This is a genomic window from Bremerella cremea, from assembly GCF_039541315.1.
In the GTDB taxonomy this organism is placed as follows: Bacteria; Planctomycetota; Planctomycetia; order Pirellulales; family Pirellulaceae; genus Bremerella; species Bremerella cremea.
Window position 1 is genome coordinate 920,997 of record NZ_BAABFZ010000003.1, and the last position, 115,343, is coordinate 1,036,339.

Here is a 115,343-nt window from a genome sequence, read left to right on the forward strand (position 1 = left end):
TACTTCAGGTTCTGCCCAACCTTTTTGATCTCTTGGTTTTCGAGCACCGGTCGCAAGATCTCGACGACCTCTTCCAGTGGCAAACTCGCGTCTCCTTCCGGAGTTTGAATCGGAATGTACCGCGCGGTGCCTGGCTTCCAGCAAACTGAGATCCCCACGAGGTCAGCCCAGCGTGGATTGGTATGCGTTGTTTCGGTATCGACCGAGATCCGCGTTTGCTCGCCGAGAAGTTTGGCCAGTTCCTTCAACTGATCGATCGTTTCGATCGCCTGATAATCGAGTGTGTCACTCTCCAAAACACTTACCGCCGGGACCGAGCCAGGGCCAGTCGTGGTCAGGTTTTGAAGTTGCTTCGAGAGCGTACGGAAACCGAATTCGTCGCACAACGCTTCGCAGGCCGGGCCATCGACCGGGCTGACCAGATAGCTGGCCCAGTCCCATTCCAAAGGCACATCGTTGCGAAGGCGAACCAGGTCTTTGCTGACCAACGCCAGTTCGCGACCGTTGGTGATATTCTCTTTTCGCTTCTTGCCCGAGATCTTGTCGACGTTATCGAGCACCTCTTCTAAAGTGCCGAACTGATTAAGCAGGTCTTTCGCGATCTTAGGACCAATCAACGGAATGCCAGGCACGTTGTCGACGGCATCGCCCACCATCGCCTGGAAGTCGACGACCTGATCCGGGCGAATGCCCCAGTCTTCCATCAACGACTCGGCGGTGTAAAAGGTATCTTTCCGTACGTTGAACAGCCGAACGTTGTCGGTGATCAACTGGCGGCAGTCTTTGTCGGTCGTGACCAGCGTGCAGCGGCCCCCCTTCTCTTCCACTACTCTCGCGGCGGCAGCCAGGACGTCGTCGGCCTCAAAACCAGGTTTCGCCAGCACCGGGATGTTCATCGCGTCGAGCATTCGCCGGATCGATTCGATCTGCGAGGGGAGTTCCTGCGGCATCTCGTCGCGGTTGGCTTTGTACTGATCGTAAAGCTCGTTGCGGAACGTGGGCCCGGAAAGATCGAACGCGCAGATCAGATAGTCCGGCTTCTTTTTTTCCAGCAGGAAGACCATGTCACGAGCAAAGCCATACACCGCAGCGACCGGCTGACCGGCCGGCCCCGTCATTGGAGGGATGGCATGGAAGACCTGAAAGATCAGGGAGTGCGAGTCGACCACCCATACCTCTTTGCCGGTCAAATCTTCCGGATCCCCAACTGGCTGAGCAACCACGGGCGGTGTCGGCGATTTTTCCGAAATTTCCTGAGCGTCGTCCGTGTCGAAACTTAGCGACGTCTGCCGCGTGCGATTTTTCATCATGTCTACTGCTGAAAGAGAAGCCGATGCCGGATCGGAAAGATCACCCTGCACGTAGATTATTGTGGAGTAACGAGTTACGAACAAGCAGCGTTGCGTTTTAACACACTTTGGTCCCTTGGTGCATTTTCAACATGACTCCCTGAAGGTGCGTTGCGAAAAATCACCATGAATAATTTTTCCATCAATGCCATCAATCCATTGCGATACAACGACTTACGGAAATTCCATTTCGTTGACTTCCCCGTTTTTGCCGTGTAGACTAACAATGCTGGCAGAATACTGCTCAGTCACAACTCATCCACCTTCGCTAATCCGCAGCTCGGTTAACAATCGCTTAACCATCACGCCCAATTGAGAGCGTCTTACGTAGATTTTACGTAGTCCCTACCAACGGCCGGATTGGCATTTGCCCTAGCTTTGACTAATTTAGGCAAACTGGGGAGACCGTAATTCCTGGACTCGTCTCCCTACCACTTGTCGCCCGAAGGAGAATTCCGCACATGGCAGCCCGCGATAATCAAGGTCTCCAGATCTCCGTCATCTTGCTTGTCATGATGGTGGTTGGTTTGGGTATCACTACAGGCGTGTTCTATAACGCGAACCTGAAAGCCCAGACCGACGCCAAGGATGCAAACACGCGTGCTCAGTCGGAATCGAGCAAGGCCCGCGAGTACCTGCTGGAGCGTAACCGTCTGAAGGTCATCATCGGTCATACCGAAGAAACGACCATGGAAGAAGTCGAAACCCAGTTCACCAGCGACGTTAATTCGTTCGTCGCCGATGAAAATGGTACCGCTCCGGATGCCCAGGCTCTGAATTACCGCAAGATCCCGGTCGAGCTTCGCAACAAGTACTCGACTCTGGAACAACAGTTGGCTTCCGCTCGTGAAACGGTCAATGCTCTGCAGGCGGAACGTGACACCATCCGCCAGACCGCCGATGCCAACGTTGCCAAGGCAATCTCGGAAAAGAACTCGGCCGAAGATCGTCTCCAGAAGTTGACCGCCGAATACAACACCTCGCGTCAGGCTCTCCAGGATGACCAAAAGAAGGTGTTGGCCTCGAAGCAAGCTATCGAAGGCCAAGTCGCTCAGGTGACCGCCAAGTTCAGCCAGGAAAAGAAGGTGATGGAGAAGGAAAAGGGAGACCTCCAAAAGCTGGTGGACGGCTTGAAGAAGGTGACCCAGGACCTGCAGCCTAAGATCACCGATCGTCCTGACGGCAAGGTTGTCTGGTCGAACCAGCGAGAACAGACCGTCTGGATCAACCTTGGTTCGCAAGACCTGCTTCGTCCTCAGATGACCTTCAGCGTCTACCCTGTCGGTCAGGAAAACCTGGCGGGTATCGATCCTAAGGCCACGATCGAAGTTACCAAGATTCACGACCGTCACCAGGCTGAAGCTCGCATCACCAACTTCGATATCTCGAACCCAGTGATGCCTGGCGATACCATCTTCACCCCAACCTGGACTCCAGGTCATCCAGAGAAGTTCGCGATCGTCGGTTTCATCGACATCGATGGCGACGACAAGGACGACTCGGAAATGCTGCGTGGCATCATCGAAACGGCTGGCGGCGTGGTCGCAGCTTACGTCGACGAAACTGGCAGCATCAAGGGTGCTTTGACCCCAGACATTCGTTACCTGATCCTCGGCGAACGTCCGACCGAAAAAACCTCGGAAGGTGGCCTCGCAGCTTACTCGCAGATGAACGAAGCTGCCCGAGCCAACGGTATCCAGGCCATCCGCGTCGACCAGTTCATCGACTGGGCCGGCTATGTCGGAGCCGAAGAACTGGTTCGCTTGAATGCCGCCTCGAAGCTGGAAGAGCTCGAAGCTCAGGCCGAAAAGGAAAAGGCTGGCTTCCAGAAGCGTCGCCCAAGTGGCAACAGTGCTTTCTAAGCTGCCGATCTTCAATCAGCAAAACGGGAAAGGCCGAGAACATGTTCTCGGCCTTTTTCATGCGCGGTCTGAACTGATCCATCAGCACTCCCTTCGGCTGGGTCGATGATCAAAAGCATTGAATCGCTCTCCCCTTTAAGCCGCGAGAGCGACTATAACCTACGCCATTCGCTATTGGTTTCATCTCACGAAGGCACAAGGAAGTCCAACGCATGATTGTCACGACAGCCAACGATATCGCCGGCTACGAAATCGTCGAATACCTGGGAGTCGTTCGCGGCATCATCGTTCGCTCGACCGGGATTGCCCGGGGGTTTGTCGGTGGGATCCGCTCGATCGCAGGCGGCAATATCCCCGAGTATGTCGCCGTGTGTGAAGAGGCCCGCGGCCATGCTTATCAACTGCTGATCGAGCACGCAGAACAAGTCGGCGCCGACGGTATCATCGCCATGCGTTACGACGGCAGCGAGTTCATGCAGGGATCGACCGAAGTGCTGGCCTATGGAACGGCCGTGAAGATCCGACCCGTCGCTGGTTAAACGATGACCGACTCTTCTTGCATCCGATTGTTGTCGGCAGCCATCGCCTGCTGCCACAGATGGAAGCCAAAGAAGATCTCGCCCAGCTTGGAAATCTCGCCGTGCAGATCGTGGAACTTCTCCAACTGCATGGCCGAAATCAGCAAGCGGGGATCGACAAACAAGCTGGCCGGATGGGCCAATTGAAGTTCGCGACTCACCTTGCGAAGTAGTGTCGTTTCGTTGGTGTTCAGCTCATGACGACGACAAAGATCCCAGAACAGTCGCTGAGGGTTGTCCAGGTTCCACGCGAAGTCATTGTCCTGCCAACGCGTCAACGCCCAGATGAGCGACGCGACAGTCAGGATCGAAAGTCCCAGCACGAAGAAGTGGGGAATATTCAAGTGAGCCGATTCGGCGCGAAAGTGATCTCCCATCGCCGTGAAGTCGGCTTCGCGGTCGGCGAACAGAACCAAATTCCAGAGCGCGGTCATGGGTTCGTTCCTTATGACTTCACGCGATCTTCGTCCGAAGACGATTCGATCGCGGGAGGAACGAACTTGTTGCCAGCAATCTTTCGCAGGCTCTCTTCCGCATTTTCACGAACTCGAACATTACGATCGAGCATCGCGTTTCGGAGCGCGGTCACCGCGGTCGAAGACGAACAGTGGCCCAGCAGCTTGGCTGCTTCGGCCCGCAGAAAATAGTCGTCGTGCTGCATCGCCTTGATCAAGTCAGGTTCCATATCGATGTGATTTTCCATCACATCGATCACCTTTAAGGCACGCAGACGGCGATAAGCAGCGTCGCTGGTCAGCTCGGCCGCCAACAGCCGCTGGGTATTCACATCGATGCCACGGACCAGGCGTCCGGTGTTCTTTTGGGCATCGGGGCTCATCTTATCGAAGGCGGAGAGGTACCGAGGGAAATTGAACTCGGCCAATGCCTTGCGAACCGTGTCTTGAACGATCAGCTGTGGGCTATCGAGATGCTGCAGTAACAGCTTGATGGCCCCAGGAATCCCGCGCGGACGAAGCTGACGCAGCGCTTCGGCACGGACGGCGGAATTCGGATCGCTGACCGCTTCCAGAATTAGCTCGTTGGTCTTGGGATCGACATAGCTGGCCAACTCTTCCAAAGCCGCCAGGCGACCGCTGGCGTGGCTGGAATGGGCCATGATGATCAGCAGGTCGTAAAGTCGATCGCTGCCAATCGATGTCGACATCGACATATGGACGGCGGCGGCTTGCTGCAAGCCATTCAGCTTGTCGAGCACGCGGCTATGTTCTTCCGCCCAGGCAACCTTCGACAATCGAGACAGGTTGCGTCGAATCGTATCGTTCATCGAGCCTTGGGCCCGGGTGGTCAGCTCGGCAATGAATGCCGGATCGTGCCGCAAACCAATGATATTGAGCACCGGGCTTGCCGGGTGCATATCGGTGAGGGAGCTGAGGACCAGTTCGATGATCTCGGGCCGCGAGCTATGCCGCAGGAAGCGAATGATCGCCGCGTGGGCCGGATGGCGAGGATTGTTCCATGCCTCTCGTAGCAGCTGATTCTCGCGAGTGACGAGAACCAGAAACGCTTCCAGAATCGGGAGCGATTCGTGTTGTTCGTAATGGCGAATGCAATCCCCCAGGGAATCGATCGCCCGGCTGCGTACCGACTCGACGTTAGCCTGGGTGCCGTCATCCCGCAGTTTCTTACGGAGGTTCGCGGCCAGGTTCACCAGCGTGTTGCCCGCCGGATCGCGGAACGCATGGCCTGAATCTCGCACGATCAGGGCCAATGCAGGAATGAGCTCGAACTCTGGTACCTGGTCGAGAATCTCGAGCGCCAGAGTGAATTGTTCGTTGTCGTTCGATTGAATGAGCTCGCGAAGTGCGATCTCGAGCGAGATGCCAGAAAGTTCGATCCAGCTTCGTTGAACTGGCGTGAAATTACGCCATCGCTGTACCAAAGCTCGTTGCGCAACAGCATGCCGCTGCTCGAGTAGCGCCGATAAGGCGGCCTCTCGAACATCGGTATAAGGAGAGTCGAGCGCGTCAACCAACACCGGAACCACCGCATGGTTGTCCGTATTGGCTAACAGCTGAAAGGTTTTTTCGATTCCCGAAGGCACGCTTCAATTCCCGCTGCACATCTAATTCCATTTCGGCGCAAGCTGCCCCGCAGGGCGTCTGCGTCTACATGAAAATCTAGGCCTCACCACGTTAATCGGCCGAGAGAATCGAAGTGATTTCGGGAACCGTGGGACAAAAAGAGCCTACGACCGCTACAAACGGAACGATAACCCTGGCCCTGGAAGGGGGAATGGGCAGGATCGAACCATCGCCAACCCCCTGAGTGAGGCAAGCTACCGATTCCCCAGTATTATCGAGGATCCTAGCCCTTAGATGTTGAACTGGCGGAGAATCAGGTCACACACGTCGGTGTCGGCAATAGGGGTCTCGGGGTAGACACCTTTCTGATTCGACAGCAGCACGCCGCGCTGAGCATCGGACTGGGCCGGTGCACCATGCGAGCCTTTGACGAGCGTCGCATCGAGCGGAATCGACTTGGTCGCCATGTCGACATGCAGTTCAACCGGGTCGTAGCCAGGCTTGCGATGGATGTCGACGGTGCGGGCGAACTTCGGCGCCGCCGCATCGTCAAGCCAATAATAATAAGCCTGCCAACTATTGGCGGACGAAACCAGAACGACGTCGCCGCTGTTGGCATGCTCCAGGAAGTACTTGCCACGATCGCTGCCAGCCAGGACCTCAGCAATGCCTTCGGTTCCCTGGAATAGCTCGACAACCTTTTGAATGGTCGCTTCGTCGGCATCTTTCACATAGACGTGCGAAACCTGGTGATCCGCCACTGCGAAGGCGCTGCTACCGGGATAGTCGATCGTTTCCCCGTCTTCGCCGCTGTTGACCTGCAACAGTCCTGCTTCTCGCAGCACACGGTTCGGGTAGGCAACGTGATCGACTGGGACGATCGTGTATTCGCTGGCGACCAGGATCAGCACTTCTTCGCCGTAGGCTTCTTTCAAGCCGGCGAACATCTCGCCCAGCACGGCATCGAGTTCCGCGACTGCTTTCATAGCGGCATCGCTGTCTGGCCCCAGCTTCTGGGCCTGATAGTCAAGGTGCGGCAAGTAGATGTAGAAGAAGTTTGGCTTGTGCTTCTTGGCAGTCAGCACGGCGGTGTCCGAGATCCACTTGGTCGATGGAATCGACGCCAAAGGTCCCCAGAAGAACTTGAGTGGGAAGTGACCATATTCGGCTAGCAGGTCCCCGTAGTATTCGGTTGGTCGGGTATAGCACCACAGCGATTCGCTGCCATCTGGGTTATGCACTGGGGCTGGCATGCAGACGTAATCGGCTTTGCAGCGTTTGCTCAACATTGGGAACCAGACAGCCGAAGTCAGATCCGCGTTGTGCTTCTTCAAGATATCCCAGATCTGGGGCTGCTCGATCGCTTCGTTACCCATCGTCCACAGTTCGACTTCTCCCTTGGCTCGGTCGTACCAGCCATTGGCCACCACACCATGATCGACCGGCAGGCTACCAGTCATGATGTTGGTTTCGACCGAAAGGGTCACGGCTGGAAAGCTTGGTACCAAGGTCGCCTTGTCGCCATCTTGCGTCAGCGCCTTCAGGTTTGGCATGTGGGCGACGTCGGAGGCTCGCAGGCCTGGGATCGAAAGAAGTACGACGTTGTCGGCCATGAGAATGTGCTCGCAGAGATGGGGGCAGGAACGAAGTGCAAAAGGCGATCAAGTCACTCTAACCGGAGACGCCATGCGAGAAAACCGGGGCAACTTACCACTGCCAGCTGTGCCTCGAAATAAGAGACCGCGACTAAATCAGCGGCTTCAGAAAGTCGTACGACTTTTGGGCCATGTTCGGCCCATCGTGGCTGTGGCGACTCAGTTCGACGTTCACCGGACCTTGGTAGTCGATCTCTTTCAAAGCCTGGAAGATCGGCGGGAAATCGATTTCGCCATCACCGAAGGGAAGGTGCTCGTGCACCCCGGCTTTCATGTCTTCAATATGAATGTTCACAATCCGATCACCATATCGCCGCAGGTAGTCCGCGATCGGGGTTTCCCCCTGACAATGGAGGTGACCGATATCGATGGTCAACTGGAAGTTGCTCGCATCGATCCGCTGCTGCAATTGATCGAACTTCGCCATCGTATCGATGAACATGCCCGGCTCGGGTTCAAAGCCAATCGTCACATCGCGCTCGGCCGCGTAGTCGAGAACTGGTTGAAGCGACGCGACCAGGCGATCCATGGCGACCTCTTCCGAGACATCGTCCAACAGACGTCCTGACCAGACCGACACGCAATCGCTTTTAAGTGTCTGAGCGGTATCAATGCAGTGCCGCATGAATTCGTAACGAAGGTCCCGACCTTTGGCATCGGGGCTGACGAACGTGGGTTCGTGCTTGACACGTGGGTTCAGCAGGAAGCGGGCACCGGTCTCGATAACTGAACGCATCTTCGCTTCGTCCAGAACTTTGGCCAACAGATCGACCTGGCGAGTTGCCAGGTAGGTGTTACCGAAGGGAGTCAACGTCAGATGATCGATCGTCAACGCGATGGCCGAGTATCCGATCTCGGACAAGATCTCTACGGCATCGAAAGGATCGTGATGCGCGAGTCCATTCGTGTTGTATCCCAGGATCATCCCCAATGGTACCTTCGGGCTCTTGGTGTCGCTGTTACTTCAGTCCGGCTTGTTCTGCGTGTTGCAGGAAAGGCAGTTGCCGGGTGGTGATTAGGTTGAATACATCCAACGCCGCAGCCCCAGCATGGGAACTAACAAGGCGACAATCGAAACCGCCCAGATCGTTCCACATACAGCCAGGGTAATTGCCGCGTTGAAAAAAATCAGCGACAAGATCGCCTGTTTGATCGTCGTTTGCACATTTTCGGGAACCGGCGTCATGATGGCGATCACCACGCGTCGGATTAAGGACAGACTTAATAATAACAAAATGCCTGCCAAGCCGAATGCCTGAGATCGATCGACATCCACAATCGAGGGCTGAACGAACGGCAAAACGGCCAGCATCAGGATGCCCGCCAGCATCAAACCGGCACCCAAAATCAGCATCGAGCGGCTGCTTTCGGTCGCTTCCGTCCGGGCAAACCAGGTCACCCCGACGATATACAGACCAATCCCGCCGGCAAACATCAGTTGTCCCAGATCAAAGCTCAGCAGTTGTGGCCAGTCTTCCAGGGGCAATCCCTTGGCCAGGCTCATTCCGAGCAAGATATTGAAAAAGCGGCATGCCCCCATCATCCAGGGAGCCAGAAAGGTCCGCTTCAGGATGGCATCGTAGGCAACCACGCAAACCGACAGAACCAGAGCCACGGCCCCGCCTCGCCAGGGAATCGCGGCGTAGTCGACGTAAACATAGCCCCCCAGCAGCGCGATCAGGCAGCCCACAAGCAGCATGCCATAGCCCGCCAGCATCGCCGTCCGGGCAGAGATCGCTCCGGAAGGAATGGGCCGATTGGGTCGCTGTTGGGCGTCGATGTCTCGGTCGTAATAGTCGTTCAGCACCATGCCGGCCGAGTAAATCAAACTCGAGGCCAGCACCAGGCACACGAAGATCGCCGGGCCGTTCAGGTTAGCAATGCCCAGGTTCGAAAACGCCGACACGATGAAAAAACCGGCGAAGATATCGGCCCAAGCCGTGAATAGATTCGGAAGACGACACAGTTTTCCGAAAGCCAACCAGGGGGAGTCGACAGAGGATTCAGTTTGGCTCGAATCGTCCAAGGGGCATCTCTCGAAAGCTCGTTCGGCGCGTCAGGATTAGGCTGCGATTGTACGATTTTCGCCCTTTAACGTCGAGAACTGGCGACCGGGGAATAAATCGAAAAGAGAGGGAGGAAAAAAAAGAACCCCGCGCCGGGCGATGACGCGGGGTTCTGCGTTGGAAAAGGAGGGGAAGTCAGGAGACTTCTTAGGCACTCTTCGTTTCCGGCATCTTGAAAAGCTTTTCACGGCCTTCAACGATTTCGCGAGTGATCGAGTAGTTGGAACCGGGTTCCTGTTCTGGCAGGTCAAACATGATGTCGAGCATGACCGATTCGATGATCGAACGCAGACCACGAGCACCAGTTCCCTTGGCCAGGGCTCGCTGGGCGATGGCTTCGATCGCTTCGTCGGTGAACTGCAGCTCGGCGTTTTCCATCTCGAACAGCGTTTGGTACTGCTTGATCAGGGCGTTCTTTGGCTGCGTCAGCACGCTCTTGAGAGTTGGCAGATCGAGTGGCTCCAGCGAAGCGACCATTGGCAAACGACCAACCAGTTCCGGAATCAAACCGAATTCCAGGACGTCGTCGCTGGTCACGTTTCGCATCAGTTCGGCGGCATCCGCTTCCGACTTGAAGCCCGAGGACTGACCGAAACCAATGCTCTTGCGGCCCATGCGGCGACGAACGATGTCTTCGATACCGACGAACGTACCACCGCAGATGAACAGAATGTTGCTGGTGTCGATCTGGATGTACTGCTGTTCTGGATGCTTACGACCACCTTGTGGGGGAACGTTGGCGACGGTGCCTTCCAGCATCTTCAGCAGGGCCTGCTGCACACCTTCGCCCGACACGTCACGAGTGATCGAAACGTTGTTCGAGGTCTTGCCGATCTTGTCGATCTCGTCGATGTACAGAATGCCTCGCTGGGCAGCTTCGACGTCGAAGTCGGCAGCGTGCAGCAGTTTCAGCAGCAGGTTTTCGACGTCTTCACCCACGTAACCAGCTTCGGTCAGCGTGGTGGCATCGCCGATGGCGAACGGAACGTTCAGGATACGTGCCAGGGTGCGAGCCAGCAGCGTCTTACCGCTACCGGTCGGACCTACCAGCATGATGTTGGACTTTTCGATTTCAACGTCGGAACCTTCGTGGCCGACGACCAGTCGCTTGTAGTGGTTATGAACCGCGACGGAGAGAACCTTCTTCGCCCCATCCTGACCGATGACGTATTCGTCGAGGTTGGCCATGATTTCACGAGGGCTGGGGATCTTGTTGAAGAGTTTGTTACCGGCGCCACGGCGTCGGTTCTCTTTTTCCAGGATCTCTTTGCACAGATCGATGCACTCGCCGCAAATGTACACGTTATTGTAAACGTCGCCTGGGCCCTCGACCAAAGGACCTACTTCGCGATAGTTACGACGACAGAACGAGCAGAATGCATTTTTCTTGTTGGTGCTGTTGTGCCGGGATCCACCAACGTCATTACCTGCGGGCATGAATAAACTCCTTTCGGCTTCGCTTGGAACAGCGTCTGGCAATGGGCTTGGGACCTTGAGTCAATCTCTTGATGCAATGCCGGCCAGGGCTGTTAAAATTTCCACGTGCTGCTCGACTGGCCATGGCTTATCGAAGCCGTTTGGCCTGGGGGCATCCTTGTCCGCAAGAAGTTCGAGCCGTATTCTTCAGCCGCAGTAGCTGCTTCTATTCGTGCAACTCGCTACGCTGATACCGCTTCGCATGGGCGAAGAGAGAGTCGACTTGCGACCCTCGTTGGTTGGCCTCCCAGGCACCACACCTCGCATTACGAAACGATGTTTTGGTTTGTGCGATTGTCTTTCGCAAAACCAGACAAATTCACCTTAATCCGCCTTGCTGGCATCTTCGGTAAAAACGGGTTCCGCTTCTTCCGAAACTGTTGCTGGCTCTTGGATTCTGGCTTTGATGTCCGTCTTTATCTTTCGGAATTCCTCGTCCGATAGCTCACCCCGTGAATGCATTTCGCGGAACTTTGATAGCATCCCATCGGGTCCTTGTTGGTCGTCGTCCGAGTATTCGCGCCATTTTCTCAGAAGGTGGAACGTTAGTGCCAATCCTAGGATGCATATCGCTAGTAGGAATACTGCGAATGCTAACTGCAGGTAGTACTTTTCCATCGCGGTACGGCAAGAGTTGATTCGACAAGGTTTTCCTACCAGGCAAAAACAACCGAACCGCCCGGAGTCCCTCAATCGTTCATTATTTCCATTATCACGTGCGACGTCCAATGATTCGCCCGGAATGCTCAGCCCGATCGGCAAATTGACAGCACCCTTTTGACGGCGATACGCTAAACACAGACGTATCCTCTTATTCAAGCATCATTTAGGGCAACAGGCATGGCACGCGAAGCAACCGTTCAAAAGATCTGCGATGTGGGCGTCGTCGCGGTCATTCGCGCGGACAATGGGGCAATCCTGGCGGACGTCACCCAGGCACTCGTCGAAGGAGGTGTCACGGCGATCGAAGTTACCTTCACCGTGCCTAAGGCTCACAAGGTGCTCGAATATGTCGCCGACCGCTTTGGTGATCAGATTCAGCTCGGTGCTGGCACGGTGCTCGATCCGGAAACGGCACGCATTGCTATTCTGGCCGGTGCCGAGTTCATCGTTTCTCCCATCGTCGATCCGCGAACGATCGAGATGAGTCATCGTTACGACAAAGCGATGATGCCAGGTGCTTTGACACCGACGGAAGTCGTTCAGGCATGGCAAGCAGGGGCCGACGTCGTCAAGATCTTCCCATCTGACCTGACCGGTCCTGACTATCTGAAGGCCTTGAAGGGTCCCCTGCCCCAGGTGCGCATGATGCCAACTGGCGGCGTGAATCTCGATACGGCCGAATCGTTCCTGAAGGCAGGTGCCTGTTCGCTGGGAATCGGTGGGTCGTTGGTCGAGAAGTCGGCCGTCAGCAGCGGCAATATGGATCGCATCCGAGATCTTGCGAGCCAGTACGTCGAGATCGTCCAGCGATTCCGTGCTCAATAGTTGTTCCGCTGGATGCTCGGGGCTACGATTAATCGAAGTGCTGACTTCTTCGAAACTCTTCGCATAGCTGACTCCCGATGCCCATTACGTTTGAATGCCCCAACTGTGGAACCAGGATGAAAGTCCTGGATCAATATGCGGGGCAAACCGGGCCATGTGCTGTCTGTGCGAAGACAATCAGCATTCCTGAACCCTCGGAAAGCAAGAATGCCCGAACCGGACAAAGCTCTGACGACAATCGCGACCGTGGCGTCGAGCTGGGAACGCTGATCGGCATTCTGGGAGTCGCAGTCGTTTCCTTCTCGGTTCTCTTTCTATTGGCAGTATTAATATTTCGCGTGGGTCTGCCGGCGATCGCCCAGATGCGAACCGATGCGCGCAACAAGGCCAACCAGCAGCAAATTGCCAAGTTGATCAACGCCTTGAACGCGTACCACGACACGCATGGCACCTTTCCCCCGGCCTATTTCCTAGATGATAAAGGGAAGCCAGCCCATTCCTGGCGGGTAATGATCCTGCCACAGCTCGGCTATCAGCATCTGTACGACCAGTACAAATTCGACGAGGCCTGGAATTCGGCTCATAACGTCAACGTCACGATGCAGATGCCGTCAGTCTTCCGCGCGTTCGATGAAACTTCCGCCAACAACACAATCACCCACTTTGCCGCCGTCGTCGGAAATCGTTCGATCTTCCCCCGCGACAAGTCCGTTGGCCGAGCCCAAGCCCTCGACGCCCCGGAGGGCATCCTCACGATTGTCGAGTTAAACGGAATCGGTCTCGACTGGACCGATCCGACAAACAACTACGATATCGATTCGCCCCAGGGAACGATGATCATTCGCACCGACCCCAACGCGCCAGCGTCGACGCTCAGCGGCAATGTCGGCATGTTGAACGGCGACACCTACCACTTCCACGAGAACACTTCTCCGGTTCGTCTGCAGGCCTTGGCGACTCGTAGCGGCAGCGAACCGCTCGACATCGATCTAAGCACTTTGACCATGCCGTGACGGCACGGACTCGCCGACTGTTACGAACGATACGACCGGTACAGATTGCCAGCCTTCGCTGACGCGTACCATATGGGCGACCCCGTCAAGCGGCCTTCCCGAACAACCGATAGATTCTCTGTCGCGTCCTCTATCGTTCAAAGGGTCATTCATGTTCAGCAATCCACGTATGCTCGCAGCCACGGCTGGCGTTTTAGCATCGATGCTGGCATCCGGCCCTGGCATGCTATCAGCACAGCAAGCTCAGCCAGCTCGGCCTTCCCAGGACAAGGGAGAACCGGTCGTAATTCGTCAGACCGAGTTCGGCATTCCTTACCAGGTCGATGCCCCCAATACGACGCCTGAAGTTCAACTGATGGTCTCAAACGATCAAGGCGTGAACTGGGTGGGCTACCAACGCCAGTCGTCTCGGCAAGATCGCTTCGTGTTTCAAGCCAGCAGCGATGGCGAATACTGGTTCGCCATTCGGACCTTCGACAATTCGGGAAGGCCCACGAATGCTTCGCCGGTGATGAAACCGGAACTCAAAGTGGCGATCGATACCCAGACGCCGGTCATCAATCTGGAAGTCGAGGCCCTGGACAGCGGCGAAGTCATCGCCAAGTGGACGGTCCGCGATAAAGCGATCGATGCGAGCCAAATTCGACTGAGCTATCAGACTTCGCAGCAAAGCCCTTTCCAGCAAGTTCAGATCGACCCCAGCCAGGCCTATCAGGCCAATGGAATCATTGCTGGCGAAACCCGCTGGTTTCCGATTGCGACCGACCGCGTGATGCTGGTTCGACTCGATGCGAACGACAAAGCAGGCAACGTTGGCTTCTCGCAGCAATCGGTCGCGGTTCCATTGGTTGCACAGCGACCTCGCTGGAATGGCGTTTCCCGACCGCTGCCGGGGCAGGATGGTCAGCCTTCCAATCCTTTGGCAGGCGGCAACGTTCCGGTCGATCCATTCCAACAACGACGCGTCGACATGCCACCACCACCGTCGCAGTCGATTCCATGGCCAACCGACAACGCAGTGCCTCGCCCGCAAACTCCAGCGGCCGGTAATCTTGCCGCGGCTCCTCAGCAACCGGCACCACCAGCCGCTGGCGGAAATGGCCTGGCTCCGATTCCATCCGGCATGCCGGATCGTTTCCGTCCTGCGAGCATGAAGATGGAACCTCCGGTTGCCAACTCGGGCCAGCCGACGGCACCTCAGCCTTCGCAGCCCGCGATGGTTGGCCTGCCGCCAGGCGTCGTGCCGCAATCGATCAATCAGAAGACGTTCGCTTTGAACTACGGTGTCGATACGGTCGGTCCTTCAGGGATCGGTCAGATCGAATTGTGGGTCACGCGAAACGGGGGCGAAACCTGGGAACCTGGCGGTATCGACCCTGACCGCGAAAGTCCCTTCGATGTCGAAGTGCAAGCAGAAGGCATCTACGGCTTCCGGATCGTCGTCGAAGGTGGCAATGGTTTGACTGGTCGTCGCCCCCAAGCGGGTGACCTGGCCGATATCTGGGTGAATGTTGACCTGACGAAACCCGTCGCCACGCTGACCAACGTTGTCTATGGCGAAGGGCCTCATGTCGGGCACCTCGATATCAATTGGACCAGCAGCGATGCGAACCTGACCGAACGGCCGATTTCGCTGTTCTACTCGTCGTCGGTGAATGGTCCCTGGAAGCCGATTGCCCAAGAAATCGCGAACTCCGGGAAATACGTCTGGAAGATTACCCCGGAAGTCCCCGCCGACATCTACCTGAAGGTCGAATCGCAGGACAAAGCCGGCAACATTGGCGAATTCATTCTGAAACGGGCGATCGCCAACGATGGACTGGTTCCGCGGGGGCAGATTCGCTCGATCCAGCCGCGAAACAACCAGCCCGAACAAGCCGCCATGCCGGTCACCGTCCGCTAGGTCGCCGGTAGCCAATCGGTGCCAGACCGGGTAACTTGGTGCCATGGCAAATACGGTTCATGCTTTTGACTTTCTGGATGCCGAGGAAACGACGATTCCTTCGGTCTGCATCGTTTTCGGACGCGACGCCTTCTTGCGCGGACTAGCTACCGAAAAAGTTCGCCAGGCAGTCCTCGGGGTTGATACCGATGTCCCCTACGGCAAGCTTGCCGGCAACACCGTGACATGGGTCGATGTCGCCGATGAAGTCTCGACAGTCAGCTTGTTCGGCAGTTCGGGTCGCCGCCTTGCCGTGGTGGAAGATGCCGACCCATTCGTCAGCCGTTACCGTGACGAACTAGAAAACTTTCTCGAGAAGAAACGGCCAGGCGGCGTACTGGTCCTTCAGGTCGAGAAGTGGGCCGCCAACACGCGTCTCTATAAAAAGTGCGACGCGACCGGTCTTCAGATTCAATGCAATCCACCTGAAAAGAAGTCGGGCAAGAAGACCTCGCTCGACTACGATGCCCTGGCCAAGTGGTTTGTGCGCCGTGCCAAGGTCGAACACGATGCCAAGTTGAACGTCGGCGCAGCGAACCTGTTGGTCGAAATGCTCGGCACGGAACTTGGCCTGATCGATCAAGAGATCGCCCGACTGGCATTGTTCGTCGATATCCATCAACCGATCGACGAAGCGCTCGTTACCGAACAAGTGCATGGTGGCCAGTTACAAGAGATCTGGCACCTGGTCGATGCGGCCGTCGAAGGGAAGACGGCGGATGCCTTGCTACAACTCGACCGATTGTTCCAAGCCGGTGAGAAACCTCAGAAGCTGTACGGTCAGATTGCCTGGAGCCTGCGACGTTTCGCCGCCGCCACTCGCATCTATCAACGGGCACGTCGCCGCGGTGATGCAGTCAGCCTGCGAGATGCCTTGAAAGAAGCAGGCTTCCCGAACTGGCCCAAGGCGTTGGAAGAAGCCCAGCGTCGTCTATTGGCTCTGGGGCAAATTCGCGGGGGGCGACTCTACCGCCAACTGCTGGAGCTGGATCTTTCCCTGAAGGGTAGCCACTCGCACGAAACTCGTGGCCGACTGGCCCTGGAGAAGCTGGTGGTCTCGTTCTCGAAGGCCCTCGATCCACCGCGAGCTAGCAACGCTCGGTAGCGGATCGCCGCGTGCTATCACTGCTCGAAGATTCACGGATCGGTATCTCTTGCTTCAAACTTGAGGTTTTCCTACTATCCGCCGGACCGTTTCTTGGAAGAAGGCTTGCGCAAGCGCGCCAACAACGGAAGCCCGAGCGAATGATGTCGAAGATTTACCTCCCCAGTATCGTACTGCTAAGCGTTCTGCTGACTGGCTGCATGAGCGGTTGGAACCGGGGCGCCAAAGAATCCAGCTCGTTGAACAGCTACCTGGACCATCAAGCCGCCACCAAAGCGCGCCCAATGTCGACCAAGCCGGCCGGCATGGAAGAGAAGCCTCCGGAAAAGAACATTCTGGTCGAGTCGGAAAGCAGCGATGTTTCCCTCGGTAAGAAGCTGGCGGCACGTCTGGCGGAAGCCGATCAGCAGCAGCCACCATCAACAGAAGCCAAGAAACCAGCCTCCTATGCTGCTCGCGTCGCCGCGTTGACTCTCCCTGAAGCGGACAAGCAACAGATTCTGACCGAGTTCGCTTCGGCCAACGATTCGCAGTGGGAAGAACTGCTTTCCAAGCTCGAACCTGTCTTCGGCCCGAAGACTGAAACCAAGATCGCTCAGCAAACACCTCCCCCCGCCCAGAGCGAGGACATGGTGCAGAAGTATGCCACGAAGCTGGTCCAGCAGCACCTCGCCAGTGGCAGCGTGCCACAGCCGGCGACCAATGCCGAAGAAGGCCCAAAGCGTTTGCCTTCCACGAACATGCATCAAGACACCTCGCACTTAGCCCAGGTCGATCCTGATTTGTATCCCAAAACGATCGATCTCGAGCGTGGAAAGACCATGCCCGGAGCACGTCAACCGGTTGCTCCGGAAGCCAGGAATCATCGTGACGCAGGAGTCCAACTGGCTGCCCATGTTTCGGAAGTCGATGCCGGCAGCGAAGGTCTTTACCCGGAAGACGTCCAGGTTGTCGCCTACAACCAGATGCGCAACGAGACGAAAAGTCTGCCAGACAAAATGGCGGGGCCCAAAAAGAAGCCTGCCGAAGAAGAGTCGGTCAGCAAGCTGACCAAGGACGAATACCGCGTGATGCAGATCTTGTGGGAACGAGGTCAGGTCTCGCTCGAAGCGTTGCACAAAGACTACCTCGCCCAGTTCGGTCCGGAACAGTCGCGGACTTCGCCGAACCCAATTGCGATGAGCCTCGACGAACTGCATGCCATTCTCTTCGATTTGAAGGGACGTGGTTGGATTGCGGACACGCGTCGTGGCAACACGGTTGCCTACTGGGCATCCCGCAACCAGCCTGAATCGAGCAGCGGCGACTGGGAGAAACTGGTCTCGGATTCGATCCAGCAACTTCAACAGGTCGCCGGTGACAGCCGACTCTCCGAAGAAGAACGAACGATCGCCCAGCTTCGCTTGCGAATGCTGTATCTGGTTGCCGATCGCAAGTCGGACGCCTTAGAGAAGGTCGAAGGCTTGAGCCCTGAAGAACAAGAGGTCTGGAGCAACACGCTCTTTGGCCTGGCCGATTACATGCAAGTTGAAGAGATTCCGGTCGAGCGACGCCATAGCCTGGCACTGGGATCGTTCCGCCGCGTGATGTCGCACCTGGAAGCCGCCAGCCCGTTGGAACTGAAGAACCTCGAGTTCATTCAAAGCGTCGACAGCTTCGGGCAGTTCAAGCCATTCCCTTCACACGACTTCCAACCACAACAGGAAGTGCTGCTGTACGTCGAAGTCGACAACTTCTCGAGCCGCGACAACGGTGGCAAGTTTGAAACGACGCTGCAAAGCAACTACGAAATCTACGACCAGGCCGGGCGTCGAATCGATGCTCGCCAGTTCCCGGAAGTGAAAGACAGTTGCCGCGTTCGTCGCCGCGACTTCTACGTTCCTTACCGGCTTTACATGCCCGAGAACATCACGCCTGGTTCGTATCGTTTAGAATTGACGGTTCGTGATCCAGCCTCCGACAAGTTCGGGCAGTCATCGATCGACTTCCGTATCAAGTAGGAACGAGGTATGACGACATACGACGTTGCGGTGATCGGAATCGGCGGCGTCGGTAGTTCGGCGTTGTACCACTTGGCCAAGAGTGGTGCCCGCGTGATCGGTCTCGACCGGTTCGCACCTCCGCATTCGCTGGGTAGCTCGCACGGCCAAACCCGGGTGATCCGGATGGCCTACTTCGAGCACCCGGACTATGTCCCCCTGCTCCGTCAGGCTTACCAGGGTTGGGCCGAATTAGAATCGGCCAGCGAGCGTTCCCTCTACTTCCCAACCGGTGTCTTGCAAATCGGTCCCGAATCAGGCGAAGTGATTGCCGGCGTCCGCAAAAGTGCCGAGCAGCATCAACTGGCAATCGACTCGTTTTCGCACGAAGAGATCTCGAAGGCATTTCCCGGCCTGGTTCCACCCGAGAACTGTGTCGGCCTTCTCGAGCGCAACGCCGGCTATCTGCTGGTGTCCGAGTGCATCGATGCCTATTTAAAACTGGCCGTCCAACATGGTGCCGAGATGGCGACCAATTGCCCGGTTCATGCCTGGGATAAAGAAGCGGACGAGTATGTCTTGCAATCTGACACTAGGACTATCCACGCGAAGCAACTAGTCATTTGCGGCGGGGCATGGGCCCAACAATTGCTTGCCGACTTAAACGTCCCGCTGACGATCCTCCGCAAGCAGCTTTACTGGTTTGAGAATCAAGTTCCGCATTACACGAGCGGTGCTTCGTTTCCGGTGTTTCTCTTCGAGACGGTGGGTGGGATCTATTATGGTTTCCCTCAGATCGATGCGCAGGGTGTGAAGCTGGCCCGGCACGATGGAGGCGAAACGATCGCTTCCGCGCAAGCTCACTCGCAGTCCGAAGACATCGCCGATCGTCAATCGGTCGAAGCGTTCGTGCAGACCTGCATGCCGCAGCTTTCGACGAATCTGACACGCCATGCGGCCTGCATGTATACGATGACACCGGACCAACACTTCCTGGTTGGCTCGCATCCTGAGCAATCGGGCCTGCATTTCGCGGCAGGGCTCTCGGGACACGGATTCAAGTTTGCTTCTGCTTTGGGGCAGATTCTTTGCGACCTGGCCACGACCGGCCAAACGGCCTCGCCGATCGGCTTTCTTTCCCCGAATCGATTCTCGTAATTCGGCCCCCGCGCTCGGAACGACAACCTAGAGTTGCTTACACGTCTTATTGCGCCACAGCGCAGACCTCGGACAATCGTCATAACCGCTGCAATCTGCACTCGGAAGTCATCATGAGCCAGCTTCAGTTGCCTCGTCAGGCCCAACAATATATTCAACTGCTTCGCGCCCAATGGAAGCTGTGGGTCCCGGTGGCCGTTGGTTGTTTCCTGCTGGCCGCTACCTATGCGTTGATCAAGCCAGACGAATGGAAGGCGACCCAGTCGGTCGTTCTGCGTGACGAAGCCGCCGGTCAGCTCAGCGGCCAGGGACGTTTCGACAGCAACGATACCCTGAAAGCCGCGCAGGAAATGGTGGTCGAAGTGGCCCGTAATCAGGCCGTTCTAGAAGCCACGCTGCAGAAGGTCGGTCCTGCCCCAAATCATTCCAGCCATGGCACCTGGCCATCGCTCAGCGATATCGAAAGTCTCCGCAAGAACGTTTCGGTCAGCCCACCCAACGGCGCCGAGTTCGGCACGACCGAAGTTCTGCATCTGTCGGTCGTGTCCGACAATCGCGAACGAGCCATTCAGTTGACCTCGGCACTTTGCACAGAACTCGACAGAGCCCTGAAGGACATTCGTAATCGACGTGCCGATAGCGTGATCGACGAATTGAAAGATGCCGAGAAACTTGCTCAGCAGGAACTTGATAAGTCGACGTTAGCGTTGAAGGCTCAAGAAACTCAAGTCGGTAGCGATCTAGGAGAACTTCGCAGCCTGAACGATGCCACCTCGGGCGATGGCAACCTGCGAAACTCGTGGAACCAAATCAAGCAGCAGATCCGCGATGGCGAATCGGATCTCGCCAAGCTTCAGGAACAACTCAAGATCCTGCAGGAAGCCCAAAGCGATCCGGAACAGTTGATCGCGACACCAAACGCTTTGCTCGAAAGCCAGCCTGCCCTTCGTCGCTTGAAAGATGGCCTGGTCGACGCTCAGCTTCGTACGTCGCAGCTGATGGGCAAGATGAGCAAGGATCATCCGCAGGTGCAATCGGCGATGGCTTCGGAAGAAGAAGTGCGTAACAAACTGCGTGACGAGCTTTCGATCGCGGTCCGTGGCGTTCAAGCCGACATCAAGCTTCAGCAGACCCAGATCAAGTCAATCAGTTCGCAGGAAGAAGACGTCCGTAAACGCCTCGATGCGTTGGCTTCGATTCGTGCGACCTACGCCAATCTGGTTGCTGACGTTGAGAAATGCTCGCAGGTGCTTCGTGCCGCTCACGAACAGCTGGCCGACGCGAAGGCGAACAAACTCGCTTCGGAAACTTCGAGCCTGATTACTCGCATCGACTTGCCAACGACCGGCGAAAATCCGCTAGGCCCTGGCAAGACCGTTATCGCCGGCACCGGCTTGCTGGGTGGCTTGGCACTGGGCATTGGCCTGGTGGTCTTGTTGGCTCCGCCAGAGAACGGTCAGGGGCGCCGCTGGACCGATCGTTTGTGGGGACGTCGCTCGACCGACACCACGACGCCAGCCGGTGGCGATCGCCGTGCAGGGAGCGCACCTCCTCAACAGGCTCCGCCAGCGCAGAATGCCAATGGAGCTTCTCGCGGCCGCCGAGCCACCGACCAGGTTCCTCAGGCGACCTATCCTGAGATCGACCGACGCAGCGGCCTCGATCGCCGTGGTGTGCCAACCCCTGACGATCGCCGAGCGAAGTAAAAAAGCCAGTCGCGATTGCAACTGGCCTTGATGATCAAACAACTCTGTCGGGGCGATGGTTATTTGCCCTGGAAGTCGGCTGGCTTCAGCCCCTTCTGAAAAGCGTTGAAGCCATAGAAGCTTGGCTCGTAATCACCCACGATCGTCACATCCAGATCGGGCGTGATCTTGTCTTCCAAGCCCACCAGGTCGTAAGCCGCGTTCACAATCAAGCGGCGACCATCTTCGTTGACAAAGTCGATCGCACTTCCAAACGTGCTGCAGACCGACGTCCCCTGCTTGCCACCTTCCCACTGGTAACGCATCGTCCAGACGATTGGCATCATTGGATCGTTCTTGGCACCTTCCAGCGGCTTGTCTTCCGGCTTCATTCCGGTCAGCACGGCACCATACATCAGCACCTTGGCATCTTCGGGCAGCGAACGAATTCCATAGACGTCAGTCGGTCCCCAGACATCGTCGACACCGCTGAGGATTGGATTGTCTTTCTCGCTTTCGTTGATCACGCCACGGGTGCTTTCTCCCTTGTGGCGACCATGATGATTCACCCAGGTCTCGCCCAGCACCTTCTTGCCGAAGCCGCCGTTGTTGCTCCAGCTATAGTTGCCGAACTTGGCGTCCTTCGGAATGTTGAAGGCATGCGTCGAAGTACGAATACCAATGATCGGCTTGCCGGCCTTCAGGTAGTCGTCCAGGATCTGCATGTCGGCTTCCGGCAAGTTACGGAAGCGCGTCATCAGAATGCAAAGGTCGGCATCCTTCAACACTTCCATGCCAGGAATGTTGGTCTGGTTATTGGGATCGATGGTGCCATCTTCCGGGTTGATCGCAAACAAGACGGTGCACTGAAAGCCGTGATGCTTCGACAAGATCTTCGCCAGCATCGGCAACGCTTCTTCCGAGCGATATTCTTCGTCACCACTGATCAGAACGATCTTCTTCCCTTTGCCGTGACCTTCGCCTCCGTCGAAAGAAAGCACCGACTCATTCGCCGCGACCATCGAACAGGGGAAAATCACCATCGCGATCAGAGCAGTCCATAGATTCCTGGCAATCATTGAGAAATTCCTGGTGGGGATTTAGGAGGTGGGAAGTTGTGAGTCCCTTCGTTTATAATCGAAACCGACGCTCAATGCACCGTTTGGCCAGTGGCAATTCGGGCGAAAAACTCGATCCCTGCCCCCATCCCTCCCCAACCTGCTCTTCCCCGAAGGTTTCCGCATGAATCGCTTCTGTCGGATTGCGTTTTGCTGTGTGATTTTTCTGACACCGATTCGCCCTGCGATGGCCGAAACACCCAAGGTGCTCGATCCACGTTTTCAATTGGAACAAATCGCGCACCAGCCAGAGATCGTCACGCCAATCGGAATCACTTTCGACCAGCATGGCGATTTGCTAGTGATCGAATCGCACACGCATCATCGTCAGGCCGATTACCAAGGCCCACCGAAAGATCGCATCCGCCGCTTTGCTGATACCGACAACGATGGCAAGCTGGATACCTGGAGCACGTTCTACGAAGGAACCGAAGCGACGATGAGTCTGGTCGCCGCCAGTGATGGTTCGATCTACGTTGCCACGCGCATGGAAGTCTTCCGACTACGCGACACCGACGGTGACAAAGTTGCCGACAAGCGAGACGAAATCGCTCACTTGGAAACAGCAGGGCGTTATCCGCACAATGGCCTGGCCGGCATCGCCTTTGGTCCGGATGGTTTGTTGTACTTCGGCCTGGGCGAGAACCTGGGCGAACCGTACGCCTTGGTGGGCACCGATGGTACTAAGCTTTCTGGCGGAGGCGAAGGAGGCACGATTTATCGTTGCCGCATGGATGGCTCTGGGCTGGAACGCCTCGCCACCGGTGTTTGGAATCCGTTCGGTATGATTTTCGATCCTTCTGGCCGCTTGTTCATGGTCGACAACGATCCGGACAGCCGTCCACCATGCCGCTTGCTGGAAATTGTTCCCGGGGGCGACTATGGCTATCAGTTCCGCTACGGTCGCACCGGCGTGCATCCGCTGCAGGCCTGGAATGGGGAACTGCCCGGCACATTGCCAATGGTTGCCGGTACCGGCGAAGCACCCAGCGGCGTGCTGTGGTACCACGGCGAACTGTGGGGGAGCAGTTGGGGTGACCATCGCGTTGAAACGTTCCGTCTTGGCCATAACGGTGCTGGCGTGCAAGCCACGCCGCAGACCGTTGTGCAAGGCGATCACAACTTTCGCCCGGTCGATTTCGCGGTCGCTCCGGATGGCTCGCTCTATTTTACGGACTGGGTCGATCGTAGTTATCCGGTCCATGGCAAAGGTGCCATCTGGCGGCTTTCGTGGAAGGATTCGCCACCGACCGATACGCCCCTGCCCCTTTCCGCGGAAGAGCAGCAAGCCGCCAAGCTGCGTCAGGAACCAACCCTCGCGGCACTCGACTCCGACGATCCTTTCCTACGTCAGGCCGCCGTTTATGGGCTTTCGCAAAATCCAGCAACCTTGGCCGGCATCGACTGGACTTCGTTGCCGACAGGTGCCCAGCGACTCGGCGTGCTCGAGGCGATTCACTGGAACCAGGAAGCCAAGTTCCCGGAGACGAATCCGCAGCAGCTACGTCAAGCGCTGAACGATCAGGACGATCGCGTTCGGATGTATGCGATGCGTTGGATCGCCGATCAGAAGCGGACCGAGTTTCTGCCTGACTTGCAGCAGCGATTGAAGGCAGCCACACCGACCGTTCGTGAGTTTCCGGTGTTGCTCAGTACCATTTCGTGGCTAGAGTCGGGCAACGCAGGCGGGAAGAACGATATTGTCGAGCAGCGCATGCTGGCCGACATCGTTCGGGACGAGAAGCAGTCGGACGAGTTGCGGACGCTGGCTCTGAAGCTGATCGCTCCCGGTGGCAATCAACTGAAGCTGGAAGAGATTCGTTCGCTCGTCGACAGCCCGTCCGCGGAACTTGCTCAGCAGGCGATGCAATCGATCTACCTTCGTGGCGGTTCCGAGGCTGAGAAGCTGGCCGAAGCGATTGCCATGGACCGAAACCGTTCGCCAGAACTACGTGCGATGGCGATCGTCGGTCTATCAGATCATGCCGACCAGTTCCAGAAACAACTCGAAACGTTGAGCCACGATTCCAGTAAGGTCGTTCAGGGAGAAGCGAAACGGACTTTAGATTCCGAAATCGTTGCCAACCCTACGCCTGCCGAAGACCTCGATCTATGGCTGACGCAAATCACAGGCGAAGGAGACGTGGCGGCTGGTCGGCGAACGTTTCTCTCTTCGCAAGGTGGCTACTGTATTCGTTGCCACCGCTTTGATGGAAGTGGTGCCGATGTCGGACCCGACCTGACTTACATCGGTCAGCGAATGACGAAGAAGAAACTGCTGGAATCAATCCTGCAGCCCAGTCGCGAGATCGCTCCGATGTATGTTCCTAAGGTGGTACTGACCGATGACGGCCGTTTGCACATCGGCTATCCGATCACCGATCCGAAGGTGAACGAAAAGCGGCTCTTTGTTGACACGGCCGGTCAGCGATTCGAGTTAGAACCAACTTCGATCGAAGAAGAAAAGGACTCGGACAAGTCGATCATGCCTGCCGGTTTCCAGCAAGTGCTGACGCCGGAAGAAATGCGTGACCTGATCGCCTTCCTGCTGGCGACACCGGAGTCGTAGGCCAGCCGTTCTAGTACGCGTTTTTGCGTCCTAGCACGACGAATACCGTTTCAAACAAGATTCGCAGGTCGAGCCAGATGCTCCACGTGCGGATGTATTCGTGATCGCACTGAACACGACGTTCCATCTTCTCGACGGTGTCGGTTTCGCCACGCCAGCCGCGAACCTGGGCCAGCCCGGTAATCCCAGGCTTCACCTTGTGCCGCAGCATGTAGTGATGGATCAGCTTGCGATATTGTTCGTTGTGGGCCGAAGCATGGGGCCGAGGTCCCACCAACGACATCGTTCCGCCGATCACGTTGAACAGCTGCGGTAGTTCGTCGATCGAGCTCTTGCGTAGGAACCCGCCAATCGGTGTGAGGCGACTGTCGTTCTTTTGCGCCTGTTGCACGTTCGGGCCATCTTCGCAGACGGTCATGCTGCGGAATTTCCACACTAGAATTTCCTGGCCGTCCAAACCATAACGTCGCTGACGGAAGAAGACTGGGCCCTTCGAGGTCAGCTTGACGGCCAGGGCGACCAGTGCCATCGGAATCGAAAGCAACAGCAGCACGAATGACGCCAGGATGATATCGCTCACCCGCTTCAAGATTCCATCGACGCCGAGCAAAGGGTTTTCGTAAACACTAACCACCGGCAGTCCGCGAATATCGGACCAGCGCGAGTGCAAAATCTCGAACACGAAGAAGTCCGGCACGATATAAACCGAGGCGGTCGTATCGCCCAAGTGATTCAGCACGTTGCGAATTCGTGTCTCGGCACGCATCGGAAACGTGATATAGATTCGATGAACTTCGCCCCGACGTGCCGCCTCGACCAGGTCGTTCAGGTTACCAATCCGCATGCCGAGGTTAGCCGGAATTTCTGGCAATCGCTCGCTAGGGCGGTCGTCGTAGAAGCCCGCCACACGCATGCCTAGGTCCGGGGTATCGCGGATGTTCTCGGCCAGCTGAATGCCAAGTTCGTTAACACCAACAATCGCCACGCCATGCTGATTCAATCCGCTGGCAAGCATCCATCGCAGCACGGTACGGATGATCATGCGGGAAACGGTCAGCAGAAGCGGAGTAATCAAGAACCACCACACAAGCGTGTAGCGATGCAGCGGATGTTCGTAATGAACGACGGTCGCCGAAACGACGAGCAGCCCGAGCGAAATTGCCCAGGTCAACGCACCGCAACTGATTTCACGTTCGGTCGAAACGCCGCGCCAGTTGCGATAGACGCCGGTGAATTCGGCTACGACGTAATAGATCGCCAAGGCGACCACGCCTGCCAGTTGATGATCTCCAGCCGGTGTTTCGCCGGCGCTCATGACGGCCAAGACCAGGCCAAACAAAATGGCGGCGGCATCCGCTACCCGGTAGATACCGTCGAGCAGGGTCGATTTGTGTTGGATCTGTCGAAGTGGATTGCTCATCAATGTTGCCTGGCAGCAGGGCGGACTCGCCGGCCGAAAAATAAAACCAGGCAAATATAGGTTAAGCCCCTTTGCCGAGCGAAGCATGCGTCAAGCAGAATTCAGATCGTGTGAGCCGTGGAAACGATCGTAGTAGTCGTAGCGATTGTTGCGACTGCGATCAGATATCGATGGCGCCTTCCAAATCAACCTCCGGCCGAAGCGTCTCTGGCGGAGGAGGAAGTTCCAGTTGTTTCGGCGCAGCTTCTTCCTGACTTCGTTCTCTTAAGCGACGAAACAATCCCTTCCGCGGAGTCTCTTCCTGATCTGAACCTGCCGGGTTGGACGGCGACGGGGTGTCCTGATTGGCCTGGCGACGTTCGCGCATCAGGTCGAGCAAACCACCTTCGCCAGCGGTTCCTTTCAATAATGCCCCTGCCATTCCCATCACCCCTTCCAGATCGAGTTCACCATCTTCGCCCTCGAAGTCGAGCTTGAATTCGTCACTCTTCAGCAGGTCTTGCAGCGTTGACTCGGCTGTCGTGATCAGCGAATTTCCGAATCGCCCTTTGTCGATGATCGGGTGATCAAGCGTACCAGTGATCGGGATCTCGATCGTCTTGCCTCGTAGCGCCGTCAGGAACGGAAGCGGCAACTCCCCTTCTTCGAGCCCTTCGGTCGGGTTCAGCGGAATCGGAATTTCGGCGATCAGATTCAATGATTTATCGAGGCCGACATAGCCATGCGTTCGTACCCGCAGGTCGCCAATTCCGAAATCGAGTCCTTCATGATAGACCTGTTTATCCGCGAGCTCGAAGTTGATCGTGCAGTCGGAAAAGACATCGACCGATGGGCCAAGGCCAACGAATTCGGTAATCTTTTGCACCAGCGGGGTGCCGGTCAGCTGGGCTTTGTGAATCACCAGCTTCCCCTTGCCAACCGCATTTTGGTGGTCTGCCAGTGGGACCTGAATGTCTTCAAGCGAAAGGGAAATATCGCCGTTCACCTTCGTCACCCCGGTCACAATCGGCGCGACAAACTTCAGCATGTCATCGCACATCGCTTGGGTCATCTGTTGATGATCCATGAGCGTGGCCTGGGGAATCATGATCGTGGGCCCTTCCGCATCGGTCTGGCCTGGGCGTAGCTGAGCCAGGAAACCAATCTTGTCGAAGCCCCATGGCTGCGTAGCCCCTGGCTTGCTCACTCGGACGGTGGCATCGGTCACCGCGACATCGATGGTCCGCTGCAGCGCGGCTTGGACTTTTTCTTTATCGAGCGAGGGAGCTTCGGTGGGACCATCGTTCGCCAGGTCGGCCTCTTCGGAGGGAAGCTCAATCTCGATCAGTGGACTCTCGATCTTGAGGTTGCCCAACTGCCGAGGCTGCTTCAGCAAACGAAAAAGCGTGACGTCGTTGGAAATTCGGGGGACCCCGATATCGTACTTACCGCTATTTTGCGTCACCTTCAGATCGGTGATCTCGGTGGGCGTAAACCAACCAACGGAAACCGAGCCGACCGACACGTCGACTTCCTTCCCATTGAATAGTTGGTGCAACAGAAAGTTGCGGACAGGACCGTAACTGATCAAGGTGGGGGCGGCAATAACCAGAACAACCAGCAAGCCCACAAACGAGCCACCAGCCAAAAGAACCTTGCCCCAGTGCTTACGGATCCAGTTCATGGCGTGACATCCGGAAAAAAGAAAACCAGCTTGCCGCCGCGAGCCATGGCTCCTCGCCCGAAATGGAGACGAGGAGCACCGGCCGGATATTTAGAGGAGCGACTTCAGCGCAGCCAGGGCAGCGTCGTAGTTAGGCTCTTCGGTGACTTCCTTGCAGGTTTCAGCGTAGACGACTTTGCCTTCGCTATCGAGCACAAATGTGCCGCGGGCCAGCAGTTTCAGTTCGTCGATCAGCATGCCCCAGTTGTTACCGAAGCTGCGTTCCTGGTAATCACTGTACTGCTTGATGTTGGTGATGTTTTCAGCACCGCAGAAGCGATTCTGGGCGAAAGGCAGGTCCAAGCTGATCGTCAGGGCGTTGATCGAATCGCCCATTTCGCCGAGGCTTTCGTTGAACTTCTTGGTCTGAACCTGGCAGACACCGGTATCGAGCGAAGGAACAACGCTCAAAATGCTGGGCTTACCCTTCAGGTCGGCTACGGTGATCGCGGTCAGGCCCTGTGGACCAAATGCGTGCAGCTTGAAGTCAGGGGCAGCTTGGCCCACTTGGACTTCTTCGCCAACCAGGGTCATCGGGTTGCCTTTGAACGTAATCGCTGCGGGGCGGCTCATGAAATTTCCTTCTACATGAAAATCAGGGTGCCGAAAGGCACGTCTTCGGTTTGGTAACGAAACCGCATTGTGCCGCGCCGCTTACGGTGATTAAAGAGGGCGTGCCCGTTTCGGGGGATTTGCAAGGTGAATGCCGTGCCTTGCAGGCGTCCAAGAAACGAAAAAAGCCGCCCGGCGTGCACCCGGCGGCTTTTTGTTATGGAAATGGATCGCTGGCCAAAATCTTTGTCCGTTGGAGGCGGACCAATTAGAGCCAATCGACTTCCAGTTGATTTTCAACTTCATGCACGCCATCGACGCGGCGAACGGCCTCTTGGGCCATCTGCTTTTGGAAATAGCTGCCCACGCGACCCTTCAAGATCACGCGTCCTTCGCTTCCTTCCACCTGAAGATGGCGGCTGGGGAAGTGAGGGTTGGCCGAAAGGGCCTGATGAACGGTGCTGGCAATCGCGGTCACGTCTTGCATCACGGGTGCCTCGGGGTTGGTTCTGAGATCGGGATATTAGCTTGAGTGCTATCACTGCTATCGGAGTCCCCTGCGGCAAGCCTGGACGAATTTAACGTCCCCGTAGGAAAACCGATGCCAAGCAGTGCCGATTGAACCGGCTGTGCCGATTACCGCACTAGAAGAAGGGTGCCACGACAGAACGTGGCACCCAATCGATTCGTTTAAGCGAACAAGCTCTTGGCCAGCTCTTCGGCCTTTTCCATCGCGGAAGGAATCTGAGCGGCGTCTTTACCGCCAGCTTGAGCCATGTCGGGACGACCACCGCCAGAGCCACCGACCAGTGCGGCAGGTTCCTTGACCCAGTCGCCGGCCTTCAAGCCCTTGTCGGTCAGCGTTTTACTGAGCCCAGCCACGATGGTCACCTTTCCTTCGTCCGCGGCTGCAAACAGCATGACGGCCGAAGACGAGGTGCTCTTGCGGATCTGATCGATCAACTGACGCATCAGGTTGGCGTTCGCCCCAGGGACTTCCGCCACCACCACCGAAACGTCGCCCACGGTGCTCGACTTGGCCAACAGGTCGTCGCCGGTTAGCGTGCCTGACTTTTCGCGTTCAGTCAGTTGGTGCTTCAGCTTCTCGATTTCCGCGAACAACGTCTTCACGCGTTCGGCCGACTCGAACAGTGGCGAATTCAACTGACGGGCCGATTCCTTCAGCATCTCCTTACGATGGAAGTAATCGACGTCTGCCTTACTCGACGAGGCGACCGCGGCCGGAGCTTCGGGAGCCTTGCCACTGCCGTTGACCGCTTTCTTCAAGTCGCGGACATAGCCGGTGATATGCTTCACCGCTTCTGGCACGTCGTTGACACTGCAGCCGAGCGTGCTGGCCATATCGTTCAATGTTTGATCGACTTTGACGCGGTATTCCTTGGCCTTTTCCCCGGTGAGAGCAATGATGCGACGCACACCGGCGGAAACGCTTTCTTCACTGATCACCTCGAAGGCGCCAACCTGCTTGGTGTCGGTTAGATGCGTACCGCCACACAGTTCGCGGCTGAAGTCCCCCATGGTGACCATGCGGACTGGATCGGGGTACTTCTCACCGAACAGCATCATGGCTCCCAGTTCGCGAGCCTTCACCAGTGGAACGGTTTCCCACTTCACCAGGCCACCATCGGTGACCTTGTCGTTCACGTCCGATTCGATGACCGTCAGCTGATCGAGCGCGATCGGCTCCATGTTCGTGAAGTCGAATCGCAGCAAGTCGTCTTCCACCTTCGAGCCCTGCTGTTGGGCGTGCGAACCGAGCGTCTTCTGCAAGGCGTGATGCAAAATGTGCGTCGCCGAGTGAGCTCGCTTGATTGCGGCGCGGCGGTTGATATCAACTTCCGCGGTCGCGGTTGCCTCGGTCGAGATCTTCCCTTTGGCCAGATAACCGACATGCAGGAACAAGTCGCTGTCTTTCTGGGTATCGGTTACGACAAACTCGAAGTCGCTCGAGTAAATGCGACCGGTATCGCCGATCTGACCTCCCGACTCGCCATAGAACGGAGTCTTGTTGATCACGACAATCAGTTCGTGCTCCGGGCCGATCTTGTCGAAGTCGTCGACCAGTTTCGACTCTTCGTCCCCTTCCGCGCCGACCACGATGCCCTTCACTTCAACTTCGATCGAATCCGATTCGTAGCCGATAAATTCCGTCGAACGGACCGAGTTCTTCAGCGATTCGATCGGACCGGTCTCGAACAGTTTGACTTGTTCGCCACCGGAGCGTTCGCCGAACTCGACCATGGCATCCTTGTAGCCAGCCCAGTCAAACGTGAAGCCATGTTCGATGGCAACTTGCTCGAACAGTTCTGGTGGGAAGCCAAAAGTCTGATACAGTTCGGCCGCTTCGTCACCACTGACGACGGTACGGCTGGCGGAACGCATGCCAGCGAAGATCTTTTCGCTGCGGGCAATCCCGTCGTCGAGCGAGTGAAGGAAGTTTTCTTCTTCGCTCTTGATCACGCTCTTCACGCGGGTGACCGAATCCTGCAGGTCAGGGTAAGGAGCCTTCATCATCTCGACGATTTTGTCGACCAGTTGATAGGCGAACGCGTGATGCATGCCCATCTGGTGACCATCGAGCACCGCGCGTCGCAGCAAGCGGCGGATGACGTATTTTTCTTTGTTGGCACCTGGGTAAACGTTCTCGTGAACGGCCATCGTGCAAGCGCGGATGTGGTCCGTAATACGACGCAAGCGGCGACCATTGTCCGAGTCCGGATCGTACTTCACGCCGCAAATTTCGCCCGCGGCTTCGACGATTGGTCGCAAGATATCGATGTGATAGTTGGTGGTAACACCTTGCAAAGTGGCAGCGGTACGCTCGAGCCCCATGCCGGTGTCGATGTTCTTGCTGGGGAGCGGTTCCAGGTTGTTCGGTGGGTCGCCGACACGGTTGAACTGCGTGAACACGAGGTTCCAGATTTCAACCTTCTTGCCATCCTTCGGCGTGAAATAGATTTCACTGCACGGACCGCAAACGCCGTCGGGGCCTTCGCTCGGAGCGCTGGCAGGCCAAAAGTTTTCGTCTTCGTCGAGACGCTCGATACGGCTGAATGGCAGGCCGATCTTATCGTGCCAGATGTTGGCGGCTTCGTCGTCGTCTTTGTAGACGGTTACGCTCAATTGATCGGGGTTCAGCGCCAGCCACTTCTTGTCAGTGAGAAATTCCCACGCCCAGTGGATAGCATCTTCTTTGAAATAGTCGCCAAAGCTGAAGTTACCCAGCATTTCAAAGAACGTGTGGTGATAGGCTGTACGACCGACGTTGTCGATGTCGCCGGTTCGCAGACATTTCTGACAGGTGGTTGCCCGGGTGAAGTCGAGCTTCACGCGTCCCAGAAAGTGATCTTTGAACTGGTTCATTCCGGCCGGCGTGAACAGAACCGACGGATCCCAGGTGGGAACCAAAACGTCGCTCGGGCGACGGGTGTGTCCTTTGGTCTCGAAAAAGCTGAGGTACTTCTCGCGTAGTTCGTCGGTTTTCATTGGGATCAATTTTCAGTGTTCGATGGTCTGGGGTCCCGCTGCTTCCTTCGGCCGCGGAACTCGTTTCCCCCAATCATTGGGACACAAGCCCTTCATTCTAGGTTCTTTGCGAATCTGGGCAAAGGTGACTGACGGCCCCGATTCGGCGTCCCTCCAAGAACGAAAACAAGGCCGGCCATCCCTCTGTGCAGAGACAGCCGACCTCGGAACCCTGTTTCGGTTGCAGCTAATTCAAATCCCGGGGGGGGATTCGGGGGGATTAAAGATCATCTTCCGGCATTTCGCCGTCGCTGTCATCTTCCGGAGCAGAAACCGGCCCGATGCTCGGCTCCATCACATCCATCACCTTCTGCTTGATCTCTTCGGTGATCTCAGGATTCTCAACCAGGAACACCCGGGCCTTTTCTTTCCCTTGACCCAACTGCATGTCGCCATAGCGGAACCAAGCCCCGCTGCGGGCAACAATCTTATGATTGAGCCCCAGATCGAGCACGTCCCCTTCGTAGCTGATGCCATCTTTGTGCATCATGTCGAACTCGGCAACGCGGAACGGAGGAGCGACCTTGTTCTTGACGATCTTGGTGCGGACACGCTGACCGACCACGTCTTCGCCATCCTTCAACTGACCGATTCGACGGACGTCGATACGGCAGGAAGAATAGAACTTCAAAGCACGGCCACCTGGGGTGGTTTCGGGGCTACCGAACATCACACCCACCTTTTCGCGGATCTGGTTAATGAAGATCACGCAGGTCTTCGATTTAGAGATGGCACCGGTCAACTTACGCATCGACTGGCTCATCAAACGAGCCTGCAAACCGACGTGCGAATCGCCGATTTCACCATTGAGCTCCGCCTTGGGGACCAGGGCGGCCACCGAGTCGACCACGATGACATCGACAGCGTTCGATTTCACCAGCATTTCGGTGATCTGCATCGCTTCTTCACCGCTGGAAGGCTGACTGACCAGCAATGTTTCCAGCTGAACTCCGAGCTTTTTGGCCCAGCTAGGATCCAATGCGTGTTCGGCGTCGACGAATGCGGCGATCCCTCCCAACTTTTGGGCCTGAGCGATGCAGTGGAGTGCCAGGGTCGTCTTACCACTCGATTCCGGGCCGAACACTTCGATGATTCGACCACGTGGAATTCCCCGGCCTCCCAAGGCCATGTCGAGCGAAAGAGATCCTGTCGGAATCCCTTCAATTGCCTTGTGGTTATTCCCCAGGGGCATGATCGCCCCTTCGCCAAACGACTTCTCGATCTGAGCCAGGGTGGTTTTCAGGGTGGTGTTCCCAGCAAACACATCCTTCTTGGCATCCTCGCCTTTCGACGAGACGTCCTTCCCGGACGACTTAGCTTTCTTGGCTGCCATTTTTCCGTTGCTCTTGGTTGCGACCGTGACCATTTCGTTGGGCTCCTTTATGCGGAATGACCGAAGGCACTGCAAGCGGGCCCTGCGGTATCGAGTGCACAGATGAACAGTGTACAAGTTTGCACTAGCAATGCAATCTTGTTTCTGACTTGCTTCTGAAAAAATGATCGGCGAAGCGCGGGACACGTTAGGTCCTCGCCCAGAAAAGAAATTGCAGGAATCCCAGATTTCGCCAAAAAGCCTTATGAGATAAGGCTTTCAGAAAGAGACAATTCGTCGCGAAAAAGAACCGCGGCGAAGACTAACCGAGCTTACCACGCCCGATCAGGGTGTATTTGGGGCCGGTACGATCGAGCTTGCTAGCAAAAATGCAAACTTCGCGAATACTGCACTCACCCATTGGCAGTTCTTCGTTTTCAACGAGCAAAGCCTTCAGACCTTCGACCGATTCGTTGAACCGTTTCAGGCGGCCCAACGTCAGGTGAGGATGATACTTCTTGCGGGAATCAGGCGGATAGCCGGCCTGGGCCAACTGCTCGGTCAGATCTTCCTGCAACGCAATGAGTTGCTCGGCACCTCGACTGGCACCCACCCACAGCGTGCGTGGACTCTCGATATCAGGAAAAGCCCCGGCGCCGACCATCTCGAGCTCGAACGGATCATGGGCACTGGCGACCTCGATCGTCGTCCGCGAGATGTCGACCAGGTCCTGGCTGGTGACATCGCCCACAAAATTGGTCGTGATATGCAGGTTTTCAGACTCGACCCATTTCACATCCGTCCCGGACGCCGAGAGCTTTTTAATCAGCTTCTCGGCGCGGCGGCGAATGTCCGTCGAGATTCTCACGGCCAGAAAACAACGAGTCGCTTCCATGCCGGAGAGACTCCCTTCTTGGAACAGGACAACTAGAACGTCAGCATCTGGCGATACTGATTGAAGCGGCCGTCGATTTCTTCGCGGTTGGTACCCTTCAGGCGGTCCAAGCTGAAGTCTTCGACAATCAAGCTGGCCACGACGGTGCCGTAAGCCATCGCTTCTTTCAGCGTCTTCGGATCGAAGTTGTTCTGCTGGGCCAGGTAGCCCATCATGCCGCCTGCGAAGCTGTCGCCGGCACCGGTCGGATCGACCACGTCTGGCGTTGGGAAGGCTGGCATCACGTAGGTTTCATTCTTCGAGAAGAACATCGCCCCATGTTCACCCTTCTTCAAGATGATGAACTTGGGGCCCATTTCCAGGACCTTCTGGCCGGCGCGAACCAGGTTTTCTTCTTCGGTCAACTGCTTCGCTTCGCTGTCGTTCAGCACCAGGCCATCGATTCGGCTGAGCAGCGTCTTGAGCTGATCGCGTTCGATTTCGATCCACAGGTCCATCGTATCGGCGACCACCAGGCGTGGGCCGGTCATCTGGTCCAGCACCTTCAACTGGGTCGTCGGCGAACCGTTGGCCAGAAAGACGAATGGGCAGCGGCTCGATTCTTCCGACAACGTTGGGTTGAACGTTTCCAGCACGTTCAGGTGAACTTCCAGCGTGTCGCGGTCGTTCATGTTCGAGTGATATTTGCCGGTCCAGCGGAAGGTCTTGCCACCTTCTTCGATCTCGATGCCCGAGGTATCGATGCCCCGTTCGGTCAACAGTTGGGTGTGCTCTTCCTGCCAGTCTTCACCGACGACTCCGACCATGCGAACTCCGCTGAAGAAACTAGCGGCGTACGAGAAGTGCACGGATGACCCACCCAGGATGTTCTCGCGAACCTCGGTGGGGGTATGAATGGAATCGAAAGCGATGGATCCGACGACCAGGAGTGACATGGGGGCGTCTTTCGTAATTAGCTTATAGGCTTTGGAAATTCATTTTCACAAATCACGACGCTCTTCGCCCAAAGCTGGGCCGAAAGCCCCTTTCAGGGCATAATGAACCTCGCAAAACGCCTCATTATCAGGGAATCGGTCCTTTCTGCAACGTGATGCACGAAACCAAACGGGCCTCTCGGTCATTTTCTTGTGGTGTTGCGCCATTTCCCGATTCTCTCGTTCCGGCTTGAAAGGTCGTCAAATTGCCTTTTCGCACTCCCCTGCTCTGCCTTTTGCTCACCAGTTGCCTGCTGACTTCCGTGGCCCTGGGGGATGAAGAAAAACGCTTTGTAGCGTTGCTGGAAGATGGTCGCGTGGTCGAAGACAACGTCTTGCGCAACTGGTACTCCGGAAATGCGATGCCGCAGTTGGCTGGCCAAAGCCTGATCGATGGCGGCAATCCGATGCGGTGGATAATCGACCGCTCACTCGGTCCGGCCGAGATGCCCAACGCTTACATCGAACTTCTGTCCGGCGATCGCCTTCCAGGCCATACCGACAGCTACGTGGCCGAAGGGATCGAGTACCAGGCCGACCAGCCAGAGCACTTCACGCTGACTCCCAGCTTTTCGTATCGGAAGTCTTCCGACTCGCGATACCGCACCGACCTGCGAGTCCGCCGCGACTTCATTCGCAAGATCGTCTGGCAACAAATTCCTGCGTTGGTCGACCGCTATGTTCCTTCGACCGTCTATCTGACCAATGGTCGCGAGATCAATTTCCGGGCCATTCGCTTTTCGGAAGGGGCAATCCATTTGCTTTCGGGCCGCGAGCGGATGTCGTTTGGTTTCCATGAAATCGCCGAGCTTCATCTGCCCGACGAATCTCCCTGGGAGACGCAACTTCGCGAGTTAGCCATTCTGTTTCCTGGTGGCAAAACGGATCCTGCCGATCGGATGCGATTGGTCCAATGGGAAACGTCGGAAGGGCTCGTGGCGACCACCAGCGTGCAGCGAATCGACGCCGACTCTCGAGGCGACAACAACAACTCCGATCGCTGGATTCACGGTATCCAGCCAGCCTGGGCGCTCGATCCGATCTGGGTTGAATGCCGTTCGACTTGGATGCGACGAAGTTGGCCAATCGACGAGATCCCCCTGTTTCGTTTGCCTTATCAAGAGACCCGCGAAGGGGCGATGTTCTCGCGAAATGGGTTTCCGGCTCGTGTGAATCGTGGCGTCCTCGCTGGCACCGCCAAGTCAGGCGATCACATCAGTGGCTGGAACTTCGGCGTGATGGCTCCCAGCCGAATGTCATTCGAGCTTCCCCCCTTGGCCAAGGGGTTCCGTGGTTCTGTCGGGATCGATCAGGCCGCCAAAGACCGCGGCTGCGTCCGTGGCAAAGTCTTCGTTTCGTGGGAGAGCCAACCGAAGTTTCAATCGGAACCAATCATCGGCTCGCAAAAGACGGTCGAACTAGGCAACATCAACTGGAACGACGTGCCAACTGATGGGAAGTTGATCCTGGAGGCGGACATGGCCGAAGAAGGTCGTCCTGACGATGCCGACCCGTTCGACATTCGCGACATGACCAACTGGATCGAGCCACGTTTGCTATTGGATCGCGAGAAACTTCTGGCCGAGATCCGCGAGCGAACTCCCCAGGCAATCCTGGCCTGGAAAGATTGGACGGTCACATCGGATCCTGAAAAGCTGCAGTTTCAAACATCACGCCGCCGCGTCGAATACAGCTACGAAGCCCCTTCCTGGCGAACAACCGTTGCCGCTAAGGACCAGCCGCTGAAGCTCTCGACGAAACGGGATATCGCCCCCGAGACACGCTGGCTCGAGATCGTCACGGCCAAGTTCGATGGCAACGATCAGCCGGTCATCGACGTCACCATCGATGGTATCCTGGTTCTGTCGAAAGGCCTGCAAAACGTTAACATTCACGACTACGTCAACACACCGTCACCGCTGCTGGTCGACCTGTTACCGTTCGCAGGGCACGAGGTCACGATCGAAATCAGTCAGTCGGCTGGCTCGGCCGACATTCCGGTCGATTGGCGTGGGATCCATTTCCTGGCGCAGCCTTCGTTTTTACGTCCAATCCTCGATCGACCTACCGAAGTGGAAGTCGATGCCCTGGCAACGTTGAATGGCGATCCAGGCGACGTGAAGTGGCGAAATGACTTGCGACTGGTTAGCCGGCCAGCCATCGAAGTAGCCGACGGCGAAGACTGGATTCAGATTGCCAGCTTCGATCCTCCATTGGAAATCCGCGAACGCCCGATGCCGGGCCAGTTTCGCCAGATCCGTTTTAACTTCTCGAAGCGTGGCGAAGGTCACGTGCTGATTCGGTTCCTGCACAATAACGACGCCGAGTCCCCTGCGATCTACTCCGTCGGAACCAACAAAGCTCCGAAAGGAATCTTCGAGCTCGATCCGAAGAAAGTCCAAGAAGAGTGGCACGAAGTCACGCCGGATCTGTTTTCGAGTCTGGGCGAAGTCGAGATCACCGGCATCGCGATTCAATCGGTCGGCGAAGGGTCTTCCGTTTGGGACCATTTCCTGGCCTTGGCATCAACGCATCCGTATCAATTCAACTGCCTCACAGCGATTCCTCCGTATCACAACAACTGGGACGATTGGCAGAAGCGTTCAGAAGACCTGCTGCAGCGTTTGCCGCAAGCGATTGTGCAAGTGCAACTCTCTCCCGAGTTAAAGCGTCCCGCTGTGATGGTGAATCAAGGCGAAGGGATCTTCGCGATGCTGGGGGACGACAACTGGAAGGCAGGTTCCACGGTCGAATTGACTCGTCTCGATGGCCAGTCGTTCACGGCCAAGCGGTTGGGAATCGATGCTGAATCACGACTCGGATTCATTCAGATCGAAAACATCCAGCAGGATGGCAAGTGGGCACAATACAACCTCTCCGGTGCCGAGCGTTTCGATCCGCGGTTTGCCTTCATGCTGCTGCAACCCAATGCGGCTGGTGATGGTCTCGACTGGGATGTCAGCCAGCCGATGACCTATACTTCGACCACCGAGATCTTGACCAATCCAGAAACGTTCGACTGCGAAGTCGGGGCGATTGCGATCGACTTGAACCATCAGGTCGCCGGCTTCGTGATTGGCAAGGCACCAAACAGACAACCTGTGTTGACGATCGCGCATCCGTTGCCGAAGAACTGGGAGAAGCTGAAGCGAGGCGAGAACTAGTCGGCCCGAAACAACGGCTCGCAGGTTTCATGACGCGTTCCGTTTTGATCGGTGACCGAGAACTTCCAGTCACCCCGCATGCAAACGCCGGCGTGGCTTCCATCTTTCGCCAGCAGATAAAGCTGCAAGTGGAAGTTGGGACGGCCAAGGGCATCCACCTCAAACGGAGGTGCATGGCGAGCGGCCTGTTGCATGGCTTCCATCCCGGCATCGCGTGGTGACATCCCCTGCCCCATCAAGTGAACGGCTAGAAAGCTGGAGCAGTTCAACAGATTGGCTTCTCCGTGCCCGAGACTGCCGCAAGTTCCCTTGTCGTTGTCGACATACAGCCCGGCACCAAAGATGGGCGAATCGCCGACGCGGCCTTTTGTTTTGAAGCAGTGCCCGCTGGTCGATGTCACACAAGCCAGGTCTCCACGTTCGTCTTGCCCGGCCAGGTGAACCGTTCCGGCGGGATGCTGATAGAACCGGTTCAAGATCTTCATCAAGCCTTCTGTTTCTTCGTCGGCGGGTGGAGGCAGCCATTCCATATTGCTTTGGTAGGTGCGTTTCCAAAGCCGCCATAGCTTACGTGCCTTATCGGTCAGCAAGTTCTCTTGCGGAAACCCACAGGCCCGAGCGAACTCGCAGGCGCCGTCCCCTTGCAGCATCACGCGGCGTGATTCTTTCATTAATCGCAAAGCCAACTTCGAGACATGTCGTACTTCGCGAAGGCCGATGATCGAACCACCGCGATGGGTGCGGCCATCCATCACAGCTGCATCCAAAGTGACCTCTCCCTGCTCATCGGGAAGCCCGCCATAGCCCACGGTGTGCTCATCCGGATCATCTTCGACCAGGGTGACACCTTCGACACACGCATCCAGCAAAAGTGTCTTCTTAAGCAGCAGTTGCCACGTAAGCTGAGTCGCTTCCAAACCGTTGTGCGAGGCAATGACTTTCATGGTTCTTTGTCGCCAGGGTAGCGGTATAATTACGAGTCTAGGAAAATCCACAATTCACCATTTTTTTAACCAGTGGTGGGGACGATCCTGTTATGATTGGCCGGGCACCGATCTTCGATCCAAGTTCCGTTGGCTCGCGTTCTGCAAGGCGGAGTTTTGCGAGACCATCTATTCTCGCAAGATGAAAAGTGGACGCCCGAGCCTGATTGTCGTTCGTTTCAAATGATAAAACGATCGTACCTCGTTTGCCTGCCAAATGGCAGCAATAGGACGATCATGGTTCGCCTTGCTCCCTCACACAACACCCATGACCAGTCGCTTTGACGAATCCGGTTCGTCGGAAAATCTGCGCATTAACCAGGATCCCGATCTCCCCTCGCGCCAGGCAAGATGGCTTCGCGGGATCGGCGGAATTGTGCTTGGCCTTTCAGTCGCCGTAGCCTGCGCCCCGCTGTTCTTCTCGACAGACGTTTCTTCGAGTGAAACCACCACTTACCTGCTCATGCTGGTTTCGGTGTTGGCGCTCGATCTCTGCTTTGTCGCGTTGATTCTGACGTGGCGGAACATGGCCGCTGGCCGTCTCGGAGAATGGCAGTTCACCGTCGACGGTTTTCAATCGTCGCTGTACCGCAACTTGATCCTCGGGGGTGGACTCCACACGGTAGCGATTTTCGTGCTGTGGATACCGCTGGTTCTTGGTCGAGACAAAGACAATGGCGAGGTCACATTCACGCCGTTCGTGGTGATGGCAACCTTCGGGGCGTTGGCTTCGATTCCGTGGCTGGTGCAGTTCTTCTTGAACGTCAAAGGGCACGATCTCGAAGTGCATGAAGAAGGGATGATGATTGGCGGCTTTTATCCATGCCGCTGGAATCGCATCCAAAGCTATAGCGTCTGGGACGATGCCGCGTCGCTGGTTTCGTTCGATATTAGCGGACGCGGCCCGATCGAAGTCTTCATGGCCCCTGGCGACCGGAAGATTCTGGTCGAAGAACTTCGCCGGCATGTCGGCCCGCCGGAGCGCGAAGGCCGATCAGACGATCTGCCCGATGACGATCACAACGGGCAATTCGGAAACCTCTCGGTATTCCGATAGTCGCCAGGTCTTAGCCGACGCTGGCGATAAAGCACTTCAGGTATTCGCTCTCCAGACAGGTCGCACTGACCGGGTGATCTGGCGAGGCACCGCGTTGTTCCAGCAAGCGAAGATCGCGGCCTGACTTCTGAGCGACGCCTAGCAGCATCATCATGAACTCGTCGCGGCTCACGTTACCACTACAGCTACAGGTCACCAGAATGCCACCGGGGCGCAGTAACTGCGTCGCGTGACGATTGATGTGGAAGTAAGCCCGTAATGCTTCGTCGATCGTACGTCGCGTCTTGGTGAACTTGGGCGGGTCGAGCACGATGGCGTCGTACTTGTCGCCGGCATCAACGCGAGCCTTCAAGTAATCGAAGCAGTCTGCCTTCTCGAACGAGACGTTGTCGAGTTGGTTCCGCTGAGCGTTGCGCTGCGCAGCCGAGACAGCTGGTCCGCTGCCATCGACGCCGTGCACCGAGGCGGCCTGACCATGCTTGGCGGCATTCAACGCGAATCCACCGCTGTAGCAGAACATATCCAGCACCTTCGCCCCGGAGGGAAGGTACCGGGCAGCCACGCGACGGTTGTCTCGTTGATCGAGATAGAACCCGGTCTTCTGCCCTTCGGAAAGATCGACTTCGTAGTGCAGATCGTTCTCGACGATGGTGATGGGTTCTTCTGGCAACTGACCGGCCAGAAGACGCGACTCAACTTCCAGACCTTCCAGCTTCAAAATGCCGGCTTCGCCACGCAGCGAGATGCTTTTGGGCTCCATCAGTTCGGTCAAGATTTTGACGATCGAATCGAGCCGGCGATGCATGCCGAGCGAAGTGACCTGAATCATCAAATGGCCAGCGAAGTGCTCGACGATCAAACCACTCAGGCCGTCCGCTTCGCTGTAAACGAGGCGGCAGCCGGTCGTTTCGGTCAGCAAACCCATTTCGCGCCGCATCAGGATGGCACGTTCGAGACGGGCCTTCCAGAAACGATCGTTCAGCTTCGCTTCCGGGTCCCACGAATAAAGTCGAACTCGCAGGTGACTGTTCCGGTTGATCAGCCCATACGCGATGAAGCGATCTTTGTCGCTGATCAACTGGACCATATCGCCATCTTCGACCTTTCCTTCTACTTTTTCGATTCCACTGTCGCGAACCCATGGGTGGCGACCGAAGAATGGCTGGGCCTTGCGGGGGCGCAGTTTCACTTTAGGAATGGAGGAAGATACCGAGCTCGTTTCTTCGGGCATTGCGGGGGTTATTCCGATTCAGCGGGGAATTTTTCAGCGGCAAGTTGCAACGTCGTATCCATGCGATGCAGACACGACTCTTTGCCCAAAATAGCGAGGCAATCGAACATGCCTGGGCCAACGGTCTTGCCGGTCACGCTCAAACGAACACCATGAATGATGTCGCCGATCTTGATGCCAGCCTCGTCCACGAAGGCATGCATTTCTTTGTCGAGATGTTCGACCGTCCAGTCCTCGACGCCGTCCAGATGATGACGGAAGGTTGTAAGGATGGCCTGTGATTCGGGCGAGGAAAGTCGCTTCGCGAAACCTTTCTCGTCCATTTCCATTTTGTCGTCGGCAACGTAAAAGTAATCGGCGTAAGCCAGGATGTCGCCCATCACCTTCAAACGATCACCACACGCGGCGACGATCAGCTTCAGCTTTTCCATTTCGCCAGCGGCGTTCGGATCGGCGACCAGACCGGCCTTATGCAGGTACGGCATCATTCCGGCGGCCTTCTCTTCGACCGACAGGTTTTGCATGTGGCGATCCTGGAACGCCCACAGCTTCTTGGCATCGAAGCTGGCCGGAGCCTTCGTGACGCGTTCGAGGCTGAAGTGCTCGATCATCTGCTCGACGGTGAAGTCTTCGGTCTTGTCGTCCAGCGACCAACCGAGCAGCACCAGGTAGTTCAAAATGGCCGACGGCAAGTAACCGGTCGCTTCGTAGAAGTCGACGATCACGGGATTGAACGTCTCGGCCGACATCTGCACGCCCATCCGGGCAGCGATGTCCTGACCATGTTCGTTGATTCGCTTGAAGTCAGGGTTCTTCAAGTACTTCTCAAGCTTACGCTTGCTCAGCTTGTTCTTGCTGCCTGGCTCGGCCACATACGGCAAGTGAGCATAGGTCGGCAATTCGTAACCAAGCGACTGGGCGATGAAGATCTGACGCGGGGTATTCGGCAGGTGCTCTTCGGCACGGATCACGTGCGAGATCTTCAGATCGTAGTCATCGACCACGCTGGCCAGGTGATACAAGCACGAGCCGTCGCTACGCTGGATGACATGATCGTTCTCTTTCGACCAGTCGAACGAGACATCACCTCGGATCGCGTCGGTGAACTGACAGGCACCTTCACGCGGCATCTTCAGACGCACGACAAAGCTGCGGCCTTCCGCCTCGAACTTGGCACGTTCTTCTGGCGTGGTGGCCATCCAGTTGCGGCTGTACTGGAACGGTCGCTTGTCAAAGGTGGCCTGATCGCGTTCAGCGTTGACTTCTTCCAGCGTGGAATAGTCGTAGTAGGCAAAGCCATCTTCGATGAGCTTTTGCGCGGCGGCCTGATACTTTTCGAGTCGCTGCGACTGATAGTAAGGTTCACAAGGACCGCCAACTTCGGGGCCTTCGTCCCAGTCGATCCCCAGCCACCGGAAACCATCCAGGATCGGCTGGAGGGCTTCGTCGACGTTGCGCTGCTGATCGGTATCGTCGATCCGCAGAATGAACTGTCCCCCGTGCTTGCGGGCAAACAGCCAATTGAACAGTGCGGAGCGAACCCCACCGATATGCAGATAACCGGTAGGACTTGGGGCGAATCGGGTACGAACTGTTGCCATGATCTAGCGGGCGTACGCCTTGATTGGGGAATCGATGGACGACCGGCGTCTCCCCCTTGTCAGGTGGGAAACGCCCCGAACGATCCCTAAGCTTAGACGCTGGCAGCAAACCGCGTCAAAGGGGCGTATCTCCGAATCGTCGGGGACTAGGCCGCCGTCCGACGCTTCAGCTTTTTCAAACGCCGACGTTCTGCCTTGCTCAGCATGTGATCTGGCTTGGCTTCCAGTCGCAAGATTTCTTCATCTTCGGCCGAGTTCGACTCGTCGTCGTCCTCTTGGTTGTACTTGCCGGTGATGGTCGGCGGCTGCTGCGGAGCAGGCGCCGGGGCCGCCGCTGGAGGCTTGGGCCGCGTTTTGACCCGGGGCGTCATCGTGGTACGTGGCTCGTCCGAATCGGCAGCGTCTTCCTCGTCGCTCGCTTCGGCATCCTTGCTACCCCACGAGAACCAGCCTCGTTTTGGCTTCGCTTCCGCTTCTTCCTCGGCCGGGGGCGGCGTGGCTACCTTCGGCTTTTTAGCGGCCGGGGCCTCCTCGGCCTCTTCAGCGTCGGCCTGCTTCTTGCCGAACGAGAACCAACCTCGCTTCGGCTGGGCGGCTTCTTCCGACTCCGCTTCCTTCTGCTTCTTCGCGGCGAGCTTCGCTTTCAATGGAGCAGACTTTTCAGCTTCCTCATCGTCGGTGGCGGCCTTTTTACCGAACGAGAACCAGCCCCGCTTTGGCTCGGTCGCTTCTTCCGATTCGGCTTCCTGTTGCTTCTTGGCGGCTGGTTTCGCCTTTACCGGAGCAGGTGCTTCGTCGTCCTCTTCCTCGGCGGCGGCCTTTTTGCCGAAAGAGAACCAGCCTCGCTTCGGCTTGGTTTCGGTCTCTTCCTCTTCGACTGGCTTGCTGGCCGAACGCGACTTGGTCGCTACGGGCTTGGCTGGTTCTTCCGCTTCGTCAGTTTCTTCCTGCTTCCGTCCCCACGAGAACCATCCGCGACGTGGCTTGGCTTCCGCTTCTTCCTCGTCGTCGTCAGCTGGCTCGGCAACCTTGGCGGCTGGCTTCTTGGTAGCAGCTCGTGCACGACGGGCAGGCTTCTTCGCCTTGGTTTCGGACTCTTCTTCTTCGTCCGCAACTTCGATCGAGCCGCGAGAGATCAGGCCTTGGGCGTCCATCCAGACAAAACGGGCATATTGCACCAGGCTGGCCATCAGCAAGCCAACGCCAGTGAGCTGAGCGGCATGGCAAGCCAGCTCGACCGGCATATTACCAGGGACCAGCAGTAGATCCAGTTGAACCGCCATGCCCAGAAAGATGAGCGTGGCCCCGAGCAGACCAACGATCAGCGTGCCGATGCTCTGACGTACTTCCAGGATCGCTCGCAGAGCCATCGAGCCATACGCAACGCTCCAGACGACAATCCACCAGCCTTCGGTCTTGCCCAGCAGACGGACGCGCGTGACCGCCTCGAGCCCGCGAGCGACGTCGCTGCGGAAGTCGAGCATGAAATCGACACTGGCGAAAAGCAGCAGTGCGGCAAACCAGAGCCAGCAACGATAGCGTCCGCGATAATCGTCCAAACGATGGCGTCGGATGCGATACGTTAAAAACGCAATCATTGCGCCAACGAACAGAGCTCCGGCCGACAAATAGGTCCCCAGGCTATCGACCCGCGATAGGTCGGCCCATCGAACGACGCTGGAAGCGTAATGATGCAGTGCCAGCAGACCGGTGATCGTTAACAGAATGGCGGCGTAGAACAGTGCGACGTGGACAACGTACACCGGAACCGCATCGACGATACGAATTCGACGTTCATCCACGGCTGTCTTCGAGTAAGAGCGAGCCGATCGACGCATGTTGCTCGCCGACTCGTTCGAAGCAGACTGGTTACTGGAATCGCTGTTGCGATCGTCCATCAAGGCCCGTCGACGACGCTCGTCGCGCAGACCGTTCCGCCTGAATTGCATTCTCAATCCCATCCCTGGTGAAAGAAATGACCACGTCCCTGTGGCATTTAATCATCCTTATAGAACAGATTTCGGCAAACGATCGAGGCGTCCTGAATGAATGATGGTCAGGTTTTGATCAGCCTTGTGCTGGCACGTACCGCAGCACGAACAGCCGGCATACTTCGCCACAGCTGATGGCACGGCTAGCAGTGGATTTCCGCAGTTGCCAGCATGTCAAGTAAAGAACGCATGCTACGAAACAAGGGAGACCTGAAGAAGGCCTCCCTTGCGAGTTGAACGTGCTGCAGCGACCGCGAAACTAACAGCCTGCGATAACGGGATTCGACAGGATACCGAGCTTTTCGATCTCGATCTCGCAGATATCTCCCGGCTTCAGGAAGACAGGCGGCTTGCGAGCCATGCCGACGCCCGGCGGAGTACCGGTGTAAATCAAGTCGCCAGGCTTCAACGTGCAGACCTGCGATAAGTACGAGATCAGGAAGTCGATGCGGAAGATCAATTGGCTGGTCGACGAATCTTGCATCGTTTCGCCATTGAGTCGGCATTGAATCCGCAAGTTGTGGGGATCTTCGATCTCGTCGGCCGTGACGATCTCGGGCCCCAGCGGAGCAAAGCTATCGAACGACTTGCCAAGCAGCCACTGCTTGCCAGGCTTCCCCTTTTGCCAGTCGCGGCAAGAGACATCGTGACCAATCGTGTAGCCGGCAACGTGACTCATCGCTTCTGCCTGGGGGATGTTCCGCCCGGCGCGACCGATCACCACGACCAGTTCAGCTTCGTAGTCGATCTGATCGCTGACCGCCGGAATTTCGATCGCCTGACGATGGGCTCGCAAGCAAGTCGGAAACTTATTGAAGACGACCGGCTCGTCGCCAACGGTGGCCCCCGTTTCGGCCGCATGGTCGGCGTAGTTCAAACCGATACACAATATCTTCTGCGGCTCGACAACCGGAGGCAGGAGGTGCAATTTGGCCGGATCGAGCAACTTGCCGGTCTGGGCGGCTTCGAGAATGGACTCGTGATGAACCGCCAGCATCGGCAATAACTGCTTCATTTGGGTGGGAAGCAGCGGATCGGCCTGATGCAAGTCGACATAGCCATCGCCGCGAGCCACCGCGGTACGTGGTCCGGTTTCACTCTGGTAGCTAATCAATCGCATCGGGGTCGGAACCTTCTCATTGGAATAACCGTTGTCATTCGCATCTCACATAGAATGCGCAGAGTTCAACTTATCGGAAAATCTGCACCGCGACAACGAGCCGAATCCCAGGGCTCGATGGGGCAACGTGTGCTTGTCCGGTCTCTTTTCTTCATTTTTCTGCAACAGCCGATCGAGCGAATTTGCTGGTCTACGGATTTCGACGTAACTTTCAGCGCAACAATTGACAATGACCACACCAGTGACAACCTGGGGCAGCAAACCCGATGGCTATGGATCCAACATCAAACCCTGGTTCATACGAACCTCCAGGTCCCTCGCATGATCGCGACGAAGACCCTATTCACACGATCTCGAACCTGATTGCCTGGGCCGACGAACCGTACGACGAACCAATCGCCGACCACTTCGACGACACCGACAACCAACTGATTCAGGTCAGCCTTGGCATCGCTTCCGGTTTGTTCTATTCACTTCAGGCCAAGCACTTCCCGACTGCTTCGCACTCGCTGCGTGTCGCCAAATTGTGCTCGCGTTGGGCCGTTGAACTCGATCTCGAACCTTTCCAGCGAGATCAGCTGGAAGTCGCCGCCTTGCTGCACGATGTCGGCAAAATTGGCGTCCCTGACTACGTACTGACCAGCCCTGGCAAGCTGTCGACAGACGAGCAAGTTTTGATGAATCGCAGCCAAGAGATCGGGCTGGAGATTCTCTCGGCTTGCTGCGATGGCGAAGAGATTGTCGACCTGATTCGTTATAACTACGCCTGGTACGATGGCAGCAAGAAGAACAGCGACGTATCGGGCAAAGACATTCCCATCGAAGCGCGCATGCTGGCGATCGCCGATGCTTACGACTCGATGACCGTCGATCAAATTTTCCGCCGTGCTCGTTCGAAAGAACGTGCCATGGCCGAACTGAATTCGCATGCCGGTACGCAGTTCGATCCAGACCTGGTCCAACAGTTCTGCGAGCTTCAATCACGCACGACGACTCCAGACACCGATTCCACTCGCCGCTGGCTGCGCGTGCTTTCCCCTGAACAAGCCAACAAGCGTTGGAAAGCCAACGCCGAAAGCATCGCACCACAGCTCAGCCGCTCGCATGCCGCGTTCCAGGACTGCCTGGTCCGCAACAGCCACGACGCGTTGATCTTCCTGGATCTCAGCCTGCAAATCGTCGGTTGGAATCAAGGTGCCGAACGGCTGACCGGTTTGACGCGTGATGTCGTCGAAGGGCATAGCTGGACGCCGGATCTGCTTGGGCTGACCGATCACCAGGGACGCAAGTTTGGCGAAGGCAAAGACCCGGTCCGAGCCGCTTTGGTTTCGCGTACCCAAGGCAAGTACCGCCTTTCCATCCGCAACGCGGCCGGCACCTTCGTCGCGGTGATTGCCCACATCGTTCCGGTGATTGGGGAAGATGGTGCCAGCCTCGGCCTGACAATCCAGATGCACGATGCGACCGGTGTCGAATCGCTGGAAGAACAAGTTCAATCGCTGCACTACAAGGCAACTCGCGATCCACTGACCGGGTTGTGCAATCGAGCCGAAATGGACCGCAGCCTGATCGATATGGTCGATCGCCATACGACCGTCGGCCGGCCTTGCAGCGTGATCATTTGCGACATCGACTTCTTCAAGAAGATCAACGATACCTACGGTCATCAAGCAGGCGACGAAGCCCTGATCGTCTTTGCCAAGATGCTGGAAGACAAAGCCCGTCCCGGTGACATGTGTGCTCGCTATGGTGGTGAAGAGTTCGTGATCCTCTGCCCGCAGTGCGACAATGAAATGGCCGCGGCCCTGGCCGAACAGATCCGCAGCGATCTCGCCGCGATGTCTCTCTCGGCCTTGGGCGGAAAGCACATGACTGCCAGTTTCGGTGTGACCGAAATTCAACGAGGCGACACCGGCGATACGATCCTGAACCGAGCCGATCGGGCTCTGCTACAGTCCAAAGAAATGGGACGCAATATCGTCACGCAGATCGGTGGCGGCCTGAGCGACCCTCAGATCGGCGATCGTCGCAGTTGGTGGACCCGTATGTTCAAGCCGGCCGAGCCGGAGGTGCTGCTCAAGCGAGCGATGAAGACCCGTGTGCCGCTGAACCTGGCCGCCGAGAAGATTCGAGGCTTCGTGGCCGATCATCGCGCCGAAGTACTACAAGTGACCGAAAACTCGATCAAAGTGATGATCGATGGCGAATCCCTTCCGCTGCAGCGTCGCGTGGCCGATCGAGCCGTGCCGTTGATCCTCGACCTGCACTTCAGTGCCTTGATGGTCGAGAATGGCAGTCAGCATACCAAGGTTCAGATTTCGATTTCGCCGCGTCGCAATCGAGATCGTCGCAAGCGAGACGCCGTCGAACGTGCCCGGCACTTGCTGCTGAGCCTCCAGTCGTACATGGTGGCTTACGAGTTCGTCGACACCTCCGTCGCATCGATGGACGATCACTCGTCGTGGTGGAGCCGCCTCTGGGGTGGATCCTCGCAAAAGGTGGGCGAGTCGCGTTAGAGCGAACCTGATTCAACAACAAGAGCCGCGAAGGAATGATATCCCTCGCGGCTCTTTTTTGTTTCGAACAGTGACGGTTGAAATTAACCGATCAGCTTTCGCAGTTCATCCGTCAGGTCGTCCGCCTTCACACGCCATTGTTCCAGCGTGTCGCGATGACGAATGGTGACGGTGTTGTCCTGGATGCTGTCGCCGTCGACCGTAACACAGAACGGCGTGCCTGCTTCGTCCTGACGACGATACCGACGCCCCACGGCTCCCTTTTCGTCGTAGAAGACATTCCAGTCTTTCTTCAACGTGCGGTACAAGTCCTGGGCCATTTCTGGCATGCCATCCTTCTTGACCAGCGGGAAGATCGCGGCCTTGATCGGAGCGATACGTGGATGAAGCTTCATCACCACGCGGCTCTGCATCTTGCCCTTGTCGTCCGGAGCTTCGTCTTCGGTATAGGCTTCACACAGGAACGCGAGCGTCGCACGGTCGGCACCAGCAGAAGGTTCGATCACGTGCGGGATGAAACGCTCGCCGGTCAGGTCGTCGCGGTACGACAAATCCTTGCCACTACCTCGGTGACGTGGCTTGCCATCTTCGTTCAATTCGACCGTCAACGGATTGGTGGCCGGATCGAGCTTCCCTTCCATGTGGCTTCGCAGGTCGAAGTCGCCACGGTGAGCAATCCCTTCCAGTTCGCCAAACTCGCCCTCAGGCAAGAATGGAAAAGCATACTCAACGTCGGCGGTGCCGCGCGAGTAATGACTTAGTTCGTCTTGATCGTGATCGCGAAGCTGCAGCTTACCTTCATCCAGCCCCAGATCGAGGTACCACTTGAAACGACGATCGCGCCAGTAGGTGTACCATTCGGCCGACGAATCGGGATGGCAGAAGAACTCGATTTCCATTTGCTCGAATTCACGCGAGCGGAAGGTGAAGTTACGCGGCGTGATTTCGTTGCGGAAGCTCTTACCGACCTGAGCGATCCCGAACGGAACGCGAACGCGGCTACTATCGACGACGTTCTTGAAGTTCACGAAGATCCCCTGAGCCGTTTCTGGTCGGAGGAATGCCGAGTCGGCTTCACCACCCAAGGCACCGATGGTCGTCTTGAACATCAGGTTAAACTCGCGTGGGGCCGTCAGGGTGCCGAGCGTCTTGGCATCGGGACCGAGGACCAGTTCGAAGTCGTCGACGGTGGTCAGCGAGGCCAACGGACCATCCCATTTCAGTTCGTCGGCATTCTTGGATCGCATGCCGAAGAACTTGAGGGCCTGACGTTCGAGATCGGCTTCTGGAGCTTCCGAGTCGGACCCAGCGGTGGCGAAGATCTTCTTTCCCTTCGCTTCCACCCAACGACCTTGAATCTGATCGTGGCGATAGCGTCGCTTCGACTCGCGGCAGTCAACCATATAGTCGTGGAACAGATCGTAGTGACCACTGCACTTCCAGACCTGGGGATGCATGATGATCGTGCAGTCGAGCCCGGTCATTTCGTACGAACCTGGGGCCCCTGGCAACTGGGTCAGGTCGTCGTGTCCGGTGACCATATCGCGCCACCAGGCATCTTTGATGTTCCGCTTCAGCTCGACACCAAGCGGGCCGTAGTCCCAAAAACCGTTGATGCCCCCATAGATTTCGGAAGACTGAAACATGAAGCCTCGTCGCTTGCACAACGAGACGAGCTTTTCCATTTCCATGGCGTCGATTTCTTTGAAATGGGTGTTTGGCGTAAGTCTTTTAGCGATAAACCCCTTAGTTTACCGCACCCCTACCTTTCGCGTCTACGTGGGTCGGACGGGCAATTTGGTCGAACCGGGCGGGAAACTGGTTTAGAATCTGGACGGTTACCACCGGAAAGAGGTTCGCCGAGTCCCTGATGCCCCCAGAAATCCCCAATCCGTTCCAGCCACCTTCCATCGAAGCCTGCACGCAGCAGCCGCGGCTTGAAGTCTTTCAGACCTACCAAGGAGACAATTCTTCGACGCTAGCTTCGATCGAACCAATCCAGTCTCCATTCCGAAATCACGTCCTCTCGCGATCGAGCAAGATCCTCCGAAGCGTTACCTATCTGGCGACCTTTTTGGTTCCGTTCGCGTTGACGATCGACATCTTCGTTGCCCTGCCCCAGGTATTTCAGAATCCCTATATATCGCAACCGTTCTGGAGCGGGCGAATACTGATGTTAATTAGCATCGTCTTAATTACGCTGGGGCATTCCTTCTGGTCACCGTTCCATACCCAAGATCATCAACTCGCCAGGCAGCTTCGCAAATTACTCACCAAGCGAGATGATGTCCCGCTTCAGAAACGCGAGATTCGCATCTGCCACGCCGTAGAGATTCTGGCCGATCGGAGCTTATCGCCGGATCAGTCGCCCCTGCAGCACGATGTTGCGTTGCTTAAGATTTCGCCTCGATCGGAACAACTGATCCTGGAAGGAGACCGCTTCCGGTACCAGATTCCATTCCGCTCGATCACCGAACTTCAGGCCGGTTCGTTTGCTTATCGCCTGGTCCAACTCTGGTGTATGCAAATTTCGTTTGCGACCGATCAAGGAAAATACGACCTGGTCTTCAGGCCGTGTGAAGACAACTCGACCATAGGAACCTCGAACAAGGCGCGACAACGGATGACCATGAAACTGCTAGAGCAGATCGAACATTGGCTGCAGTCATCGCAAGAGGCGCGCTGATGCCGAACGACCCCATCAACCCCTATCAGTCGCCGCAGATCGATTCCGAAGAAACCCCGGCGCTGAAGCACGAGAATCTCTCGCAACCAACGACGCCTGTCGACCAGACAATCGCCGTCGTTTCGCCGGTCGCCGAAGCGTGGGCCAATTCGGTTCTGACCCAACGAAACTTTGTTGTCGCAGTCTTCCTACGGTTCCTTGCTTCCATAACAGGCTTCCCGCTGGTGCTCTTCGCGATGATGGCCACCATGAGTTCACTGTCTACACTGCGAAATCCATAGATTTCGCTTTCGACCGGCGTTTCGGCTGTCATCACTTCCATCGTTTTAGCTGTCGTCGCGTTCTTGATCATGTTCGCAATATTGGCGTTTGTGAACTTGTGTGTTCCATTTACCTACGAGGATCGTTTCTTCGGCAAGAAGCTCATCAAAAACATCAGGTCGAGAACCGAGTCGTATATCGAGAGGCCCACATCCACGACCTGTCAGCTCGTCGCCGTCATTCCAGAAGATCGCTGGACGAAACCACGCAACCGGCTTTCCGACGACATCGCCATCATGTGGACCGATCCTTACAGTTCGCAGATCTTTCTGGAAGGAGACCGCCTGCGGTATCACATTCCGATCGGTTCGTTGCTCGAGCTGAAATGCGATCACTTTCGCAAACATCTCACGCAGGTCTGGTATGTCCACCTCACATTTCGCACCGCCGATGGTCCCCACGAACTTTTCCTCCGGCCAGGCGAGAACGGCATCTTCCTGACGGTCTTCAATCGGTCACGCCAGGCTTCCGCCGAGCAACTCTTTCACCGGATCGAACTAGTGATTGCCGAGGCCAAACATCGCCAGCAGACGAAGGCAGATTAACTTCCCACAGAATCTGCTCGAATCTGCCGGTTCGCTACCCTAGAATTCTGGTTACCTCGTTGGCCCCCGTTAGGCATGTTCGGAGCCAGTTGAATGTCGGAACCTGAATTGAATCCGTTCGCTTCGCCTGGTTCGTTCGTCACTCCACTCCCGGAGGACGAACTAGTCCAGCCGTTATGGCCGCTGCAAGCCACCGCCGAAGCAACGATCGAAGACATTCGCGAACAAGATCGTGGCAAGATCTACAACTTCCGCCATCGCATTATAATCAATGTGATTGGCCTCACTCCGGCATTGCTATTCTTTGGCGGCCTCGGACTGATGGCGGTGGGGGGGTGGCAACTCCCTGAGAACCCGCTAGAAGATCGGTGGGACTCTGCATGGAGCTTGCCTCTGCTAGGTATCGGTGCCATCGCGGCGGTGGCCGGCGGGATCTTGTCGACCTTCTATCAACTGCTGCCGGAAGACCTCTATACCTATGGGCGCGTGCGACGTAATTTTGCCCTGCGTCCCGAAGCGATCGTTCTGGCCCAAGACGATCATCGTTTCATCGGGATCACGCCGCGCGAGAAGTGGAAAGTCATCGAGCTCGATACAGCCAGCGACGTAGGGCTTTTGAAACTGGACAAGGCCGAGCGTTCGATTCGGATCGAAGGGGATTATCATCGCTACATTATTCCGGTCGATGCCCTGCTCGACTGCGAAGAAGAGTGCTTCTATCATCCGATCGACAAGACGACCCAGCACTGGCTCATTCGGCTGGTCTTCAACACAAAAAGCGGGCCAGCGGAACTGCTATTCGGCATGAGCCAGATTAGTTTGGGGGAACCTCGCTGGAACAAGCGACGTCAGCAATTGGCGGCAGCCTTCGTTCAGCGTATCCTGGCGTTGCGACAAAGCTCGTAATCCGCAGCAAGACTTGCAACGATCGAAGATGCGTGCATGACGACTCCCGAATTCAATCCTTTTGCTTCCCCCGAGGCGGACCAGCCTGGCAGCGATCAGCCAGAGGCCGATACCACGTTTCCGCTTCAGGCCACAGCGATCGCTCAAATTGAAGAGATCCCAACTCCTTACGCCGGCAAGGTTCGGACGTTGGTCAATCGATTTATGGTGGGCCTGGCGAATGTCATGATTCGTCTGCCGATCGTAGGTGCCGTTTACTTTTTGATTCGCTATGCGCCAGAGTGGATGAACCTGGGCGGGCTCGCTTCGCTGGCGTTGACCGCGCTGGTGATCGGCGTCTTCACGGTCGTTTTCCTGCTGATCAATGCGTTGTGCGAAGACCGCTGGTGGGAAGTGATGATGCGGCGACAGGTCGACCGGCGTCCTTCCCCTTGGATCGTCAGCGCGACCTACCGCAGTCAATTTGTCACGTTGACTTCATCGAAACCGCAGGCGATGGCGTCGTTCCAACTTGGCACGAACGACGCCGAAATCATCGACATCGGCTTGCTGCGTCTCGACCACGACACCGGCGAAATTCTTCTGGAATGTGACCTGCGACGGTATCGGATTCCGCGGGCCTCGCTGCTGGCCTGCGACGTTCGCCAGATCACGCTGCATACGCCTTGGACACCGGTCGTGCGGATTGCCTGTGAAACCTTGACCGGGCCCAGCGAGTTCTGCATTCTCGCCAGCGATACCAATCCGTGGCGGATCTTCGTTCGTCGCTATCGACGGAAGCGAGCCGAAGAGATCGCGGAAGAGATCTACTCGTTGCCCAGCATCCCGGACGAACCAATGCGTCCGGAAATGGCATCGTAGTCATCCGGCGACTTCGCTGTACCAAGAGACAAAAAAAGGCCTGACAACGCGCGGTCGTCAGGCCTCTTGCTTTGGTTCCGTCAGGTTACCGCAGGAAATCGTTCCACGGGCCGGTGATGGCGAACGTCACGCCAGGGGTTTGAATGTTGGCAAACAACCACTTGCCGTCGGGGCTGAAGGTCGAGCCGGCCCATTCTTTATCGACGAACGATCCAGTCAGACCGTTTTGCTCACCGTTGAGCACGATGTTGTTTTCCGCGAAGTTATTCAGGCGACCATCCTTCGTCAGGGTCAGCAGACGCTGTGGTAGCGGGTCTTCCCCTTCGTAGTCGTTGTCTTCGCACAGAATCAAACCGCCCTGTGGACTCACGCAAAGGTTGTCCGGCATGTTCAAGACACGCTTGTTTCGCGATTCGTACAGCAACGTGACCGTCTGGTTCTGCGGATCGAATTGCCAGATCTGGCCAGCCTTCGCGGCACCACCATCGGTCGCGTCGAAGTAGATCAAGTCGTTGCCATACCAGCAACCTTCCAGACGCGAGAAGGTCGAGCCTCCCAGCTTCTTGCCTTGCTCGAAGACCGTTTCCGGTTTGGTGCCGGCAGCGGTCAGTTCGAGACGTGGGTTCGAGATCTTGTGCCAACGAACCGGGAAGCTGGCTCCGTTCTGGAAGCCACCACGGAGGTCAGGCTGGCCGACGACTTCGGCGATTTCCAACACGCCCCCTTCGGCCAACTGGCCTGGCGTGGTAGGACGGAAGCGATAGAGGCCTGACTGACGCTGGTCTTCAGTCAGATAGACGTAGCCAGTCTTGCGGTCGATTGCGACAGCTTCGTGCACGAAGCGGCCCATGTCTTTGATTGGCTTGGCAGTCGCGGTTCCTTCCGCAGGAACTTCAAACACCCAGCCGTGATCTTGCTCGAAGTGAGCGATGTCGTTGCCTTCGGCCGTGCTGGCGTCCGACTCTTCGCAGGTCAACCAACTGCCCCACGGAGTCACACCACCGGCACAGTTGCGAACCGTACCAGAGATCGCCCCGTAAGCCGACACCCAACGTTCCCGTTCGGTATCGAAAGTGAGCTGCGTGCAGCCACCCGTTGCCGAGCGATCGAATGGCTCACCATCTTTGAAATTGAAAGCGGGGCCTGGGTTGCTCATTTCGTGGTTGCGAGTCAGCATCAGTTGGCTGCCTGACTTGGCAATCACGCCCATGCCATCGTGCGCCGGCGGCGTTGGCTGGCCATCCGACATTTCGTCGCCGGTCCATCCGTAAGAGATGTAGCGAAAGCCCTCCGGCAACTTCAACAGCGGCAGACCAGTTGCTTCGTCCTTGATAGGAATCAGCGGGAACGACTGCTTCGCCATTTCCCCCAACGCCACGCGTTCGCCCAGCGTCGACAACGCACTGCCCACGGCAAATGCCCCAAACGCGGAAAAGGTATCGCTGAGAAACTCACGACGCGACTTCGACTCGGCCATGGAAGGGATCTTCTTAAGATTGGGTAAGGACGAAATTGGGAAAGACGCAACTTTACCGAAGAAGCCCCCGAACCCACAAGAAGCTTCATTATTTCTTAATATTTCGCTCGTATATCAAGAGACCGGCATGCTCGCCTTGAGTCCCAGGATGGCTACCACCAACATCCCCAGGAAAAACAAACGCATGCCTGTCACAGGTTCGCCCATTCCGGTCATTCCATAGATGGCGGTTCCGGCGGCGCCGATCCCTACCCAAACGGCGTAGGCCGTTCCCATCGGTAGATCACGAACCGCGACCGAGAGCAGGTACATGCTGGCCACCAAAGCGACCACCGTGATAAAGCTCGGCCAAAAACGGGTGAAACCTTCGGAATACTTAAGCCCTGCTGCCCAAACCACTTCCAGAAGTCCGGCAAGAAACAAAATCCACCACGCCATTGAATCGGTATCCATCAACAAGAGACCACACGAAGTAAAAAAACGTCGTGCGTCGTCTTGTCTTAACCGGGTACGGCGCGTCTCGTCCGGGGCCAGCGAGGCCAATCAATCAAAGATAGCTTAGCTTAGTAGTTGGGCGTCGGCGGTCGGTACGCCGAGAGGTTGATCGACTTGAACCAGTCGATCGTTTTCTGAAGCCCTTCTTCTAACTCAACTTGCGGTTCCCAGTCTAGGTGCTTGCGGGCAAGCGCAATGTCGGGTTGCCGTTGTTTTGGGTCGTCGGCCGGCAGATCGGTGTAGATGATCTCCGATTTCGACCCAGTCATTTTAACCACAAGCTCCGCCAATTGCTTGATGGTGAACTCCTTCGGGTTTCCGATGTTGATCGGACCGACCTGATCTGAGCCCATCAACCGAATGATCCCTTCGACCAGGTCGTCGCGGAAGCAAAACGACCGGGTTTGCGAACCTTCGCCATAGATGGTGATCGGCTCGCCGGTAAAGGCCTGGCGGATGAAATTGGAAATCACCCGGCCATCGTAGGGATGCATCCGAGGACCATACGTATTGAAGATACGTACGATCCGGACCGGCACCTTGTTCATCCGGTGATAGTCCATGCACAGCGTCTCGGCGGCTCGCTTGCCTTCGTCGTAACAAGCACGGATCCCGAGCGTGTTGACGCTACCTCGATAGGTCTCTGGCTGCGGATGAACTTCCGGATCGCCGTAGATCTCGCTGGTCGAAGCAAACAAGTAGCGAGCCCGGCAACGCTTGGCCATGCCCAACAAGTTGATCGACCCCATGACCGACGTTTTCATCGTCTTGATGGGATTGAACTGGTAATGCCCTGGCGCGGCGGGGCAAGCCATGTTGTAGATCTCGTCCACTTCCAGCCACAGCGGGTGGATGATGTCGTGGCGGATGATTTCGAAATTGGGCTCGTTCAACAGGTGAATGATGTTCGACTTCTGGCTCGTGAAGAAGTTGTCGACGCAGATCACGTCGTGCCCCTGGGCAACCAACCTCTCACAGATGTGCGAGCCAAGAAAGCCAGCTCCGCCAGCCACCAAAATACGTTTGATCTGAGCCATTTCCTACGAGCCCTTCCGAGGTACACCAGTAATCCAGGTTGTTAGCTGCTTGCGATATCTACCGGACGTCTGCCCACCGAGAAGTAGGTAAACCCGTGCTTCTCCATGGTTGCCAGATCGAACAAGTTGCGGCCATCGAAGACCGTTGGCGTCTTCATCTTGCTCTTCAGCTTCTTGAAGTCTGGCGTGCGGTATTCGTTCCATTCGGTATTGATCGCCAGGCAATCCACTCCATCCACCGCTTCCATCTCGCTCTTGCAGTATGCCGCGATCTTTTCGCCGAAGATTTCGTTCACGTTCTCCATTGCTTCCGGATCGTGAACACGGATGGTGGCCCCGTTATCAACCAGGTAGTTCAACAACTCCAATGCCGGCGCTTCGCGAATATCGTCGGTCTTCGGCTTGAAGGCGAGCCCCCAAACGCCAAACGTCTTGCCGGCGACTTCGCCACCATAGAAGGCATCGATCTTGCGGACCAGCGAAGCTCGCTGATGGACGTTTACTTCGTCGACCGCTCGCATGATCAAAGGATTCAGTTCCAACGAGTCGGCCAGCGACGCCAATGCCCGAACGTCCTTCGGGAAACAGCTTCCGCCATAACCGAGGCCAGGGAACAGGAACTGGAAACCGATTCGCTGATCGTGCCCCATGCCGATGCGGACATCGTTGATATCGGCCCCGACCTTTTCGCTCAGGTTGGCAATCTCGTTGATGAAACTGATCTTCGTCGCCAGCAGTGCGTTGGCAGCGTACTTGGTCAGTTCGGAGCTTTCAGGGCTCATGAACAAAATCGGCTTGCCGGTCCGCAGCAGTGGTGCGTGCAGCGTATTTAACAGAGCCTCGGCTTCTCGATTGCGGACGCCGCAGACGACGCGGTCTGGGTACATGAAGTCCGAGATGGCCGAACCCTCTTTGAGGAATTCGGGGTTACTGGCGACGTTCACTTCGCGTCCGCACAGCTTGTTCAGCATGTCGTAGACCTTACCGTTGGTCCCGACCGGAACGGTGCTCTTTACCACGACCAGGGCGTCTTTTCGCAACAGCGGGGCGATTCCTTCAACCACTTTCCACACGGCGGAAAGATCAGCGGCTCCGCTATCGGACTGAGGCGTACCGACGGCGATGTAGATTACTTCGGCGTCTGGAATCGCCTCGGCAGCATTGGTGGTGAAATTCAGACGACCTTCTTCGTGATTTCTCAGAACCAGTTCCGAAAGTCCTGGCTCGTAGATCGGAATGATCCCCTGCTTCAAGCCTTCGACCTTCGCCTGATTCACGTCGATGCAAGTAACTTCATTGCCCAAATCGGAAAAACAAGTTCCCGTAACGAGCCCAACGTAACCCGTTCCAATGACTGCTAGCTTCATCTAAATCTTCCTACGTGGAAATCGACCAATCCGTTAATCGGGATAGTTTACCTGGATCTCCTAATTGAAAACAGGTGAACCTGCTGCCCCTGCGAAAGCCTTGAGGGGTGATTCCCTTCCTTTGAAGCAAGAAAATGTTTTTTTAACCTGCTAGAGTGTTAGAAAATGAACAACATGCGTGCCAGCGACCTGGCAAAACTTTTCACTCCTCATCCCATCTCCCCCATTCCCACATCATGCATCGAATTATCTTTTGGTCGGTTACTGCCTCGTTGGCTGGCTTTCTGTTTGGTTTCGACACCGTCGTGATCTCGGGTGCCGAGAAGACCATCCAGTCGCTTTGGGGGCTGCAAGACTTCTATCACGGGCTGGCATTGAGTGCCGCGTTGTGGGGCACCGTGCTGGGGTCGATGCTGGGATTCTGGCCGACCGATCGGTTCGGCCGAAAGAAGACACTGCTTTCGGTCGGCGTGCTGTACCTGGTCTCGGCAATCTGGTCTGCGCTGGCCAACGATCCGATCTCGTTCATGATCGCGCGCTGGATCGGTGGCGTGGGCGTCGGCATCTCGACCGTGGCGGCCCCGCTCTATATCTCCGAGATTTCGCCCCCTAACAACCGTGGCAAGCTGGCTGGCATGTTCCAGTTCAATATTGTCTTCGGGATTCTCATGGCGTTCCTGTCGAATGCCCTGATTGCTCGCTGGTTCGCCGCTTCCCAGGTCGAACTGCAAGACGACGTCGCATGGCGCTGGATGCTGGGCGTCGAGGCAATCCCCGCGCTGATCTATTCGTTTTTCTGCTTTGGCCTGCCCGAAAGTCCTCGCTGGTTGATTGCCCGCAAGGGGGATCGTGAAGCGGGCATTGCCGTTCTGAAACAGATCGTCCCAGACGGTTCGCCCGGCAAGGTGGAAGCATTGGCTGACGAAATCGAGATCGGAGCCCAGCAAACGGTTGCCTCGGGCAGCATCTGGCAAGGCAAGCTAAAGGTTCCTCTGATGCTGGCCTTTCTGATCGCGTTCTTTAACCAACTGTCCGGTATCAACGCGGTGCTTTACTTCGCTCCGCGAATTTTCGAGATGACCGGTCTCGGAGAGGAGGCGGCCCTGCTTCGTTCGGTCGGAATCGGAGTGACAAACCTGATCTTCACGTTTGTCGGCCTCGCCCTGATCGATCGCCTGGGGCGACGAACTTTAATTGTCATCGGTTCGCTCGGCTACATCGGTTCGCTTGGCCTGTGCTCGTTGGCTTTCGCAACCGAGAACTACTCGGTCGTGCCTCCGTGCATCTTCGCTTTCATCGCCGCCCATGCCGTCGGTCAGGGTGCCGTGATCTGGGTGTTCATCTCCGAGATCTTCCCGAACCGTTATCGCGCCGGTGGTCAGGCCGTGGGTAGTTTTACCCACTGGTTCTTTGCAGCCGCGTTGACGCTCTGCTTCCCGACGATGGTTGCCGTTATGCCGGCCAGTGCCGTATTCGCGATCTTCTGCGGCATGATGATCCTGCAGTTGATCTGGGCGATTGTCTTCATGCCGGAAACGAAAGGCGTTCCCCTGGAAGAAATCGAACGCCAGCTCGGTATTCACGAATAGTCTTCGTGCCCGGCACATTTGACACGTTCAAACAGACGTTCCATCCGCTGTAGATGAACGTCTGGCGGAGCGTCGCTGCCATGATTCGGCAGCACGCCAGCCGGCTTCAGCCCCAGAGCTTTGCCGATACTGCGGACGTTTTCAGCAGAGTCGTTGTTGAAGATCTCGAGCGGCAGCCGGCCCCCTGCCCGATAGCTGACGAATAGATCGGCTGTGAACAGCAAGCGTTCTTTCTCTAGCAGGAAGCCCATGTGCCCCTGGGTGTGTCCAGGCAAATGAACGGTTTTGATCCCGGAGAGAATCTCGATCCGATCGCCATCATCCAACCATCGATCCGGCTGGAATCGCTGGTACCCCAACGCGAAACGCCCGGTCGCTTCCAGCCAGCCGGTTACCCGTGAGTTCCCCTCGTAATGCGGCTTCCCTGCGTAGTGCAAAGCATCGAGCCGCGTGGCCGCGATCCATGCACCGGTCGTCTTCGCCAGATAGGCGACATTGAAGATGTGGTCGAGGTGACCATGTGTCACCAGAATGCCTCGGATCGGCAGATCGTTCCAGCCATGCTGCCGCAGCGTGTTTTGCAGCATTCGCACGCCTCCGACGAACCCGCCATCAATAACGTACAGACCTTCCTCGTCCCGCAGAACATAAAAGTTCAACGCCGGCGTACGGACTTGCAAGATTCCAGGATGAACGATTTGCATCGGAAAACTCATTCGCGAAGCGACTCGGATCTATCCTTCAACATAAATCCCTTGGCCCCGCTCGGTAAGGAGCCTGAATTCAGGTTATCGCCTTCCCCTTCTCTGCGGTTACCGCCGTGACCCATTACTCAGTCATTGCCGCTGGAAGCTACCTTGGACACATCAACCGATCTTCGACCAATCGTTATCGCCGGTGGCAGCGGCTTTTTGGGAATCTCGCTGGCCAATCATCTCGCCCGACTAGGCCAACCGGTCGTTATCTTGTCACGCAACGTACCTCGCATTGACGGCAATTGGACGCATGTAGCTTGGGACGGACGTAGACCGGGGCCGTGGAGCAATTGCTTGGAAGGTGCGGCCGGCGTCGTGAATCTTGCCGGCCGGACGGTCGACTGCATCAAGACACCTGCCCATCGAGATGAAATCTTGCGATCACGGATCGAATCGACACGGGCACTCGGCCAAGCGATGCGAACACTCTCCGACCCTCCACCGGTCTGGGTGCAGATGGGAACAGCTCATATCTATGGCGATCCGGCCGTCAGTCGCTGCGACGAAAGCTCGGCGTTCGGGACCGGGTTTGCACCGATGGTTGGACAAGCCTGGGAAGAAGAATTCGCTTCGGCCAAACTGGCTGACCAACGAGGAGTCGTTTTACGAACCAGCTTTGTCATTGGCAAAGATCGCGGCGTCGGCGGTGGTGCGTTGGCTCGTTTAGCAATGCTGACTCGCTGGGGTCTCGGCGGCAAGATCGGCTCGGGCCACCAAGGCATCAGTTGGATTCACGAAGCCGACATGAACCGCTTGTTTCTGAAAGCTCTCACCGATTCCTCCATGAGCGGAGCGTATATCGCCTCGTCGCCCAATCCTGTCCCTCAGGTCGAATTCATGCGAGGGCTGCGCGAGGCAGTGCGTATGCCGATTGGCCTGCCCGCGTTCCGGTGGATGGTCCAGATCGGTGCCCCTTGGCTGTTGAATACCGATCCGGAACTGGCACTGCTTGGCCGCTACGTTATTCCTCGGCGACTGCTGAACGATGGCTTCTCGTTTCAATTCCCGGAAGTTAACCCAGCCTTGGCAGACTTGCTGGCATAGTGGTTGCGGAAGCTACTGCACTTCCACCCACTTGATGATGCGGATCCCTTTGCCTTCATGCCCTGTCGCCAGAGCCAGGATTTCCGCCGGACATAAAGCACGCGTAAATACCCGCACGTCATCCACACGACCATCGAGGTAGTTGCCAGTCGGGGAATAAACGCCTTCGCCGATTTTGAAGCTGTAGCTACTCGTTCCATAGGAACTCGTATTGCCACTTGCCGAGGCAACCTGAAGTCCGTTTACATAGGCGACGATTTCTTTGCCGTTGCCAACGGCAGCCACATGTATCCACTGTCCAGCCGTAAGCGTTCCGCCAACATACAATGCGCCGCCATTCGCCGTCCATAAATGGACTTGCCCGGTTCCTCCCAGGATGCCAAATTCGATCACGTCGTTCTGGCCGAAGAACGATTGGTTCGCATTTAGGGTATCGAGGTAAACCCAGCCAGCCATCGTGAATTGCGGTAATGAATTCAACAGACTCTTGTTGCTGGTAATGTATTGCGTCGAGCCATCCAGTTCGACCGCGGTTCCCAGCGTTGAACTGTCAGGCCCGGTAGTTCCCAGTGTCGGTGCACCGTAAAAGGTGGCATCGTTTTTCGCAGCGGTTGAATCATACGCAATCGAACCACTCGTTTCGTCCAGTTCGTAGTGTGCCGCGACGCCAGCCAGTTGTAACACCTCCGACTCCAGGATCTTGCGGTTGTAGAGTCGAAAATCGCGCATGGTCCCTTGCCAGTATTCGGTCGAACCGGTTCGCGTGCCGAACGACAGGATACCTCCGGTCTGGGTGCTCAGATCAACACTCGAAACGCCACTCTTGTGAAGTTCTCCATCGATATAGATCGCGTAGGTATCGTCAGCGTTGTCGTAGCTGGCGACAAAGTGATAGGCTTTCATCGTTTCATCGAGAGGTTCGGTTGTGAAGAAGCCGCCATCGATCCCGTTGCCGTTGACGTCGCAGTAAACCACGCCGTCGGCTGCCTGACGGATCTCGTAATTGTCGCCGATCCCCCACAGCCGCTGATTGTTGGCGTAGGGTGCTTCGCTGATGAACCAGAAGGCAATCGAACCTTGCTCAGGTGGAGTCACGCTCGAATTGGTCGTTGCCACCGCACCAGAGCCATTGAAGGCCAGAGCAACGTTCCCTGCACAATCGGTCGTCCAGGTTGCTCCGCTAATGTTGGCGTGGTTTTTGAACGCCGAACTATCACTGGCGACGCTGCCACTTCCTTCGTTGAACTTCCAATGCCCGATCAATCCATATAGATCCGCGACTTGCGTCTCGGAAAGCTTGTAGTTGTAGATTCTCAGATCATCAATCGTCCCGTCAAAGCGATCCGCGGTGCCGGTGCGTGTTCCGAGCGATAGATAATTGCCGGAAGGGTCGTTCAATCCCACCGAGCCCGAGCGATGAAGCTTGCCGTTCACGTAAATCGTGAACGTATCGCCGATCGAATCGTAGATCGCGACAATGTGGTACCACTGATTAATCGTGTTGAGTGCCGTGGTGGTTTCAAACGAACCCGAGGTATTATTCGCCCCGAGATCGAAGCCGACGATACCGTTCGGTTCGATGCGAATTTCCCAGTCGTCCCCAGTCCCGAGGATCCGTTCGGTGCTGGTCACCGCGTCGTCACGCTTCATCCAGAAGGCGACGCTGCCCTGGGCAGGCGGATCGAAAACGGCACTCGAACGCACGTCATTTCCACCACTAAAGTCGAGTGCCCCATTCCGTGGCCCCGTTTTCCAGCTTGGCGTTCCGGTTTGGAAGCTACCGTTACGATTCGATCCTGAAGCATCAAAGATCGTCCCACCGGCACCTTCGTCGAGTTTCCAGTGCAGCAACGTTTGATCGGCGGTCGCCCGGGCATAGTTCAACGCCTCTTGAACGACATAAAGACCGGTACCATTGATCGAACTCCACTGGAACGGCTCGCCACCAAAAGGCAGACGCACACGGCGTCCCGACGCAATCGAGTTGCCCGAGATGTTGTTCGCAAGCTGGGCTCCCTTTTCGAGGGTAACAATGGTCACCTTGCCGGTGCTGCTGGTCGTTCGGGCAACGATCTGCGCCCCAGGAGCGACATTGCCTTCCATCTGCGTCAGTTGCTGTGTGGTGCCGGTAATGCCAACGTTTTGATTGCTGCCCAGCACCCAGATGGACGTACCGGATCGTTCTGAACCCGGGGCATCCGAAAAGCCGAAGTCATCGTCGAGGAAGTTTTCTTCGTTGATCACGCCCAGTGAAGTGGTACGAAGCTTGGTCCCCAGATCGGCGCTGTTAACTTCTTCGGAAACGTAGACGACTTGCGCACCAAGTGTGGCCGAATCGATCGCTGCCTGAGAGCTACCAGACCAGATCGTCGTGACCGCGTAGCCCCATGATTGAAACGAAGATCGTCGTGCTGACTCTTCCCCGGTCAGCGATCCATTGTTGGCGGTTACCAACAAGATGGTATCGGCCTGAGCGATCGGCGCAGTAACGCTTCCCACTGCCAACAGCAGGACGAGCAGGAGCAGCCGAAACCGATTCGAGGACAACATCGAAGACCTGAGGAATTTGCGCGGAAAATGATCCACCCCGAAATGGGCTCTCAAAGATAGGTCAACCTAAATAGGTTTCAAATCAACAGAACCGGCAAAAGCCGCATAAGATGACAACAAACGGGCGATGCGATGGCACTTTTTACCTCGATGGTGCCACTAAGGAAGCCTCGGCCGGAACGGGGGGCGGGCATTGACACTCTAACATTCACTTGACTATCAATATGAAGACCTCGTGAAGACAACCACCTCACTTCCTTCGCCAGAGAAACCTGCTCATGCTACGCGTTCTTGCGTGCTTTGCCGTAACCTGCCTGCTGCCGCTTGCCGGATGCGGGCTTGGAAGTTCGTCGACGGACGACCGGATCACAGTGACTGGCTCCAGCACGATCGCTCCGCTGTTAACCGAAATTGCCCGTCGTTATGAAGAGTTGCACCCTGGCGTTCGTATTGATGTGCAAACCGGAGGAACGGGCAAAGGGATCGCCGATGTCCGTCAAGGTGTTGCCGAGATTGGAATGGCAAGCCGTGAACTTAAATCAGACGAGTCCGACCTGACCGTGCATCCCTTGGCCGCCGATGGCGTGGGAATGATCATTCACGCAGAGAACCCGATCGCCGAGCTCAGCGATTCGCAGATCGTCGCCATCTATCGCGATGACGTGAACAACTGGAAAGATTTAGGTGGGCCAGATCTTCCGATTCAAGTCGTTCACAAAGCGGAAGGGCGAGCCACGCTGGAAGTCTTCCAGAAGTACTTCCAAATCGAAAACACCGCCGTCAAACCGGACGTCATCGTGGGACACAACGAGCAAGGCATCAAGACGGTTGCCGGTGCCCCTGGTGCCATCGGTTATGTCTCGATCGGTACCGCTGAAGCCGATATTCAGGCCGGTCTTCCGATTCGCTTACTCCCGCTGGCTGGCGTTATTGCATCGACGGCAACGGTCGCGGATGGCACGTTTCCGATGAGTCGTCCCTTGCATCTGGTCACGAAGGGAGAAATCGATCCGGTCACGGCCGACTTCATTGCGTTCGCCCAGTCGGATCAGGTTCATGATCTTATCACGGAGCAGTACTTTGTCCCGCTCGCTCGCTGATCGCTGCCTGCGATGGGGAACCGCGACCGCGGCAATGCTGTCAGGATCGATCGTGCTGCTGGTGATTGTTTTCTTATGGAAAGAATCGTGGCCGGCGTTGAAAGAACTGGGGTTGGTTCGCTTCTTCACCGATGCCAGTTGGCATCCCCTTTCCGATCGCTTTGGCCTGTTACCAATGATCGCGGCGACCTTGGCGACAACGCTCGGCGCGGTGCTTGTCGCCACACCGCTTGGCATTGGCTCGGCAATCTTCACGCAGTTCTACGCACCGCCGCGGCTAGCACGCTGGTATCGACGCCTGATTGAACTGCTAGCCGGGATTCCTTCCGTGGTGTATGGCCTGTGGGGGCTGGTTGTGCTGGTGCCGATCATGTCACACCTCGGCGGAACGGGCCAAGGTTTGCTAACCGCAATTTGCGTTCTGGCACTGATGATTCTGCCGACAGTCTCGTTAACTGCCGATGTCGCATTGGGCAGCGTGCCATCAAATTGGCTGCAAGGTGCCGCCGCGTCGGGCCTACGTCCTTGGACGATCGCCACACAGGTCGCTTTGCCCGCAGCACGCAGTGGCATCGGGGCCGGAGTGATGCTGGCAACGGCCCGGGCAATCGGCGAAACGATGGCGGTGTTGATGGTGGCTGGCAATGTCGTGAAAATGCCCACCTCGCTGAGCGGGCCGGTACGAACCTTAACGGCGAACATCGCCAGCGAAATGGGCTATGCCTCGTCGAGCCATCGCGCTGTGCTGTTTGTGAGTGGCCTGCTGCTAATGGTTGCCGCAGCGGGGATCGTGCTTCTCGCGGAATGGCTACGAGGTGACCGCCATGAATAATCACCGCTGGAAAGAAAGCATCCCTACCGCCGCGATGTGGAGCATCGCGATTCTGATTACGGCTCTTCTAGCATGGATCTTGTGCGACATTGCCTGGCGTGGCTTCTCGCATGTCAGTTGGGATTTTCTGACCAGTGAACCGCGCGATGCTGGTCGGCAAGGTGGGATCGCCCCGATGATCGTTTCGACGCTGCTGATCCTTTGCGTCTCGCTTTCGATTGCGTTTCCACTTTCTTTAGGTACCGCAATCTGGCTGGTCGAGCAGACACGGCAAACATCGCTCGGTGGGCGAGCCATACGCATGAGCCTCGACGCTTTAGCCGCGGTTCCTTCGATTGTGTTTGGTCTGTTCGGCAATGCCTTCTTTTGTGTCTTGCTGGGCATGGAGTACTCCATCTTGAGCGGTGGCCTCACGCTGGCTTGTATGTTGTTGCCGATTTTGACACGCGTGACCGAAGAAGCTCTCCGCTCGGTGCCAACCGAATTTCAGCATGCGTCCGCGGCAGCTGGTTTAACGAAGACGACGACACTGCTTTACATCACGCTGCCGACCGCTGGTCCCACGATTGCGGCCGGAGCGGTTCTCGGCATTGGTCGCGCCCTGGCAGAAACCGCTGCCTTGATCTTCACCGCCGGCTATGTCACCCGGATGCCTGGCTCGGTGTGGGATTCCGGCAGATCGCTGAGTGTTCACATCTACGACATGGCGATGAACGTCCCCGGCGGAAACTCCCAGGCCTACGCCACAGCCCTGGTCCTGATTGTGATGTTGTTGATCGTGAACATGACAGTGGTTAGCTTGATTCGCTTGGGATCGAATCGGATCAGTGGGAGGAATGCAAGATGATTCGCACCGAATCGCTGAGTGTTCATTACGGCGAGACGACGGCAATCCGCGAGGTATCGCTACAGGTTCCGGAAGGCCACGTCACGGCAATCGTTGGTCCGTCAGGTTGCGGGAAGAGCAGTTTCCTGCTGACTTTGAACCGCATGATCGATTTGATCCCAGGCGCGACCACAACCGGCCGAATATTGATTGGCGGCCAGGACATTTATAAGCCTGGCTTGGACACCGTCCAGCTTCGGCGGCGAGTCGGCGGGATCGCTCAAAAACCGAATCCATTTCCGTTGTCGATCCGGAAGAACATTCACCTTGTCCTGAAAGCCCAACAGAACCGAACCCGGGCCGAGCTCGACGAGATCACCGAGACGGCTCTGCAAGATGTGGGACTTTGGGACGAGGTTAAAGATCGACTCGACCGCCCTGCCCTACAGCTATCTGGCGGCCAGCAGCAGCGTCTGTGCATTGCCCGAGCGTTGGCCTTAAAGCCTTCCTATCTTCTGATGGACGAGCCCTGCAGTGCCTTGGACCCGATCGCTTCGGCCAAGGTCGAAGGCCTGATCGAGGACCTGCGACGACGGTATACCATCGTGATTGTGACCCATAACCTGGCTCAGGCCCGGCGGTTGGCAGACGATGTCGCCGTTTTCTGGGTTCAGGACGGATCGGGGCAAATGATTGAGTTTGGGACCAGTGAAAAAGTCTTTTCCACCCCGGACAATCCCACCTCGGCCGCCTATTTGAGTGGAATTCAGGGGTAAACTGCGGGAAAACACGCCTATCCGACCAGGCCTGCGTCGAGTAAGATGTGAGGCAACAAGGTGTGAGACTTAACGGCAGATTAGGCCGTTCAAGTTCATTCGATTCGATATTAGCGGTCACCTGGACCGAGACGCCCATCAGACTGGCAGTCTCATTTGCTTATCCCAGGTTGCTCGTTCTCTCGACCGCGACTGATCCTCTTGCCCCTTACGGCCACTCCCACGCAGACGTGATTTGCGTGAAGATTTCCCTGCTATCGGAAGCAGGCTTGCTGGCCGACATTTTGGCAACGCCCAAACATACGGGCTGATGGTTTGCGCCCAGGGTCCCCCTACAGGTACCTCGTAGGGCTACCATTCCATCTTTGGAAAGCATGACTGTAGATGAAGTTTACCGAAATCCAATTGGCTCAACCCTTCCAGCAAGCTTTGGCCAAGCTGAAGTACGAAACCGCTTCGCCGATTCAAGCACAAGCGATCCCGGTTTTGCTGGACGGAAAAGACCTGATTGGCTGTGCCCAGACTGGTACCGGCAAGACGGCCGCATTTGCGCTGCCGATGCTGCACCGGATTCTGGAAACCCTACCTCCCAAGCCACCAACTGAGCGAGTGAAGGGCAAACGCGTTCATAATGGACAGCAGACGCCTTCGCGTCCGTTGCGTGCGTTGGTGTTGGCCCCAACTCGTGAACTGGCCGCCCAGATCGGCGAAAGCTTGAAGAAATACGGCCAGGGAACTCCGCTGAAGCACACCGTGATCTTCGGTGGTGTCTCGCAGCATCCTCAGGTTCGCGATCTTCGCTGGGGCGTCGATACCCTGGTCGCAACGCCTGGTCGTTTGCTCGACCTGATGGACCAAGGTCACATCGACCTGTCGCAGCTCGAGATCCTTTGCTTCGACGAAGCGGATCAAATGCTCGACATGGGCTTCTTGCCGGCACTCAAGCGAATTGTGGCTGCTGTGCCTGAGCAGCGTCAGACCGTGATGTTCTCGGCGACGATGCCTCCAGAAATTCGCGAGCTGGCCCAGAAGTGGCTGACCAACCCAGTTGCCATCCAGGTCGCTGCCGTAGCAGCCCCTGCCGAACGAATCACCCAGTCGGTGCATTACGTCGACAAAAGGATGAAGGGCGCTCTGCTGTCGCGTTATCTGCAAGATACGCCGCGCAGCCGAACCCTGGTCTTCGTTCGCACCAAGCACGACTGCGACAAGATTGTCCGACAGTTGGAAAAGGATGGTCTGCGTGCCGCTGCCATTCACAGCAACAAGAGTCAGGCCGTTCGCAGTCGTACGCTGGCCCAGTTCAAGAGCAATCGACCTCCTGTGCTGGTCGCAACCGACATTGCCGCTCGCGGTTTGGACGTGAACGATGTTTCGCACGTGGTGAACTTCGATCTGCCAGAATCGCCAGAAACCTACGTGCACCGTATCGGCCGAACGGCTCGTGCCGGCGCCGAAGGGGTAGCCGTTTCGTTCTGTGCCAGTGCCGAACGGAGGCTGCTGCGTCAGATCGAACGTCTGACTCGTATCGAAATTCCAGTTGAACCTGCCCTCGAAGGTTTTGAGACTACGGAACCGTTTGTCCGTGACGAACCTCGTCGCAACGACCGTCGCGGTGGTGGATACCGTGGCAATGGTTCCGGCGGCTCGCGTCGCTTTGGTAACAAGTCGTCCGGCAGCAGTGGCGGTGGCGGCGGTTATGGGAAGAAGCCTCGTCGGTCGAGTGGTTCGAAGCCACACGCCAGCGAAGGCAACCATTCCGACTCGTCGAGTCACACCTCACAGGAATCGGGGGGTCGCACCTTCACCAAGAAGAAGCCACGTCGCCTCAACTCGAAGCCGAACGCAAACGAAGGCAGTCACTCGGAGCCAGCGCACAACTCGCAAGAGTCGGGCGGACGCATCTATCCGAAGAAGAAGCCACGTCGCATCGGCGGTGGCCAGGCTGCGGCCGGTGGCCAGGGCAAGCAAAAACGTCGCCGTCCCGCGAGTGCGTAACGCGACGTTAGACGATTAAAACAGAAGCCGCCGGCAGCTACCTTGGCTACCGGCGGCTTTTTTGTTTCTTGATCTCGGATGCACGAGAGCATGGGCCGCGACGCACCGCTACTCCATCACCAGCGATTCACCTTCCCGATGCAAAGGAAGCCAACCGAGCGTGCTCCATAGCCCGGCTGTTCCGCTGAAAACGGTCAGTGTGATCAATTGCCCGGCAACCATGCGAAACCCATCGTGATAACTTCCCGTCGGATCGGCGACGGCAGTCAGCATCGCAATGGCTTCTAGCCCCATCGCTATCACCATCGACGCAGGGGCGATGAATACCGCCCAACTGGTCCGCTTCATCGCCAACCAACTGAGGGTCGTTCCCCAGGCACAAATAATCGTTCGCACACTCACGCAGGCCAGCAGCGTCATCACTATGGTCAGGATGGCAAGCTGCAACGCTTCTGCTCCCCAAAGACCAGGCACAATGCAGGTCGGCAACGTCCATAACAGGACTACCGGCACCCGTTTGAGCCCTGCGACTTGCATTTGTCGCCAATGAGCCCACGGCGAACGAGGGTTTTTCCAGTACAGCCACTGCATCGAAGGATCCGTAAAGAAGCCAGCGGCTTCGACCGTTCCCATTACAATCGCGATGATGGGAAGCAGGATTGCCAGATGGGTCCGCAGAAGCTCTGAGCGCTCGGCGTCCGAAGTAATCTGAAGCGCCCACTCAAACGAGTAGTGAAGAACTCCCTGGGCACCGATGGCCACCAAGGCAATTGGCAAGATGAAGGCAACACTTTTCTTCATCCATTGTGGCCAAAACCAGTCATGCCACCGCTGTGGTCCCAAATAGAGACGTTGCCGTAGCTCCTGACGTAGATCGATCGCGGCGTTGTCGGGGCGGCGTTCCACCACGATCGGCTGAGGCGTGCTTCGAATCCAGGCCAAAGCCTTTCTTCTTGTTTGCCAGGCATTAGCTCTCCCGCGAATAGCAAGCGTAACCATCGCTCCGATGGCCAGTGCGACCAGCAGCGGCAACCAGGCCTGGGCGTCGCCGTCGCCGATTTGCATGACCTGCCATTGCATCCAGGCCACCGGGCCCCACCAGCCAAAGTGCTGAGCGATCTGCAGGCTGAGCAAGGTCATGAAGAAGAGAAACGGAAGCAGCATCGACGACAACAATAACGTCGTCACGAGCACCTGCGGTTTTAGCAAATGTCGCAGCATCGGGAACGAAGTCGCCCAAATGCTTACCCAATAGGCGTTCGCAATCACTAGCCCCGCGACCAACAACCCAGCCAATGCAGCTTGAATCGGCGACGCCGCGTTCCAAACACAGATGCCGATGCCAGCCATGGAGTAAAGTCCGAGCAGGGCCACAGCAATTCGTAGCACGAGAACGCGCTGCCGCCACTGCGGTGCGGCCCGCGACCATTGTCGTTTCGGTTTATCCTCTTGATCGGTTGGCAAGCAGACCAGTGCAATTACGACCCAGGCCAACGTTTGCATGATCGAAAGCCGCATAAAAGCAACGCGGCGCAGGATGTCTGGTGTGACCTCACCGAATTCAGTCGGCACCAGTTGCAGCGATCCCCAGCACATCGCACCGATCACCCACAGCAGTAGCCCAGACATTGCGACAACAGCGATGCTGCAAAATACCAAGGTCAGCCAGTAGCCCGCTTTCGATCGGAAGATCGATTGCATAGTGGCTTCGTAACGTCGACGAAAGTGTCGCCAACGATCGCGAAAGCAGAACGTATCTGGTTTGTTCCTCGCCAGCCATCTTAGATGTTGCCACCCAAGCTTACGCTCAATTCGCTGGTCGACCTCTTCGCTCATGATGGCCCCAGACCTTGCAGCACCGCTTGTAACGCAGGCGCCGCGGAATCGGTCAGCTCGTCATTTGGCTTTTCGTCGGGCACGCCACTCCAGACAAGCTTTCCTTCATGCAGGACCAATGCACCGTCGGCTAGACGCCGAGCATGTTCTGGCCATTGACTTGAAAAGATAACCGTCCCGCCACGCTCGGCATGTTCGCGAATCTGATTTTCCAGGATCTGCAATCCTTCCGCATCCAGACCAGCTGAGAATGGTTCGTCCAGCAGCCAGATCGGCGGAGCAATCGCGAACAGTCCGACCATCGCGATTTTGTAGGCCTGCCCTTTCGACATCTCGCCACGCTTCGACCGCGATACCGGCACCAGTCGAAGCCGTTCGAACCAGTTGGCGATCTCATCTTCAATGCCAGCTCGCTCGGCATGATAGTCGCGCACCAGTTGGCACAGATCATCAACCGGACTACTGAGCTCGGCCTTACGATCTCCGCTGGTGTCGTCCAGCAGCATGACCTTTCGTCGCAAATGAATAGCCGTGGGACGCATGAAGGAAGGTCCCAAGCAGATTCGTCCTTCGCTTGCCGGTAGCCATCCGGCCATCAACCGCAGCAGCGTCGACTTACCGGCACCATTCGCCCCAAGCACAGCATAGACACTGCCTGGCAGCAGGGTCGCATTCACGTGTCGCAAAGCCCAGGCTCCGGCGAAGATGCGTCCGGTGTCTTGAAACTGAATCGTTGGTACGGCAGATGATTCCACAAGTTAACCCTTGGGGCGAGGGACATGGTTTGCGGGCATATTCTACCGGCTATTCGCCCCCGGATCGATAATCTTGGCACCTCACGGTTCCTGCGTGTCCCTTGATTCCGCTGGCGACCTGAACGGGGTACGATAGATGGAACCTCTTCTCCCACCACTCCCCAAAAACGACTCATGTCATTGCCCCCATATACCTCCCTGGTGCAGATCGCGTTGCAACTTCCTTCGCCGGACGATCTCAGCTATTCGGCGGAACTGGAACTTGCGGACTTGCAATCGTTCGTCACGTCGAATCGAATTTTGCTGGATGATGCACGCGATCACCTCGATGCCTCTTGTGCCGTTCCGTTGGAATACGACGCCGATTACTTTCGACGTCATTGCCCTGAGATCCAAGTGCTGAGAAACCTGGCCGATGCCTTTTACTTCGAAGGGATTCTCGCGCTGCAGACGCAGCAGTACGACCGCGTCATTTCAGCCGGACTCACATTGATTGATCTAGGCAATGCGACGGCCCGGGGAGGCCTACAGGTCGACTATCTAGCCTCAGTGCGCTCGATCGCATTGGGATCGTCCCTATTGTGCAAGGCTCGCGAAAATTTCGACGCCGAGCAGCGGTCGCGTCTACTAAGCGAACTGGCAAGGGTCGAGTCGGAACATGAGCCGGTTGAAGTCGCCATCGAACGCGACGAACTTTGGACCGAACTGGTCGATTACCCCGACGAAGAAATCGACCCCGACACGATGGCATTACCGCCTGAGATGACGGACGACCTGTCGCCAGAGCAGTTGGCGGAATTTCAGCAGATCATCCAGGAAGGGATGTCGAACCTGCCGGAAGACAACCAGGCGATGTATGCCTGCTTCGAGCAGCGCACCATCGCCACCTTTCGCCTGTTGGCACTCGACCTGGCTTTGCAACAGTTCGCGGCTCTAACCGGCACGTACCCGGCCGATCTCGAGCATTTGCGGCCAGGCGTATTGCCCGATATTCCACGCGATCCATTCACAGGCCAAGCTTTCCGTTACCAACCGAAGTCGGCTGACGAATCGGAAAGCTTCTTGCTGTACAGCCCTGGCCCGCTGCAAGTCGACCACGGAGGCCAACCAGGTAATTGGCCCGAAGTGCTGCAAGGGAACGCAGACTTCTCGCTGCAGACGTTCACGCTCGAGGGCGAATAGCTTACTCGTCCTTCGCTTCTTCTTCGGTCGGCTCGGCGGCAGGTTCTTCCGCAGGAGCACCTTCACCGGCAGCGGCACGGAATGCTTCGATGCGATCACGGATCACCTCGGGATGGGTGTAGCCATGCACGATCGCTTTCTTCAGTTCGCGATCGGCGTCGTCAAAGCGACCGACCGTGGCATAGGCGAACGCGAGATTGGAATGTCCCACGGCCAGCGTGTCGTCCAGCTTCACCCCTTTTTCGAGCTCAACGACGGCCTGATCGTACTTTTCCTGGTGGATGTACAGGGCACCCAGGCTGATATGCAACTCGGCATAGTTGGGTTCGATTTCCAAGGCCTTGTTGTACATCTGCTCGGCCTCGTCGAAGTCTCCCATCAGTCGGCAGACGACCCCTTTGTTGACGTAAGCGCGATGATTCTGAGGATCTTCTTCGATCGCCATTTCATGGTACTTAATCGACTCTTCGTACTCACCCATTTCGTTGTAGCAGTTGCCCAGCATGGTCAGCGCGACGCTTTTGGGGTATTCCTTCAACGGCTTGTCCAGAGCCTTCTTGAAGACCGGCACGGCGGCTTCGTAGTCCCCATCTTCGTACAAAGCGGCGGCCTGTTCGACCATGACGTCACCATTCTGGTTGACATCGCATCCCGTCAAAAGAAACAGAACCAGCAGGGATGCCGAGATAGACCGAGCGATATTCATTGTGTTGAACCTGAGCAGCTAGAAGGATTTACGACCGTATCGATAGGATGTGCCTGAATTCTAGCTTGCGGTCTTCAGTCCTACCAGAACTTCCACCACGGCTTCTTGGCCGGTGGGCGAGTCTTCTCCATGATCTCATTCACGATTTTCAAGGCTTTATCCATCGTTTCGCTGCTGGTACCAACCTCCGGCACGATGCTTGGGGCCATCCGCATGTTCCCCAAGTCTTCGACCGCGACACCTTGCTCCAGGGCCGACAAGATGGCGTTCGACTCGGCGTTGTAGAGATTCAACGCCTCCCAGGTTTCGGACGGTAGACTCTCGCGGAGCTTAATTCCCAGGGCCCGGCCACGGCTGTAGGCTGGCAACGACATCAGTGGGACATCGGTTTCAATCGTTCCATCCGCCTTGGCTCGGATCACGGTCGAAGCGTACTGCACACCGGTCGACTCGAACAAAAGGCGCCCAAAAGCAATTGTTGAGATCGATTCGACCTCTTGCACGATCTCCGAGTCGAAGCCACGCTCGACCATCGCATCGATTAGTTGGTCGATTGATTCGTGGTCGCTGAAATGTTCGGCGAAGTGCTGGATCGTTCGTTCCAATTCGGCTCGCTCGCGGACTACGCTCGAGTTCTGCGGGAACTCAAATACAGCAAACCGGACGATATACCCAAACTCTGGTCCGTTAGCGGGCAGCGGCCAATCGTCATCGCGGTGCGAGATATCGTGCCCATCAATTTCCAATTCGCGATGCCAACCGTTCTTGCCGTTCGACAGCACGGTCGCTTTCGCCAGATGGACCCTGCGTGGAGCTGCCGATTCCGAGGCATACCGAAACCAGGGCAAATTGGTCTCGCCATCGCTGGGAAAGAGATTCCCTTCGATACCTCGACTGACCGTCGGACCGACGTACGCGCGAAGTCGAGGCAAACCAAAGTCTGACGGAATGAAACCTTCGGCCGGGTTGCCACCAGCGACACCGATCTGGCAAGCCATGCAGACCGGGTGGTTGTCGAGAAACGATCGGATGGGACCGGCGACAAGCGTGATCCACAAGACCGATGCCTCGCGTAGTGCGTTCTCGCGGTCATCCCCCATACCAAACACACACGCATCTAGCACTTCGTCGTCGTAATCGTGTAACTGAGCGAAGACATGGCAATGGACCATGCCATCTTGCGGCGATTCCATCTCGTGGATTTCAGCCGATAGGGTGACCCGACCGTCGAAGATCTTGAGTTGCTCGTCCAGAAGCTGGGTCCAGCCACCGAGCTCTTCGCCATGAATGTTGAGGCCTTCCTCGATGAATTCCAGCAACTGATGAGCGTCCGACACCGCCACGGCCCCCGCGCAAAGAAAAGATGAGCACAGAAAAGATGTGGGTGCCAACTTATCGAATCTAATCGTCAGAATCTAGTCGACTCTCGGCGAAACGTGCCGCGATCGTTTTGATCTCTTCATATAAGTCAACTGCCGGTAGAAGCTCCGCCACCGAAGGCACAATCCCCTGCTCTGCACCGAGGATCTGTCCCGCCATCGAAGCGACCGTGTCGACATCGCCTCCGCCGGTGACGATGTCGCGAAACATGACCAACGGATCGGCGTACTGCGTCGCCGCCAAGATCGCGGCCGGCACCGAGTCGACCACGTAGCCGGTCGGGAGATGGGCCTGAGCGTAGTCGAGATACGAAACGCCGTTCGCCACTTCCCGCAGCCGATCACGGACATTCGAGTCAGGCAACCGTTCGGCTATCTTGGTGATTAAATCGGGTTCGTCGGCATCTTCGGCGGTGACAAATTGAATCGCGTATACGATGGCCAAGGCACCAATGTAAGCCTCGTCGTTATGATGCGTGATCCAACAGACGTCGCGAATGAGCGTTCGCTGCCTGGTGTCGCCTGGATCTAACAGAAAGGCCAACGGAGCAATTCGCATCGCGGCACCATTGCCAGCAGAGCGTTCGCCGGTAGAACCAGCATCGGCCCAGTGCACCCCGACGGTAAGATCGCGCATTGACTTCAATGTGCTGGAACCAATCCCCCGCACTCTTCCTTCCTGAAACCAGTGCAGCATCGCCTTGGCAATAGCCGCCGGATCGACCGCGGACTGAGCTACGATCGCTTCACAGGTAGCCAACGTCAGTTGCGTGTCGTCGGTCGTGCGAAGCTGCTTTCCAACGTCCAGGGTCTGCCCAGGCGGAAAGGTCTCGTAGGGAGCCGCAATCGCGTCCCCCAAGGCACCGGTCAGCAGACAGCCGGCGATTCGTTGTGTGCGTGAAAGCTTCGCCACGTAATCGATCCAAGAAATAGATCAGGGCCAACCACTTCTACAGCGATTGGCCCTGACGTAATTAGAACGGCAGACCTTCTTGCTTCGAGTCCGAGCCAGAGTCGCTATCCTGTTTATCGGCGTCCTTCGGCGGATTCATGCGAATAAACAGGTAATGCTCTGTTCGGGTCGTGCTGAAGTGGACCAACACCGGAACCTCGTTCTTGGTGAGGTTATAGATGCCGGTCTCGAAGACCGTGCTGGTGTTATCCCCCACGGTGAACGCACAACGCTGCGTCTTCTTGTCGACTCGACCTTGCACCAGGTAAGTCTTGTTGGTCGACGTGTTGTAGTACGTACCGCTGATGAGGCCTTCATGATTGACGGCAAGCTGAATCACACGATTGGTCGAAGGATCTTGCTCGCTGGTCGAAATCGTGAACGTTCCCAGTGGCAGGAACTGCTCCTGGTTCGCCGAATCGCCAGACTGCGAATCGTTCGATTGCGAGTCGCTGCTGGTCGATGGATCTACGCCGCTGGTATCGGCCAACTGAGAGGCCGACTGGGCGTATTCTGCCTGCGTTCCGACGTCTTGACCATTCACGTACACGGAGTTGTCTTGATAAACAACGTTGCCGCCAGGTCCGTAGTCGTAGTAAACCGGTGCTCCCCAGCCCCAATAAGGGAACCACGAAGTCATCCGTCCCCAGGTCGCCCCGCCCCACCAATACCACCAGTCGTGATGATTCCAGTCGTGTTGGTAGTACCACGGACCGAGATTCGGGTGATTGTGGCTCCACCAGTCACTGCCAGGTTGCTTCCAGTCGAAGTGATCCTGGATCTTCTGCTGCACTTGCGGGTGATCGTTCAACCAGTTCTGCGGCTTGTGGTCGCCGCCATTGTTGGTGAAGTTATGCACCTTGTCTTGCAGGTTGGGGTGGTTGTTCCAGAAGTTGCTGCCTGGAACGTTGGTATAGTTGCCGATCTTGTTGTCGACGTTGGGATGATTCTGTAGGAAGTCGCCGTTGCCAGGCTTCGAACCATTGCCCGGCGTAGGACCATTGGTTCCCAGCCACTTTTGCAGTTCTCCGTTGTTGGCTGGATGATCGTGATCACCCCAGGTCTGGCCACCGTAATAACCCAGACGCTGTGCTTCGCCGGCCCAGTTCTGCAAGTGTTGCGCTCGGTCTGGATTGTTGTCCAGCCAGTCCGCCATTTTCGAGCCACCGTCGCTACCTGGACCCAACACGTTGCCAAGCTGTCCCTGGACTTTGCTGGCGACGTCTGGCGAATGCGAAGGCCACTGGGGATCGCTAATCAACGGGCTATCGCCACGATGAAGTCCCAGAAAACTCTGGATGTCGCCGGACGAAGGCCCGGTGTGGTTTGGATAGTGTGGGCTGATCGCCGGCATGCTCGCGTGATCGCCGGTGAAGCCTGTGTAGTCGTTACCGTTAGGCAATATGTTCGGAAAGCTTGCCCCGCCAAACTGGCCGCGGAAGTCGTTCGATGGAAGGTTGACACCGCCATTGGGAAGATGCACGCCACCGCCACCGAAGTTACCACCACCAAAGTCGCCGGCGCTGATTCCGCCACCCAGGCCGCCAATGGCAGACCCGCCAAAGTTAGCTCCGTGGGCCAGATTTAATCCAGTACCACCGATCGGGCCAGGTGCGTGAAATCCGCCTCCCATGCCACCAGGATGAAAACCGCCTGCGATACCGCCGGCATGGAAGCCAACTGCATAGGCGGAAATAGGAAGGCATACCGCAGCAACCGCTGCCAGGCACAACTGAAAGAGATTACGTTTCATGGGAAAGTCTCTTGAATTCTGTCTCGTTGAATGGATGGAAGCGGGGCACTAGTTGCCCTGTCGAACCAGGCGATCTGGTCCCACGTTGGGAAGGGACAAGCCATCCACTTCCATATTCACGATCGTCAGCTTGAGTTCTTTGTCCGAGACGCGTTCGATGACCTGGGTGAACGCGGCACGACGGCCATCGGTCAGTTTGACGACCATCGGGCAATGCCAGATGTTTTGGCTCGTCTCCTGCCAGGTACCTTCGCCGAAGCTGCCATCGCCATCGAACTGCCAGCAACGAATCACATCGTGTTCGCCATCCCAGCCAATGACCTGGGTCCCGGCTCCGGCAATCCCTTGTGGGGTCACCATCTTGTATTCGCGAATCAGAAAGTTGCCGCCGCTGGCCCAATGCACCTTGCTGCTGACATGGGCACCTTGGACGTTGTCGCCCCAGACACCAACCATCCAGCCCAGCTTCGAGAGTGCACCGGCAGCTGTTTCGACCGGCAGAACGACGTCGAATTCTTCGACATGATCCAGCAGCCATTTATCGCCCTGCTTGACCAGCAGAGCCGAGAACTTCGAGTAGCTGATGCTGCGGTCCGAGTGCATCAACTGGGTCGAGCACTTCACGTCGGCCACCGTGGGCGAAACTTCTCGAACCGCATTGAGAGTAATAATCAGCTTGGCGTTCGGGTCGCTTTGAAACAGTTCCGTGTACGCCTTCAGAATCGCGTCGCGTCCCTTGATTTGATCGCCGGTGGTTGCCTGGCGATGAATGCCTTCCTGCTCCCAGAACGAAGCAACAGCTTGGGCATCGTGTGCGTTGAAAGCGGCTTGAAGTTGATCGAGCGATGCCTTCAGGTTTGTTTCCAGCTCGCTCGCTGGCGAAGCCGGGTCTTCGGCATGACTTACATTCGCCAAGCTCATGGCCCAGCAGCACGCCAACAGCGCACCGAAGCAACGGGCGGTTTGCCCCCAGGAAAACAATTTCATCCGACGGTACCCCGACCTGATAAAGTAGTTTGCTAAGCCCCTGAGGCGGAGATGCCTCCCTGAATTATAGAAGTCAATTTTTTGCCACTGCAACAAAGAGGGGTAAAGAAATGATGACTTCACCGAAGTTGCGAAAGTCAAGCAAACCGAAGAAGAAATCTCCGAGAAAACAAGGCAGTTCACGGGCTAAAATCGTTATTACCTCCTCCATATTCGTCGATCGGACAGTCGGATCGTAGGCGTCAGATTCGTTTGCTGCGCAAAGAATCGCGACGAAATCGCCCTACAACCGAGGCGAGCGGGGCCTGGTCCGGCCGGGGGACTTCACCTTGCGGGTCCCCAAGTCAGCGAGAATAATGAAGCTTGAGCTTTAAGAATGCATAAGACACGACGCTGGGCTGCTAAGGGACGGTGATGACCACGGAAAACGAACATTCGGCAGACGTTCCCGACGTCTCCGAATGCGCCACCTACCTGAAAGCCCTGGGCGACCCGATTCGGCTGCAAATTGTCAAAGCGTTGCAGGCTGGTCCGTTGAGCGTCTCTGACCTGGCACTGCTGCTTGAGATGGAGATGGCCAACGTCTCGCATCACTTGCGGGTGCTGTTTCATGCCGACCTGGTCAGTACCCAGCGCGAAGGTCGACACATCTATTACCAGTTGAACTGCGACTTCCAAAAGAAATCGCGTGCGGCTGGCTCTTCGCTCGACTTCGGTTGCTGCCGGATCGACCTGCGGAACTAGTTTCGTGCTCGCGTATCAGCCACGACTTGTAGTGCTCTCCGAGTGGCCCGTTTCCAAGCCACTCGGAAAGCAGCCCCCAAGTTAGTGCACCATGCCAGCCGGCAATAGATCTTCGAGCGTTTGCTTGATCCGTCCCCACTGGAATGGCTTGGTGAAGAAGGCGTTCGCCCCCATGCTTCGCATCTGCCGTTCGATGAATGGCTCCTTGCGGCCAGTCAACACAATGACCGGGATCGAACTGGTGACGGGCGATTCTTTCAGACGTCGCAAGACGTAGTCGCCGTTGCCGCGTGGCAGTTCGTAATCGAGGATGATCGCACTCGGCGCCGACATGAACGCACTGCGATAGCCGGCCGTTCCTTCCGCGGCATGCACGGCGATGATACCGACTTCTTTCAGCCGCATCTTCAGCGCCATGGCAACGTCTTCGTCGTCTTCGATCGTCAGCACCCACGGGGTGTTTTGTTCGACGACGGGCTCGCTTCCTTCTGCAGGCTGAGGGCTGTCGTTGGCTTCGACACCCAGGATTGCAAACACGCGGTCCAGGATTGCCAGCGACTCGGAAAGCTTCTGATCACTCGGCATTTCAGGAATGTCCATCGGATCCTCGTTGATTTCTAAAAGTTCACACAAGACTGGCTCGATGTGACGCCAGATATCAGTTGATTTGGGAATGTAATAGGCACAAAGCTGATGACATCGTTTGATAATCTCTTCCGACGAGCTACCGGTTAAAATAATGACCGGAACAGAGTGCAGTTGTTCATGGTTGGACAGCATCTCGGCCACCGTCAGGCCATTTCCCTGCGGCATGTGGATGTCGAGAATGATCGCTTCAGGATGAACGGAGTCGGCCAGCTTCAAAGCTTCCATCGCGTTGTCGGCGGTCACGACGCTCAGTCCGAGTTTCTCACATCGTCGCTTCAAAATGTCGACGACATCGCTGTTATCGTCCGCAATCAGGATCGATTTCATCGTGGGTGTCTCCTCAAGGTGGGTCAATCGGCGGGGGGGAGAATCGAAGGTCAGTTGCTTCCAACCAAGACAGGTGTAAGGGCAGCTTCCAATGCGGAAAGTAGTTGCGATCCGTCGTAAGGCTTTTGCACAAAGAAGCGGGCACCAGCATCCAAGGCCCGGAGTTCGTCACGCAAACTGGCCGATAGCATGACAATCGGGATGTAGCTGATCTCCGCGTCTCGTCGCATTTCTCGTAAGGTCTCGATGCCATCTTTCTCCGGCATCTGAACATCCAGCAAAATCGCATCGGGTCGATGCAACCGGGCCGACGCAATTCCCTCGACGCCATTCTCAGCCGAAAGCGTCGCGTAGCCGGCAGCTCGAAGTCGGTAAGAAACTCCTTCGCGAATGTCGTGTTCGTCATCGACGATCAGAATTTTTCTTGAATCATCCATCTCTGTTTGCCCCATGAAAGAGATTCAAATCTAGTGAGCGGCTAACTGGTGATACTCCGGCATTTCAAATTCTTCACGCAGAATATGATCGAAATCGCCCAGGATCTTGCGAGCCGAACTCTTCGACGCCCATTGCCGCACCACTCGCCGGGTGAAGCCTGGCAGCGGTCCTTGCGGACGGTTGCGATTGAACCGCACGAAGTCGCGCTGGGCACGCTCTTCCCAGTGCATCATGTCATTCTCAGGAATTGCCAACACCAACAGCCAATGGCGTTTGGAAACCCGGAACAAGATATCTTGTCGACGCAGCAAACAGTTCGCAAAGCGATCGAAGTCGTCGGCATCGTTGTCGGAAACCGTATCGCCGATGGCAATTTCAATCGCCTTCAGCGGGACGTTTGACTCGCTGCGGATATCAAGCCAACGCGAGAAAACTTCCGATGGATCGGCCAACGGAACGGTGAACGAGAACGTACTCCCCTCACCCACTTTGCTTTCGACACTCAGCTTGCCGAGGTTGATGAGCGTCAGCCGTTGGGCGATGTTCAGTCCCAGCCCGAATCCCTGCACGGTCGTCGATACGTTGTCGTCCAATTGCTCGAACCGGTCGAAGATGCACTTTAGTGACTCCGGTTCGATCCCCGGTCCATGGTCGGTGATGCCAATGCTGATCTCCCCTTCGATCGGGCAATATTTCGCCCAGATCGTCACGGATTGCCCGGCATTGGAATGCTTGATCGCATTGATCGCCAGGTTGTTGATCACACGGACCGCTTTCTCGCAGTCGCAATATGCCTCGGGCAGATTCTGCGGGCAATCGATTACCAGTTCCACCCCTTTAATCGAAGCGCGCTCGCGTAATCCGCAGGAGGCATGATCGATGATCTGGGCTACGCTCGCCGTGCGACGCCATGCCCCTAGCAAACCTGCCTCCAGCTTGCTGGCGTCGAGGATGTCGTCGACCATGTGATTCAAGTCGTCGGCTCGAATCGCGACTTTGCCGAGCAGTTTCTTTTGCTCGTCTCCGATCGGACCAGCCATGCCGTCACGGACGATCGAAACGTAGTCTTTGATCACCGTCAATGGCGTGCGAAGGTCGTGCGACACATTGTCGACAAACTCGCGCGTGGTGCGATAGAGCTTCGATAGACGGCGATTCTTTCGCTTAAGCTGCTGGGCCTGCAGGTTCATCTGCATGCGATTGCGTTTCAGTCGACGCACCAGACGTTTGTTTTGATTGACTTGCTCTTGCCGCTGGATGGCATACACCACGGCACGCCCCAGCGAGTTGTCAGAAAGTTCCTCTTTCGCACGATAGTCCTGAGCACCAGCATTGAAGATTTCGTCTTCGACGTCCCGGTCTTCCATCGCCGTTAATACAAAGATGGCAGAGGTTCCAGCGTGTTCGCGAAGGCGCGAGACCGTGTCGACACCGGAGCTATCCGGCACATTGACGTCGGCGACAATCGCGTCAAATGCCTGCTCTTTCAGGTGGGCCAACGCCGCGGCCAATTTGGTGGCCCAAGTGAGTTGAAAGGTATAACGCGAACGAACAAAGTGTCGTTCAATCATTTCCTGATCAGCGATATCGTCTTCCAACACGAGTAAATGAAAGACTCGATTTTCCAAATCCATTGCCATGCCCCTTTTCACATCGAGATCGTTGTCAGAAGGAAAATCGCCCTTTGAAACGAGCCTGTGAAAAGCTCGTCGATCTCATGATTGGATTGCTTGCAGGCGTCCGTGTGAGACGGTAAGTAAACTGGCTTGTTTCCCAAGATGGTATTGGGATTGGTTGCCTGCAATGAATGCCTCTACCTACACCCTACGCCGCTTTCATCTGGTCGAAGTTTGCCGAAGAGACTTTGCGGATTTGCGCACGGCAAACTTGCCTGAGAGGGCCCAGCAACCGTCAGACCCGTCACATAACAACGAATTTCCTTAGTCTGTATGGTCGCCGGACGACCACAAGTGGGGACAATTAGCGCCCATGATTTCTAGACGTGATAACGCCCATGGTAGATCCCTTCGATGAGAACCTTTTCGCTTGATGTGATTAATTCACCAGCAAATGATTCCGGTTTCGACGATTCAATTGTTTCTTACCGATGGGGGAAGCGATATGCTCTAGAGAAGTGAGTAACTGGCCAGGTTGCTGACACACGGAAGATGTCCTTGGCCACAAGACCGAGGCACCGTGCATCCTCTATCCTCATTACTCCGAGACCCTATGCACTTTCTGATAATCGACGACAGCGCCGCGGATGCGCGAGTTCTCAAAGCGATGTTGGGGCAAGCTTGTCCAGAAGGATTCGAGGTAAGCTTTGCCTCGAGTGGCGCGGAAGCTCTTCGACTTCTCCAGAACCATGAATACGACTGTCTCTTCCTCGATTATCGCCTGGAAGATTCCGCTGATTGGAGCGTCTTGCGACGTATTCGCGAGCTGCAAATGGACGTGCCAATCATTGCCATTTCAGGCTACGGCAACGAGCAAGTTGCGGTCGAAGGGCTGAAGCTTGGTGCCCAGGATTATCTGGTGAAAGACGCCCTGACCGCCGAGACGGTCCACCGAGCCTTGCACAACGCGATCGAGAAAGTGACGCTTGCCAAGAATCTTTTAGCTCAGCAGAAAGAACTGCGAGACTTCGCCCACATGGCGGCCCATGACCTGCAAGCTCCCCTGCGGCGGATCACGCAGCTCTCCGAGTTTTTGCAGGAAGACCTGGAAGGCTCGTTGAATGAGAAATCGACGATGCACTTGGAGATGATCGCCACCAATGCGACGCGTCTGCAATCGCTGGTGAAGAACTTGATTGACTATGCCCGGCATGGCTCTTCCGAAACACCGCTACGCGAAGTTTCCCTTAAACAAGTCGTCGCAGCGGCGCTACAAAACCTGGAAGTCGTCATTAAGGAAGCCAATGCGCAGGTCACCGTAGGCGAAATGCCCTCGATCATGGGGGATGAAGTCATGCTGAACCTGCTGTTTCAGAACCTGATCTCCAACGCGATCAAGTTTAGGGATAAGCGAGTTCCCGAAATCCGTATCAGTGCGATTCATGAATCCTCGCAGTGGACAATCGAAATCGCCGATAATGGTATAGGAATCGCAGAGAAAGACGTCGACACGATTTTCGCTCCCTTTAAGCGTTTACATTCTCAGCGGGAATTCGAGGGATCTGGCATTGGCCTGGCAACTTGTCGCAAGATTGTCGACCAACACCAAGGCAAGATCTGGGCAAAATCGAAGCTGGGCGAGGGAACGACTCTGTATGTTTCGTTCCCAGATACTGTCGCGACTTCGTGAACACTTGCGCAGATACCATGCGAGCTTCGCGCAAATGGCAATAGAATCGCCCATCGGAAGAAATAGGTTTCCGATAAACAAATAGTACGCAACTATACATTCATCCCCTCTTGCCGTTGCTCCCTCGGCTCTGCAACGATATCGCAAGCGAGAGCACCCCTTTTTCATCACTGGAGTCGGCATGGTTTCCCATCAGGTACAAATTCTGCTCGTCGATGACGACGATGTCGATGCGGACGTCATTCGCCGTGCCATCGATAAGCAGCGCATTGCCAACCCAATGGTCAGGGCACGCGACGGAATCGAAGCGCTTGAGATTTTGCGCGGAGAAACAGCAGAAGGTCGGCTATTACGGCCTTATTTGATCCTGCTGGACCTCAATATGCCACGAATGAATGGCATCGAGTTCCTGCATGAACTGCGAGACGACTCGAAGCTGCACGACAGTATCGTCTTCGTTCTTTCGACTTCAGACGACGATCGCGATGTGCTACAGGCCTATGAAAAGCACGTTGCTGGCTATTTGAAAAAAGGCAAGTTCGGTGAGCCATTCATCGAACACCTCAACATGCTGAAGCTGTATTGGCGATATATCGAATTTCCACCGGAACGGTAGCCAGGCTAGCACCCGAATTCGAAGATTTTTCCAAAATTTTCAAAAGGGACCTTTAGTTCCACCTTGAGTTATTCTCAAACGATCTGTAGAACATCTCGCACATATTAACGACGAGATGCGGGGAAGTGATTCCCGGCAGGTTTTCCAACCGGTTCGACTGGACGTCACGCTCTTGTCATGAAAGCAGCTGTCTTTGAGACGGTCATCCTGGCATACCAGGCTGCTTCGTGACGTTCCATACGGTAATTCTGCGAGTTCGGGTAGGACGATACCCGAAAGTATTCGACAGGAAAGGAAACCAAGCTATGCTCGTTCTCTCTCGTAGCCCCAACGAATCGATCGAATTCCCTGGCCTCGGGGTCAGTATCAAGGTGCTGCAACTTTCGAAATCTCGGGTTCGACTCGGTATCGACGCCCCCCGCGAGATTGCCGTTCGTCGCCACGAACTGCCACCAGACGACTTCAGTGGGCTGCCACGTAATCAGAAGCCCGTCGAGCTCTCTCCCATTAACCAGCAGCTTCAAACCGCGATCCATGCCCTGGAAAAGGTGCAACTGGCCGCCGAAATCACCGATTCCGATCACGTTTTCGCCTTGCTGACCCGGATCCTCCGCGAGTTGGAAGTCCTGGAAGCCCAGGTCGCCAGTTGTCTGCCACCGGTGGGTATTCCAACAAACAAACAAGTCCGGCGTGCCTTGGTGGTCGATGACAACGAGAACGAAGCCAGGCTTCTGGCCAGCTTTCTCAAGCTGAAAGACTTTGAGGTTGATTCGGTCCCTAATGGTGCCGCGGCGATTGAATATCTCAGCAGCAATCAACTTCCAGATGTTGTCCTGCTGGACATGAATATGCCGAAATTCAACGGCGGCTGGACCGTTCGCGAGATCCGACGCAACGCTCGCTTTGAAGACATCAAGGTCTTCGCGGTTAGCGGAATTCACCCCATTGAATATGGCGTCGAAGTTGGGCCAGGTGGCTGTGATCGCTGGTTTCAGAAGCCTCTTAACCCGGCTCGGCTGGTCGAAGAGATGCTCAGCGGGAATAACCTCGGCCAAACGGTTTTGAACTAACCCTCAAAGTTCGCCTATTCCGAGGTTCTCCACCATAGGCAATCATCGCAGATCAGACCGCGATAATTTCCTTGGTATTCACGATCTTACGACAGTGACATGTGGAGTTCTGAATAGGAAGCGGATATTCTATTGCTAACATAAGAAAGCGAAAATAATTCGCTATTAAGGCAATATTGAATGTGCGCTGACAGTACCTCGGACGAGCAACCTCACGATGAGCTTTCCTCGTCCGCTGAGCCATTTTACGTCGTAGGTATTGGAGCCTCGGCAGGTGGCCTTGAATCTCTTGAACTCTTTTTCGACCACACCCCAACGATCAGCGGTGTCGCGTTCGTGGTGGTCCAGCATCTTTCCCCCGATTTCAAGAGCCTGATGGATCAGCTCTTGGCTCGACACACCCAAATTCAGATCTTCCGTGTAGAAGATGGGATGCGCGTGCAACCCAACGCCATCTATCTTCTGAAACCAAAGCACGATATCACGATCGAAGACGGCATCCTGCGGCTCACCAAGCACGAGCCAGACATGGGGATGAAGCTGCCGATCGACGTCTTCTTCAAGTCGCTGGCGAAAGATCTCGGTAACCGAGCTATCGGTGTGGTGCTTTCCGGAACCGGCTCAGATGGATCGCGCGGCATTCGACATATCCATAGCGCTGGTGGCCTGGTCGTTATTCAAGACAACGAGTCAGCCGCCTTCGACGGCATGCCCCGCGCTGCCGCTTCGACCGGGACTGCCGACGTGGTCTGCCGTCCCCAGACAATGCCTTCCAAGATCCTGGAATACGTCAACGATCCTGAACAATTCAAACGTGGTCAGGTAGAAGATCCTTCCGATCCGGCAGAAGGGGAACTCGAGGCGTTGTTTCGGTTGTTCCGTCAACGCTTCGGAATCGACTTCGCGCACTACAAGGCGGCAACCATCCAGCGGCGGATTGAACGCCGGATGCAGTTGTCGCAAGCCACCGAGCTGTCGTCTTATCTTGATAAGTTGGCGACCAACACCGAAGAGCTCGATCTGTTGTATCGAGACCTGCTGGTCGAAGTCACACAGTTCTTCCGCGACCCAGAAGCGTTCCGTCGCCTGGAAACCGATGTCATCCCCAAGATGGTCGCTGAGTGTCCCAGTGACGACGAGATCCGCGTCTGGATCTCCGGCTGTGCAACAGGGGAAGAAGCATACTCGATCGCGATGCTGCTGCATGACGAAGCCGATCGGATGCAACGTTCGGTCAATGTAAAGATCTTCGCCAGCGATGTTCATCAAAAGTCGATGGAGATCGCCAGCTCCGCTGTCTTCGCGCCGAAGACAATGGAGAATGTCCCGGGGCGGTTTCGCGAGAAGTACTTCACGCAGCATGGCGACTTTTATCACGTGAAGCCTGAAATTCGCCGCATGGTAGTGTTCGCTCGGCACGACCTGACGCGCGATCCTCCCTTCACACGAATCAACCTGCTCAGTTGCCGCAACGTCCTGATCTATCTCGAACCAGAGATTCAACGCCGCATCCTGGCGATGTTCCACTTTGGTTTACGAGTCGGTGGAACGTTGATGCTTGGCCCGAGCGAAACAGTCGGCACGCTATCGAAGGAATTCGAGGTCGTTGATCAGCATTGGCGAATCTATCGCAAGCTGCGCGACATTCGTCTGCCTGAGTCGGCTCGCATGCCCCTTAACCCACCACCCGCGGCGATCTCGCAAGGTCGCTCAACCATTGGCAACGGAAACACCAAAGTTGAAGACGCCTGGTTTCTGCCAGGAGCTTACGAAGACCTGCTCGCCAAATATGTGCCGCCCAGCTTGCTGGTGAACGAATTTTACGAACTGGTGCATACCTTCGGCGACGCCCGCAAGATGCTGGTTCAACCTCCGGGGCGAACCACGCTCGATGTTTCGCGAATGGTCGACGGCGACCTGCAGACCGCATTGACGGCCGCTTTACATCGGGCGAACCAGAAAGAAGAATCGGTCACCTTCAAAGGGGTCAATTCGGCGACACCACTTGGAATGAAGCGACTCGACGTCCGCGTCGAACCTTACTTCAAAGGAACGCGAAAGCTATTCCTGATTTGCCTGGAAGAACAGCTTCCAGAAGCGACGGTCGGAGTAGAATTGAAGAACTCGGTCGAGTTTTCCGAAGAACGAGTCGGCCGTGTCGAAGAACTGGAACGCGAACTCGATCATACGCGTCAATCGCTGCAGACGACGGTGGAAGAGCTGGAAACCAGCAACGAAGAGCTGCAATCGACCAACGAAGAGTTGATCGCCTCGAACGAAGAACTGCAGAGCACGAACGAGGAACTGCACAGCGTCAATGAAGAGCTGTACACGGTGAACTCCGAGTACCAGCGCAAGATCGACGAGTTGACGGCGTTGACTAACGACCTCGACAACCTGCTCGAAAACACCGATATCGGAACAATCTTCCTCGACAACGATTTGCGGATTCGCAAGTTCACGCCGGCGATTGCTTCCGCGTTCAATGTCGTCGAACATGACATCGGGCGTCCCATCCAGCACATCAGCTATAACCTGGTGAGTACGGATCTTCTGTCCGATCTGGATCGGGTCATCTCGACCGGGGAAGCGATCGAAAAGGAAGTTCGCAGTCGTGATGGCCGTTCATTCCTGAAGCGAATTCGCCCCTACTTCAACGAGGCGGGGACGTCCGATGGACTGGTACTCACCTTCGACGACATCACGGCGGTCAAAGCGGCAACCAGCCTCGTCGAGCGTGCCGAAGAAGACCTGGCGATCAATCAGCGAGAGCTGCAGCAGTTCGCCTACGCGGTCTCGCACGATTTGCAGGCACCGTTGCGGCACATCCAAGAGTTCCTTGATCGCTTCGAGGAAGAAAGCCCCTCGATTGAAGAGACAAAAGCCAACGTCCACGGCATTCGCAATTCGTCTTGGCGAATGCAGCGGATGATCGAGGCGCTGCTGGCCTATTCGCGGGTCAACACGCATGGCAACGAATTTAATTCCGTCTCGCTGGAAGATGTCATGGAAACTGCCATCGGCAATCTTTCTGAACTGATCCAGAAAACAGAAGCCTCGATTACCTACGAGTCGTTGCCGCAGATTCGAGGTGACCGCGTTCAGTTGATCGCCTGCTTTGAAGAGCTGCTGCGAAATTCGCTCAAGTTTCGAAACGACATACCACCAAAGATTCATATCGGATGTCGCGTCCGAGATGGAGGTTGGTTGCTTTCGATTCACGACAATGGCATCGGCATCGAACACCGACATTACGATCGAATCTTTGTAATCTTCCAGCGACTAGGATTCAAAGAAGATGCCGAAGGCATCGGCTTGGGGCTCGCCCTCTGTCGACGCATCCTCGAACGGCATCGAGGTTGGATTTGGATCGAGTCGACCCCGGGACGCGGGAGCACGTTCTTTGTCCAGTTACCCCGTGGCGAATCGCCCAACGGGCGCAGTGCATGAGATGACCAATCATGAACGATAATGTTGAAGGCCAGAATGGTTCGCCAGAAGCACCGGCAAACAAGCCATCCTACGTCGTAGGTATTGGTGCGTCGGCTGGCGGACTCGAAGCGTTGGAGCGTTTGTTCGACAACATGCCTAAAGATAGTGGCATGGCATTCGTCATTGTTCAGCACCTCTCACCGGACTTCAAAAGCCTGATGGACGAGCTCCTTGCTCGTCGAACCGATATTCAGATCTTTCGCGTTGAAGATGGCATGGAGCTTCAGGCCAATGCCATCTATTTGATTCCTCCCAAGAAGAACATGAAGCTGGCCGGCGGTGCCCTCCACCTGACCGATCAGGACCTCGGTGGCTTGAATCTGCCCATCGATATTTTCTTTCGCTCGCTGGCAGAAGATGCACGCGAAAAGGCGATCGCCGTCGTCCTTTCCGGTACCGGCAGCGATGGATCCCGCGGGATTCTCGACATTCACGAAGCGGGCGGCCTGGTGGTCGTGCAGTCGATTCAATCCGCCGCGTTCGATGGTATGCCCCGCAGCGCGTTAAGTACCGGTATCACCGATGTCATCTGCCCGCCCGATAGTATCGCCGCCCGAATTTTAGAATACATCCAAAGTCCAGCCACCTTTATCGATCAGGGTGATCCGGAAGATATCGACTGCGAATCGAGCGAACTGCTGACAATCTTCAAGCTGTTCCGCAATCAGTATGGAATCGACTTTAGCATGTACAAGCCGACGACAATCGTTCGTCGTATTGAACGTCGCGTCAAGTTGGCTCGCTGCTCGTCGCTGCTGGAGTACTCGAAACTCGTCGAAGGAGACTCGCGCGAACTCGACGTGCTGTACCGTGACTTGCTGGTTGAAGTCACCCAATTTTTCCGCGATCTCGAAGCATTCCAGAAGCTGCGTCATTCGGTGTTCCCTGAACTGGTCGAACGCGCTGCCGAGCAGGGAGAACTGCGAATCTGGGTCCCTGGGTGCGCCACCGGTGAAGAAGCGTATTCGCTGGCGATGCTCGCCCAGGAATGCATCGAACGTCAGGGCTCGAAAGTCGATCTGAAGCTATTCGCCTCCGACGTCCACCAGACATCGATGGAAACGGCCAGTTCCGGAGTCTACTCGTCCGCCTCGGTATCACGAATGCCGATTGAGTTCCGCGATCGATTTTTCACGCGAATTGGCGACCTGTTTCACATCTCGAACGATCTGCGTCAGAAGGTGATTTTCGCACCACACGACATCACCAAGGACCCACCATTCACGCGCATCGATTTGATCAGTTGCCGCAATGTGTTGATCTACTTCAACCAGGATGTTCAGAAACGCGTCTTATCGCTGTTTCATTTTGGTCTGAACGTCGGCGGGGCGTTGTTCCTTGGACCGAGCGAAAGTATCGGTGAATTGGAACGTGAACTGGAACCGATCGATCGTCAGTGGCGAATCTATCGCAAACTTCGCAACGTTCGCCTGGCCGACACCGGTCCGATTTCGCCACAGCCGCCGCTCAACCGGGTTGTTTTCAGCCGACCATCATTCGTCGCCACCCAGACCCGAAGTGACAAATCGATTCTGGTACCGGAAGTCTACGATCACTTGCTGGCCAAGTATGTGCCCCCCAGCCTTTTGATTAATCAATACCTGGAACTGGTCCATTCGTTTGGTGATGCACGCCGCCTGCTGATTCAGCCGGAAGGCAAGGCAACGCTTGACGTCCTGCGGATGGTGGAAGGCGATCTTCGCACGGCCCTCAATGCGGCACTTCACAAAGCTTCGACCAGCGGTAGCACAATCGTCTTCGAAGGGGTCCGCGTTCGCAACCTCAGTGAGCAGAGCTTCTACCGAATCGTTGCGGAGCCTTATCTGAAGGGGAACGAAAAGATGTTCCTGGTTTCGCTGGAATTGATGGCCGATCCCAAGCCAGTGGAAGACACCGAAGCTCTCCCGTTCGATTCCGCGGATCAAACAGCCCAGCGAATATCTAGCCTCGAACGAGAACTCGATTACACCAAAGAAACTCTACAAGCGACTGTCGAAGAGCTGGAAACCAGCAACGAAGAATTGCAATCCGCCAACGAAGAATTGGTTGCCTCGAACGAGGAGTTGCAAAGCACCAACGAAGAACTGCACGGGGTCAATGAGGAACTGTTCACGGTCAATGCCGAGCACCAAAAGAAGATTACGGAGCTAACGCAGTTGACCGAAGATATGGATCATCTGCTGATGAGCACGCGGATCGGTACGATCTTTCTCGATACCGATTTAAGAATCCGTAAGTTTACGGCAGAGGCCAAGACGGCCTTCCATATCCTCGACCAGGATGTGGGACGCCCTATCAGCCACATTGCTCATAACTTGAAAGATGTCGAGCTCGTGGAAGAAGCTCAAGAGGTCTTGCGCAGCAAACGTCCGATCGAACGAGCCATCGAGTCGCGTGGTGGCGGATCGTATTTGATGCGATTGTTGCCTTACGAGGGAAGCCGCGGCGTCGACGGTATTGTGCTGTCGTTAATCGATACCACCAAGATCTTGTCGCTGCATCGCCAGCTAGAACGGCAAGACGACTAGCATTCACCCATAGAACCGCTGACCTTTTCAGACCAGGTGTTTCGCACGTTGAAATGAATTTTATTGGGGGCAACACAACGTGAAAGACAATGACTCGCAGGCTTCAGATTTGAACGAAGGCCCCTTCGTCGTGGGCATTGGCGCCTCGGCCGGTGGTCTCGAAGCACTCGAGCGATTCTTTAAAGGGGTCCACGGCGAACTGCCGGTTGCATTCGTCATCGTTCAACATCTTTCGCCTGAGCAGCCCAGCATGATGGACCACCTGCTAAAGCGATACACATCGCTTCCGGTCCAACAAGCGACTCACAAGCTGCAGGTACAACCCAACCATATTTACCTGATCCCGCCCGGCAAAGACATGATCTTGTCGAACGGCATGCTATTGATTGCGGACCGTTCACCGCAGAACGGCCTGTCGCTGCCGATCGATCAGTTTCTTCGCTCGTTGGCCCAAGACCGCGGACGACGATCGGTAGGAATTATTCTTTCAGGAACCGGAACCGATGGCTCGCGTGGAATCTGTGAAATCCATGCCGCCGGAGGTTTGATCCTGGCCCAAGACAGCGATACCGCGGCGTTTAACGGCATGCCGAACGCCGCCACGCAGACGGGGGTTGTAGACACGGTCCTCCCGCCAGAGAAGATGCCGCACGAGATCCAAGAGTTCATCTCGCGACCGCTTAGTGTCCTGGAGGATGAATTGCACCGTGGCCGTGCGACTTCCAACGATGCCAACGTCCACACGATTTTCCGGATGCTTCGCAATCGGTTTGGGATCGACTTCTCGCACTACAAAGATGGGACGATTTCTCGCCGCATCGAACGTCGCCTGATGCTCAATGAGATCTACGATCTCGATCGCTACATTGGACTTCTCGACGAGGACGATAAGGAACTCGAGAAGCTTTATCGAGACCTGTTGATCGGCGTGACGCGATTTTTTCGTGATCCGGAAGCATTCGAGGTGGTTCACAAGGAAGTCATTCGTCCGTTAATCCGCAAAGCGAATCCGCAGAACGAACTCCGGTTCTGGGTTGCAGGTGCGGGAACTGGGCAAGAGGCCTATTCCCTGGCGATGTTCATCGCAGAGGAACTCGAGAAGCATCCTCACGCGATCCAGGTCCGTATCTTCGCGACCGATGTCCACGAGCGATCGCTGGAGATCGCGGCGCGGGGACACTATTCCGAGGAATCTGTCGAACAGATCCCGGAGGAGTTGCTGGAAAAGTACTTCATCAAACGCCGCGAGGGATACCAGGTATCGCCTCACCTGCGAAAGATGATTGTCTTCGCTCCCCACAACATCATTCGGGACGCGCCGTTCACCTTGATGGATTTCGTTAGTTGTCGAAATCTGTTGATCTACCTTCGCCCCGAGTCGCAAAAGAAGGCGCTTTCGCTGTTTCATTTCTCCCTGAAGGTAGGTGGTGAACTATGGCTCGGTCCGAGTGAGACCCTGGGCGAACTTGGCCGTGAGTTCGAAGTTCTGCACGAACATTGGCGCATCTTTCAGAAACGTCGTGATGTTCGCATCCTGGCTGCGGAGCGCGCTCCTGGTCAAATCGTGGGCCTCAATCGAAATGCGACTGCGAACCTGCCGGTTGTTCGAGGAACCGCTTCGCATCAATTGGAGATGTACGATCGGCTGCTGGAAGAATTCATGCCTCCCAGCATCCTGGTGACCGACAGCCGCGATCTGATGCATACGTTCTCAGGCGGAAGCAAATTCCTGATCATGAAGGACGGTCCCCCTACGACCGATATCATCGAGCTGGTACAGCCGGACTTGAAGGTTCCTCTGCTGACCGCCTTACAACGGGCCATCCGTGACCAGTCTCCCGTGGTTCTAGCGGGACTTCAAACCAAAGCCTTTCCTGACGAAGAGATCCGCCTGGTAATCAAGCCTTTTTACAATCGCACGGCCAGTCGTCACGAGTACCTGATCATCTTCCAATCGAACGAAGTTAAAAAGACCGATACGCAGATCCCTTCGATCGATGTCGAAGGAATTCCGTGGGATCAGATTCAGGCGTTGGAATCGGAACTTCAGTTCGCGAAAGAAAGCCTTCAGGCGTCGATCGAAGAGTTGGAGACCACCAACGAGGAGTTGCAGTCATCCAATGAAGAACTGCTTGCCTCGAACGAGGAACTGCAAAGCACGAATGAAGAATTAAATTCGGTTAACGAGGAACTCTATACGGTTAATGTCGAGCATCAACGGAAGATTGCCGAGCTGACAGAATTGACCGACGACATGGAGAACCTGCTCAACAGCACCGATGTCGATACGGTCTTCCTCGATCGCGACTTCCGGATCCGCAAATTCACGCCTGGCATTGCCAAGACATTCAACTTGATTCCTCAGGACATCGGCCGCCGCATTGACAGCTTCACCCACAACGTCAAGAACCTGGCGTTACTGGATCTCCTGGAGCGAGTCCTGCAGTCGGAAGACTCACTCGAATTGGAAGTCGGTGGACAGGACAATCATTGGTTCCTGATGCGGATCCTTCCTTACATCTCGAAGTCAACCGTCGATGGCGTCGTGATGACGTTGATTGATATCACGACCTTGAAGAATGCTGAGCAGAAACTGACGGAACTATCGGAAATCGTCGAACAGTCTTCCGACGCGATTATACGCTTGGACCTGGATGGCATGATCCGCACCTGGAACCGTGGGGCCGTAGACCTTCTGGGATATCCCGAGGACCAGATTATCGGTAAGCATTTCGCGATGCTGATGACTGACGAATCGGAGCCCAGCGCCCAGTCGCTTCTGTGCGAAGTCATGACAGGAAAATCGGTCAACGATCACTGCATGATCTGGAAACATCGGAAAGGCCATCATCTCGAAGTTTCGCTGCACGTTTCCCCCATTCGCGATACCGCCAAAGAAGTCTGTGGTGCGTCGGCCATCGCCCGCGACATTTCCGAACTGCGAAAAGCGGAAGACGAGATCCGGGATGCGGTTCGCCGCCGAGACCAGTTCCTGGCCATGTTGTCGCATGAACTTCGCAATCCCTTTGCAGCAATCTTGAATGCCAATAGCCTGCTGAAAGAAGCCGACATCGACGAAGGGACCATGCAAGAGGCCCGCGAAGTGGTCGAACATCAGTTGCATCACGTTTCGCGTTTGCTCGATGACCTTTTGGATGTTGCCCGCATCACCAACGACAAGCTCGTACTTCATACCGAGGTGGTCGATGTTGCCGAGTTGGTAATGGACGTCGTGGACTGCGTTCAACACCAGATCGATATCTCCGAACAGCAGTTGGAGCTGACCCAACCCGACTGTCCGTTGTTCGTCGAAGGCGATATAGGTCGACTTCAACAAGCCCAGGTCAATTTGCTGGTGAATGCCAGCAAGTACAGTCCGAAAGGAAGTACGATTCGCTATTCGGTCTGCCGAGATCTCAGCGAAGTCGTGATCCGCGTCGGCGACTCTGGCGATGGAATTCCTCCTGACATCGCCGACCAGATCTTCGAACCATTCGTGCAGGCCGAACAGACGATCGATCGTTCGCAAGGCGGCATGGGCCTTGGACTTTCCTTGGTTCGCATGATCGTCGAAGCCCATGGTGGCCGGGTCAGTGTTGTCAGTCATGGTACCGGGATGGGAAGCGAGTTTACGATTCGCTTGCCACTGACTACGGCTCCTCCTGCGACGACGGCGGAGACGCAGCGGAAAATCCCAGCCGGCACGCGGTTGCTATTGATCGAAGACAGCGATGGAATCCGACGGATGTTGTCGCGTTCACTCGAGCTGAAAGGCTTTAAGGTCGATACGGCCGCGAATGGTCTGGAAGGCCTGGAGCACCTCGAACAATTCCAGCCCCAAGTCGCGATCGTCGACATTGGTTTGCCCGATATCGATGGCTATGAACTGGCACGCCGGGCACGCGTTTCAAGCTGTGCCAACGCCTTGCTGGTGGCCGTGACCGGCTATGGCCAGGAAGAGGATCGTCGTAAGGCCCTTGAGGCAGGTTTCGACATGCACCTGGTCAAGCCAATCGATCCCGGCGAGCTTGCTTCGACCATCTCAAGATTTCTCGCTCCTGACGATTCTCTCACCTCTTGAGGATCTGCAAGCTGGTATATGTTTATTACCTATGTTGATCGGGTGGGATTAATACCACTACCTTTTCGCATAAACACATTGAATTTTATTGACTGGGTCGGGTTGGGCTGATAGTTTAAGCAGTAGGCGTGCGGGCAGCCGATAGCCCGCTTCCGCAACGGACGGCTCAGTCGAGGATTTTTTAGAAGAGTTCATACAGGTATTGCGCATGCGCAATATGAACTCTGGGGCAAGTAGTTTCCTGTCAGCCGGGAAATGGGCCTCCTTACCTCGTACTGCACCATTCACCTGCATGGCTGCAGCCAAGGAGACCGTTGTGTTAGTCGTTACGCGCCACGCGAAAGATAAGATATCTTTCCCTCAGGTGGGCATCACCATTCACTTCATTCGTGTCCATTCAGGACATGTGAAAATTGGTATCGATGCCCCACGCGACATTGCTATTGTTCGCGACGAAATCGACGGCAACGAAACGACTGCGTCATTGGTGCGCCGACAGTTTCTCCGCTTGCCACGTGACATCCGTCACGGCATCCGCAACGAGCTGCATCAGATCAGCATCGGACTCCACTTATACCGTGAACTGCTCCAGTCGGGCCAAGAGGAAGAAGCGGAAGAGGCCTTCCAGATTATGCAGAGTTGCCTGGACCGACTCGACGAAAATCAAATCTTGCAGCGTCCCTCGCGGAAAGCCGTAGTCGGTACTGGCAACGTGCTCGTAGTCGAGGACAGTGCAAATGAACGTGAGATGCTGGCTGATTTCCTGCGGCTTCACGGATATGGCGTGAACACATTCGCCAATGGCAGAGAAGTCTTGGACTATCTCGACATAAACGGCCCTCCGAAAGTCATCCTGGTCGACATGAAAATGCCCGAATGCGATGGGCCGACCACCGTGCGGATGATTCGCTCCGACAGCCGAATTCGATCAACCCGAATTTTTGCCCTTAGCGGCACTTCACCCAAAGAGAATGGCCTGGAAAGCGGCGCCGGCGGAATTGATCGTTGGTTTCCAAAACCGATCAACCCACAAGGTTTGATCAGCGCGATCGATGCCATTGTGACCAATCCACCAGATGCCAACCCGACCAAGCGATCCACGTAGCCAGAAGTTCACCGCAGGGAAGGCGGAAAGATGTCCAAGGGAACGTGGACTTACTGCTTCTTGTGCTACTCGTCGCCGGGAGAACCGAGTCTGAGACCCGGTTCTCCCGTGCATTTTCCGATGAGTTATTTAACAAACTAACGAATTATTCTGAAACTCGCAACGAAATTCGTTCGGATTTCCCGCAGTTAGTTGCCGATAGGAGTCCTCAGAGCTTAAGTGGTGTTGCCAATAAACCACTTTTAAATCCTACTAGATGTAGGTTTGAATTCTTAAGAAATGTAGTGGCTATTTGGAGCTCGTCTCCAAATCTTGATTTATGGCATGCGAGCAGCCGACCGCTCGTCACAGCAATGGAATGCAGCGATGGGAGGACGCCAAATCCTCCTTAGCATGAAGTTACAGAACTCCTGACGCGAAGTAGATCGTGAAGGGATTTCCAATTGCGCTCGGAAGCCAGACTTTCGCATTGATTGCGAGATACTCTGTCGTGCCAACCACTCCATCCAAATCGTGGCATATCGCCAATCCCCTTTGGGAGATTTCGGCATTCATTGCTGACGTGTTCGTTATTGGAATACGTCGGACATGGTGATTGGTTCGATTGACTGTTACGCAGTATCGCCCAGGTCTGCCCTTGCCTATGTGATTTCTCGTAGTCCGCGAAGGTGATTCGTCACCCAAGCAATATTGAAAGCTAAGCCCCGCACGGTTGCGTTACTTAGTTTCAGAACGACTCGAGTCGAACCGCATGGGGAAGTTGTCGAGCGTTTGTCTCACCTTACTTGGGAGATAACCATGAATCATGAAGTGCTCATCTCTGATACCTCGACACTCAACCTTCTGCTGCTGGAGGATGATGATGTCGACTACGAGGCCATAGAACGCCACCTCACCAAAAGTGAATTTCCGATCGAAATTTGTCGGGCGGAAACGCTCGAAATGGCTCGCAAACATCTCGCTCGAAAACGATTCGACATTGTCCTGGTTGATCTTTGCTTACCCGATAGCCAAGGACTGGAAACCGTTTCACGTTTGGTCGAGACTTGTAAACACATGGCCATCATAGCCATCACCGGAATGGACGACCCCGACCTGGAACAAGAGGTCATGAAAAGGGGGGCTCATTGTTATTTTCTAAAGCAGGAAAATACTGGTGGAACTTTGGCCCGAGCTGTTTATTCCTCGGTCCGACACGAACGCTTTCGCCGACAACACAATTCGCTGCTCGAGCAAATGCACGCGCAGCAGAAAAGCTTGGAGGAATTTTCGCGGCAGCTCAAGGAGGAGAACGAACTGCTGCGAAACATACATTCGCTGAGGCATCAGGAAGAGACGGTCGATTACCGCCATCTCTCCAATCACCTCAGTAAAGATGCGGTTTCGATGCTGGCTGTCGAAGCCGAACAAGCGAGTCGCGCGAAAAGCGAGTTCTTGCTTACCATCTGCCACGAGATGCGGACCTCGATGGAAGGGATCCTTTCGATCCACGACCATCTGCTGCGAACTCCCCTGACCGATCAGCAAAAGGCGTGCGTCGATGCGAGCCTGGCAAACAACGCGATGCTGATGCGGCTGGTTCGCGAGGCATCGGAGATTGCCAAGATCGAATCAGGGCGGGCCAAACTGCAACCGTTTGTTTGTGACATGTCGGCGATCATTGCCGAAGTCGCTGCGACGGCTTCACCTTTGCTGCAACAGAAGAATGTGAACCTGACCTGGCATTGCGATTCGCAGTTCTCCGACTCCGTCTTCTGCGATGGCCAACAGATCCGGCAGATGCTGATTCTGCTGCTATCGAACGCCATCAAGTTCACGACCCAGGGGCAAATCGAGATCCGGGGCACCACGATTTCTTCAGGGCAATCCGTGGGAAGAATGAGGATCAGCATCGCCGATACCGGCGTTGGCATCCCCCCCGATGTGCTTGATGCTCTACGAAAGGCGTTCGCCCAGGGCAACCTCAGCGCCATGCCTCCTCTGCAAAACCCAAGTCTTGGTCTGTCACTTTGTTTGCAGATCGCGCGACTGGTCGGTGGCGAGATTGGCGTCGATAGTGAACGCTGGAAAGGATCGCGATTCTGGATTAGCTTCCCGGTCGAGTACCCCGAAAAGGAGTCGCATTTCTGCGTGAGTCCTCCGCATCAGGAAATTACGCGTCGGCCAAACTTCCTGAAGCTGGCCGACGGAAAAGGGAGTGCGGCGAAGCGGAAAATTGCCGGGCATGTCCTGGTCGCCCACGACAGCCGCGTGCTGCAGTTGTACCTGGTCGAACAGCTCCGCCAATTGGGCTACTCGGCCGATACAGCCAAAGATGGTAGCAATGTCATGTACTTGCTGGGGCGCAAGAAGTACGACCTGATCCTGGTCGATTGTCACCTTCCGGTTCACGACGCCTTTGGCATCGCCAACCGCATTCGGTCCGCACCGCAATCGCAGTTCAACGGCAGCCGCCCGCGGATTGTGGCGATTTCGGATCGTTTTAAGGTCCATGATCTCGAAAACCATGGAATGGAAAGCATCGATGGATTCCTGACCATCCCGACCGACATGTCGCGGCTGCGGGAAACCCTCGAAAGCAGGCTCATGCAATCAAGTAATTAACGTCCGGGGGGCACATCTCGAAGACGTATTCAATCTTTCGTTGCCGTGAGGATGCGGGGCTAATCCCTTGGCTCCGCATCCTCTTTTTTCAGGTTCGCTGCTAGAACTTCGGTTTCTATTCTCGCCTTTCCTGAAAAAGGGGCATCTCTCGTAAAATAACCCAGCTCGGGTTACGGATTGCGGTTCCACTCTGTGGGTAACTGCGAGCTATTCTTATAAGTGGAAATATCTCTCAACACTTTCTCGACGCGTACGCTGGTAATCAACAATGCCCAAGAAAGACTTCGGCCCCATCGAAAGTGATTACGAGTTCTTTATGGACCATGGGACCGAAGCGGAATGCGATGCCATCTGCTATGCTCGCAAGCTGGCCGATTTCCAAGTTGAACGCTCGTTAATTCGCTGGCTCGATTTCGGCTGCGGAAGTGGAGAATTCACCGTTCGTTTGCTTCGCAAATTGAAGTGGTCGCCCCGGCGGCTCAAGATGACGCTGATGGAGCCAGTCGCACATCAATTGAAGTTAGCAGTCGAGCGAGTTGCTCCATTCACTCAGTTCCCGCTTGCCACTTGGGAACGTTTGCCGGCGGGCGCCGGGACGGTGCCAGAGTTCGATCTGGCCGTCTCGAACCATGTTCTGTACTACGTGGAAGACCTCGAGAAATGCGTGACGACGCTGCGTTGGCTCACCAAGCCAGGCGGCAAGCTGATGTTGGCGATGTCGGGACTGGAAAACGGCCTGGTTCAACTTTGGAAGTCGGGTTTTGACTCGTTGCGCGAGGCGGTTCCTTACTACATCTGCGAAGACCTGGAACGGGTGCTCGTGGATCAGAATTATCAATTCTCAAAGACACCATCTCGTTACCAGCTTCGCTTCCCTGACTCAGAAGAGAACCGAATGAAAATTCTACGGTTCCTGTTTGGAAGCCACCTTGATCGAATGTCCAAACAGATGCTACTCGATGAAATGGGAAAATGGGTCGTCGGCAATTTGTTTGAAATGCACACGGTCGGATATCTCTATGAGGTCGACTGTCCGTAGGCCAGTCTCCTACCCTGCTCGCCCCCTCGCACGACGATTACGATGCAACCTCTTCGGCGGACGGCCTCTTTCCCGACCAAAATTTTTGCCCGACTTTTTCCGAAACGACGATAGCGATCCGATGGGCTGACAGGCCGCCTGAGTACGTCGAAATTAGGAACTCTCGCACCTTAAGTCCCCGTTAGGGGCCGCGGCAATTGTGTTGTTTTTGACGAGTTTGTCTGACAGCAGATGGCGACGTGACCACGTCAGCTGAACCTCTGCCTGAGTAGCGTCTCCTTTGACCTGGGTACGCTTTTACGTTGTCGTTTCGTTTTTCATACTCAGATACTGCCGCCCCGCATTGCCGCCAACTCCGACCGCTTGCGTTTCGCTTCAAGTCATTGAAATCACCGGTGCTCACGACATGTCTGATTTTCTTCTCGATCCTGAAGTCACGTTCCTCAACCATGGTTCGTTTGGAGCTTGCCCCAAGGAAGTGTTCGAAGATTACCAGCATTGGCAACTTCAGCTCGAGAGGCAACCGGTTCGATTTCTGCAGCGTGAATTGCCAACACTGCTGGCGGATGCCCGCCGTAAGGTGGCCGAATTCTTAGGATCGCAACCACACGAGCTCGTCTTCGTTCCGAATCCGACGTTCGCTGCAAACACGATCGCTCGCTGTCTGCCGCTGGGTCCAGGCGACGAAGTCTTGATCACCGACCATGAGTATGGCGCGTGTCGGTTTGCATTTCAGTATGCCGCCGAGCAGAAAGGCTTTCGCGTAGTCCAGCAAGCGATCACGCTGCCAGTTGAATCGAACGAAGCGATCGTCGACGAGTTCTGGCAAGGCGTGAACGAGAACACGAAGCTCATCTTCATGAGCCACATCACTTCGTCGACCGCGTTGACGTTGCCGGCCGAGGCGATATGCCAACGGGCACGCGAAGCGGGCATCCTCACCATGATCGACGGGGCCCACGCTCCGGGACAGATCCCAGTTCACTTGGGCAACCTGGGGGCCGACTTCTACACGGCGACCTGCCACAAATGGATCTGCGCCCCGAAGGGTTCTGGCATCTTCTACGTGCGGGAAGACCGCCAGCCGATGGTCGACCCGCTGGTCGTTGGTTGGGGCTGGGGGCCTGAGAAAACGTTTCATCGCGAGAACGAGTTTGTCTCGAACCACGAATGGCTCGGCACCCACGACCCGGCTCCATTCTTGGCGGTTCCGGCAGCGATCGCCTGGCAAAAGAAGCACTTCACCGGCGAAGCTCGGCAGAAGGCCTGGGACCTGGTCCGCTCGGCCGTCGATCAGGCTTCGCAGATCGAAGGCATCCGGCGCGTTCACCCGAATGCCTTCTTCCAGCAAATGGGCCTCATCGATGTCACAGCTCTAAAGCTCGAGTCCGACGCCCTCAAGACGCGGCTGTACGATAACTACCGCATCGAGGCCCCAGTCATTCGTTGGCAAGACCGCATGTTCATCCGCGTCTCGGCCCATGCGTACACGACCGAACAAGACATCGCGACGTTCGTCAACGCGATGCGAGAAATCGTGACAAATGCCTAAGTGATGTAACCCAAGCCAGCCTTAAACCGTCGAAGACAACTTGCCCAATTCGAACTGCGGTGGCGGCGGGCACTCTGGGTTGACCCATTGAATGACAACCGCCCAGCCGGCGCTGTCGGGGTCGTGTTGCAGGTAGCCTTGGATGGGCCGGACGGCGGTCCAGCCATCCTTCAGATGAATGCTCAGCACAGGGTCAAATCGAGTTCCGTTGACCACTTCTTCAACGTAGGCATCGGCGCTGATTTCCGAGCGGTGCTGTCCGTACCCTGGCAGGCGACTGGCACCGACCATTCGCCACAGTCCCTCGGCTTCCACCAGGAAACGGGCCTGATCGGTCAACGCATGGCCGAGGCCGTGATGCTGGTGCGTCGGGTGGACCATGATGTCGGCACCGTACAACGTCGGACCTTCCGCATTGTGATCGAGGAAAGATCCACCGGAGGTGAGAATATCCCACGAGTCGTCGATATGAAAATCGACCATCTTCAGCCGCAGCGTAAAGTGAACGCCAGCGACTTCGTTGCGTGTGGTTTCGACCGCGACGAACTGCCCTTGCGGGTAGACCTGACGATGGTCTTCCAGTTCTTCGACCGTGTAAGGCGTTTCCTCCGGGTAGACCATTTTGCAGATCTCGATGATGGCTTCATAATCCTCAGGGACAACTTGACGGATGCTGTAGTTCGGAGGAAGCATGGTTCGGTGTACCTTAAAGGACTTGATAAAGCCAAACGAAATGGTCGTGGCTTCCCAAGTCTTCAACCGAATCCCCACCCAAGCAAATGACAATCGCCCCCTTCCTGACAGGTTGTCTGTCAGCACAATCGATACAACCGCTTTCGGCGAAGCGACAGCCGAAGTGATAAACGCCCTGCCCTTGCCCCGGAGCGAGCCATAAAAAAAAGAGGCTGCCGGATTCGGCAACCTCTTCAGGTGGACTTGTTGGCCTCGATCTTAGGGACGAACGAAGCCGGTACTGATCGTGCGGTTACGATTAGGTACCAGGCGTCTTGCTGTGGGCGTTCTGTGGGAAGTCGAACGTCAACACGAGTGGCTCGGAGCCGGTGTTTTCGATTTCCACGCCGCCGTTGTTCAGCGCGACCTGGGTGATGAAACCGATCTCGGAATAAAGTTCACCAAGAATCATGTTCTGGTTGTAGTTCACGGCGAGCCCACCCACGCGACCGCTGCCGCCGTTGGTGTGGAACATCGTCGGGCACTCTGGGCAGAAGTTCATCTTCGCCCCTGGCTTCAGGATGAGACGCAGGATCGAGCACTTCTGATCGCCGAGCAGTTCGCCGTAAACAATCCACTTGGCGTCGACACCTTCGGCACTGAATTCCTCAGCCGTGATCGCTGGACGCGAATTCTTCATGACGAAGTCGGGGTCCTGGTTCGTTGCAAAGTCGAACTGATCGACCAGGTAATCCCAGTCTTCATGTCGCGACTTCGGATAGTCTTCTTCGCGGCAAGCGTAGAACGCTGCTTCGGCGCTGATGCGACCGTCGAGTGTTACGTCTTCCGCCAGGAAGTGTTCGTCCATCGTGACGTGCAGTTCGTGCGTGCAAAGGTCGGTTGGCGAATGGAGCACGCCGTTCGGCATCGTGAAGCCGTTGTCAAGTCGCATCATGGTGTGCGGTGCCAAGTGGCGAATGCCGTTGTACTCGCCCTTGCCGAACTGCTTCATGCAATCGAGGAATTGGTCCTTGGTCACAAACGGATAGAGCCCCATCGCCGTGGTGTGATAATGCGAAGGGCTGACGCCAGGATTGTCGTACGAGTTGATGTCGTAGACTTCCCACTTCGCCCAGTGAAGGTGATTGGGAATCGGGTTCAGGTTGTCGAACTTCTTCGACACGATCGGCCAGGTTGCCTTGCCGAACATCTCTTTCGAGAACGCCGTCACCTTTTCGCCCATAACCGCTTCAGGATTGGCGGTGATCAAATCTTGCAGGGCGATCACCTTGCCATCCGGAGTGAGGACGTGCGCTTCCCCTTCACGAAAGGGAGCTTTGTTCGTGCGAGTATCGATGACGCCTGTCACGATCGGCACGGTACAGCACATCCAGATTTCATCGAGGCCGGTGCCGCCCATGTAGTCGGGATAGTAAGACTTCTCGTCCAGGCGAATTCGCTTGCCAGGAGTACAGAATGTACGACCTGCGTAGCGGTGGAGAAGTTGCAACACGCCGCCATTCTGGTTGAGGCAGCCGTCGAGAACCGCATCGATACCGTCACCGGCCCCATCAATCACGTCTTGCTGAGGGTACTCGTGCAGTTTGTCGGCGAGAATCGAAGGTGAAGCAGCCATGAGCATATTTCCTCAAAGGACCAGAAAGCGTCTCTGTTCCCAATAATTCTGGTGAGACGAAAGTTGCGTTCGTCTTGGCAGTACGCGATCAGGCAGGAGTGGGATTGAATTTGCCAAAGTTATAGCAAACGAGGGGTGGGAGGAAAAACTGAGCCAGAGCGAAAAAAGGTAACGACAGCCAAGATCTAGGCTTCCCAGTCTTTTCGATCCGCAGTATTCGCCTCAACGCCAACTCTAGCAGCGGTAAAGTCTTCTGAACAGAGCCTTACGCTCCCTTGAGCGAACGCGTTTGGCTCGTCCCTCCCCCGAACGCCGGGGAATTCCAGAGGGCTCGCCACCGCCCCAACTGCAATCGCGACAACAACAATCTTGGGATCGACGTCAACGTTCTCAAAACCGGGAAGCCGTGGTATGCGTCCTGCGTCTCCAATTTCCGTCATTATGCGATGCGGTCCTGCGGCATTCTTTCAGCCGGCAAGCGGAAGCAAGAAATCTCGCCAAGGATTTGTTTTTTCTTCGAGAGGAACAGGATTCCGGTCTGCGGAGCATCTGCGCTATGATGAAATAACCCGTCGTACGAAATCACGCATCGTTCGCATTTCCCCCAACTATACTGAGTCACTAGTGACTTCTGCGGGATCAACACGCGTTATTTCGTTCGCACGGAATTGATGTCCCCCAAGTTGACGTCATCCCCATCTGCTCGCGTTTATCCATCCGTTCTGCCTCGATCATTTCATCCAGCAAGCGACAGTAAAACATGCCACGATTCTTACTTTCTTTGGCGATGGTTTTCGTCATCGCGGCTTTGCTTCCCGCGGTTACTTACGCAAAGAACAATAAGACCGACGACGCCAAGGGCGAGTTGAAACTCGAAGATCTCTTTCCCGAAAAGAGCCTGTTCGGTCCTTCGGCCCGGGGTACGGAATTCTCAGCCGACGGACGCTACGCGGCCTACCTCTATCGTCCTTACAAGGAACGCCGGCATGGCAGCGACCTTTGGATTTACGACTTCAAAACGGGCGAGGCCGAGCGCATCACCGACATCGGCATGATGTCGAAGTTCCAGCGATCCTCGCGCATCGTCATTGAAGACCGCCTGAAGAAGCACAAGCCCGAGGCGGACAAAGAGGAAAAGCCAGCGGACGAGAAAGAGAAGTCCGACGACAAGGAAGAAGAAAAGGACAAAGACAAGGATGACTCCAAGAAGGAAGACGAGGAAAAGACCGAAGAGCAGCTAGAGGCCGAACGAGAAATCTACCTGAACGTTTCCGAGAAAGACGCCGACGACGAGTACGCACCGGTTTACTCCGGCATCGCCTCGTTCCAGTGGCACCCGACCGAAAATCGCATTCTGATGATTTCCGAAGGGGATGTTTACCTGATCGACGATCTCGACGCACCAGAGCCGGTTCGTCTGACCAAGACCGATGAACGGGAATCGCAGATCGCCTTTCTGCCGGATGGCTCTGGATATACCGTCCGCCGCGACGACGCCGTCCTCCGCTTTACCTTTGGCGAGCATCTGGTCGAACAGCTTAGCCCGAACCTGCCTTCCGGCGAAAACCTCAGCCAGTATGCGATCAGCCCCGATGGCAAACGCATGGTACTGATCAGCCGTACCCGTGATTATTCCGGCGGGCGAACGGTGGACATCATTCGTTATCGTGACCGGTTTGCCAAGTCCGACAGCGTGCCGCGACAGGTTTCTGACGACGAAGTCAAACCACAAACGATTAAGGTCTACCTTTACGAGTTCGATGCAGCCGAGACCGAGCATGCCGACTTGATCCAGATTTTCGAAGAGACGATCGACGAACCCCGCGACGTGATCAGCTCGCCTCGCTGGTCGCTGGACAACGAACAAGTGACTTTCTGCTTCTTCGATCAAGAGAACTCCGAAGTCCAGATCCGGCTCGCCAAGTGGCCATCCGAAAAAGAACTGGCCGAAGCGACGAAGACCGCCAAACGCGAGCGTCAAAAAGATTTCGGCACCAAGATGACCGAAGCGAAGAAGAAGGACACCGAAGATCGAACGCCAGGCCGTCGTGGTCCTCGTGGTGGCTCGACCGCCGCGCCGGAACTGCTGAAGATCGACGCCAAGACCGTTTATCAGTTCAAGCATTACGGCGGTCCGAATACGCCTGGGATGGTGTCGCCTGACTTCGCTGGCGATAACAAATCGATCGTCTTCATCAGCGAACAAAGTGGCTTTCGCCATGTTCATCTGCTCGATCCGCTGTACGAAAGCGTTCGTCAACTGACCAGCGGACACTTCGAGGTCTATCCGATTCGTTTTTCGGACGATCACAAGCAACTGTTCGTCACCGCGACTAAACAGTCGGCTGCCCAATTGATGGTGTACGTTCTGGACTTGGAAGAAGGTGAACTGACTCGCTTGAACAAAGAGGACGGAACGTTCTCGGACGTGGCCGTCAGCAACGATGGCAAACGAATGATCGGCAACTACGTCACCTTCGGCGAATTGACCGAATTGGTTGCCCAAAACGAAAAGGGAAAGGTCACCACCATCACCGACTCGCATCCTGACGAAGCGAAGGCGATGGTCGAGATCGAGCCCGAGTTCTTCGAGTACGAAAACCGGCACGGGCACACGATCGCCGGCATGATGTTCAAGCCGGAAGGCTGGAAGAAACGGGACAAGCACCCGCTGTTGATCTACGTTTATGGCGGTCCGCTCGGCAGTCGCCACAGCGTGAACGATGGCAGCTACAGTTCTGACGGTTACTTCTTCCAGATGTACATGGCCCAGAAACATGGCTACGTCACGATCGTCGTCGATCCACGTGGGCAATCAGGCTACGGCGGTTTGTTCGAGAAGTCGAACTTTGAACAAGTGGGCAAGCCACAAGTCGAAGACCTGGTCGACGGCGTCAAGTTCATGACCGAGAACTACAACACCGATGATCAACGCGTGGCGGTCTACGGCTGGAGCTTTGGTGGCTTCCAAACGCAGATGTGTTTGTACACCGAGCCAGACGTCTTCCAAGTCGGCATGGCTGGTGCCGGGCCGACGCAGTGGGAAAACTACAACTCGTGGTACTCGACCGGCACGGTCGGTCCATCGCGGAAGGGCAAACCAGACCAAGAAAAATACTCGCTGATCCCGTTGGCGAAGAACCTCAAGGGGAAGCTCTTGCTGGTCCACGGCATGGAAGACACCAACGTCCTCTTCCAAGACACGATGGCAGTCTACCGAGCCTTGCTGAAGGCCGGCAAAGAAACGAACGTCGAACTTTTCCTCGACCCAACCGGAGGCCACGGCCTCGGCGGCGACGTCAAACGCCTGGGCCGGATGCGAAAGTACGAAGAGTTCCTCCTCCGCACCATCGGCGAAGGAAAAAGCGAATAAGCGGGACGAAGCGAATCCCAAAGCAAGATCGCCCACGCAGCCGATCTTGCGGTAACGGCATGATCAGCTACTCCGTTGTCATTGCTTGTTTCAATGCATGGGAACACCATCGGATTCGATTCTCGTAAACGCACCGCTTGTTTTCGCGAAGTTCAGGGCTTGGTCCGGGACCGTCGTAATGGAGGTCAGGGAAACGAAAGCTTGGGCTAAGTATCTTTTCGATTTCCTGCCGCACTCTTGCCTGGGCAGTCTTAGGAATGGTCGCAGCGACTTCGCGGGCCGTGAGTTCATCGACCTCGGGATAGGTCACACAAGATAGAAGTAGGTTCTCTGCGTACTCGTCGAGCGTGATCTTTGAGGCAGTGAAGAACCTAGTTAACTTCTGCACTCTCGCGTTGTAGTTCGAGGTTGATGCCATTGGAATTTGATGGATCGTAAGAGAGGGTGGAACGACCGAGTCCACCAGCCCGCGGCTCCGAGTGCCACCGTTTGTCATACGTCTTTTGTGAGCAATGTTTCAACCCGAGTCGCCAATTCCGTGCGATTTTTCAGGACCAAGAACTGTCGCAATAGTTCGAGGTATTCCGATTCGGGAAGTTGGTGCGTTTCACCGCCACACGCGCCATACCCTGCGTTCGCTTCGACGTAGTCGTTCGGGATTGAAATTCCATTCTCACGATCGAAGTCATCAAGATCACTGCCATAGGTGATGCCAAAGAACCCGTCCCTGTTTTCGTAACCGTGGCGAGATTCGGCGAATGCAACCAAGTCCGTAATACTCGACCAGTTGCGGATTACATCGATCGTCACCTTACGTGCTGCAGTGTGTGGTTCGACCGTATACTGAAACTCGAGTTCGGCATGTGGTGAGTAGATGAGTTTCATTGGTTTATAGCGACCGCACCAAGGGGCGGCGGGCCCTGAGGTTAATTTCCCAAATCGCTGGCCATCGCCGCTCCCGTACATGCGATGGTTAGCGTCCTGTGTCTAAGTACCAGTGCTCAAATTCCCCGTATTCGTCGAGTTGCCAACCACGATCTTCCCAGCCGTTTTCTGGAGTGAGCATCAAATAGCGGAACGCAAAGTCGTCGTTCCCTTTATCGTCTTTGACTCGAACGACGCATGCACGCTTCCCGCATTTTTCACATCGTCGAAACCTTGCGATGAGTCGCGGGATCTTCCACACAGGCTTCATGATTTACATGTTTTTGGGTGATGGCGTGACGGCTTATAGGCGGTGCGGACATGTGTCTCTAAAAGCAGAGACCACCGGTGGCTCCGCTGTTTACAGGCGGAATGTAGATCGCCCTCGGCTTGCTGGATGATGCTTTTCCGCGATCGGCGTCCCCTCACACCTGCTGGGGATGTTGAACGCGGAAAAGCACCAACCAACAGCGAGGAACTCAGAGACACGTACGCAGCATTAAGTGTTGTAGGTATTTACTTAATCAACGGAGTTGTTGAACTTGCAAAATACCTAAGGAACATAGACCGCGAATGGAAACGAATTCTGTCTTCTACCTTCCTCATATTGTGGATGCTGCTGAGGTTGTCGCCGAGTTGTTGCCGGACTGGCACGATTAAATGCTGACCTCATTGAAAGATATACGTTTCCTGAATCGTTGCATCTCTCGAACCAATTTTCGGCTTCACTCACCATGAATGTAGAAAAGAAGCCTCCGTTGTCGTTTTCACCTGCTGATTCATTGAGGTTGCAGGAATAAAGAAAGACTGGCCCGATTTCACACTTTGCAACCGCGAGATCGAAAATACGACGATGCCCTGTTTTCCCCGAGTTCAATGCGAATTTGAGCATGGCAGACCTAGCATATTGTTCTGTCACTCGCTCTGGAACAACATTACGGCAAGCATCAATTAGAATAGTACACTTATCGTTTCCAGGGTTGAGTCGATGGGCTGCAAGATCAGTCTCCTCGTTTAGGCAGACTCTCGTCTCATCCACCGTCTTGCCTTGAACGTGCTCTCCATGTCCACTGAAGGTAATGAATGAGTAGTCACAGCTCGATGCCCTATCAAGTTCCCTTTGTAGGTCCTGGTAGGATGGCTTGTGCAGTATCACAATTTCATCGTCGTACCAGTCTCCGCCAGCGTCTGAACGCAAGAATCGGCGAAAGCTTTCAACATCTGCCCTGGCACCTGGCAAGTCTTGTTGACGATCTAGGTTTGACGATTCAATCAATATTGCTTTTCTTTTCATCTATTCACCTTCTCCTAAGTCAGCGATAACCCTGTCAACATAGCTCTGAAAACTTCTCGTGTACCCATTCTGGTTTGCCTTGTCACTTAGCCACCATCGCTTGTGATCTGCGATGATTTCAGGAACGTGAAGAATTTCATTAGCAACGCTCCCCTCATCAGAGTAGTCGTCCTTTGAGAAAAGCCACACCCGCTCCAAGAGATTAAAGACATAGCAGCAGTAGATTTCATAACGTAACCTGTCTGAATCCGTTGCATTTGGTACGTCAGGCCAGTTATCTAAAAACTCGTCACTCTCAACGTGAGGATAGGCCATCGCAAGCTCGAGCATTTTAGCGATCATATCATGTATTGCTTTTCGCTCATCATATCGAGCTCGGAAGTAAGCGACGCCGTATGCCACCAATGAAGCAATACAAGTTGAGATAATCGTTGGGAATATTGCAGACACAGCTACCTCTACTGTTACGACGCTCACTCCACAAACAAGGCCTGCAAATCTTACCCCCCATACGGGCAAACCTCAACCACTTTCAACAAGGTGATATCGCCGCGTTTAGATGAACACCGTCACCAAGAAGATTTCCAGGGTGAGGATGAAACGCTACAAGCTCGCGTTAAGCTAAGCCCCAGCGATTCTGGAAAGGGAGGTTGACCTCTGTGACACATCTTGTGACACAGCGGCATTCAGAGAAAGCGACCTTCTTCGCCGCCTGCACGCAACTGCCGCGAGAATCGACAGTTACGTGGTTCAGAATAAGTCGGGGTAACAGGATTCGAACCTGCGACCTTTTGACCCCCAGTCAAACGCGCTAACCAGGCTGCGCTATACCCCGGAATGGATTCCCTCGTGGCCGGAAAGCGGGTGCTTTGGGCCTGGCGGTGTCGGGAGGACACGGCCGGTGGGTGGCGGTTCGCTTAGATGACGCCCGGCACCCGAGGGGAAGGTACCAATATGCCAACTCTACGCGGCGGAAACAAGGCCTCATAGCGGCCAGCCTGCCCCCTCAGGGGCGTTTCGGCTGGGCTGGCGACCGAAATTGACGCTCATGGGGTCCGATTCCGGGGATCGCGGATTTTCCAGCTCGTCGTATCCAGGTGCGGCACCACGTCGAATTTGTCGAGCGTGGCCGCGATTTCAATATCCGCTTCCAAGCCAATCCGCAGAACGTTGCGACCACCGCGGCTGCGTTTGAGTCGCTCGGCCAGGGTCGACATCGTCAGTCCGGTCTTCGCTTCTCTCCAGGCATCGGCCGCGATCTGGGCCTGGTCGTTCAGCTCGATCGATTCGAGACGCCCCAACGAAAGGTGATCGACGATCGCACCGGCCAGCAATACGTCTTCGCGGGTGATCTCTCCTTCAGTCCCGGCACACACAATATGAATATGTTCGTGCTCGGCCAGCTCGTTGCAAAGAGCGGTCAGGTTGACGAAGGCGGCAATGAAGATGTCGCGGGCCGATTTGCAGGCCTGCATCGCTTTGGTACCGTTCGTGGTAGTGAAGATGATCGGTCGCCCCTTTACCCGCTGGGCGGGATACTCGGCCGGCGAATTGCCCAGGTCGAACCCTTCGATCTTCTGCCCGCCACGTTCTCCACCGAGTAGCGCCGTGGGCAGTTGCGTCTTCTGCTCGCGTGCTTCCTCAATCGTTAACTGAGGCATGACATAATCGGCCCCGTTAGCGACAGCATGAACGATGGTGGTCGTGGCCCGCAAGACATCAATCACAACGGCAACGCCCTGGCTCAGATCGGCTTCGCCCATCAACGCAGGCAGTAGGTAGACATCGATCCGCTTGGTCTTCAAAATTTGCTCCTGGCAACTATCCAATGTTCTCGGCGTGTCAGCGAATCTACATTATGGGTAGCGAACCCAACAACCAGATTATCACCTGAAAGGGCTATTAGAGGAATGAGCGAAAGCAACAACACTCACTCCATCGTCGTCGGCTACATTGCGTGGGCGTTCGGCATTTTCGGCGCGCATCGCTTTTATTATGGAAAGCCGCTTACCGGCGTTATTTGGATGCTAACCGGCGGTGTCCTGCTGATTGGCTGGATCATTGACTTATTCTTGATCCCGGCCATGGATGCCGAATGCAACGCCCGCTTCAAAGCAGGGCCGTTGGACTACACCGTGGCCTGGCTGCTGACCGTCTTCCTGGGTGCGTTTGGCATCCAACGCTTTTACATGGGCAAATGGATCAGCGGTATCATCTGGCTGCTGACGGGTGGCCTGTTCGGGATCGGATGGATATACGACCTGGTGACGATCAATCAGCAAGTCGACGACATCAATCGCTCGCTCACGCTGCACTAAGCGTACGGAGCTTCGACGGTTGAAAAAGGCCGACCACGCTGGGTGCGTTCGGCCTTACTTGGCCATCTCTTCCATCTTGGCGGGATGGCTCGGATCGAGCTTGAAGGTTACCGGATAGTGGTAACCTTCGGCCTTTTTGGGGAACATCTTTTCCCAGGCCCGGACGAAGGCATACGACGACACCTTCATTCGGTAGCCCAGGCCTTCGGTATTCTGCGAGAGATGACGGCAACCCATGGTATGCCGCAGGAACCGATTCGCGCGGAACAACTTGATGCGTCTGCGAGCTTTCGGCGTGAGATGCTCGGTCGTTAGAGAAACGTTCAATCCTTCCAGGTTGCTCACCCGGTGCGGCGTGTTCTGCGGCCAGGTCACCATCTGTCCTGGTTGCAAGTCGACGACCATCGCCTCCGCATCAAACTCTGGCTGATAGTCGAGCTCTTCGTTGCAGATGCCGCAGATGACGTCTTCCACTTTCTGCTGAGTCACGTAACGATCGTCACGTGGCGGATAGGCCCAAACGCGTTTTACGCCGCGCATGTGCCAGAGCATGTTGCAGGGAATATCGAGGTGGTAATAGACCAAGGCACGCGGGCTACTGATTAACAAGTTGGCCGAACGCTCGAGGGCGTTGAAGCCAGGCACTTTGCTTTCCAACTCGTCGTACAGGTCGTTGATCACATTGCGATAGTCGGTGTGATGCTGGGCCATGTTGCGGACGTTCAGCCAGAGGCGGCCGGCCTGAGTCGCTTCCCAAAGCTGCTCGCCGGAAAGCTTCGAGGCATCTCCTTCCTGCCACTCGTTGCGATTTTCGTCGGTCCCCATGGTGTGGACGTTCAGGTAATCGCGCGGATGAGTGTCCAGAACGCGGATTAAATGCTCGTCGTCGAAGAGCCCGGTTTCCAGCAGATGATGCTGTACGGTCAGAGGTCGATCTTCCAACTGCTGATTGGTGAATGTGCAATCGACCAGGCTGGTTGCTACCGACATGAAGGGCCTCGCGGAGAATATTAAGGGAATTCGCGTTTTAAAAGTCTAGTAGCGGCCTGCTCTCCAGGTCCCCTGCACTGCCATGCTTTGCTGAATCCCCAGACGATCGGCGGTGACCCGATTGATTTATTCGCTGCAACCGTTACGAATGGAATGATGGTCCCGCTTGCAGATGATTGCCTCTGTGCGGGGGATCCGTTATTCTGTCGGCAAGTCAGCCCATCTGCCGGGGGTGGATAGGCTGGTCGCCTGAATTGCCCGTAACGACACCTATTGAAATAAGTTGAGGATCTCGACCATGGCTTACACACTTCCCGCGCTGCCGTACGCATACGACGCTCTGGAACCGCACATCGACGCTCGCACGATGGAAATCCATCACACCAAGCATCACCAGGCGTACATCACCAAGGTGAACGATGCGATCGCGGGAACCGACCTCGAAGGCAAATCGATCGAAGACCTGGTCACCGGTATTAACTCGGTTCCAGAAAACATCCGTGGCGCTGTCCGTAACAACGGTGGCGGTCACGCGAACCACTCGCTGTTCTGGACCATCATGAAGCCAGGTGGCGGCGGCACTCCTTCGGGCGATCTGGCTGCAGCCATCGACGCCGAACTGGGTGGCTTCGACAAGTTCAAGGAAGCTTTCAGCAACGCTGCCGCAACACGCTTCGGTTCCGGCTGGGCCTGGCTGAGCGTCTCGGGCGGCAAGCTCGAAG

General features: G+C 55.9%; 85 protein-coding genes, 1 tRNA gene and 1 riboswitch (2 of these 87 cut by a window edge). Of the genes, 40 read left to right on the forward strand and 46 right to left on the reverse strand.

Annotated features, from left to right (window positions below; genetic code table 11):
* A protein-coding gene (polA, locus tag ABD890_RS05995) for a DNA polymerase I (RefSeq protein ID WP_345086859.1) crosses the window boundary here: on the reverse strand, positions 1–1,310 show its start. The gene continues 1,549 nt to the left of window position 1, outside the view; the window shows 1,310 of its 2,859 coding nt (coding positions 1–1,310); it begins with the start codon at positions 1,308–1,310; its stop codon lies off the left edge, out of view.
* Positions 1,311–1,810: 500 nt separating this feature from the next.
* Here polA and ABD890_RS06000 point away from each other — a divergent pair, with 500 nt between their 5' ends.
* Positions 1,811–3,211 (forward strand): hypothetical protein, encoded by a 1,401-nt coding sequence (locus tag ABD890_RS06000; protein ID WP_345086861.1) that lies wholly within the window; start codon positions 1,811–1,813, stop codon positions 3,209–3,211.
* 212 nt (positions 3,212–3,423) lie between these two features.
* On the forward strand, positions 3,424–3,750 hold the full coding sequence (locus ABD890_RS06005; RefSeq protein ID WP_345086863.1) for a YbjQ family protein: 327 nt from the start codon (positions 3,424–3,426) through the stop codon (positions 3,748–3,750).
* Here ABD890_RS06005 and ABD890_RS06010 read toward each other — a convergent pair.
* The 6 genes from ABD890_RS06010 to clpX all read right to left on the reverse strand — a co-directional run bounded on the left by ABD890_RS06010 (position 3,747) and on the right by clpX (position 10,989).
* Positions 3,747–4,223, reverse strand: coding sequence for a hypothetical protein (locus ABD890_RS06010; protein WP_345086865.1), 477 nt, complete (start codon positions 4,221–4,223; stop codon positions 3,747–3,749). The two genes, ABD890_RS06005 and ABD890_RS06010, sit on opposite strands and share 4 nt — an antisense overlap.
* A gap of 11 nt (positions 4,224–4,234) precedes the next feature.
* Complete coding sequence (locus ABD890_RS06015) at positions 4,235–5,851, reverse strand: HEAT repeat domain-containing protein (protein WP_345086867.1); 1,617 nt, start codon at positions 5,849–5,851, stop codon at positions 4,235–4,237.
* A 270-nt stretch (positions 5,852–6,121) separates the two neighbouring features.
* Positions 6,122–7,444 carry an alkaline phosphatase family protein gene (locus tag ABD890_RS06020; RefSeq protein WP_345086869.1) on the reverse strand — a complete coding sequence of 441 codons (1,323 nt, stop codon included), beginning with the start codon at positions 7,442–7,444 and terminating at the stop codon, positions 6,122–6,124.
* A gap of 133 nt (positions 7,445–7,577) precedes the next feature.
* The gene (locus tag ABD890_RS06025) at positions 7,578–8,411 is read right to left on the reverse strand and encodes a sugar phosphate isomerase/epimerase family protein (RefSeq protein WP_345086871.1); all 834 of its coding nucleotides are present in this window, start codon (positions 8,409–8,411) and stop codon (positions 7,578–7,580) included.
* Positions 8,412–8,501: 90 nt separating this feature from the next.
* Entirely contained in the window at positions 8,502–9,392 is an 891-nt protein-coding gene (locus ABD890_RS06030; RefSeq protein WP_345086873.1) for a UbiA family prenyltransferase, read from the reverse strand.
* Between the two features lie 307 nt (positions 9,393–9,699).
* On the reverse strand, positions 9,700–10,989 hold the full coding sequence (gene clpX, locus ABD890_RS06035; protein WP_345086875.1) for an ATP-dependent Clp protease ATP-binding subunit ClpX: 1,290 nt from the start codon (positions 10,987–10,989) through the stop codon (positions 9,700–9,702).
* Positions 10,990–11,868: 879 nt separating this feature from the next.
* Here clpX and ABD890_RS06040 point away from each other — a divergent pair.
* From ABD890_RS06040 to ABD890_RS06070, 7 genes are all read left to right on the forward strand, one after another.
* Positions 11,869–12,516: a bifunctional 4-hydroxy-2-oxoglutarate aldolase/2-dehydro-3-deoxy-phosphogluconate aldolase gene (locus ABD890_RS06040; RefSeq protein WP_345086878.1), complete on the forward strand. Its 648-nt coding sequence runs from the start codon at positions 11,869–11,871 to the stop codon at positions 12,514–12,516.
* Positions 12,517–12,632: 116 nt separating this feature from the next.
* A complete protein-coding gene (locus ABD890_RS06045) occupies positions 12,633–13,529 on the forward strand; it encodes a DUF1559 family PulG-like putative transporter (protein ID WP_345086880.1) in 897 nt (298 codons plus the stop codon).
* 151 nt (positions 13,530–13,680) lie between these two features.
* The gene (locus tag ABD890_RS06050; RefSeq protein WP_345086883.1) at positions 13,681–15,432 is read left to right on the forward strand and encodes a phage tail protein; all 1,752 of its coding nucleotides are present in this window, start codon (positions 13,681–13,683) and stop codon (positions 15,430–15,432) included.
* 43 nt (positions 15,433–15,475) lie between these two features.
* Positions 15,476–16,576 carry a DNA polymerase III subunit delta gene (gene holA / locus ABD890_RS06055; RefSeq protein WP_345086886.1) on the forward strand — a complete coding sequence of 367 codons (1,101 nt, stop codon included), beginning with the start codon at positions 15,476–15,478 and terminating at the stop codon, positions 16,574–16,576.
* A gap of 140 nt (positions 16,577–16,716) precedes the next feature.
* Positions 16,717–18,576: a hypothetical protein gene (locus ABD890_RS06060; RefSeq protein WP_345086888.1), complete on the forward strand. Its 1,860-nt coding sequence runs from the start codon at positions 16,717–16,719 to the stop codon at positions 18,574–18,576.
* Positions 18,577–18,585: 9 nt separating this feature from the next.
* On the forward strand, positions 18,586–19,713 hold the full coding sequence (gene solA, locus ABD890_RS06065; RefSeq protein ID WP_345086890.1) for an N-methyl-L-tryptophan oxidase: 1,128 nt from the start codon (positions 18,586–18,588) through the stop codon (positions 19,711–19,713).
* 113 nt (positions 19,714–19,826) lie between these two features.
* Positions 19,827–21,419: a GumC family protein gene (locus ABD890_RS06070; protein ID WP_345086892.1), complete on the forward strand. Its 1,593-nt coding sequence runs from the start codon at positions 19,827–19,829 to the stop codon at positions 21,417–21,419.
* 59 nt (positions 21,420–21,478) lie between these two features.
* Here the strand turns inward: ABD890_RS06070 and ABD890_RS06075 are convergent, their stop codons facing one another.
* Entirely contained in the window at positions 21,479–22,477 is a 999-nt protein-coding gene (locus ABD890_RS06075) for a ThuA domain-containing protein (RefSeq protein ID WP_345086894.1), read from the reverse strand.
* A 163-nt stretch (positions 22,478–22,640) separates the two neighbouring features.
* Between ABD890_RS06075 and ABD890_RS06080 the strand changes: the two genes are divergently transcribed.
* Positions 22,641–25,085 carry a PVC-type heme-binding CxxCH protein gene (locus tag ABD890_RS06080; protein ID WP_345086896.1) on the forward strand — a complete coding sequence of 815 codons (2,445 nt, stop codon included), beginning with the start codon at positions 22,641–22,643 and terminating at the stop codon, positions 25,083–25,085.
* A 10-nt stretch (positions 25,086–25,095) separates the two neighbouring features.
* Here ABD890_RS06080 and ABD890_RS06085 read toward each other — a convergent pair whose 3' ends face one another.
* From ABD890_RS06085 to ABD890_RS06120, 8 genes are all read right to left on the reverse strand, one after another.
* Entirely contained in the window at positions 25,096–26,505 is a 1,410-nt protein-coding gene (locus ABD890_RS06085; RefSeq protein ID WP_345086898.1) for an undecaprenyl-phosphate glucose phosphotransferase, read from the reverse strand.
* A gap of 160 nt (positions 26,506–26,665) precedes the next feature.
* Positions 26,666–28,168 carry a hypothetical protein gene (locus ABD890_RS06090; RefSeq protein WP_345086900.1) on the reverse strand — a complete coding sequence of 501 codons (1,503 nt, stop codon included), beginning with the start codon at positions 28,166–28,168 and terminating at the stop codon, positions 26,666–26,668.
* A 90-nt stretch (positions 28,169–28,258) separates the two neighbouring features.
* Positions 28,259–28,780 (reverse strand): thiol peroxidase, encoded by a 522-nt coding sequence (gene tpx / locus ABD890_RS06095; RefSeq protein WP_345086902.1) that lies wholly within the window; start codon positions 28,778–28,780, stop codon positions 28,259–28,261.
* A gap of 247 nt (positions 28,781–29,027) precedes the next feature.
* Positions 29,028–29,246, reverse strand: coding sequence for a BON domain-containing protein (locus tag ABD890_RS06100; RefSeq protein WP_345086904.1), 219 nt, complete (start codon positions 29,244–29,246; stop codon positions 29,028–29,030).
* 203 nt (positions 29,247–29,449) lie between these two features.
* Entirely contained in the window at positions 29,450–32,266 is a 2,817-nt protein-coding gene (gene alaS, locus ABD890_RS06105) for an alanine--tRNA ligase (RefSeq protein ID WP_345086906.1), read from the reverse strand.
* A 259-nt stretch (positions 32,267–32,525) separates the two neighbouring features.
* Positions 32,526–33,671, reverse strand: coding sequence for a recombinase RecA (recA, locus tag ABD890_RS06110; protein WP_345086907.1), 1,146 nt, complete (start codon positions 33,669–33,671; stop codon positions 32,526–32,528).
* Between the two features lie 268 nt (positions 33,672–33,939).
* Positions 33,940–34,512, reverse strand: coding sequence for an RNA 2',3'-cyclic phosphodiesterase (gene thpR / locus ABD890_RS06115; protein WP_345086908.1), 573 nt, complete (start codon positions 34,510–34,512; stop codon positions 33,940–33,942).
* A gap of 32 nt (positions 34,513–34,544) precedes the next feature.
* A complete protein-coding gene (locus ABD890_RS06120; RefSeq protein WP_345086911.1) occupies positions 34,545–35,447 on the reverse strand; it encodes a PfkB family carbohydrate kinase in 903 nt (300 codons plus the stop codon).
* A gap of 245 nt (positions 35,448–35,692) precedes the next feature.
* Between ABD890_RS06120 and ABD890_RS06125 the strand changes: the two genes are divergently transcribed.
* Entirely contained in the window at positions 35,693–38,650 is a 2,958-nt protein-coding gene (locus tag ABD890_RS06125; RefSeq protein WP_345086913.1) for a hypothetical protein, read from the forward strand.
* On the opposite strand, the gene ABD890_RS06130 is transcribed toward ABD890_RS06125, so the two are convergent.
* The gene (locus ABD890_RS06130) at positions 38,647–39,594 is read right to left on the reverse strand and encodes an isoaspartyl peptidase/L-asparaginase (RefSeq protein ID WP_345086915.1); all 948 of its coding nucleotides are present in this window, start codon (positions 39,592–39,594) and stop codon (positions 38,647–38,649) included. The two genes, ABD890_RS06125 and ABD890_RS06130, sit on opposite strands and share 4 nt — an antisense overlap.
* Positions 39,595–39,901: 307 nt before the next feature.
* Here ABD890_RS06130 and ABD890_RS06135 point away from each other — a divergent pair, with 307 nt between their 5' ends.
* Positions 39,902–40,690 carry a hypothetical protein gene (locus tag ABD890_RS06135; protein WP_345086916.1) on the forward strand — a complete coding sequence of 263 codons (789 nt, stop codon included), beginning with the start codon at positions 39,902–39,904 and terminating at the stop codon, positions 40,688–40,690.
* Between the two features lie 10 nt (positions 40,691–40,700).
* Here the strand turns inward: ABD890_RS06135 and ABD890_RS06140 are convergent, their stop codons facing one another.
* The 4 genes from ABD890_RS06140 to ABD890_RS06155 all read right to left on the reverse strand — a co-directional run bounded on the left by ABD890_RS06140 (position 40,701) and on the right by ABD890_RS06155 (position 46,633).
* Positions 40,701–41,921: a class I SAM-dependent rRNA methyltransferase gene (locus ABD890_RS06140; protein WP_345086918.1), complete on the reverse strand. Its 1,221-nt coding sequence runs from the start codon at positions 41,919–41,921 to the stop codon at positions 40,701–40,703.
* 8 nt (positions 41,922–41,929) lie between these two features.
* Positions 41,930–43,522 (reverse strand): glutamate--tRNA ligase, encoded by a 1,593-nt coding sequence (gltX, locus tag ABD890_RS06145; RefSeq protein WP_345086920.1) that lies wholly within the window; start codon positions 43,520–43,522, stop codon positions 41,930–41,932.
* A gap of 146 nt (positions 43,523–43,668) precedes the next feature.
* On the reverse strand, positions 43,669–45,471 hold the full coding sequence (locus ABD890_RS06150) for a hypothetical protein (protein ID WP_345086923.1): 1,803 nt from the start codon (positions 45,469–45,471) through the stop codon (positions 43,669–43,671).
* Between the two features lie 301 nt (positions 45,472–45,772).
* On the reverse strand, positions 45,773–46,633 hold the full coding sequence (locus ABD890_RS06155; protein WP_345086926.1) for a fumarylacetoacetate hydrolase family protein: 861 nt from the start codon (positions 46,631–46,633) through the stop codon (positions 45,773–45,775).
* A 272-nt stretch (positions 46,634–46,905) separates the two neighbouring features.
* Between ABD890_RS06155 and ABD890_RS06160 the strand changes: the two genes are divergently transcribed.
* Positions 46,906–49,149: a sensor domain-containing diguanylate cyclase/phosphohydrolase gene (locus tag ABD890_RS06160; protein ID WP_345086928.1), complete on the forward strand. Its 2,244-nt coding sequence runs from the start codon at positions 46,906–46,908 to the stop codon at positions 49,147–49,149.
* An 83-nt stretch (positions 49,150–49,232) separates the two neighbouring features.
* Here ABD890_RS06160 and ABD890_RS06165 read toward each other — a convergent pair whose 3' ends face one another.
* On the reverse strand, positions 49,233–50,834 hold the full coding sequence (locus ABD890_RS06165; RefSeq protein WP_345090846.1) for a glycine--tRNA ligase: 1,602 nt from the start codon (positions 50,832–50,834) through the stop codon (positions 49,233–49,235).
* Positions 50,835–51,019: 185 nt separating this feature from the next.
* Between ABD890_RS06165 and ABD890_RS06170 the strand changes: the two genes are divergently transcribed.
* From ABD890_RS06170 to ABD890_RS06190, 5 genes are all read left to right on the forward strand, one after another.
* Positions 51,020–51,835 (forward strand): hypothetical protein, encoded by an 816-nt coding sequence (locus ABD890_RS06170; RefSeq protein ID WP_345086930.1) that lies wholly within the window; start codon positions 51,020–51,022, stop codon positions 51,833–51,835.
* The gene (locus tag ABD890_RS06175) at positions 51,835–52,116 is read left to right on the forward strand and encodes a hypothetical protein (protein ID WP_345086932.1); all 282 of its coding nucleotides are present in this window, start codon (positions 51,835–51,837) and stop codon (positions 52,114–52,116) included. The genes ABD890_RS06170 and ABD890_RS06175 overlap by 1 nt, the downstream gene beginning before the upstream one ends.
* A 69-nt stretch (positions 52,117–52,185) precedes the next feature.
* Positions 52,186–52,701 carry a hypothetical protein gene (locus ABD890_RS06180; RefSeq protein WP_345086934.1) on the forward strand — a complete coding sequence of 172 codons (516 nt, stop codon included), beginning with the start codon at positions 52,186–52,188 and terminating at the stop codon, positions 52,699–52,701.
* Positions 52,702–52,794: 93 nt separating this feature from the next.
* A complete protein-coding gene (locus ABD890_RS06185) occupies positions 52,795–53,607 on the forward strand; it encodes a hypothetical protein (RefSeq protein WP_345086936.1) in 813 nt (270 codons plus the stop codon).
* A gap of 36 nt (positions 53,608–53,643) precedes the next feature.
* The gene (locus ABD890_RS06190) at positions 53,644–54,468 is read left to right on the forward strand and encodes a hypothetical protein (protein ID WP_345086938.1); all 825 of its coding nucleotides are present in this window, start codon (positions 53,644–53,646) and stop codon (positions 54,466–54,468) included.
* Positions 54,469–54,553: 85 nt separating this feature from the next.
* On the opposite strand, the gene ABD890_RS06195 is transcribed toward ABD890_RS06190, so the two are convergent.
* The 4 genes from ABD890_RS06195 to ABD890_RS06210 all read right to left on the reverse strand — a co-directional run bounded on the left by ABD890_RS06195 (position 54,554) and on the right by ABD890_RS06210 (position 58,844).
* Positions 54,554–55,945: an alkaline phosphatase PhoX gene (locus ABD890_RS06195; protein WP_345086940.1), complete on the reverse strand. Its 1,392-nt coding sequence runs from the start codon at positions 55,943–55,945 to the stop codon at positions 54,554–54,556.
* Positions 55,946–56,059: 114 nt separating this feature from the next.
* Positions 56,060–56,383, reverse strand: coding sequence for a DMT family transporter (locus ABD890_RS06200; RefSeq protein WP_345086943.1), 324 nt, complete (start codon positions 56,381–56,383; stop codon positions 56,060–56,062).
* A 46-nt stretch (positions 56,384–56,429) separates the two neighbouring features.
* Positions 56,430–56,491, reverse strand: a riboswitch (guanidine-III (ykkC-III) riboswitch).
* A 17-nt stretch (positions 56,492–56,508) separates the two neighbouring features.
* The gene (locus tag ABD890_RS06205) at positions 56,509–57,477 is read right to left on the reverse strand and encodes a UDP-glucuronic acid decarboxylase family protein (protein ID WP_345086945.1); all 969 of its coding nucleotides are present in this window, start codon (positions 57,475–57,477) and stop codon (positions 56,509–56,511) included.
* Between the two features lie 41 nt (positions 57,478–57,518).
* Positions 57,519–58,844 (reverse strand): UDP-glucose dehydrogenase family protein, encoded by a 1,326-nt coding sequence (locus ABD890_RS06210; protein WP_345086947.1) that lies wholly within the window; start codon positions 58,842–58,844, stop codon positions 57,519–57,521.
* A gap of 233 nt (positions 58,845–59,077) precedes the next feature.
* Between ABD890_RS06210 and ABD890_RS06215 the strand changes: the two genes are divergently transcribed.
* Entirely contained in the window at positions 59,078–60,433 is a 1,356-nt protein-coding gene (locus ABD890_RS06215) for a sugar porter family MFS transporter (protein WP_373356135.1), read from the forward strand.
* Here the strand turns inward: ABD890_RS06215 and ABD890_RS06220 are convergent.
* Positions 60,424–61,137, reverse strand: coding sequence for an MBL fold metallo-hydrolase (locus ABD890_RS06220; RefSeq protein ID WP_345086951.1), 714 nt, complete (start codon positions 61,135–61,137; stop codon positions 60,424–60,426). The two genes, ABD890_RS06215 and ABD890_RS06220, sit on opposite strands and share 10 nt — an antisense overlap.
* Before the next feature lie 153 nt (positions 61,138–61,290).
* Here ABD890_RS06220 and ABD890_RS06225 point away from each other — a divergent pair, with 153 nt between their 5' ends.
* Positions 61,291–62,232: an epimerase gene (locus ABD890_RS06225; RefSeq protein ID WP_345086953.1), complete on the forward strand. Its 942-nt coding sequence runs from the start codon at positions 61,291–61,293 to the stop codon at positions 62,230–62,232.
* Positions 62,233–62,244: 12 nt separating this feature from the next.
* Here the strand turns inward: ABD890_RS06225 and ABD890_RS06230 are convergent, their stop codons facing one another.
* Positions 62,245–64,782, reverse strand: a complete 2,538-nt coding sequence (locus ABD890_RS06230; protein WP_345086955.1) for a LamG domain-containing protein — start codon at positions 64,780–64,782, stop codon at positions 62,245–62,247.
* 278 nt (positions 64,783–65,060) lie between these two features.
* On the opposite strand from ABD890_RS06230, the gene ABD890_RS06235 reads away from it, so the two are divergent.
* The 5 genes from ABD890_RS06235 (at position 65,061) to ABD890_RS06255 (ending at position 70,314) form a co-directional block, all read left to right on the forward strand.
* Positions 65,061–65,882: a phosphate ABC transporter substrate-binding protein gene (locus tag ABD890_RS06235; protein ID WP_345086957.1), complete on the forward strand. Its 822-nt coding sequence runs from the start codon at positions 65,061–65,063 to the stop codon at positions 65,880–65,882.
* The gene (gene pstC / locus ABD890_RS06240; RefSeq protein ID WP_345086959.1) at positions 65,863–66,714 is read left to right on the forward strand and encodes a phosphate ABC transporter permease subunit PstC; all 852 of its coding nucleotides are present in this window, start codon (positions 65,863–65,865) and stop codon (positions 66,712–66,714) included. Before ABD890_RS06235 ends, pstC begins: the two co-directional genes overlap by 20 nt.
* Positions 66,707–67,561: a phosphate ABC transporter permease PstA gene (pstA, locus tag ABD890_RS06245; RefSeq protein WP_345086961.1), complete on the forward strand. Its 855-nt coding sequence runs from the start codon at positions 66,707–66,709 to the stop codon at positions 67,559–67,561. Before pstC ends, pstA begins: the two co-directional genes overlap by 8 nt.
* Positions 67,558–68,316 carry a phosphate ABC transporter ATP-binding protein gene (locus ABD890_RS06250; protein ID WP_345086963.1) on the forward strand — a complete coding sequence of 253 codons (759 nt, stop codon included), beginning with the start codon at positions 67,558–67,560 and terminating at the stop codon, positions 68,314–68,316. The genes pstA and ABD890_RS06250 overlap by 4 nt, the downstream gene beginning before the upstream one ends.
* Before the next feature lie 384 nt (positions 68,317–68,700).
* Entirely contained in the window at positions 68,701–70,314 is a 1,614-nt protein-coding gene (locus ABD890_RS06255; protein WP_345086965.1) for a DEAD/DEAH box helicase, read from the forward strand.
* A gap of 108 nt (positions 70,315–70,422) precedes the next feature.
* Here the strand turns inward: ABD890_RS06255 and ABD890_RS06260 are convergent, their stop codons facing one another.
* Both ABD890_RS06260 and ABD890_RS06265 read right to left on the reverse strand, forming a co-directional pair.
* Positions 70,423–72,015, reverse strand: coding sequence for a hypothetical protein (locus ABD890_RS06260; protein WP_345086967.1), 1,593 nt, complete (start codon positions 72,013–72,015; stop codon positions 70,423–70,425).
* A gap of 131 nt (positions 72,016–72,146) precedes the next feature.
* The gene (locus tag ABD890_RS06265; RefSeq protein ID WP_345086969.1) at positions 72,147–72,905 is read right to left on the reverse strand and encodes an ABC transporter ATP-binding protein; all 759 of its coding nucleotides are present in this window, start codon (positions 72,903–72,905) and stop codon (positions 72,147–72,149) included.
* Positions 72,906–73,079: 174 nt separating this feature from the next.
* On the opposite strand from ABD890_RS06265, the gene ABD890_RS06270 reads away from it, so the two are divergent.
* The gene (locus tag ABD890_RS06270; protein ID WP_345086971.1) at positions 73,080–74,087 is read left to right on the forward strand and encodes a hypothetical protein; all 1,008 of its coding nucleotides are present in this window, start codon (positions 73,080–73,082) and stop codon (positions 74,085–74,087) included.
* Position 74,088: 1 nt separating this feature from the next.
* Here the strand turns inward: ABD890_RS06270 and ABD890_RS06275 are convergent, their stop codons facing one another.
* The 5 genes from ABD890_RS06275 to ABD890_RS06295 all read right to left on the reverse strand — a co-directional run bounded on the left by ABD890_RS06275 (position 74,089) and on the right by ABD890_RS06295 (position 79,864).
* On the reverse strand, positions 74,089–74,793 hold the full coding sequence (locus tag ABD890_RS06275) for a tetratricopeptide repeat protein (RefSeq protein WP_345086972.1): 705 nt from the start codon (positions 74,791–74,793) through the stop codon (positions 74,089–74,091).
* An 80-nt stretch (positions 74,794–74,873) separates the two neighbouring features.
* On the reverse strand, positions 74,874–76,130 hold the full coding sequence (locus ABD890_RS06280) for a hypothetical protein (RefSeq protein ID WP_345086974.1): 1,257 nt from the start codon (positions 76,128–76,130) through the stop codon (positions 74,874–74,876).
* A 64-nt stretch (positions 76,131–76,194) separates the two neighbouring features.
* Positions 76,195–77,085 carry an ADP-ribosylglycohydrolase family protein gene (locus tag ABD890_RS06285; protein WP_345086976.1) on the reverse strand — a complete coding sequence of 297 codons (891 nt, stop codon included), beginning with the start codon at positions 77,083–77,085 and terminating at the stop codon, positions 76,195–76,197.
* Positions 77,086–77,146: 61 nt separating this feature from the next.
* Positions 77,147–78,877 (reverse strand): hypothetical protein, encoded by a 1,731-nt coding sequence (locus ABD890_RS06290; RefSeq protein WP_345086978.1) that lies wholly within the window; start codon positions 78,875–78,877, stop codon positions 77,147–77,149.
* 48 nt (positions 78,878–78,925) lie between these two features.
* Positions 78,926–79,864, reverse strand: coding sequence for a YybH family protein (locus ABD890_RS06295; RefSeq protein WP_345086980.1), 939 nt, complete (start codon positions 79,862–79,864; stop codon positions 78,926–78,928).
* A gap of 414 nt (positions 79,865–80,278) precedes the next feature.
* On the opposite strand from ABD890_RS06295, the gene ABD890_RS06300 reads away from it, so the two are divergent.
* Positions 80,279–80,608, forward strand: a complete 330-nt coding sequence (locus ABD890_RS06300; protein ID WP_345086982.1) for an ArsR/SmtB family transcription factor — start codon at positions 80,279–80,281, stop codon at positions 80,606–80,608.
* An 81-nt stretch (positions 80,609–80,689) separates the two neighbouring features.
* Here ABD890_RS06300 and ABD890_RS06305 read toward each other — a convergent pair whose 3' ends face one another.
* The 3 genes from ABD890_RS06305 to ABD890_RS06315 are packed head-to-tail and all read right to left on the reverse strand — an operon-like array spanning position 80,690 to position 83,661.
* Positions 80,690–81,583, reverse strand: a complete 894-nt coding sequence (locus ABD890_RS06305; protein WP_345086984.1) for a response regulator — start codon at positions 81,581–81,583, stop codon at positions 80,690–80,692.
* Between the two features lie 50 nt (positions 81,584–81,633).
* Positions 81,634–82,020 (reverse strand): response regulator, encoded by a 387-nt coding sequence (locus tag ABD890_RS06310; RefSeq protein WP_345086986.1) that lies wholly within the window; start codon positions 82,018–82,020, stop codon positions 81,634–81,636.
* Positions 82,021–82,050: 30 nt separating this feature from the next.
* Entirely contained in the window at positions 82,051–83,661 is a 1,611-nt protein-coding gene (locus tag ABD890_RS06315; RefSeq protein ID WP_345086988.1) for a hybrid sensor histidine kinase/response regulator, read from the reverse strand.
* A 589-nt stretch (positions 83,662–84,250) separates the two neighbouring features.
* Here ABD890_RS06315 and ABD890_RS06320 point away from each other — a divergent pair.
* The 10 genes from ABD890_RS06320 to ABD890_RS06365 all read left to right on the forward strand — a co-directional run bounded on the left by ABD890_RS06320 (position 84,251) and on the right by ABD890_RS06365 (position 103,414).
* Positions 84,251–85,327: a sensor histidine kinase gene (locus tag ABD890_RS06320; RefSeq protein WP_345086990.1), complete on the forward strand. Its 1,077-nt coding sequence runs from the start codon at positions 84,251–84,253 to the stop codon at positions 85,325–85,327.
* A 181-nt stretch (positions 85,328–85,508) separates the two neighbouring features.
* The gene (locus ABD890_RS06325; RefSeq protein ID WP_345086992.1) at positions 85,509–85,943 is read left to right on the forward strand and encodes a response regulator; all 435 of its coding nucleotides are present in this window, start codon (positions 85,509–85,511) and stop codon (positions 85,941–85,943) included.
* 305 nt (positions 85,944–86,248) lie between these two features.
* Entirely contained in the window at positions 86,249–87,013 is a 765-nt protein-coding gene (locus tag ABD890_RS06330) for a response regulator (protein WP_345086994.1), read from the forward strand.
* Between the two features lie 180 nt (positions 87,014–87,193).
* The gene (locus ABD890_RS06335; protein ID WP_345086996.1) at positions 87,194–90,463 is read left to right on the forward strand and encodes a chemotaxis protein CheB; all 3,270 of its coding nucleotides are present in this window, start codon (positions 87,194–87,196) and stop codon (positions 90,461–90,463) included.
* Positions 90,464–90,474: 11 nt separating this feature from the next.
* Positions 90,475–93,033, forward strand: a complete 2,559-nt coding sequence (locus ABD890_RS06340; RefSeq protein ID WP_345086998.1) for a chemotaxis protein CheB — start codon at positions 90,475–90,477, stop codon at positions 93,031–93,033.
* Between the two features lie 79 nt (positions 93,034–93,112).
* Positions 93,113–97,114, forward strand: a complete 4,002-nt coding sequence (locus tag ABD890_RS06345; protein WP_345087001.1) for a chemotaxis protein CheB — start codon at positions 93,113–93,115, stop codon at positions 97,112–97,114.
* A gap of 208 nt (positions 97,115–97,322) precedes the next feature.
* On the forward strand, positions 97,323–98,219 hold the full coding sequence (locus tag ABD890_RS06350) for a response regulator (protein WP_345087003.1): 897 nt from the start codon (positions 97,323–97,325) through the stop codon (positions 98,217–98,219).
* A gap of 798 nt (positions 98,220–99,017) precedes the next feature.
* On the forward strand, positions 99,018–100,823 hold the full coding sequence (locus tag ABD890_RS06355) for a response regulator (RefSeq protein ID WP_345087005.1): 1,806 nt from the start codon (positions 99,018–99,020) through the stop codon (positions 100,821–100,823).
* Between the two features lie 268 nt (positions 100,824–101,091).
* Entirely contained in the window at positions 101,092–101,862 is a 771-nt protein-coding gene (locus ABD890_RS06360; protein ID WP_345087008.1) for a class I SAM-dependent methyltransferase, read from the forward strand.
* 406 nt (positions 101,863–102,268) lie between these two features.
* Positions 102,269–103,414 carry an aminotransferase class V-fold PLP-dependent enzyme gene (locus ABD890_RS06365; protein WP_345087010.1) on the forward strand — a complete coding sequence of 382 codons (1,146 nt, stop codon included), beginning with the start codon at positions 102,269–102,271 and terminating at the stop codon, positions 103,412–103,414.
* A 21-nt stretch (positions 103,415–103,435) separates the two neighbouring features.
* On the opposite strand, the gene ABD890_RS06370 is transcribed toward ABD890_RS06365, so the two are convergent.
* A complete protein-coding gene (locus ABD890_RS06370) occupies positions 103,436–104,107 on the reverse strand; it encodes a GNAT family N-acetyltransferase (protein ID WP_345087012.1) in 672 nt (223 codons plus the stop codon).
* Positions 104,108–104,405: 298 nt separating this feature from the next.
* Positions 104,406–105,722 carry a hypothetical protein gene (locus tag ABD890_RS06375; RefSeq protein ID WP_345087014.1) on the reverse strand — a complete coding sequence of 439 codons (1,317 nt, stop codon included), beginning with the start codon at positions 105,720–105,722 and terminating at the stop codon, positions 104,406–104,408.
* 760 nt (positions 105,723–106,482) lie between these two features.
* On the opposite strand from ABD890_RS06375, the gene ABD890_RS06380 reads away from it, so the two are divergent.
* The gene (locus ABD890_RS06380) at positions 106,483–109,095 is read left to right on the forward strand and encodes a S9 family peptidase (RefSeq protein ID WP_345087016.1); all 2,613 of its coding nucleotides are present in this window, start codon (positions 106,483–106,485) and stop codon (positions 109,093–109,095) included.
* A gap of 492 nt (positions 109,096–109,587) precedes the next feature.
* Here ABD890_RS06380 and ABD890_RS06385 read toward each other — a convergent pair whose 3' ends face one another.
* From ABD890_RS06385 to ABD890_RS06405, 5 genes are all read right to left on the reverse strand, one after another.
* Positions 109,588–110,061 (reverse strand): hypothetical protein, encoded by a 474-nt coding sequence (locus ABD890_RS06385; RefSeq protein WP_345087018.1) that lies wholly within the window; start codon positions 110,059–110,061, stop codon positions 109,588–109,590.
* A gap of 511 nt (positions 110,062–110,572) precedes the next feature.
* The gene (locus ABD890_RS06390; RefSeq protein ID WP_345087020.1) at positions 110,573–111,313 is read right to left on the reverse strand and encodes a caspase family protein; all 741 of its coding nucleotides are present in this window, start codon (positions 111,311–111,313) and stop codon (positions 110,573–110,575) included.
* On the reverse strand, positions 111,314–111,790 hold the full coding sequence (locus ABD890_RS06395; RefSeq protein ID WP_345087022.1) for a hypothetical protein: 477 nt from the start codon (positions 111,788–111,790) through the stop codon (positions 111,314–111,316). It abuts the gene before it with no gap.
* A gap of 283 nt (positions 111,791–112,073) precedes the next feature.
* Positions 112,074–112,148: transfer RNA gene (locus tag ABD890_RS06400), tRNA-Pro, on the reverse strand.
* A gap of 211 nt (positions 112,149–112,359) precedes the next feature.
* Positions 112,360–113,118, reverse strand: coding sequence for a 2-phosphosulfolactate phosphatase (locus ABD890_RS06405; RefSeq protein ID WP_345087024.1), 759 nt, complete (start codon positions 113,116–113,118; stop codon positions 112,360–112,362).
* A gap of 105 nt (positions 113,119–113,223) precedes the next feature.
* Between ABD890_RS06405 and ABD890_RS06410 the strand changes: the two genes are divergently transcribed.
* Entirely contained in the window at positions 113,224–113,631 is a 408-nt protein-coding gene (locus tag ABD890_RS06410) for an NINE protein (protein ID WP_345087026.1), read from the forward strand.
* A 54-nt stretch (positions 113,632–113,685) separates the two neighbouring features.
* On the opposite strand, the gene ABD890_RS06415 is transcribed toward ABD890_RS06410, so the two are convergent.
* Positions 113,686–114,621, reverse strand: a complete 936-nt coding sequence (locus tag ABD890_RS06415; protein ID WP_345087028.1) for a cupin-like domain-containing protein — start codon at positions 114,619–114,621, stop codon at positions 113,686–113,688.
* Positions 114,622–114,919: 298 nt separating this feature from the next.
* Here ABD890_RS06415 and ABD890_RS06420 point away from each other — a divergent pair, with 298 nt between their 5' ends.
* A protein-coding gene (locus ABD890_RS06420; RefSeq protein WP_345087030.1) for a superoxide dismutase crosses the window boundary here: on the forward strand, positions 114,920–115,343 show its 5' portion. It continues 185 nt past the right edge of the window; 424 of the gene's 609 nt are visible here — the first part of the coding sequence; its start codon is at positions 114,920–114,922; its stop codon lies off the right edge, out of view.

Coding starts and splice junctions, on each gene's coding strand:
- ABD890_RS06140 (WP_345086918.1), bottom strand. CDS start 41,921: ATGCCCGAAGAAACGAGCTCGGTATCTTCCTCCATTCCTAAAGTGAAA.
- holA (WP_345086886.1), top strand. CDS start 15,476: ATGGCAAATACGGTTCATGCTTTTGACTTTCTGGATGCCGAGGAAACG.
- ABD890_RS06275 (WP_345086972.1), bottom strand. CDS start 74,793: ATGAATATCGCTCGGTCTATCTCGGCATCCCTGCTGGTTCTGTTTCTT.
- ABD890_RS06010 (WP_345086865.1), bottom strand. CDS start 4,223: ATGACCGCGCTCTGGAATTTGGTTCTGTTCGCCGACCGCGAAGCCGAC.
- ABD890_RS06120 (WP_345086911.1), bottom strand. CDS start 35,447: ATGTCACTCCTGGTCGTCGGATCCATCGCTTTCGATTCCATTCATACC.
- ABD890_RS06040 (WP_345086878.1), top strand. CDS start 11,869: ATGGCACGCGAAGCAACCGTTCAAAAGATCTGCGATGTGGGCGTCGTC.
- ABD890_RS06295 (WP_345086980.1), bottom strand. CDS start 79,864: ATGAAATTGTTTTCCTGGGGGCAAACCGCCCGTTGCTTCGGTGCGCTG.
- ABD890_RS06325 (WP_345086992.1), top strand. CDS start 85,509: ATGGTTTCCCATCAGGTACAAATTCTGCTCGTCGATGACGACGATGTC.
- ABD890_RS06230 (WP_345086955.1), bottom strand. CDS start 64,782: ATGTTGTCCTCGAATCGGTTTCGGCTGCTCCTGCTCGTCCTGCTGTTG.
- ABD890_RS06050 (WP_345086883.1), top strand. CDS start 13,681: ATGTTCAGCAATCCACGTATGCTCGCAGCCACGGCTGGCGTTTTAGCA.
- ABD890_RS06100 (WP_345086904.1), bottom strand. CDS start 29,246: ATGCAAGACGTGACCGCGATTGCCAGCACCGTTCATCAGGCCCTTTCG.
- ABD890_RS06165 (WP_345090846.1), bottom strand. CDS start 50,834: ATGGAAAAGCTCGTCTCGTTGTGCAAGCGACGAGGCTTCATGTTTCAG.
- ABD890_RS06200 (WP_345086943.1), bottom strand. CDS start 56,383: ATGGCGTGGTGGATTTTGTTTCTTGCCGGACTTCTGGAAGTGGTTTGG.
- ABD890_RS06060 (WP_345086888.1), top strand. CDS start 16,717: ATGATGTCGAAGATTTACCTCCCCAGTATCGTACTGCTAAGCGTTCTG.
- ABD890_RS06330 (WP_345086994.1), top strand. CDS start 86,249: ATGCTCGTTCTCTCTCGTAGCCCCAACGAATCGATCGAATTCCCTGGC.
- ABD890_RS06025 (WP_345086871.1), bottom strand. CDS start 8,411: ATGATCCTGGGATACAACACGAATGGACTCGCGCATCACGATCCTTTC.
- ABD890_RS06350 (WP_345087003.1), top strand. CDS start 97,323: ATGCGCAATATGAACTCTGGGGCAAGTAGTTTCCTGTCAGCCGGGAAA.
- ABD890_RS06235 (WP_345086957.1), top strand. CDS start 65,061: ATGCTACGCGTTCTTGCGTGCTTTGCCGTAACCTGCCTGCTGCCGCTT.
- ABD890_RS06020 (WP_345086869.1), bottom strand. CDS start 7,444: ATGGCCGACAACGTCGTACTTCTTTCGATCCCAGGCCTGCGAGCCTCC.
- ABD890_RS06410 (WP_345087026.1), top strand. CDS start 113,224: ATGAGCGAAAGCAACAACACTCACTCCATCGTCGTCGGCTACATTGCG.
- thpR (WP_345086908.1), bottom strand. CDS start 34,512: ATGGAAGCGACTCGTTGTTTTCTGGCCGTGAGAATCTCGACGGACATT.
- ABD890_RS06270 (WP_345086971.1), top strand. CDS start 73,080: ATGTCATTGCCCCCATATACCTCCCTGGTGCAGATCGCGTTGCAACTT.
- ABD890_RS06250 (WP_345086963.1), top strand. CDS start 67,558: ATGATTCGCACCGAATCGCTGAGTGTTCATTACGGCGAGACGACGGCA.
- ABD890_RS06340 (WP_345086998.1), top strand. CDS start 90,475: ATGAACGATAATGTTGAAGGCCAGAATGGTTCGCCAGAAGCACCGGCA.
- ABD890_RS06415 (WP_345087028.1), bottom strand. CDS start 114,621: ATGTCGGTAGCAACCAGCCTGGTCGATTGCACATTCACCAATCAGCAG.
- ABD890_RS06385 (WP_345087018.1), bottom strand. CDS start 110,061: ATGTACGGGAGCGGCGATGGCCAGCGATTTGGGAAATTAACCTCAGGG.
- ABD890_RS06155 (WP_345086926.1), bottom strand. CDS start 46,633: ATGCGATTGATTAGCTACCAGAGTGAAACCGGACCACGTACCGCGGTG.
- ABD890_RS06255 (WP_345086965.1), top strand. CDS start 68,701: ATGAAGTTTACCGAAATCCAATTGGCTCAACCCTTCCAGCAAGCTTTG.
- ABD890_RS06300 (WP_345086982.1), top strand. CDS start 80,279: ATGACCACGGAAAACGAACATTCGGCAGACGTTCCCGACGTCTCCGAA.
- tpx (WP_345086902.1), bottom strand. CDS start 28,780: ATGAGCCGCCCCGCAGCGATTACGTTCAAAGGCAACCCGATGACCCTG.
- ABD890_RS06090 (WP_345086900.1), bottom strand. CDS start 28,168: ATGAACTGGATCCGTAAGCACTGGGGCAAGGTTCTTTTGGCTGGTGGC.
- ABD890_RS06005 (WP_345086863.1), top strand. CDS start 3,424: ATGATTGTCACGACAGCCAACGATATCGCCGGCTACGAAATCGTCGAA.
- ABD890_RS06080 (WP_345086896.1), top strand. CDS start 22,641: ATGAATCGCTTCTGTCGGATTGCGTTTTGCTGTGTGATTTTTCTGACA.
- clpX (WP_345086875.1), bottom strand. CDS start 10,989: ATGCCCGCAGGTAATGACGTTGGTGGATCCCGGCACAACAGCACCAAC.
- ABD890_RS06220 (WP_345086951.1), bottom strand. CDS start 61,137: ATGCAAATCGTTCATCCTGGAATCTTGCAAGTCCGTACGCCGGCGTTG.
- pstA (WP_345086961.1), top strand. CDS start 66,707: ATGAATAATCACCGCTGGAAAGAAAGCATCCCTACCGCCGCGATGTGG.
- ABD890_RS06320 (WP_345086990.1), top strand. CDS start 84,251: ATGCACTTTCTGATAATCGACGACAGCGCCGCGGATGCGCGAGTTCTC.
- gltX (WP_345086920.1), bottom strand. CDS start 43,522: ATGGCAACAGTTCGTACCCGATTCGCCCCAAGTCCTACCGGTTATCTG.
- ABD890_RS06260 (WP_345086967.1), bottom strand. CDS start 72,015: ATGCAATCGATCTTCCGATCGAAAGCGGGCTACTGGCTGACCTTGGTA.
- ABD890_RS06305 (WP_345086984.1), bottom strand. CDS start 81,583: ATGAAATCGATCCTGATTGCGGACGATAACAGCGATGTCGTCGACATT.
- ABD890_RS06130 (WP_345086915.1), bottom strand. CDS start 39,594: ATGAAAGTCATTGCCTCGCACAACGGTTTGGAAGCGACTCAGCTTACG.
- ABD890_RS06045 (WP_345086880.1), top strand. CDS start 12,633: ATGAAAGTCCTGGATCAATATGCGGGGCAAACCGGGCCATGTGCTGTC.
- ABD890_RS06150 (WP_345086923.1), bottom strand. CDS start 45,471: ATGCAATTCAGGCGGAACGGTCTGCGCGACGAGCGTCGTCGACGGGCC.
- ABD890_RS06290 (WP_345086978.1), bottom strand. CDS start 78,877: ATGAAACGTAATCTCTTTCAGTTGTGCCTGGCAGCGGTTGCTGCGGTA.
- ABD890_RS06190 (WP_345086938.1), top strand. CDS start 53,644: ATGACGACTCCCGAATTCAATCCTTTTGCTTCCCCCGAGGCGGACCAG.
- recA (WP_345086907.1), bottom strand. CDS start 33,671: ATGGTCACGGTCGCAACCAAGAGCAACGGAAAAATGGCAGCCAAGAAA.
- ABD890_RS06170 (WP_345086930.1), top strand. CDS start 51,020: ATGCCCCCAGAAATCCCCAATCCGTTCCAGCCACCTTCCATCGAAGCC.
- ABD890_RS06195 (WP_345086940.1), bottom strand. CDS start 55,945: ATGGCCGAGTCGAAGTCGCGTCGTGAGTTTCTCAGCGATACCTTTTCC.
- ABD890_RS06085 (WP_345086898.1), bottom strand. CDS start 26,505: ATGAGCAATCCACTTCGACAGATCCAACACAAATCGACCCTGCTCGAC.
- ABD890_RS06370 (WP_345087012.1), bottom strand. CDS start 104,107: ATGCTTCCTCCGAACTACAGCATCCGTCAAGTTGTCCCTGAGGATTAT.
- ABD890_RS06180 (WP_345086934.1), top strand. CDS start 52,186: ATGTTCGCAATATTGGCGTTTGTGAACTTGTGTGTTCCATTTACCTAC.
- ABD890_RS06160 (WP_345086928.1), top strand. CDS start 46,906: ATGGATCCAACATCAAACCCTGGTTCATACGAACCTCCAGGTCCCTCG.
- ABD890_RS06135 (WP_345086916.1), top strand. CDS start 39,902: ATGACCAGTCGCTTTGACGAATCCGGTTCGTCGGAAAATCTGCGCATT.
- ABD890_RS06000 (WP_345086861.1), top strand. CDS start 1,811: ATGGCAGCCCGCGATAATCAAGGTCTCCAGATCTCCGTCATCTTGCTT.
- ABD890_RS06365 (WP_345087010.1), top strand. CDS start 102,269: ATGTCTGATTTTCTTCTCGATCCTGAAGTCACGTTCCTCAACCATGGT.
- ABD890_RS06310 (WP_345086986.1), bottom strand. CDS start 82,020: ATGGATGATTCAAGAAAAATTCTGATCGTCGATGACGAACACGACATT.
- ABD890_RS06075 (WP_345086894.1), bottom strand. CDS start 22,477: ATGATTGCCAGGAATCTATGGACTGCTCTGATCGCGATGGTGATTTTC.
- ABD890_RS06070 (WP_345086892.1), top strand. CDS start 19,827: ATGAGCCAGCTTCAGTTGCCTCGTCAGGCCCAACAATATATTCAACTG.
- ABD890_RS06390 (WP_345087020.1), bottom strand. CDS start 111,313: ATGAAAAGAAAAGCAATATTGATTGAATCGTCAAACCTAGATCGTCAA.
- alaS (WP_345086906.1), bottom strand. CDS start 32,266: ATGAAAACCGACGAACTACGCGAGAAGTACCTCAGCTTTTTCGAGACC.
- ABD890_RS06355 (WP_345087005.1), top strand. CDS start 99,018: ATGAATCATGAAGTGCTCATCTCTGATACCTCGACACTCAACCTTCTG.
- ABD890_RS06210 (WP_345086947.1), bottom strand. CDS start 58,844: ATGAAGCTAGCAGTCATTGGAACGGGTTACGTTGGGCTCGTTACGGGA.
- ABD890_RS06380 (WP_345087016.1), top strand. CDS start 106,483: ATGCCACGATTCTTACTTTCTTTGGCGATGGTTTTCGTCATCGCGGCT.
- ABD890_RS06360 (WP_345087008.1), top strand. CDS start 101,092: ATGCCCAAGAAAGACTTCGGCCCCATCGAAAGTGATTACGAGTTCTTT.
- ABD890_RS06185 (WP_345086936.1), top strand. CDS start 52,795: ATGTCGGAACCTGAATTGAATCCGTTCGCTTCGCCTGGTTCGTTCGTC.
- ABD890_RS06335 (WP_345086996.1), top strand. CDS start 87,194: ATGTGCGCTGACAGTACCTCGGACGAGCAACCTCACGATGAGCTTTCC.
- ABD890_RS06175 (WP_345086932.1), top strand. CDS start 51,835: ATGCCGAACGACCCCATCAACCCCTATCAGTCGCCGCAGATCGATTCC.
- ABD890_RS06315 (WP_345086988.1), bottom strand. CDS start 83,661: ATGGCAATGGATTTGGAAAATCGAGTCTTTCATTTACTCGTGTTGGAA.
- ABD890_RS06375 (WP_345087014.1), bottom strand. CDS start 105,722: ATGGCTGCTTCACCTTCGATTCTCGCCGACAAACTGCACGAGTACCCT.
- ABD890_RS06205 (WP_345086945.1), bottom strand. CDS start 57,477: ATGGCTCAGATCAAACGTATTTTGGTGGCTGGCGGAGCTGGCTTTCTT.
- solA (WP_345086890.1), top strand. CDS start 18,586: ATGACGACATACGACGTTGCGGTGATCGGAATCGGCGGCGTCGGTAGT.